Raw genomic sequence first — 115,343 nt, 5'->3', positions numbered from 1 at the left:
CGACATCACCGCAGCAAACGGTGCGGCCACTAACAGACCTGCCAGCCAGCCCATCTGGATATTATCGGTCAGCAAGACCGCCATTTTCGGCATGATACTGTCCGGATCGCCTTCCATCCCCGGCAATAGGACCCGGGCACAACAGAAGATCAAAACGAGCGGAAAATAGATCAACGTATAATAAATGGCGACCGTACAAATCGAACGCTGCAGCGTTTTGGTATCGCGAAATGCCATCAACCGCACCATGTTGGCCGGCTGACCGGTTCCCGAAATCGCCCACATAAAGAAGAAGGAAATCGCCAGGCTCAAAGGCAAAAAACCGCTGGAACTGCTCGGACTGGGTCCCGGACCTACAACATAGGTCCCCTGCTGGCTCCCCTCTTCTCCGTAGGCATATGCTTTTAAATCAATGTTCGAAACACGGACTCCCTCCAGGAATTCTTCACTCTCCCTGCGTGCTAGAATGCGCTCGATATCATCCAGTGTTGTCAATTGCAGAACCTTGACCTCATTCACTGTCGTCTCACCTGCAGGAATCTGAGTAGCACGCGTCACGCGAAATAACAGGGGCACTTTCGAGTCCGGAATCGGTTTGTCGGTGATCCAGGTGCCCGAATCAATGCGCAGTAACTCCTCGCGGGGTTTGTCCAAGGTCAGCGTGACCCCCCCCTTTTCCGAATCGGAGATTCGTGGCGGCGTCATCTTCGCCATTAACCTGGTCGTGTTTTCCAGACCTCCTGACTGAGAAATCGCCAGAGGCAGCATGATGATCACACCAATCACCATCACAATCCCCTGCATCACATCGGTCCAGACCACGGCATGAAAACCGCCATACGTTGTATAGAGAATCACTGCGATACCGAAGACTAACAGGCACAGCAGATATTCTGGACTCTCCGCACTGTTTAAATAAGGAATCCCCGAGACGGCATTCGCCAGGCTGCCTGCAGTGCTTTCAAATACAGTCACTCCATCCAGCAGCGTCTGCAAGATAAGACTGCCCGCTTTGAATTGTGCGACCAGATTGATCGACATAAAAAACACGATCAGAGAAACGGCCATCAATCCGAGCATTTGACTATGAAATCGATCGCGAATCACATCCGGCACCGTGATCGACCCCGAACGCCGTGCCACTTGGTTCAGCCGTTTACCGATCAGGCCCATCGTACAGATAGGCACGACCATATAACTGCCAATCCACAGCGCCAGAATCCAACCATGGGTATAAATCTTAGAGGGAAATCCGGTAAAGCTCCCGCCGGAACTGCTGGTCGCGGCAAACGTCAACGCAAATGCCCATACGCCCAATCCACGGCTTCCCAGAAAGTATTCGCTCAGGAAGCTTTTACTTTTCAGCAGGCGATTCGATAAAGCGGCCAGCACAAAGACAGCCGCCGTATAAATCAGGAATGAGACCAGTGCCGCATTGGAACCTTCTGCTCCCAGCACAAGCGGTAGACTGTTCGTGGTATCAGATAGAAAATTCAAGACTCATCCCCCCCGGCAGCTGCTTCATCTTGTTTTGCGTGCATCTCTGCAATCTCTTCTGCGAGATCTTCACCTTCGTGAGCTACTCCGAGGTCGTCCTCTTTCATATAGAACAGGCAGAACCAGATTGTGAAGACATCAGCCACCAGCCAGGGAAAGGCGATTCCCCAGAAGACCCAGCTGGGAATCCCCATGGTGGTTTCAACAGTTTCAGGATCCAGGCCTGTCTGATAACCATTCATGTAACAATAGGGGACTGCCCACAATAACGCGACTACCCATAAGCCCAGAATAATCCAGGCCTCGCGTTTCGAGTGTAAAAAGACAGGGTCAACTTCCATTGACTCTGTGTCGTTCGACGGTGTGGTGCTCATGGCACGGCCCTCACTTCTAATCGAATTACGCGCTTTATAAAACGTTGAGCGAACGATTGTACTCTTGATCCTGACGAGACACAAAGGACCTCCGCTGGAATGCAGACATTTTTTCATATCTGAATTCACCGTGACAGAAACGTGAACAGACTGTTATACTGTTTTACAAATAAAACGTTTGAGTTTCACCAGTAAAACCAGACGCGATTTTAATGCGCAAACCTGTTCCATGTTTGGGAGCGATCTTCTATGTATTTCAGGCACACTTTTTCTGTCATCGTTTCAACTTTGTCCCTGATGTTCTGCGCCGGCTGCAGTTCCGACTCTTCGGACGCACAAAATGCGCCCGAAGAAGTCACCGTTGATCTCGGGGGAGGCGGCGTCGATCTGGGCTCAGCCGATGCACTCGAAATGGAAGGCGATCTGGCCAGTGACTCGAATACAAAGAAAGCCAAGCCAGCCCGTCGCTTCCAACCCATCACACTTGGCGGCAATTCAACCACCAGTACGACAACAGGATCCAACGTACCCGACGAACAAAAATTCGACAACGTGCTTGAGGCACTCAAACCGCTACAGATTATGCTCGGCGAATGGGGGGGCACCACATTCAAGAAAATTGGCGGCTTCAGTTCCGTGGAAACACTCGGCTGGGTCTGGGATCTGCAAACCGATCCGGCTCAACCCGCGCTCGTGATGAACGCCGACAAAAGCCGCTATTATGAAAACGCACGCTTGACCTACCTCACAGACAAACAGAAGTATCAGTTAACGCTCACTGACAAAGCGGGGAAGAAACGAATCTACGAAGGTAATTTTTCCGTCCCCCTTAAAAAAGTACCCGGCGATGATGATCCCAACATCATGCACTCCACCTACAAGTTGAGTCTGTCGATGGTCCAACCGGCGGACGAAAATAAACATGCACAGATTATTCTCAACCAACAGAACAATGATCGCTACATGTTTGAAATTTACGATCTGCGCGGCGACAGTTATGCCCGCATCGACACTATCAACACGCGCCGCAAAGGAACCTCCTTTGCCAAAAGTGATTCCGATTACGGCGAAAAGACCTGCGTGATCTCTGGAGGGCTGGGAACTTCACAAGTCACCTATCAGGGAAAATCGTATTGGGTCTGTTGCAGCGGCTGTCGCAAAGCCTTTGATGCCAATCCGGAAAAATGGATCGCCAAATACGAAGCCAACAAAAAGAAGACCGCAAATCAATAAGCCAGGTCACTGGCCTGCAAACAACAGCTACGATTTCGTTTTCCAGCGAACCGTAATCTCATCCCAGCCAGGAACCGTTGTATCCGGCAAGCTTTGCAGATAAGGGACGCGCTCAACGACCTGTTCGAATAATCCGGCAATCGCTTCGCCCATATCCCAGAGTGCGTGTCGCAGATTTGCTTTGTCCGCAACTTCCACCATTTCCGCGTACGAGAGCCCCCCCGTCGTGCGGCTCAGTTCTTCGTCACAAATCCAACTCGTCCCTTTTTGCTTCAGCGCATATTTTTTTATCAGCCGCGGATTGCGTATTTTCTGATAGCGGCGGTTCTCGGCCAGCACGCGCAACAAAAGCGGCTCATGCTGTGGCGCCCACGCATCGGGAAAATCAGCGGCTAACATGCCGCGCGGCTGTCCCACACGCATGTAATGCAACTGCACCGGTTCGACCGGCGTCTCTGCCAGATCACTCAACAGACTGGCCCAGTCCAGACGCAATTCCTTCCGCCCGACTTCGTGAAAAGTCACCAGATCCTGAATCGGTCGATTCTTCGGCGTGTATTTCCCCCCTAACAGATCCAGTGAAATCCCCGGCTGGACTGATTTAATCAGGCTGTCACCCACAATATGCGCCAACCAGCCAAACAGATACGCCAGCTTGCGTTCGCCGGGGCCATACATATCTTTCGCATCTTGAAACACCATCGCCGCATAGTCCGGCAGGTGGTCCCAGGGCACCATGTATTTTCGCTCTGCCGGCTGCCATCCAAACACCACATGCGCCCGCCCATAAAACAGGTGGTGGATTTCCCGAGGGCGATACGCCCGGTCTCCAAATTGCAAAGACCACGGCTTCACTTCGCCGCCCGTCAACGGACTGCGTTCCAGTGGCGCGGTCCCAAAGCCGACTTCCTGACCGGTGTCGACGCAAACCGCTTCCGGCATGATCTGAATATCACAACCCATATACGCGCCCGCCAGATAACTGGCATAGTGCTGATTGATCACAGAGACAATCGGCAGCTTCTTCTGCACAGCCGCCTTGCCCGCCAGTATTGCATACATCGTATGACCGATGATTCCACTCATTACATTCCCCGAACTAGAAAGAAACGAATCAGCCCTCAATCATACCAGAAAACGCACATGTTCTGCACCCTCGACTCACATCCGAAAACATTCCTGTGCAATAATACTGAGAGCAGGTTCTGTTCGGGCAGCGCGTCTTATTTCTCGCTCACCGGCAGCGAGATAATCAGGCCGGCAAAACGCGTCGCGGTGCTGCGGCGGTTTGGCATATGACATTTGAGACATTGAGAAGGCAGCTTGATTGTTCCCACATGCCGGTAGATCCCTTTTTCGACCTGCTCAAACTCTTTCTTACCCGAAGAAAGCGCTTCGGCCGCCTGTTTCTCAAATTCGGTTTTCGGTTCATGATCAATATTCATCGCTTCCGCATTCACCGAAATCCAGCGGAATTTGATGTTCCGCGTCCGCTGCATTTCCTCAAACACATCATCCAGCACACTGGACGGAATCGGCAACTTTTCATCCTCACGATAATACTTCCGATGCACAATCAGCAACGTCGAATGCAGAGCGTCATGTAGCAATCGTGCCTGTTCGCGCGCTGCATCAACGGATATGGTTTTGGGAGCCTCTTTCGGCCCCTCCTCTTTCTCGGTACGTGTTTTTTCCTCTTTCACCCCCTCCGCGGCAAACCCGACCGCCGTAAGTACTCCAGCGACACAGACGGACAAGATCAACAAACGGGGTAAACGCAAATTCAAAAACATGGTTGCCAACTCTCCTGCGTACCTTGAATATTTCCGGACATACTTATCCAATATAGAGACCTTCAGACACTTCTGTCAAGAAAAAGAACCCTGAAACCAATCCCTGTTTGATCACAGATTCAGTGCACCACTTTTTGTCTGTTCTCACAGCCGCTACCAAAATGAACTGCACATGGATATAATGCAGCATGTTCTTAAAATCATTTCTCACAACAGTGTGTTATGTCTAAACCACGTGATGTTGAAGCGTTTCTTGATTTGCTACAGGAGAGTAAATTACTCTCCGGGGAAGAGGTCCGCGCACTTGTAGACAAGTTTAAGCTGGAAGAAGCGGAGTCTCCCAAGCAGGTAGCCCAAAAACTGGTCACAGAAAAAGTCCTCACTCGCTACCAGGGCGAACGTCTGCTCTCGGGCCGTACCCGGGGCTTCTTTATTGATCGCTATAAAGTTCTGGAAGTTCTCGGTTTCGGCGGCATGGGCAGCCTGTATCTGGCAGAGGACGTGGACACCACTGTCCCGGTGGCCTTGAAAGTTTTGAATGATAAATGCCGCAACGATGCAGGCATGTTGACGCGGCTCAAACTCGAAGCCACCGCCGGCGCCCGCTTGCAGCATCCCCACGTCGTACACACCATCAACTATGATGACACAGGCGCCATCTGTTATATCGCGATGGAATTTGTCAAAGGCATCAGCCTGCTGGAGCTGGTGCTGCTTAAGCAGAAGTCACTGCCTACCCCCCAGGTCTGCGATGTCATCTTGCAGGCAGCCCTTGGTCTGCACAAGGCACACGAAGCCGAGATCGTGCACCGCGATCTGAAACCGGAAAACTTAATCATCGATTCTCAAGGACTGGTCAAAGTTCTCGACTTCGGCCTCGCATTACTCAAAGATAATCCTGAGGCCGAATTTTCGCTGGCCATGATCTTTGGCCACGGCTGTGTTGGCACACCCGAATATATCGCCCCCGAACAATCCAGGGATGGGCAGTCCGTGGATGCGCGAACCGATGTGTACTCCCTCGGCTGCACAATGTATTTTCTGCTGACGGGCAAACTTCCTTTCCCCAAAGGGACCGCGGCTCAGAAGATCCAGGCCCATCGCGAACAGACGCCCCGACCAGTCAGCGAAATCGCCCCCAAAGTTCCTATGGAAGTGGTCGCGATTGTAGAAAAAATGATGGCCAAACAACCCGCAGACCGATTTCAGTCCATGCAAGACGTCGCCGCGGCTTTAAAACCCTTCGCGAAACGAACGCCAGTCGAGTTCCGTTTCAATAAAATTGTGTCACAGCGGGTACGTGAAGCCAAAGCCCGCAGTGCCATCGCCCAGTCGAGCATCGTTAAGCCACAACTCTCATCCCGGATTGCCACCGCCAGTCATGTTGCTGAAATGGCGCAGCAAAAAACAGAAGGCATCGAACGCTTGACGCGTGGCGAATCGGATATATCCAAAAGCGGTATCCTGCGTCATAGCGTGCCCGCAGAATCGACCGATTTGATGGCTCAACAGGCAACCGACGCGATCAGCGAAGAAATCCAGCCCATCGAAATCATTTCAATCGATGACAAACAACGCTTCCCTATTACCCAACAACGTGTGGTCTTGGGCCGCAATGCCGGCTGCGATATTCAATTTAACCAGCCTGGTATCTCGGGCGAACACTGTGCCTTCCATTTTGAAAATACCGGCTGGATCGTCTCAGATCTGAACAGCAAAAACGGCACCGAAGTCGATGGCAGACGCATTCAGGAACAGATCATTTTCCCCGGTAATACACTCACGCTCGCCGGAAATTACCATTTCCGCGTCGCCTCTCCCAACCAGTACGCAGCGAAAGGCAAACACAAAAACCTGGTCATCGCCGCCTCAGTCCTCATCGGCATCTGCCTGATCGCCGGCATCGGTTACTGGCTGTTGTCATAGCAATTTTGCTGAAACAATCCAACCTGTGAGCGGTATGGCGCCAGGTAGTGTTTATTTATTGGTTTTGAGTGTGATTCTCATGATTGTAACCTTACCGAGATCGGTATTAACCGCGGCTAACGCCGTGCGGCTGATCCGGTTTTTGGTGATTTCCCAGGCGGAATGACTAATTAGCCGCAGGGCGTTAGCCCCGGTTCCTTCCATTTGCAAAGAGGCACTCGAATTAAGAAACACGACCTAGCCGCCGTTTTTGATAAACGTTGCGGTTCACACAAACGGTGGCTAGCGCCATTCCGCTCATTTTGTCAAACGTTTACAGAACCGATATTGAAATCTTGCGCACTCCCTAATTCTGTTTCAGCGAACTCTCGATCTGCTTCGCCACTTCTTTTCCCAGCATGTCATAACCTTTGCCGTTGAAATGCACGTCTTTGGGGTTCTGTGTTTCTGCCAGATGTGGCGTAATGAACGTAAACAGATCATCAATTTCCACACCATTGCGTTTCATGACGCGGGCCGCGATTGCATTCTTTTCTTCGAGTAAGGTCTTGATCTGCGGTCCTTCTTTCCAGTCAGACGGTATCGGCGTGCTGCTGGCCCAGACCAGTTTGGCACCGGTTTTCTTCAGACGTTTCACAATTTCTTCCAGCCGTTTCTCATAGTCGGCAACGGGAGTTTTACGGTCATGAATGCCGAAGTTGAAGTGAATCAGATCCCAGTTGCCGTCCCCGAGCCAGACATCCAGTTTCTTCAATCCGGTCGCCGTCGGCCCACAATTGGCCGGGGCTCGATGCACGTTTGCTTTACCAGTCAGCGACTTCCGTGCGGCTTGTGTGTAACCCCGCGAGACGGAGTCCCCAATTAACAGCACGCGCGGCAGTTTCGGATCGTCGGCGACATAATCCCAGGCAGTCACGCGGCCAGTTACTTTCTGCTTTTTATAGATCGGCAAATAAAAACCACCCAGATTTTCTTCCAAAACCGTTTCCCAGGCCTGCTGTTCTGGTGAGAGTGTCGCTTTCCAGGCTGCAAACTTTTTATTGATCTCGGCTTCCTGCTGCGCTTTCTTCGCCGCGGCTTCGGCGGCGTTTGTCGGTTCGGTATTCTTGTCTTTCGCCCAAAGGGGAGCTACGATGAAGCATGTTAATAAAAACACAAACAGCCTGGATCGCAAAGTAAAAACGGGGTTGAACATCGGTTATTTTCCGGTATCTGAATGAAATGATCGAAGGTAACACGTTCATTTCAGAATACCGCACACTGACAGCAGAAACAATCTTATCCACCAGATTGTTCTCCAACCCGGATTAGATCACTCGTTCCCACACCAATATTTTTGAGGACTGCCCCGTGACACACAACTTCCGCTCGAAACTGAAACAAGGTGAACTGCTGATTTCCCCCATGGTCACTCTCTCCTGCCCGGAAGCGGCTGAGGTTCTGTCGGACGTCGGTTACGACTGGTTGTTCCTCGACGCCGAGCACAGCACATTTGCACCGGCGGATCTGCAGGCGATTGTCGGCCGCGTCAGCCACAAGTTGCCCAGCTTGGTGCGGCTGCCTGCTCCCGAAGAAGTCTCGATCAAGAAAGCGCTCGATCTGGGTGCCGCCGGGATTATTGCCCCGCAGGTCAACTCTGCAGAACAGGCAGCAAACATCGTTTCCTGGTCCCGTTACTCCCCGGAAGGAACCCGCGGCGTCGGTCTGGGCCGCGCCCACGGTTACGGCTTCACCTTTGATGACTATCTGGCGAAAGCAAACGAAGAAATCACAGTCGTCGTTCAGGCCGAACACATTGACGCCGTGAATTCAATCGAAGAGACCGTCAAAGTCCCGGGCGTCGATGCCGTCCTGATCGGCCCTTACGATCTTTCCGCCAGCCTGAAGCGGATCGGCGAAATCGATCACCCCGAAGTAACCGGCGCGATTCAGCACGTGACTGAAGCGTGTCAAAGCAATAACATCCCGCTGGGCATTTTCGGCGTCACCGTCGACGCCGTCAAACCCTACATCGAAAAAGGCTTCACCCTGATCACCGTCGGCGTCGATACCGTGATGCTGGGACAAGCCGCCCGCAGAATGCTGGGACAGGTGCGGTAAAATAAATAATTGATTTGATTCGATCTGTAGAGATCGTTTCTGAGGTGACTCACCTCCGAGTTGTTTCATTCACTATTCATTTTTTTCAACAAAGCATTCTCTTCGGCCTGCTGACTCAGATCCAGACTCAAGCTGATCGTGCAGTTGGAAGGAAGTCGTTTCGACAAATTTACGAAGGTTGCCAGCGTGTCCTGAGAACTAGATGACTTTATATGAGTGTTTCGTAGATCGAGCAGTTTCAGATGATCCAATTTTCCAAGTTCATGCAGATCATTACTGGAGATTTTACAATGCGGAAGACTCAATCGCTTTAATCGCCTTAACTTTGAAATAGAACGAAAGTCCTGAATATTTAACTGACATCCATCCAGAACCAAGGTCTGAAACGTTTCCAATTTGTCCAAGAGCATCAGCTTCTGCAGAGGGTAATGATCTCCGTGCAGTTTTAACGATTTCAGTTTTTTGAGACGCGCTATCTCTTCCAGTCCGGGTGGTTCCGACATACCGCCCAACTCCAGATGAGTGATTTGAGACTGAGGAGAAAAGGAAACTGCCTGATTATCAATCGAGTGCAGGCTGTCTAGTTCCAGTCTGCGCAACTCGGGGCGAGCAGAAATTTTTTCAATTTCCGGACCGTCCAGATCACACAGAAAAAACCTAAGTGATCCAATTCGATTTCTTTTGAACAGTGGAGCCAGCTTCTCATCAGTGACGACAAATCCCAGATGAGAAAGATCCAGAGTTTCCAAACGACTGCATTCGATCCTATTTAATTCTTCAGCAGACAGAGCACCATCAATCAAATACAGCGAATCTAATTTCTGAAGATTCTTAAAACGGTTCAGCGGTAAACCACTCCGGGCCACCACCTTCAGGGATTCCAGCTGTGAAAAACCCTGGAAAAAATCAGAGTCATCCTTGAGAAGAGACAGCTCGCCTCTCATTGAGCAATTTGAAATCGTAAGCTGTTTTAGATTTTGGATTCTCGCTAGATACTTCAGATTGCTGACATCCAATGCACAACCAAACAGACGCAACTCCTTCAGGTCAGGCATTGCGGAAAGTGACTTGAGAGCCAACTCATCCAGAGTGAATTTGTGGAGCTCCAGAACTTTCAGTCCTGCTTGAATTTCAAGAGCCTGCATTAGCCTGGGGCAGGATTGGGTCACCCTATGACGACCGAAGTAGCCTCCAATCATCAGTTTTTTTAAATGTGGGAGGGAAGACAGGAATTGGAATTTCCATTGGGAAAAATCATGCGTATCTAATCCCAGCGTTTCCAATTCGGGAAAAGTTTTTAGATTTCCTAGACCGTCCCAGGCTTCTGTATTCGGGCTGAATGCAAACTGGACATTTTTCAATCGGGGCAGTTCTCTAGAAATATTTTCCCAATCGACCTCGGGACCCAGCTGACAATTCTTCAGAATCAACGATTCTAGTTTGTGCGCTGGATTGATTTCTTGCCAGAATGAAGCATCGGCCCGAAACGCGCCCGCTTCCGTGAATCTGGTCTGCCACGAACCTCCAACAACTTCCAGGCTGGTCAGTGTAGAGAGTGAATATTGTTTAACACACATGCGATCAAAGGTTATTTTACCAACACTCAATATTCGCAATTCCGGATCGCTTTTGTTCTCAATCTCCACGACTGCTTTATTAATGACCATGAATCCCAACGGAGATTCAAACCCTTCCTGCGCACTGACATCGATACCTGAGAAAAAAACGAACAGAAGAATAGAAACCAGTAGCCGAACAGATTTATTTTGATGCATTTTTCTCTCCATACAATTGACTAAGCGGAACGCATCAAAGCAAACACGAAATTTCCAAAATTGAGAATAAGGCTAAGACAGTCATTCTTAGTGATAGGCAAAACTAAGCAAGATTTTACCAGGAAAACATCTCCGCCCCACCCACACGAACATGTCTGGCCTTCAGTTGAAAAGCAACTTCTGCAGGAACTTGACTATTAAACAGATCGATTCGTTTCAGATCAGAACAATCGTTGAGAATCCGCAGATCGACATCCTCCACAAAGTCCGATGAATTAGCGTGGAATAGTTCCAATTGATTCGCTCGCTTGATTAAGTGTACCAAACTGTCTGCATCCAGATCACAATACTCAAATGAAATCTGTTTTAATGACCGGGGAAGAAACTGCTCGGGTATACTGGAAGCATCACGCAGAAATTGAAAATCAGCCAAATCAAGTTTCTGAAGCTGTGACAGTGGAACGACTTCCAGACCTTCCCAGGGATTGACCGGGCGTCGCTCTGCATACTTATTGTTTCGGATCGACAGGCTGAGTAACTCAGAATGTAAAAGCTGATTGAGTACTCCAGGCGCTGGTCCGGGATAAGTTAGCAGTACAAGATGCTGCAAACGCGGATTACGCTGAATGCGCGGAAACTTACCTTGGGCACCCTCAATATTTGTTTCTTTTACCACCAGTGAATGTAACGATGGAATAGCAGCAAAGCGAAGAATTGCTGCGGGATCAATCCTGCCTGGTAGATTATGAACAAGCTTTAATTCAGACATCTTTTTCAGTTTGGAAAGCTGGTTATATTCCAATTCGGTCAATTGTGGAACAGACGGACCAATCGAACAGAAAAAACGTTCCAGGCATCGCTCTGAATTCATACTCCCCAATGTGACGTATAAATCACAGTTTACGTTCGCGAACATTTTCAGTTCGGACAGGGATACCATTTCCAGGTCAATCTGTTTCAGTTTCGAATCGACGGTTGATAACGGTTGTTTCAACCCCAAATCTTCATTCGTACAACCCTGAATAATCAATATTTCCAGAGTCGGATGCTGAAACAGAACCTCGAACGGAGACTCTCTTAGCTGACATTCTCGAATCTTGAGCCGTTTGAGTTGTGGCAGATGCGTCAACCCTGCGGGATCAAAATCAACATTACAGAGTGACAGTTCCTGCAGCCGGGACAATCCTTTGAGTCTGGAAAAATCGATTTTGGCCGGTTGTACGTCAGAGGGACCTGATAACGAAACCAGGCTCGGCCCGAAAAAAGTAAACGATTCCAGATCAACCTGCTGATTGATATTTTTCAGGTCTTCTGCATTGAGGGGACGGCTTTCCCGTAGCAGTTGCAAACGTAACGTTTTTAGATGGAGTCCATCTAATACCGGCAAAAGCGGAGATTGCAAATTCAACGCCAGATCCAGGTGTTCAACAGGACTGACCGATGATTCGGAAGGAGCGGTTCTCTCATCAGTCAATTGCAATAACTCAACCGTGAGTTTGTTTAATTGCGGCAAAGTCAACAGTTGCTGATATTCTGTGAATGTGATAGTTGAGTTTTCAATCTCCTGATTCATTTCATATCGAATATTAAGATCTTTGAGACTGGCAAAGTGTTTTGAAATCGACTGCGCACCGATCACACGAAAGGCTTGATTCGTCAGACGCAGGTATTCCAGATCGCTCAGCGCAAAGAGTTTTGATTGATCAGTGTCATCTCTGATTTCAGCTAAATTGACTCCGATCACGCGTCCATTTCGCAATTCAAAGCCTCCACTGATCCTGTCTCCATGGTCGGACAGGCACCAGCCCATATCAACCGGTGCTGGTCGTTGCTCTGAGCAGTTTGTACAGAGTAAGAGCATACTCACCGCAATGAGAAAACCGGGGCCAATGAACTGTCGTCGCATCTGCATCACAAAATGATCTCTTCCCTTCCACATTTAAATGAAGTTCTACTTTCTCTTCCGCAATGGTGAATTGGTCTCTGCATTGATTTCAGTTTAGCCATACTCTGATATCAGTTCGCTTTCGGAGGTAATATTTCTTCTACGACAAGCCCTTTCTCCATCAGTTCCTTCAGAATTTTTGATACATCCTTTTTGTCTTCGGAGCTCAAACTGATATTTGACTCAATCATTGTCTCCAGGTTTTGATGGTTGGGGGATACAATTTCACATTTATCTTGAAGATGCTTCGTTAGCACCTTGATATAACCAACCGAGGGTGCCTGGAGGAAGATACGGTGCAACAAGCCCAGGCGGCCTTTTTGATTCTTTGTAGAAAAATTAAGCTTAGTGTGAGCAGCAATGGCAACGAGCAGGCTGAAACGATATTTTTTGGCACACATCTGAGCAATACTCAAACCTGTTCCATTATGCGTTAATTTGTTGACATCAACGTCCCCCTTAAGAACTAAGTTCAAGATTAAAGAGTCTAGCCCTGCAGTAGCCACAAATTTTCTTAACTTCGGTTCTTCAGTGAACATGCTGACGGCATTATAATCATTTTGTACCAGCCGCCTGGAATAGATCCATTGCACAACTTCTTCATTCGAAACCCGGACCCCCGAAGTATCTAACCCGGGAAGTTTTTCCTGTGCATCTACCTGACTCAATGACCCCAGAATACGAACGAAAACAAAAGCAAAGATTAGGAATATTTTCATCGCATGATTACCTAAATAGATGAATTTGCTGATATGATATTTATCTGCCTATCCCATAATAGAACCGTTACTGAAATCAATCGTTGATTCCACCAGTTTGATATACTACCGAAGTTTCTAAATACCTTTTTATACTTTGTCATCAGGTCGCAATTGTAGCATAATCTGGATACAAACAACTTCTTTTCTTGTCTTCGAAACAATTACCCCTGATTACAAAGTCCTGTTTTTCGTTGGATAAGACAACCATGATCACTACCCGCGATGCCACCATTGATGATTTGCCAGCGATCGTCGACATCTATAATCAATCAATTCCCGCCGGCACTGCGACCGCTGATACGAAGCCGATCACAGTGGAAAGTCGGCACGCATGGTTTGCGCAGTTTTCGCCGGACAAACGCCCGATCTGGGTGGCTGAGGATGAATCGGGCCAGATTGTCGGCTGCATTTATGTGAGTTCGTTCTATGCGGGCCGCCCTGCGTATGACAAGACGGCGGAAGTCAGTCTGTATCTGGCCAGTTCACATCAGAAGCAGGGACTGGGATCGTTTCTGTTACAGAAAATGATCGACGCCTGCCCTGCTCTGGGAATTACGACCCTGGTCGGCATGCACTTTGACCACAATCAGGGCACAAAACACCTGAATAAAAAATTCGGGTTCGAGGTCTGCGGACACCTGCCGGAAATTGCAGAAGTCAAGGGAGAAAAACGCGGACTGCTGATTTCCCTGTTGCGGATTCCGGAAGCAAAATAAAACGTCGCGTTTATTCTTTCCCCTGCGTCTCTTTTACTTCTGGCTCGTTCTTCTCAGACTTTTCAGATTCAGCCTGTTTTGTCTCTGGTTCCTTGTTGTCCGGCTGTTCTGTTTTCACCAGCGGAAACTTCTTGAATTCTTCCGCCGTCAATTCCACAGCTCGCCCCGCGGCCGTCAGTCCCAAACCACCGTTTTCACCGGCATCCGCAGGATACGCCAGCAGGTATTGATCGTTTTCCTGACCGGAATCCGTTAACGCGGCCTGCCAGATAACAACCAGACGCCCCTCTCGAATCATCTCAATTAAGGAGTCCGGTAACACAATCACGGCGACGGAATCGGGGGCGACGATACCCGTCGCTTTCGGGGGTGGCGGCGGATTGTCCAGAAAGTCTTTTAGTTCATCCATACTGGATGGCGATTGTTCGCGAACCCGATGAAATTCGTGATACGCCAGCCCCAACTTCTGTAAGTCGTCCTTGAGAGTTGGCCCTTTGGGTTGGGGTTGAAAGAATTTCTCGGAAAAGACGCTGATCAGCACCACAATCAGCAGTACGAAAACCAACCCTCTCACAATGAAAGGTGTACGGCTCGAGTGAGCACCGGTGGCTGCCTCTGACTGTACCTCTGGTGGTGTTTCTTCGCCCTCTGTTGAGTCCATGCTGGTCCCCTGATTTCTCATCTCTCAGATATAGCCTGCACTGCAACGCACCATGCGACTATGGAACTACAAATCTGACCGCTGGAATCACTGTACTCGGAACGAAGGGGCAATTCAAGAACCGTCCCGTTTTACTTGCTGTCACTCGTGTCTGATGAGCCGCCGCGCTCATCGCGCCAGAGATTCCAGTAGCCCTGCATCCGCCGGGCAAACGCCTTGGGCTTCTCAGCAAACATGCGATCCGCCATCTGGAACGCCGCTGCCTGGAGCGTTTGCCTCTGTTGACCGATCAGTAACAGAAGTTGCTCCACATTCGCAGAGGAACCGAAGGAGTCTGCTTCGCCGGTGATCAGCTGCGTCATCACCGTCAGATCATGATCATCACCCAGATAATCATTCAGCAGGTCAAGCTCTGTAATGCGAGCTGTCAACATCGGCGGCCAGACCGCATTGATGAGCCGCATATGATACAGATGATACTTGCTCCGCTTGCGGCACTCATGAAACAGCTCATCATTCGGACTCTGATGCAGTGTGGCTAATGCTTCTGAACCCCGTTGGTAGGTCTGTTGCAAACCATCACGAATGATCTTCGCTGCTTTTCCTTTGATCTTCCAGCTTGCTACAGCTTCCAGTTCCGATTCCAGTTGCTGAGCGAGATTTTGTAATTCCAGATCCAGATCAATCCATTCTTCCACTAGTTTCTGTTTCCGGGCAAGAAATCGATTTTCAAATTCGGAAAACAGGTCAGTCTGTTCGAGATCGGAAAAACGTGCTTTCAGTTTCTGCAGCGATTCCAACATCGACTCGGCATCTCTAACGCGCGACAGACGCCGCCCGGCATCCCGATACCAGACATTGAGCCGTGCATAGTCGTCGCCTAATCCATAACGAACCAGGCGAATTAGTCCACGCAATTTCTTGAAATGTTTCCGCACTTCATGGATCATCTGATGCGGGTTCTGTTCCGCATTCTTTAACTCTCGGATCGCCTGACTCAATTGCTCTCCTGCAATCCGTCGGACACCGCTCGCCAGTGATTCCTGCTGCTTGAATTGATATCCCATCACCAAACCCGATTGTTCTTTTTGCAAAATCGAATCAGAGAACTGCGCCACTTCCGAACCATACCATAAACGTCTGCCAATTTTAACCGGTTGATCCGATCAAAGTCCCGGATGGCCTGTTCTAATTAGCATTTCCTTCTGCCTCAGGGGTTTCTGCTTTTGATTCTACCCAATGCATCACCAGCATGATCAGCACGCCCGAGACCGCAAACCCGCTAATCACAGGAAGCACGGTGCCATTAAAACTGTGACCAATCAAAATGCCGCAGGGTACGGCAATCAACGTGGACAGCGCCCCCATCACCGCGGATCCTACGCCGGCGATATGCCCGAGCGGCTCCATCGCCAGCGCGTTCAAATTTCCGTACATGATCCCAAAGCAGAACAGAATGGTCATCATATACCCCATCATGGCCCAGAGCGGCGGATGCCCGCCGACGGAGAGCACATACAGAAAAAACAAAATGGAAATGACGGTCGAAATCCGTTTGGACCAGCGCGTCAGATGGTGCATCCCGAATCGTCCTACCAGTCGGCCGTTTACAAATGAGGCCCCGCCGATACACAGCGCCAGAATCGCAAAATAAAGCGGAAACATCGTTCCCAGTTCGTACTGTTTCTGAAAGATGAGTTGCGCCGAACTCAGGTATCCCAGGAAGGCACTCGTGATCAAGCCCAGCGAAATCGTATACCCCAGCGAAACCCGGTGCGAACAGACTTCACGTATGGCGCGATAAATTCGCCCCAGGGAAAACGGGATGCGATGTTCCACTGCCAACGTTTCAGGCAGGCGCAATGTAAACCAGGTCAGCGTCAGCAGGCCGCATCCCAGCAGCGCGGCAAAGATCGTCCGCCAGTGCGCCAGCAGTAAGATGCCTTGCCCCAGCGTTGGCGCGATGGCTGGCACGAAGATAAAGATCGTCATCACAAATGACATGACCCGCGCCATCGCAGGACCTTCATATTGATCACGGACAATCGCCACAATCACACACCGCGGCCCCGCCAGACCCAGTCCCTGCAGGAAGCGGCCGCAGAGCATCACGGTCAGGTCCGTCGCAAACAGAGAGAGACAACATCCTACCAGAAACAGGCTGAAGCCGAGATACACAGCCGGCTTTCGCCCCGTTGTATCAGATAAAGGCCCATAAATGCCCTGCCCGAACGCCAGCCCCAGAAACAGAATGGTGACGATCAACTGGCTGTCGTTGACTGCTTTGGCCCCCAGTTCCTGACCAATTTCGGTCAGTGCAGGCAGCATGGCATCAATCGATAATGCTACCAGAGACTGCATCGAAGCCATCAAGGCCACAAATTCGCCAAATGCGATGGCAGCAGGTTCTCGTTTATGATTCAAGGAAGGCCGTTTTCTGAAAGGAATTCATCCGTGTGATCGATACAGGCACGACGCACGCCTGTGGAATCATATCGAGTGTCCCGCAATCTGAAAACCGAGGAAAATCCCGTTGGTGGAAAATGTTCCTCTTGCCCAATTGATTCTGAAATCCTATCTTTCGCGTTGTGAATGAGTTCTTTTCTCGACCACTTACTAAAGAGAGAGATTATGCAAAGCGCAGAAAGTTGGCGTTCCATCCTGGAAAACTGGCCGGAAGTCATCCCCAAATCGGGAATCGTGGTCACCACGTATCAGGAATCCATCCCGTTTCAGAACTTTTTACTTTCGACGGGCGTCGTGCTGTTTGAACGCGATAAACCGGATTCGCTGGGCGCACGGAAAGTCATGCTGTCTTATGAAGCGATCTGTGCAATCAAGCTGACAGATACAATGGAGCTGGCCCGTTATCAGGTCATGGGATTCCAGCCGTCCATGTAACCGCTGAATCAGGTCACCGACATCCAGCGTGAGAGCAGAATCGTCGGAAGCAGTAACGCTGCAGTGATTATGGCGTACTGTGGGTTCGCGGTCCAGACGAAGACCATGATCGCGTTGAGCATCACATATGAAGTGAGCATCGTTTTGACAGCGATCTGTACATTTTGAGGGATCGGATTTAAAACGGCCTGAACCAGACGACGATTAATGGTCAGTATCACCACGCCGGTCGCCGCCAGGACCATTGTTAGATTAAGCTGTTGCGGCCAGGGATAGGTCGCCAGCATCCAGACCAGTGCGCCGAGCCCTGCATTGATCACCAGCATACCACCAATCAAATGCCCCCGATGACTCTGTTTGGCTTCCATCCGCGCAAACCAGGTGAGCCCCAGAATAAACAGTCCGAGAGCGGCAGCGATGCGGAGTTGCGGTTTGACCCAGAGATTGATTTCGCGTGCGACAGCACTCGCGCCTAACATCACATTCAGAAAACGACAGATGCCCATCATCACCGGGCCCAGAAACGTTTTTTTCAGAATCGTGTCATAACCGAGTATGGCCACGACCAGCAGACCGGCGACAATCAGGCTCTGTGTGCCAACCGTTTGCGCGGCACCAACGCCTGCCAGCATCAACAAGCCGCCTAAGGCGGCTGCCTTTTGAGTCGAGATGCGTCCTGAAGGAATGGGGCGCGAAGGACGTTCTTCCGCATCGACTTTCCGGTCGAACACATCATTGAACACCATGCCTGAAAGATACAGACCGGCAGAGGCGACCAGCAGTAATGCAAATGAGACCGGCGGATTGAACGAACCGTGCGTCAACAAAAAGCCGAGAATGATATCTGACATCGCTGTAAAGACAGCAGGCAGACGCATCAATTGAAAGTAAGCCAGACACTTCTTCATGTTGACGGTGATTCTATTCCTCAGAGACGGTGTTGGCCCATTCCTCAAGCTGCTGATACTGACGCTCAAATTCGGGAGTGGTGGCCTGCATCGGGCTCTTGAAGAACGAACTCAAATGCGTCATCACGCCACTGCGATTGCCGCGACGCCATTCGCGTTCCGTAAAGCGCACCATATCGAGCACCAGTGGCGCCGCCAGAACCGAATCCGTTCCCTGCCAGGTAAACTGCAGCGACATTTTTGTATCCAGGAAGCCTTTAAAGTGAATGTGATCCCAGGCCGTTTTCCAGTCGCCCATGGATTCAATGTATTCAATGGAAACCAGAGTCTGTGGCTTATAACCGAGAATTTCCGTCAACAGATGATCTTTGGAATGCACCTTGTTGGATTTATTCACTGGATCATCGAGGACTTTCCCATCCAGGTTCCCGAAAATGTTATGCCCGACCCAGCTCATCACATTCAGATTGCGATGTGCAAACATCGGTGCAAGCACGCTTTTCATCAATGTTTCGCCGGTTTTGCCGTCACGGCCGCCGTGTAAGATCTGTTTCTCTTCCGCCAGCTCAATCAATGCCGGCAGGTCCGTCCCCGCGGACGGGGTGAAGTTGAGATGCGAGCAGCCGGCGTTCATAGCGGCGATCGCATACAGGGCACTGGCGGGAACCGGCGACGTCTCTGCCGATGCGAGTTTTTCTTTCAACTCAGCCAGCGTCAGTGCCTTGGCCGATTCTTCAACCGGAGGTTCGGTCGAGGCCAGATTGACGACCACCACGTGCGCCAGATCATGCTGCTTCTGGAATTCGGTCATGTCTGCGGAAAGCCGTGCCAGCGTATCCTGCAGCGATTCCTGATCATACTGCTTGACGGAATCACCGGCTAACGAACGAATCGTATCGCCGACATGAATCAGCGTTCCTGGTTTGACATTATTATCGAACTCGTTGAGTTCCGGCTCCACTGCCTGTAACAAAGCGGGGTGAAAGACACCCGATGTTTCACTGAAGTGCCTGGCTGCTTCCACAAACGAAGTCTCGCGGATTTCATGTCCGCCGATAACGACTTGATCCCAGCCCACCAGATCCAACTTTTCAAAGTAAGGATGTTCTGAAACGAGACCGCTGGTCCCCGTGAGCCCTTTCTGAAGCGATAACAGTCCGATAGCTGCTGTCGTTGAAACGCCACCCCATGCTCCGATGATCCAAATCCCGATACGCTGTTTCGTCATGATGCTGCCTGAAAACTGATAAAACTAGATTCAATTAAAAATCACTGATGATGATCTCAAAGTAGGTGGGAGCAGACAAAAAGAAGACTGCTTTACTCGCGGTCTGGCAGATTCGTTTGCTGCTTTCATGTGAAGTTCATTTCTGTGAGGAACTTGTGACGAATTCCCTTGTCACAGAATTTATGTTAATCATGTTTATAATTGTAGGTTCGTACCAACGCGACACAATCGAAAGATTCTTGATTCCGCCGAATTTTTAGACGAGTTGTGACTGAGAAGCGAAATTAACTGGTTTCCAGGGTTTGATCAATCCAATCCATCAAAGACTGTTTAAAGCCTTCAATCGTCGACTGCACCCCACTTTTGTTTTCCTCCAGTTGGGCCGGATCCGACACCTCAGCCTGTGCAAAGTAATAGAACTTAATCTTGGGCTCCGTGCCTGATGGTCGCACTCCCAGTTGTACAGTCAGAGGTGCCCCCTCTGCCTGTGCTTCAAACATCAGAACATTTCCCTGAGGTTTAGAAAAGGTCTCGGACGGGCTATTTTCGGGTAATGCGCGAATTTCAAGGTTTTGATAGTCCCTGACCAGCGTAAATGTGAGATTTCCCATATTTTGAGGGGGTGTCTGACGAAATGCTTTCATCAACTGCTTGATCTGTTCATTACCCGACGACCCTTTACAGGTCTTGGAAACCTGTCCTTCCAGATGGTAGCCATGCTCGACATACAGTTCATTCAAACGATTGAGCAGTGTTTTCCCTTCACTTTTCAGCTCCGCTGCCAGTTCACTGACCCACAGCGCTGCAACAGCAGCATCTTTGTCCCGGCAGTATTCACCTGCCAGATATCCCAGAGATTCTTCCGTACCAAATACAAATTTGTCAGGGCCCTCTTCATCCATCGTTTCCGCAATGTATTTGAACCCGACCAGCAGATTATTGATGATCCGCACATCCGCTGCGCGAGAAATGGCGGCGATGAGCGGCGTCGTCACAATCGTCTCAACCACAAAATGATCCGGCGTCAGCGTGCCCGCCTCTTTACGCTTGCCGAGTACATAATCGGCCAGTAAAGCACCAATCTGATTCCCCGTGAGATGCACGAATTCCCCTGATTCGTTGCGGGCACAAACTCCCAATCGGTCGGCATCCGGATCGCTGGCCAGGATGATGTCGGCTCCGGTCTCTTGACCCAGCGCAATCGCGGGCTGGTAAACTTCCGTACGTTCCGGGTTGGGAAGTTGATCGGGCACATTGGGGAAGTTCCCGTTCTGCTCACACTGGGGCTCAAACCGCTTGATCCCGGTAAATCCGACCTGCTGCAGCACTGCAAACACAGACGTTTCTCCCACTCCATGCAGGGGGGAAAACAGTCCACTCAGATCGCGGTTCGTCGAATGACTCTGTGCGATGACCGAACTGCGATATTCACCGGCGACCTCTTCGTCGATATACTTGATCAATCCCTGCTCGACCGCCTGATCAAAGTCCAGCATCGGAATCTCGGTTGCCTGATACACTTCATCAATAATGCCCTGATCGTGTGGCGGCAGCACTTGACCTCCGGTAGACCAGTAAGCTTTAAAGCCGTTATCCGAGGGGGGGTTATGAGAAGCCGTGATCATCGCCCCCACATCACAGCCAAGATGTCGGACCGCGAAAGAAAGCTCCGGCGTGGAGCGCGCGGTTTTGTAAAAGTAAACAGTCAAGCCGTGAGCAGCAATCACACTCGCGGCGATACGGGCAAAGCGATTCGAATTGATTCGGGAATCGTGGGCTATGGCCGCCTTACCGGTTTCGTTACCGGAGGCTTTTTTGTAATAGGCGGCCAGTCCATGAGCCGATTCGGCAATTGTTCTTTCGTTGATTGTGGCAGAACCCAAATCACTCATCAAACCGCGTCGGCCACCGGTTCCGAAGGGGATCACTTCCCAAAAATAAGTGTCCAACGTCCCGAAATCTCCGGCTTCGATCAGCTGTAACAGCGCGGGCTGATAAGGAGCGTACTGAGGTTCAGTAAGCCAGCGCTGCAAATTGGTGAAAGCAGGCTCAGAAAGTTGTTTTTCGGTGACGGCTGAGCGGGCGATTTCAATGGCCTGCTGGGAATCCAGAGAAGGGGACGGCTGGTTCATCCTGTGATCATTTCCGTATTGCGAATCGCGGGGGTTGTTTTTACGTTTTTCTACTTAAAAATCATGTTTTTTCACTCTCAGACAGACTCCATGCCTCTCGCCTGACTCGCGATCATAGCGAGAAATCTTCGAGAATGAAAATCTGACTGAGAACTAGATTGTAGAGTGAACCTCGCTGCGAGCCAACCCTCACGCGAATTCCGGTTTCACAGGTAGACGGGGTTTCCGATCGAAGGGCGATACATCGCGAACTTGAATTCTCGTTATAGAGTGTACTTTGACTCTGAATCCGATATAATTTCTTTAGTCAGATTAAGCGGAATCTGTCAATTATGCAGCGTAGGGCAGCACTGAAATTTTGCCCACAAAAGAGTATTTCATTTCATTAAGACTTTGCCAGTTTTTGGTTTCCCACCAATCAAGTCCTTGATTCCCCATCATAACAGTGGCAGAATAGGTGGATTGAGTCAGCACATAACGTAACTGGTAATACAAATCTCGATTCCTGAAAGCGAAGAAACAAGCAGCAAATTCCCTTGAACTGTTTCCCGCTTCTCACATTTCCACTCATACGTCCTGTTCCATGATGAACCTGATTGAATAACGAAATTAAGGTAGCACTATGAAGTTTGTTGAAGGTCATACTGTTGGCATTGATTTAGGAACAACCTACTCAGCAATCGCACAACTTGACACTGATGGTCAGCCCATCTCTTTGAAGAATACCGACGGGCGTTCGATTACCCCTTCTGTGGTTTTACTGGGAGAGGAAGGCCGTGTTGTTGTCGGTCCCTCTTTTGAGCGAACCGCCATTGAAGACGATCCCACCCGCATCGTCGAAGCCGTCAAACGACATATGGGCGACGATCATTTTTATGTGGTCTATCAGGAAAAGAAGCTGACCGCGGAATTTCTTTCTGCTCTGATTCTCAAAAAGATGAAGCAGGATGCCGAAAAAGAAATCGGCACGATCGCGAATGCAGTGATTACCGTTCCTTATTACTTCAATGATGTGCGTCGTAAAGCAACTCAAGACGCTGGTCGGATCGCCGGTTTGAATGTGATTGATATCATCAACGAACCGACGGCGGCTACACTGGCTTATGCCTGGAAGCGGGACGAACTCGGTAACCCCGACGCGATGCCGAACGGCGAACGCACGATTCTCGTTTATGACCTGGGTGGTGGTACGTTTGACGTGACGATCGTCCGTTATTCGCCGACCCAATTCCGCGTGCTCGCGACTGACGGTGACGTCATGCTGGGGGGGCTCGACTGGAGTCAACGTATCGTCGACCACGTCGCAGAACAGTTTAAAAAGAAATTTGGCAGTGACCCGCGCGAAGATCCCGTCGCCATGCGGACCTGTGTGCAGGAGTGTGAAGACGCCAAACGCGAGTTAAGCCAGAAAGCCCAGACTCCGGTTTCCATTTATCACAAAGGCAACACCTTAACGGTTGCCCTCACACGTGGCGATTTCGAACGTATGACAGCCGACTTGCTGCAACGAACACGTGACACGACCGAACTGGTGATGCAACAGGCGGGCGTGGAAAAAGGTCAGCTCGATGATGTCGTGCTGGTCGGTGGTTCAACATTGATGCCTGTGGTCGAAGAGATGTTGAAAAAAGTTTGCGGCAGCGAACCTTCTCGTACAATGAACCCCGAAGAAGCAGTGGCACAGGGTGCGGCGATTCATGCAGCGATTCTGGAAGCCCGGGCAACGGGTGGCGAAAGCCGCATGGCTCAAGCCGTGATCAAGCGTTTGCGCAGCGTCAATACAGCTGATGTGAACTCGCACTCTCTGGGTGTGAAAATTACCGACCCCAATGACCGCACACGCAAGATCAATCATATTATGATCAAGCGAAACACAGAGATCCCTGCCAGTGTCAGTCAGAAATTTGTGACAACTTCAGACAATCAGCAGCGGATTCATGTGGTCATTCTGGAAGGGGAAGCCAGTGATCCGGATGCCTGTTCGACGATCGGCGATTTCCGGATTTTCAACTTGCCTGCGAATTTGCCCAAGGGATCGCCTGTGGAAGTCACCTATCGTTACGATGCCAATGGTCGAATCCATGCTTCCGCACGGGAATTGACAGGCAATAACGAATCGGCAACTGAAATCGTCCGTGATTCCGGGCTGGATACCGAAGGCATCGACCGCTTCGAAGTTCTGGCGAAGGACTACGTGGTCGAGTAAGGTCCCGTTGGATCATGGACCAGACGCTATACCTGATCTTTCTAAATGCTTGTTATTTGTAATGTCTAACTGATATCGAACACGTCGTTTTTGATCTAAGAGCAAGGAGTCCTCTGAGGTGGCAATAGATGTCTACAAGGATTGGCTGGGAATTCCGGAAGGGGATCGCCCTCCACATCATTATGACTTACTGCGATTGGTCAAATTCGAAGACGATGAAGAAAAGATTCGAGCACATTATAAAAAATTAAACGCGCATGTTCGCAAGTATGCGTCCGGAAAATACTCGAATGAGTCTCAAGAGCTGTTAAACGAACTGGCGAAAGCCATGCTCTGTTTAACCGATCCGGAACGAAAACGAGAATACGATGAAAGCCTGGGGCGAGAGTTCGACGAGGATGAACAGACCGGCCCGCAATCAGTCGAACAGATCCTGGTAGAACAGGGACATATCACAAAAGATCAGGCTGCGGAATTGAAGCAATTTGCGGATCAGCGTGGATTGTCCATGAGAGATGCCGCCGTCCAAATGCGATTCGTCAATGCGGAAACGGCGACTCAGGCCATGGCCCGTTCTAAGGGGATGCCTTATATCGATCTGGAAGAAACGGTACCTGACCACAGTATTCTACTTCAGCTTCCGGAACACGTGGCCAAACGCAATACGATTCTGCCTCTCTTCATTGATGACGATGTCCTGCTAGTCGCCTGTGCAGATCAACCGACGCATGAATTGGAAGACGACCTGCGCATGCGATATCAGGTTCCTTCCCGTTGGGTGCTGGCCATGCCCCGCTCTATCAATACCGGAATCAAACAATTTTATGCGGCTGCAGAAGAGGTTGAAGAAGATCCTTCTGAAGAAGTTTCCACAAAAACCAAATCGAAAAAAGAGACCAAACCTGCTAAAAAAGTCGAGAAAAAGAAACCAGCCCGCGGTCCTGCCCAGCTTTCCCCTGAAGAGCTGAAAGAAAAGAAAATGCTCGCTTTCATTTTCAGCGGCTGGGCATTTTGTGGTGCGATCTTAATCGACCAGTTTGTTCTGAAAAACTTTGTCTTCCCACAGACGTGGCCCTGGCATTTCATGCTGACCACACTCGCCGTCCCCATCATCGCCTTTTATCTGATGTCCGGGATGTGGAAGAAGTAAATTCGTTTTGATCGCGACACTCCCCATAACCGGCACAATCGCCATGGTCTGAATGATTTTCGTGTCTGCCTGTTTGTGCGGCGCCCCGTTCTGATTCCTGCCGACCAGAGTTCCGATGATATGGTATATAGTTAAGAGGGAAAGCGATCATGCATTGAATGGTTTTCCCTGCAGCCTACCTGATTCTGTTCAACAGCTATGATACGATTCAGTCTCCGGAGCCTCTTATGGCAATTTCTTCTGTCACTTCTGCAATGAATACGGCGCTCTCCAGCATTGACCGCACCAGTCAACGCGTCGCTGAAATTGCAGAGAATGTCTCGTACGGAATTGAAAGCGAAACCGGAGAAAGCAGCCCGCTGATCGATAGCGGCATCGCAGAACTCCCGCTGCTCAAGCACCAGATTGCCGCAAATGTCAAAGTCTTCGAGACGGCAGAAAGCCTGTTTAACACCCTGCTCTCACAGCGGCGCAGATAGCTGATACAGTCTCAACATCGATCTGCTGAATTACTCTTCATCGGCCGGCACTTCGTCCGTCGGCTCCATCTTGCGAAGCTCTGCAATCAAGTGCCCCAGCTTGCGAACTTCGATGACTTTCAACTGAAAGCCCTGCCAGTCGCAGACGTCCCCCACTTCAGGAATGTGTTCCAGCTTTTCATGGAACATCCCGGAGACCGTTAATAAGCCGTCATCTGCAATTTCATAATCCTGCTGCAATTTGCGGCACAGATAGCGGAGCGTTGTGATCCCCTCGACATGATAGACGCCGGGTTCCACTTCGCGAACCGGCTCCCGTCGCAAGATGCGTTTGGCCCGGCTTGGTTCAGGCGAAAGGATGGTATCAATGATATCATCGTGCGAGACAATGCCGATCGTCTCACCATATTCATCCACCACAGAAGCAAACTGGCAGTCTTCCAGCTGGAATCGGGAAAAGACATCAGACAGATTCGCACACCAGGGAACATGAATCACCCGCTTCGATTTTTGATTCAACGTTTTTTCGGAAAACGAAGATAATTCCGTCAGCGAGATAATCCGGTCGATTTCATCTGAATCGTTCTCACGTTTACGCAAGATGATGTAATCAGTATTCGGGGTAATTTTCGTCAGATCTTCCAGCTTTAAAGGCATATTAAACGTGAGATAGGTCCCCCGGGGACGCATTGCCTCTTCCACCAGCATTTCGGAAAGATCCAGAATGTTATGCAGAATCTGTCGTTCGTGACGAATTACCTCTTCACTGGCACCCGACGCATCCACGGCCCGTTCGAGGTCTTCCGAATGCAAATACGATTCTTTCTGAATCTGCGGCCAGAATGTCCGCCGCATCATGCGACTGATATTTTGCAGCAACGGAATCACCGGATCCAGAACCCGCACCGAAACCGCCAGCGGCCAACTCACCATGATTGCAATTTTTCGACGGAAGACAATCGAGAGACTCTTCGGGAGCACTTCGCCGAACAGGATAATCGCCAGCAGGCTCCCAACGGTAAAAAAGCCGGCGCCCGCGGTCATCCCGGCATCGGCCAACTTTTTGGCGATCACCCCTGCGACTGCGAAATAAGACAGATTGATTAACAGGTTCCAGAACAGAACCGCCGTCAGTAACCGGTCTGCATCCGCGGCCAGTGCCGCCACAATTTGTTCGCTGGGTTTGCCTTTACTGAACTGCCGGAGCTCTCCCCGCGAAAGATAAAAGATGGCCGTCTCGCTCCCTGAAAAGAAACCGGAAGCACAAATCAAAGCGAATAACGCCAGTGATCCTGGAAACCAAATTGCGACGGAATCAATAAATGCGATCATCATGAATCGGGGCCGCCACTCTATCCTTTATCAAAAGTGGTTTTTCCCAGAGCAACATCAAACTCGGATACTGCCGGAATATACATAGCAAGCACAGGAAGCCCATACGCAAACAGAATCGTAATCAAAACTCCCAGAGTTCCTCCCAGTAAAAACGATGTAATCGCATAAAAGGTCAGAAACGGGAGTAACCAGGCCGAAATCGCCAGCGCCCGCGAGGGATTACGATGCGTCAAAGCCGAATGCAGGGCCGCACTCCCCACGACGATAAACACCAGAAAGCTTTGCAGTTGGAGTGCAAATGAAGATCGTGCCTGCACCAGCAGAATCATGAAAATGCCAATCCCGATAAACAGGAAAAACATCGTGCCCAAACTGCCTCCGATCGCCGAACGGCTATTGTCATAGGTCAGCCCCATATGCAGACCTAGCACGACGGCAAATATCATCAGGGCGATGAAACCAATCAGAGCACAGAGAAAGCCTTCTGTGGAAAAAACGCCCTGGCTGACCAGATACAACAGAATCAAAATCGGGATCAAAATCACTTCTTTACTGTTATAGAAAATGCCCCCTAATTTTCCGAGTACAAATTCCCTGGCAGAAATATCGGTTACTAATAACAGTTCCAGCGTTTTGCTGTCTTTTTCTGATGTGATGGACGTCACGGCCTGCGTGTTTGCCAGCACCAGGCTCAGCCAGGCAATCCCTGCAAAAGCCAGCCCCTGGGGAGGAATCACGCCTAAATACAATGTCCCTTCAGCGACCGCGTCCGACGTGACGGCGGCCCAAAGCGTGAAACCGGCCAGCAGAAAATAGGCCAGCTTGATCACAAAGATCTTTCGCCCGTAAGCCTTGGTCATGATCTCGCGCCAGATCACAGGATTGGGCCAGATGGTTCGCGCCTGCTCTTTCGTGATGACTTCTTCTTCGTTTTCTTCCTTGGGCGTCGCTTTATAGACAGAGCGTGAGGGATTCCAGACCCGCAGTCTGAGAACCGTATACGCTTTGAGAGCGATCCCCAGCACAAACAGACTGATCAAGGAAGGCCAGGCGCTGATTGAAACGGGTTGCAATCCCGTATTCAATGAGAGCGGGTTTAAGATTTCATACAAGGTACGAAACGGGTCCAGGCCTGCAATCCAGGGCCGCACCGCTGACTGTGCTCCCAGCAGACTCACGATCAGCTCGACCACTCCCAGAAAAACCACCATTCCCAATACACTGATCGCCAGCGTCTGAAATGTTTTTTCGCGCCAGAATGCCACCAGACCAGCCCAGCTCCCCGTCGCAAAAACAGTCATCAGACATAAAAGTTCCATCCAGAGAATCTGGGATAATTCAATTCCCCCCAGCAGGTAGAGAAATACAAACACCGGAATCGAAGCAGCCAGCAGCACGTAAACCACCAGCAGACTGGACTGGGTTTTGCCGCTGACCAACTCACGGTCTTTGAGCTCGGTCATTAAGAGCAGGATCAAAGTACCGCGGTCTTTTTCCTGAGCGATACTGCCCGCGGAAAACAAAAGCGTAAAAAACAGGACCAGCAGCAGTTGCAGGAAGGCAATCATCTGAAAGATCAGATTCCCCAGACGGGCAAATTCTCCGATCGTGGTGGTCTGGATCTGTTGAGTCCCCAGAATCGTTTGGCCGGCGGTGAAGATCAAAATAAAGATCGCAGCAACATAACCGGAACGAATCAGGTAGTGGCGAATCTGGCGGGGTGAAGTCAATGCTTCCCGAATGAATATTGGATTGCTAAACAATGTTCTCTGGCCTCTTTTACCCGATAAATAGCAGCATTATATTAAGAGACGCCCTTCTCACCACGACCGCAGCATGCCAACCTCTGTTCGCACGCTTCCTGTATCATATTAGATCGTTCTCTGGATCGCAAATTCTGTCAGTTCCTCAAGAATCTGTCTGGCCGGTGATGGGGGACAAAATTTGAGCGATTCCCGGGCCTGTTTTGCGAAGTCACGCGCCCGATTCGCGGCGTACTCGATGGCATCACTGTTTTTAATGAATTGAGCCAGACGTGATTTGGTCTCTTGATCTGGCTGTGACAGGATTTCCTGAATCGTAGCCTGGTCCTCCGGACTGCTTTGATCCAGCAACCGAATCAAAGGCAGAGTCAGTTTCTCTTTTTGCAGATCGGAACCCAGCGATTTTCCCATTTGTGCTTCATCGCCCAGCAAATCCAGCAAATCGTCGGTAATCTGGAAAGCCACGCCAAGCGCACGACCATAATCTTCCAGGGCTTCGACAATTTGCTCATCCGCGTCCGCATACAGGGCTCCGAGCTCAGTACTGATGGCACACAACTCGGCTGTTTTCCCATTGATGATCTGCAGGTACTGCTCTTCGGAAAGACTCAGATTTCCCCGCTCATAGATCTGGGCCAGTTCGCCTTCACAAACCAGATTCGTGGCACGACCAATCAGACGGCAGGCGCGGGCATCACCCAGACTGGCACTCAAATGAAAAGCGTGTGTGAATAAAAAGTCTCCGACCAGAACACTGGTTTCATTATTCCAGCGTGAGTTGACAGTCGCAACATGACGGCGGATGAGCGCGTCATCCAGAACATCATCATGCACCAGCGTGGCCAGATGAATCATCTCAACAACAGAGGCCAGTACATAGTGACTCTCTTTGATGCCCCCCGTGGCTGCAGCGGAAAGCAGCAACAGAATGGGACGCAGCCGTTTTCCCTGAAAACGGGTAATATGCTGCAAAACATCATGAACATAAGGGTGTTTCGAGCTGACTTCGCTCAAAAAAACACGTTCTGCCTGTTCCAGCTCACCGCCAATTAACTCTTCGACACGTGCCAACAGGTCATGTGTCGTAAGATGGTCCCCCATTACAGCCTCACCACAATATCGAATCGATTTTCCAGCTTTTTGTCTGGCGGTCGGTTATGATTAAACACGGAACATATGACCCCTCATTTCAGATCAGTATGCGGAGCCATTGTAAGCATTCTCCTCACAGATAGGAATGCAAACAGGGCTTCCGTGTATGATTTCATCGAGCGAAATTCATCTTTCCGGCATTACCCGAACAAATCAGCGGTTCTCGATTGGAAATCGAATCGGGTAATCGCCCCGATGCTCAAAAATCAGTCTGATTTTCTGAGATAATGCCCGCTTTTTCCGCCTGATTTTTCGACGAGCTGAGTGGGACCCAGACTCATTCCCCGATCGACGGCTTTACACATATCATAAATCGTCAAGGCAGCCACACTGACAGCGGTCAGCGCTTCCATCTCCACGCCGGTCTTGCCATCGACTTTGACTGTGGCTTCGATTCGAAATCTCGTTTCATCCAGCGGTTCAAAATCGAGACGCACACTATTAATACTGAGTGGATGACACAGGGGAATCAATTCGGATGTTTTTTTTGTTGCCATGATGCCGGCAATCCGGGCGATTTCCAGCACATCCCCTTTCGAGATCGCACGATCCAGAATCAGCTTGCGGGTTTCCGCTTTCATCGTGACAAAGGACTCCGCAACCGCCAGTCGCGCAGTGATTTCTTTGCCCCCCACATCCACCATGCGGCTGGCGCCTTCTTCATCAAAATGGGTCAAATCAGACATGGGGTACCTCAATCGGATCGCTGAAATAGGGTCGTCAACAGGAGCTTCACCACCGCAGAATCAAGCTGCGGCCAGGTTGCGTTTATTTATTGGTTTTGAGTGTGATTCTCATGAATGTAACCTCACCGAGTTCGGCCTAAACCGCGGCTAACGCCGTGCGGCTGATCTTGTTTTTAGCGACTTTGCCAGCCGGAATGACTTATTAGCCGAAGGGCGTTAGCCCCGGTTCCTTCCATATGCAAAGAGGCATTAGAATTAAGAAACACTATCTAAGCGGCTTCGGAAGAGCTGTCCGACTCATCGGCAGACGCCGACTGTTTGAAGTTTCCGTCTTCGCTGATGTCATCAAACCGCACCGACATCCGTTTCGAAACTCCTGACTGCTCCATTGTAACGCCATACAACACATTTCCGACAGTCATCGAACGCTTATTATGCGTGATCATAATGAACTGTGTCGTTTCTTTGAAATCATCAATCAGCCCGGCATAACGTTCGACATTCGCTTCGTCCAGCGCCGCATCAACTTCGTCCAGAATACAGAACGGGCTGGGCCGGCTGCGGAAGATCGACATCAAGAGCGCCACCGCGGTTAAGGTTTTTTCGCCACCACTCAACAGGGTTAAACCGCGCAACTCTTTTCCAGGAGGACGGGCCACGATTTCAATTCCACATTCCAGAACATCATCCGGATCCTCCAGAATAATATCCGCTTCACCGCCTCCAAACAGCTTTCGAAAGATTTCCTGAAAATGACCGCGGATCACTTCAAACGTATCGTAGAATAATCGCTTGCTCTCGGCATTGATGCGGCGAATGATTTCTTCCAGAGAAGATTTCGCTTCGTTCAGGTCATCCAGTTGCGATTTCATATATTCGAAGCGGCATTCCAACTCATCCAGGTCGTTCAGACTGTCAGAATTGACGCTGCCCATCATTTTGATTTTTCGTCGCAGTCGATTTACCTGCGCTTCAATCTCGGGGCGAATCTCAAGATAGAGCGTGGCATTAAAACCAGGTTCCGTCTGGTCCGCATCTTCATTTTCAACCAGTTCAATTTCAACCGGCTCCGAATTGTCTTCCGAAAGTAATCCAAGATCCTCTGAGACTGTTTCGCTTTCTTCTGCTGTCAATTCAGCCTGGACTTCCGCTTCACTCTGCTCCTGTTCCGCCTCGGCCTGTTCCTCGAGGTATTGTTTCAGAATCGATTCTCCTGTGGAGACAATTTCCTCCAGCGAGAGTTGATACTCTTCCTCAATACGTTCAGCCAGTGTGCTGATCTGATGCTCGATATCGCGCGTTTTGAATTCTTCTTCGTGTTTTTTTTCCCCCAGTTCGCGGCGTTCTTTCCGCAGCGCCGCTTCTTCGGCACTCAACTGTTTTTTGAGTTGCCGTTTTTCGTCACGCACGGCTGCCAGGCTTCTGGCTTGCTCCAGAAATGTCTCCTGAATCAAAAACTGTTCGTCCAGCACAGCGCGTGTATTTAAGATGTGCAGCTTGATCTGCGAATTTTTTTCCAGCGATAATTCATAACGCCGACTCGATTCTTCCTGCTGCTGCTCGCGCTGTTCGAATTCCAGCTTCAACCGGCCAAAACGCTGTGTCAGGCCGGTTAAACGCTCTTCGTGCGTCGCCAGTTCCAACTGGCGGGCGTTTTGCTGCTCTTTCATTTCCTGCACTTCGCACTGCTTGTTGAGCAAGATCGATTCGTCCTGCTCAATCTCTGACTGCAGCGCTTCCAGTCTGGTTTCTGTCTCCTGTTTCTCCACTAATACTGTCGCCGATTCGGTCTGCAATTTCTGAGCGTGCAGCTCCAGATCCTGCAGGTCGTTTCTGACGGTTGCTAATTCTTCGTTTAACTGCTCCCGTTTATGCTCTGCGGCAACCTTGGCAGCCTTCTCTGTAGAGAGTGCTTCGGAGGCAATTTGCATCTGCTCCTGGCAGACGCTCCGTTCTTCATCGACCGTTGATAACAAGGCATCCAGTTTTTCCAGCGCGGATTCATTCTCGTTTAAGGTCCGATCGATTCTGATCAGATCATTTTTCAGCTTTCGCAATTCGCTCTTCCGCGTGAAAATCGCAGACTCTCCGCCGATTGCCCCTACAAACACCGACTGATTTTCTTCAATCAGCTCTCCCTGTAGTGTGACAAAACGGCATTGCTGTCCTGTGGTTCGAGACAAATTCACGGCGGTTTCCAGGGAATCTACAATCCAGGTATCCGCCAGCAGCAGTTCTGCCAGTGCCTGATTTTCAGGCGTCGGCTTGACTAACTTGTCAGCCCGGTAAATCACCCCGCGCTCGGCCGATAAATCCAGTGAATCTTCGTTTTGTTCTGCCGAAAATGATTCTGTACGCGCCGTCTCGCCATCCACAGAGAAGCCGTTCACTGCAGACATTGTCTGATCATTTTCCGTCTGGTTGTGGGGCCGTGTAATAAAACCGACGCGTCCTGAAATCGAATACTTACCTTCTTTCAAGAACTGATACAGCGGATCAAATTCGCGTATCACTAATAATTGCGAACGATTTCCCAAAGCAACTTCCAGAAGTGCCGCCTGCTCCAGGTCCACATCCAGCAGGTCAGCCACGCTCCCGATAATGGTATTCCAGGGAGAATAGTTTGACGTCTGCGCGCGATTCAAGATTTCCTTGACGCCGATACTGATGCCTTCCTGGCGTCGTTCCAGATCTTCCAGCACACTTTTGCGAGCCTGATAGGCACTCCGCTTTTCTCGCAGGTCAGACAGTAGTTGTGTCTTCTGGTCCTGTTCGCTGAGAAGATTCTGCTGTTTTTCATCCACATCTGACAGACTTTGTGCAAACGCAGCGACTTTCTCGCCCGCTAATTCGAATTGGGCTTCGCATTTCGCCAGGGCAGACTCAGCTTCCTCGCCCCGGGCTTCCAGTTGCAGACGTTTTTCGTTCGCTTTGTCTGTTGAATTGTGATATGTCTCCAGCTGCGTTTGAATCGAAAACAGCCGATTATCCAGCGCCAGAGACTCCTTATTCAAGTCATGCACCTGCTGCTGTTTTTGTTGAATTTGTGCATTCGCCGCGTTCAGTTCTTCCGTGACGATCGCAATCCGCGAACGCGTTTCTTCCAGTTTTTCACGTTGCAGTTGAAACTCGGACTCGGAACTGACTTTTTCATTCTCAACCGCTTGCAAATCCTGCTGGATTTCCGATGTGCGCTTCGCCATCAGAATTCGCTGCTTGCGCAAACGAATGATCTCAGCTTCAAATTCGTGTTTTCGTTCAAGCTGATGTTCGATCGCGGTCTGATTGCCGGCGATGCCTTCCCGATGCGATGCCAGTTTTTTCTCAACCGACCGCAGCTGGTCATCAAACTCCGCGACCTCGGAATCAATGGCAGACAACTTTTCTTCGTACGTCTGATACTCGTTGTTCAACTCGTCAATCCGCTGTTGATACTGGCCGATGGTTGCCTGTAGAGAGGCGAGCTGAGAAGTCAGATGCCGCCAGTCATCCGCGGCCATTCCCATCCACAATTTGCGAAGTTCGGTCGAAGCTTCACGATATTTCGCTGCTTTCGAAGCCTGACTGCGCGTTGAGTTCAACTGTGCTTCGACTTCATCAACAATATCAGTCAGTCTGAGAATATTCTGTCCGACCCGCTCCAGTTTCCGTTCGGCGTCGACTTTTCTCGATTTATAACGGCTGATTCCCGACGCTTCTTCAAAGACGACGCGACGTGTCGCGGCATTGGCCTGCAGAATCTGATCAACGCGTCCCTGCTCGATAATACTGTAAGCCGAGGTCGCCGCCCCCGTCCCCATGAACAGATCGCGGATATCTTTGAGGCGAACTGGATTCCGATTCAACAGATATTCGGAATCGCCGTTCTTCCACAAGCGACGGCCGATGTGTACTTCATCGGCGTCAATATCCAGAAAGCCTTCTTTGTTATTAAACGTCAGCGTGGCTTCGGCGTAAGCGTTTGGCTTGCGTCCCTGCGAACCGTTGAAGATCACATCGGTCATGTCTTTGCCGCGCAGGCTCTTCGGGCTCTGGTCTCCCAACACCCATTTGATACCGTCCACGACATTACTCTTACCACTTCCGTTGGGCCCGACAACGCAAGTGATGCCATCCGAAAATTCAAAGATGGTCCGGTCGGCAAAACTCTTAAAGCCGAACAGTTCCAATGATTTCAGCATCACGTAACCTTACACGGGAAAACAGATAGTAGGAGCCTGACTTGAAACTGGCAAACACAACGCAAAAGTAACAGTTATAAAATTGGTGAAAGTTCGAAGTCGGTTTATTTTCTGAAGTAACGGAACAAGCTCTGGAACGTGGTCTGTTTGATGAATTTATCGTCGTCATCATCGTCTGATGATTTTGACTTGCGGTAATCTGCTAAACTTGCTTTTCCATTTTCATCTTCATCTAAGTCATACTTAGATTTTTTTGACGTTTTCTCCTGAGGTGCTCCCGAGTGGAAAATATTCGGAACCACATTCTGATTTCCGATACGAGCCCCCTTCTTCCGCTTAGGCTTGTTGGATTTCATAGATCCCGATTTCAGAGCCATCAAAGCATCTTCCTCGGTAGGCCGATAGTACATGCGGCCCCCTTCGGGTAATGCATCGATTTCAACCTGGCCGTCAATATTACCCTGTTGATTTGCCTGTAATATCATTTGGGCAATATCAGGATAACTGGCACCCATCTCGACCGCCGTTCGAATCACGACGGCAATATTTTTGGGAACTCGCTTCCGCTGATCCGGTTCGCCAACCTCGTATTTACTGACGGTAATTTCTTCGGTACCCGGTGCACCGGTGATTAAGACTTTTCCAGCCCGCACGGCAATCGGCACACGAAACTCCTGTTTCGAACCGAACAGAACTACTTCCGGATGCTTACGGTGGGTAATATGAATCATAGGTCCCCCATTTTTCGGGTTCCCCTCTTTGGCATCAGGATCATGATCGGCAACCGTTTCCAGTTCGGTCTCCAGAACGTGCAGCAGGAACTGCCCGTTCATATCTTCGCCGCGAATAAACGGATCGTTTTTATCCAGAGTCCAGAGAGCGCGAAATGCACCATAGCGGGTTTCGGCACTGGTCATACTCATCAAATCGCGTAGATACATGTGTGCTTCAGGCTCATCAATGGCCGACATCGCCGCCAGTGCATAGACACGGAACGCCGGTTCTTCGCGAGCCGCTTCTGCCAGCGCCTTGAGGCCCGATCCGTCATCCAGATAAGCCAGCGCGACAGCCGCATGAAAACGAACTTCCAACAGCGGGCTCTTCAGAGCCGCTTTCAGAATCGGAATCGATTTTTTACCGATCGCTTCCAGCTGAATCGCAGCACGCTCGGCTTTCTCAGGCATCATAATTTCCTCGGTCAGCTTCTGCATCCGCACACGTTGCGCCACATCGGTCTCCCGGAAGGCAATATTTCGGACCACCTGCAGGTAGCGTGAATCGTTATGCTTATACCGCGGCTTCAGCTTTAACACGACTTTCTTATCGGTCTTGGCTTCTGCCAATGGTTCTTCGATTCCGTATTTATCAAAGTGATGGAAGCGGCCGCCAATTCGATTGGCAATACGTTGTGCATTTCGAATACTCTTGAAATCATTACGCAGATACAACGCCAGATCACGGTCTTCCGCTTTGGAAATTCCACCAGACAGAATCCGTCCACGGCGCAGAATGCCTGCGGTCCCTTTTTTACGATCTTCTTCCGACATCGGCGGGATCAGAATCGACCCGCGTGCCTTGGCCAGGATATGACCTTTCAATAGGCCACGTCCCTGAATCATCGCCTGTTCAGCCAGGGGGGATTCCATTAACCAGCCCCCTTCCAGACTGGTCGCTTCACTGTTTCCGGGCAGATAGACTTCCACGTCGAATGTTTCGCCTTTGCGAATCAGCGGTGGCAGATAGGCTTTTACAATCACCAGTGCTGTGGAGGGACTGCGTAAAATATGGTTCGGATTTTTCACATTGCGGCGGCGCATCTCGCGAAGTAATGCTTCACGGTGCACCGAAGGCGGCGGATTTCCACCCGTCCCGTTTAAGCCGGTCACCAGTCCCACTCCTTGCAGTGCGATCAGATTTTTCCCCGTGATTTGCGTGTATTCTCCAATGAAGGGAGTCTCTACTTTCACGTCTGTTTCAAATTCATCAGCCAGCGACGTTTCGTCTTCGTCCGGACTTTGAGAACGCAGACTGGCCGGATTCAACCAGTTCTGTGGGTTCAAATTCAGTTTCTGACACCCCGTAAAACCGGCTGTCAGCATGATTACGACGATTAATAAATTGACTGAGCTCTTCACAGTACGACCCCGTTTGTGAGAAAAAAGTCTTTTCAGAATGTTTGTTTTCAACGAAGACCGGTCCCGAACGCAATTTGATCCTCAAGCAGCCAGGTGGTGTGAATACAACCTGTGCCCATTCAGTTTTTCAAACTGAATTACGCATTGAGTTATCAAACAGTGCCGGAATCGACAAAGTAGAAAACCTGAAGAGAATTGAGATTTGATTTGAGAGAGATTTGTGTGGATCGGAAGCTTATTGCAAAGTGAAAAACGGGTCAAGAGCGTTTTTCACCTTAGAAAACAGCAGAGATTGTTCTCTGAATTAGAGACATCTGAGTGGCTCAGCTTATTTAAGCAGTTGCAATTTCTCAGTTTCCGTACTTGGCTGACGCGTTTTCTTTTGGCTTTTTTTAAAACCAATCTGGCAGTCAGTAATCGAAATCCCGTCAAAAAAATCAAACTCACTCTGGGCGGAGGGCTCCACTTTCACCAGATCTGTCGATCTAGCCGGGCGTTCATTGACACTGACAATATCAATGGCAGTAATCCGCAGTGAATGCGGATCGGGGAAATAGAGTTCAATCCGGGAGGCTTCAATCTGAGTCGTTTTCTGCTTACTGGTTCGCAGCAGGGTGACATGTTCTCGATCCCGACAATGGAGAATCAACGACCGCCGATGAGCATAAGAAAATAGATTGGCATGCCGTGCAAACATCCGCAGTTGATCCCGCTCGTTTTCGATTTCGATATTCCCTTCCAGTCTCATTCTCAAATCCTGCTGATTTTGATACGAAACCTCAATCCAGTCTGCCGAAATCCGTGTTTGACCACACAAAAGCTGTGCATTTCCCTTCAGCGTGATGATTTTCTGGTCAGGACTCTTAACTCGAACACTCAGATCTTTTCCCCGCATGGAAAATGGGCCGAACTGAAGTGTCTGTGTTTCCGTCAACCGGACCGAATCGATTTTTGACTTTTTATCAGCGTCAAACTCAGGGTCCGTTGCCTGGCAAAGAATTTGATACCCAAACAGACAAAACAGTACAACGAAACTTCGTGCCAACATCACAAAACTCCCATTCCAGACTAATATAGTAGCCCTATCTGGTCCTCCAGACCTGACTCGTGATCATCACAGTTCTGTTTTTTACTCCTTCGGAGAACTGAAAAAATTAGCTTTAGGACTGGAAAACGGATCCGATTCGAAGGTCGGACGAGGAGTTTGAGGAACTCCAAAAAGATCACCAGGACTGGATTGGGGGCTGAAGAGACGATCTTCTTTGGTCGCATTCCGTTCCGAGATTTCGACAGGTCCCTGCGATTTGATCGACACGACGTTTTGATCTTTAAATTGAATTTCAATCTCGGCTGCTTCCATATGGGTGGTTTTTGAACCAGTATACCGGATCAAAAGTGCCTCTTGTTCTTCATCCCCTTTCAGCGTGAGGGCTTTCGCGCCAAAATCAAACTTGGCTTCCGCGGCATTGGCCCGCAGTTTGTCGCCTTTACTGAAAATGGTGACGTTTCCCTTCAGGTCGAGAACCGCATCCTCTATTTTTGAGTACGTGACATGGATAAAGTTGGCAGTGATCACGATTTCGTCGATTTTCAATGCAGATTGACCACGGAGACTGACGTCATGCTTGCCATCCCGTTTCACCTTATAATCAATTTCCTCTCCCTTAAGTTCCATTCCTGGAAGCTGGAGTGTATGCACCTTAGCCGCAGCAGTCGTTTTCTTTTCCTCTGCCGCAGAACCGGAAGTCACAAGCCCCAGGGAAATCACGGAAATCAGGCAGATCGAGAAAACGTTGTTGAACATGGTATGACTCCACTGACAATAAGGAAAGAAATGTTCTAGACTCAGGGGGCAAGGTGCGGCACTGTTCTAACAAACACGATTCAAAGGGTCCATGCCAATTTTCCCTAAAACAGTCTCTTTGCTCGATCGCAGAATATCTTTGCCGAAACAGTTTTCAAATCATCGTCCGTGCGGCATGATAGTAAGAACAATGTTAGTCACGATCGTTTAAGAAGTTACAACATTCCCGATCATCCGATATCCTGCGAGAGCCCCCCTATGATTTTTCCACGAAATTTTATTGTCAAAACTACAATCGCGTTAGCCCTGTGTGTGACACTTTCCCCTACCCTGGTGTATGCGGACGGCCCGGCTGACAACATTCCCGACAAGGTCCGTCGCATCCCTGCACTCGGCGTTGAAGTTCCCGCAGCGAAAAAACAGGAGCTACAACAGGGACTGGCGAAACTCCAGACCTCGCTGGATCAATTGAACAAGAGCAAAGACGCGCGAATCAAAGCGTTGATTCCGGATGTCGAAATCTATCATCGAGCCGTGCGGTGTGCCCTTGAATATCAGGAATTCTTTCACGAACGCGAAATTGGCAACGGGCTCAAGCTATTACAACAGGGGCAGGAACGGGCCGATCAACTACTCAAAGGGGAAGCCCCCTGGACACGTCAGACAGGACTGGTCGTCCGCGGTTATATCTCGAAGATCGATCAGACCGTGCAACCCTACGGCCTGGTGATTCCCGACAGCTATACGTTTGAAGGAAAAAGCCAGTATCGGTGTGACCTCTGGTTTCATGGCAGAGGCGAACGGCTGAGCGAAGTCAACTTCATCAGCCAGCAGCAACGCTCACGTGGACAATACACGCCTGCCAACACCATCGTGTTGCATCCCTACGGTCGCTATTCCAATGCCTTCAAGTTCGCCGGTGAAATCGATGTACTGGAAGCACTGGAATCAACAAAGCAGAATTACCGTATCGATGACGACCGCGTCTCCGTTCGTGGATTTTCAATGGGAGGCGCTGCCTGCTGGCAGTTCGCCGTACATTATGCGGATCGCTGGTTCGCTGCGAATCCGGGAGCCGGCTTTTCAGAAACACCTCTGTTCCTGGATGTGTTTCAGAAAGAGACACTGAAACCGACCTGGTACGAAAAGAAATTGTGGCAAATGTATGACTGCCCCGGTTACGCGCTCAATCTGTATCAGTGTCCGACCGTTGCCTACAGTGGGGAAATCGACCGTCAGAAGCAGGCAGCCGACGTGATGGAAGACGCCTTGAAAAAAGTCGGCATTGATCTCGTGCATATCATCGGCCCCAACACGGCACACAAGATTCACCCCGATTCCAAACTGGTCATCGAAGACAAAATGGATTCCCTCGCACGCGTGGGCCGTCAGCGAGTTCCCCGTACCGTGCATCTGGTTGCCTATACTTTGAAATACAATCAGATGGCGTGGGTCACCCTGGATGCGATGGGCGAAGAATGGACGCAGGCACAAATTGATGCCCGTCTGCGTTCGCGAAACCGGGTGGACGTCAAAACCAGGAATGTCACCGGATTCACACTGAAGATGGCAGCGGGAGAGTCACCAATGGATATGACGCAACCGGTCACCGTTCAGATTGATGATGTCGTACTCGAAGCGCCACGCCCCAAATCAGACCGTTCCTGGGAGGTTTCGTTTCATAATACTGCTGCGGGCTGGCAGTTGGGACCCGCCGTTTATGAACCGGGTCAACTCGTTAAAAAACATAATCTGCAAGGCCCGATTGACGATGCCTTCATGGATTCCTTTATTTTTGTCTCCCCGTCCGGAACCTGTGCTTCGCCGACTGTAGACAAGTGGGTTCAGTCCGAAATGAAACACGCCATCGTGCATTGGCGTCAGCAGTTTCGCGGTGATGCCCGCGTGATGCAGGATTCACTGATCACGGATAAAGAAATCGCTGCAAGCAATCTGGTGCTGTGGGGCGATCCCCAGAGTAACCAACTCATCAAAAAAATTGTGGACAAGCTGCCTATCCAATGGAACAAGGATTCGATTGTCGTCGGCAATAAGCAATACCCTGCCGATCATCATGCTCCCATCCTGATTTTCCCGAATCCGTTGAACCCCGAAAAATACGTGGTCCTCAACAGCGGCTTTACCTATCGCGAATATGCGTATCTGAATAATGCACGCCAGGTGCCGATGCTGCCTGACTGGGCGATTATCGACTTGCGTACTCCCGCGAGTAGCCAATATCCGGGCAAAGTCGTGGATGCCAATTTCTTTGATGAATTCTGGCGAGTAAAATAATGGAAACGAATTCTGATTCGTAGTGCTTCGTTTCGGAATGAACTGAAATCAATCCTCTTAGAATGATGAGTCCATCATGAAAACTCTGACAAATTCACTGCTTGCCGTTTTGTTTTTAACAATGACCGGTCTGGCTGCTGCTGAGGTTTCTTATTATAAGCCTTCCACAAAAACAGGGGCTTCACTCTGTGTAATTGTCAAAGACGATGTCCTGGCACATACCTCCCAGATCCTGCCTTTGAATATCAAAGGAGGACAAATTGCTGCAGGAGGCGCCGTTGACCAGACCGTGCTCGTACTCAAGAATCTGAAGTACTTACTCGGTAAAGTAGACAGTAATCTGAATCAACTGGTGAAGTTGAATATCTATGTTGCCCGTGAAGATCTGGTGCCGGAAGTACGACAACGACTGGCCCAGGAACTGGAAGTCACGGCTCAACCAGCGTGCACGTATGTGGTCACTAAACTGCCTGATCCCAAAGCGTTGGTGGCCATGGATGCTGTTGCCGTATCAGGTTCCAATAAGAAACTGGCACAAGCACAGATTTTTAATGACGATGTTTCCGGATTCCGTGCTGCTTTATTGCCGGCAGGACGCACTGCTTACATTTCAGGTCAGGCGGTAAAAGCTGACACCCTGGCGGAGTCCACTAAAAAGACGATGGAAGAACTTTTCCAGACCCTCAAGTACCTGGGAGGTTCACCAGAAAATATTATCCAGATCAAAGCCTTCCTGACTCCGATGTCCGAGGCAACAGCAGCCAGCCAGGTCATCGACGGTTTTTTCCCGTACGACAGCAAGCATCCCGTCACACTGGTCGAATGGTATTCCTCCCTGCCGATCGAAATTGAGATGATCGTCGCACTGCCAGACGATTCTTCTACAACGCGGCCTGCGGAGACCGTCACGTATAAAACGCCGACCGGTATGAAATCCTCGCCCGTATTCAGCCGGGTGGCTATTGCGAATGTCAGCGATCGAATTTATGTCTCGGGAATTACATCTAAAGAACCGGGCGACAACAGTACCCGGATTCACAGTGTGTTCAATCAGTTGAAGCAGGTCGTTGGCGAAGCCCATAGTGATATGGAGCATCTGGCGAAAGCCACTTATTATGTTTCTGAAAATGAAATCAGCGGCGACTTCGGCAAGATCCGCCAGGAATATTACAACCCTCAGCGTCCGCCGGCAGCTTCTAAAGCGACGGTGAAAAGCGTGGGGATTCCGAATCGGATTCTGGTGATCGATATGATCGCCGTCCCCGCAAAGTAGTGCTGAATTTACTTCGATGAGTCAAACAAAAAAAACGCCCTGTTGAACCAGGGCGTTTTTTTATCGATATGTATCGGTCATTTCAGTGACTGAACTCAGGCAATGATGTCATTCACAATCCGGCAGGGTTGACCGTCAATCAATGTCTGTTCTGCTCCGTTGCGAGTGAAGGTCAACCGCTCGGCATCGAGGCCGAATAGATGCATTAAGGTCGCGTGGTAATCACTGTGGCTGACTTTGTCTTTCACCGCATAGTGACCAAAATCATCAGTCTCGCCATACGTCATGCCTGATTTCAAACCACCGCCGGCCAGCCACATGGTGAAGCCGTAGGTATTATGATCGCGGCCCTGTTTCGCAACGCCGGCGTCATTCTGGATTACAGGTAAACGTCCCATTTCGCCGCCCCAATGCACGAGGGTTTCATCCAGCAAACCACGTTGTTTGAGGTCTTTGACCAGGCCGGCAGAAGGTACATCCACCCGCTTGCAGGTTCGTGGCAGTGAGGTTCGCATGCTGGTGTGGTGATCCCAATGCTGATTGCCTGTCATGATCTGCACAAAACGGACGCCGCGTTCAATGAGGCGACGGGAGATCAGACACCGTTTGCCGAACTCGGCTGATTCAGGAACATCGATGCCGTACATGGCTTGCGTAGCTTTTGTCTCCTGACTCAGGTCGAGTGCTTCCGTCGCCGCGGTCTGCATCTTGGCAGCCAATTCGTAGCTGGCAATGCGGGCGGAAAGATCGTCTTCGCCTGGATGCTGATTCAGGTGGCGTTGATTCAGTTGACCAAGGAAATCGAGGTATTTTTCCTGCGCTTTCCCGCTGAGATGGGGGGGCGCATTCAGATTCAGAATCCGTGGCTCTTTAGGACGAATCACGGTTCCCTGATAGAGGGAAGGCAGCCAGCCGTTGGTCCAATTATCCACGCCAAGCACAGGTGCGCCTCCCGGATCGACCATCGCGATGTACGCGGGCAGATTTTCCGATTCACAACCCAGTCCATAAGTCAGCCAGCTTCCCAGAGTCGGCCGGCCGGGAAGGATGCGGCCACTGTGCATCGCATAAATGGACTGGCCATGATTATTCACACCGGTATGCATGGACCGCATCAGTACGATGTCGTCTACGACTTCTCCCAGACCGGGTAATAGTTCAGACAATTCCGTACCGCACTCACCATGCTTGCTGAATTTCCAGGGGCTACCGAGTACTTTGGAACTCGCTTGAGCCGCGTTGTCATACTTGATGTCGCCCGGGAATTTCTTGCCGTCATATTTTTGCAGCATCGGCTTGGGGTCGAACATATCCAGATGGCTGGGGCCGCCCTGCATGAACATGGAGATCATGGCTTTCGCTTTGGGAGCGTGATGCGTGGGCTTCAGCTTCAGGTCAAAATGCTTCTTCTCCAACTCGGGCCGCACCACAGGAGTCTTAGCCTGTAACTGTTCCTGATTCAACAACCAGGATAATGCGACCGAACCAATGCCCATGGAACTGGTCGCCAGAAAATGACGGCGGGAATGGGCGGCTGAGATGTTTGGTTTATGATTCATAATTCGATACCGTTCTGATACCAGGCGTCAAAAATTTTTAAAGCTGATTCAATGTGAATCGATTTTAGTCAACATACAGAAACCCGTTGCTGCTCAACAACGCCTGGCAGAAAGTTGCCAGCGCCAATTGCTCCGGCGTTTTTCCGGCGGCCTTCGCTGTTGTTTTGAACTGGGGTATCTGCGATTTGATAAATTCAACTGACTGCTGCACTTCTTCAGTGGAAGGTTCTTTTCCAAACGCAAGCATCCAGGCCAGCTTGACCTGCTCAGCTTGATTTCCAGCCTGTTCTTTTTCCAGTCGCTCTGCAAAATATTCGGCATGTTCGACCATAAAGCCACTGTTCATCATTAACAGTGATTGTGGCGCGACGGTGGAAGATGAACGTTTTTCACAATTTGGCTCCATTTTCGGAGCGTCAAACATATCGAGAACCGCCAGAGGTTTACTGCGACTGACGGCCACATAGATACTGCGACGGAATTTGCGATCATCCATTTTGATGGCTTTCCCCTGACGGCCCGCCGAATCAACGTTCGCTACTCCGACGACGATCTGTCCGACTTCATCTTCTTTCACGGGCACGGGCTGACCATACAGGTCGGTTTTGAGCTTTCCGGTGACGGCAATAATCGAATCGCGAATCGTTTCCGCTTCCAGACGGCGGACGGGCATATGACCGTAAAGCAGATTGTCCGGGTCGGCCACATCATATTCGTCGGAACGTTGTGAACTTTGCCTATAAGCGGTGGACGTCATCAACATTTTATGCAGACGTTTGATTTTCCAGCCATGCGTTACGAAGTCGTTCGCCAGCCAGTCTAACAGTTCCAGATGCGTCGGCGGGATTCCCAGCTTTCCGAAATCGGTGGGTGAGGCGACGATGCCTTTACCGAAGTGATGCAGCCAGAGTCGATTCACGAAGACCCGCGCAGTCAAAGGATGCTGGCCGCTGGTGATATAATTTGCATATGCCAATCGGCGTCCGGTTGTCGGCAATTCTTTGTTGACAGCGGGGATCTCAACCGTTTTTTCCAGATTGGATTTAATCACCGTCAGGCCGGCGGGCAACAATTCATGCTTGGGTTGTTCGAAATCACCTCGATTGAAGAAGAAGGTTTTGGGAACCTTGCCGGGGACTTCGGTCAGCACCCGAATGAATTCTTCTTTCGGTTTCTTGTCGCGGATCGCGGTTGCTTTGTCGCTGTACTCCTTCAGGACAGCCGTCGTTTTCAGATCCAAAAACCGCTTGGCTTCGTCTTTATGGTGCTGGACCTCTGCAGCTCCTGCCTTATCAAACTCCGCAAGGTTGGAAGTGGAGACCAATAGCCCGGGAAACTCGGCGATGATTTTTTTCTGTTCGTCAGTCCGTTTTTTCGCATCCGCTTTCTGGGCCGCCAACGCATTGGCCCGTTGTGCTTCAGGAATTTTCTCCAGCGTTTCCTGCTTGATTTTTTCAACCAGCGTTTTGGCCAGTTCTTTGGCTTTCTGAGTCGCCTTACCCGATTGCTCGTGTAAGGTGCGGTCATACAGATACAGCGAACCGGCAGACAGACGATTAATCCGCGGATACTCTTTGAGCATTGCGACCTGCTCTTTAGTTCGCTCTTTTCCGGTTGTTTTATAGGCTTTGCGCATCGCGTCCCGCTTCTCCTCGGGAACATCGAGCAGCTCGCGTTCTAATGTCCGGTCGATAAACTTGTTGACCAGTTCGGTGCGTTCGGCGAGGACTTTTTTTGCCTCGGCTTCAAATTCATTGGCGATTTTCCGGTCTGCATCTGACATGATCGAAATACGACGGCCGGCCGGTGTTCGCCAGTTTTTCCAGTCGAACGCCGGTTCAAAAATGGCACGGAAGCGATAGTAATCGTTCTGGGGAATCGGATCGTATTTGTGATCGTGACACTGAGCACAGGCGACGGTCAAACCCAGAATCGATGACGAAACAATATCCACAGTGTCCGTAATCACCTGGTTCTTAGCGACCTCTTTTTCGGCGGGATTACTGCCCGTTCCATCCGGGGCCATCCGCAGGAATCCGGTCGCGACCAGCTTTTCCAGTTCTTCCGGCTTCAGCTTATGATAAGGGGGCTTGACCATTTCATCGCCCGCCAGTTGCTCCTGCAGAAACTGATCGTAAGGTTTATCTTCATTGAACGCGCGGATCACATAATCACGATAACGATATGCCCAGGGGCGTTCCATATCTTTGTTGTTGTAACCTTCGGAGTCAGCATATCCGGCGACATCCAGCCAGTGACGGCCCCAGCGTTCGCCATAATGTTTTGATGCCAGCAGACGGTCGATCAGCTTTTCGTACGCGTCCGGGCTTTTGTCATTGAGAAACTGTTTCAATTCTGCCGGCGTCGGAGGCAGACCGATCAGATCAAAAAATGCACGGCGTGCCAGTGCTGCTTTCGAAGCCTCGGAAGTAAAGGTCAGACCTTTCTCTTCGAGCTTGGCCAGTAGAAATGCATCAACAGGCTGGCGAACCAGTTTGGATTGCTTGACTTTGGGAACGGCATTATTTTTCACAGGCTGAAAAGACCAGAACGCCAATTCATCCGGGAATACATAATCAGCGTCAATTTTTTCCGGCTCTGGTCGCAAAGTGTGTGCACCCTGATCAACCCAGCGTTTGAGAATCGCCAGTTCTTCCTCGGGCATATGTTTGCCTTCGGGGGGCATTTCCTTGGCTTCAATGCGGGCAATCAGTTCACTTTCGCCACTTTTGCCGGGAACGATCGCGGGGCCGCTGTCGCCGCCTTTGACCATCAGACGTTTGAGACGCAGGTCGAGGCTCCCCTCCGTTTCGCCATTCTCACCATGACAGTGCAGACAGTGAACCTTGAGAATTTTGCGCACGTCATTTTCAAAAGAGAGGGCATCCGTTTTTTTCGCAGGGTCTTCGGCTTGAGCAGCACTCAGACTAAAGGAAACTGAAAACAGACACGCCAGGAAAAGTCGCCCGTTCATAGAAGAAGACTCTCTTGGTAATGGTTTAAGTGTGGGCTATCCCTGATGACAGGATAGTATTTTATGGAGGGCACATCGCACTCAAAGAACCAATAATATCTTAGAGTTGCTTATATATTATAGTATCGGTTTGCGGCGTAAGTGCAAGAGAGGAATTTCAAACGAGTTTGATTCAAGGAAAAGAGTGAAATTATCAGGTTTATGCAAAAAGCAAGGGTTTGAGTCTCCTGGAACACTCAAACCCTTGCGCATATCACGTAACTCTTTTTATGAAAGATACTTAGGAACGACTAGCCAGTCACCAGTTTTTTCATGAACTCACCTTCGTTCAAGGTGGGGCGTTCCGGGCTGCCTTTGTGGCGATATTCCAGTTTCATGTTACTGAGGCCCATCAAGTGATAAATGCTGGTATGAATGTCACGGACATGCATCCGATCTTCGACCGCATAGAGCCCCAGCTCATCAGTTCCGCCAATGGTCTGGCCCCCTTTGACACCGCCGCCCGCCATCCACATCGTGAACCCGGTGGGATTATGATCGCGGCCGTCTCCTTTTTCACTCATCGGAGTGCGACCAAATTCGCCGCCCCAGACCACCAAAGTGGAATCCAGCAAGCCGCGCTGTTTCAAGTCGGTCAGCAGACCAGAGACACACTTATCCATGCCTTTGCAAAGAGCGGCGTGACGTTTTTCAATACCGGAATGAGAATCCCATTTACTGCCGGCACCATTATACAGTTGAACGAAACGGACGCCCCGCTCGACCAGACGACGTGCTAACAGACAGTTCGTGCCGTAGACTTTGGTCTCTTTCTCATCCATGCCGTACATCTTATAAGTGGCTTCGGTTTCCTGCGTCAGATCGACGGCTTCCGGAGCTGCAGCCTGCATGCGAAATGCCAGCTCATAAGACTCCATTCGGGCAGCCAGCTCCGACTGCTGTTTTCGCGACTCTGCATGACGTTTATTTAACTGCGCCAATAAGTCCAACTTGCCGGATTCCTGGGATGGAAAAATTTCATCGGGACGGTACAAATTGGAAATCGGTGTTTTTCCGGTGTTGAGCCGCGTTCCCTGATAGACGGCAGGGATAAACGCCGTCCCCCAGTTACGCGGACCATTCACAACCGTGCTGGTATTATCCTGAATGACAACGAATGCAGGCAGACTCTCATTTTCAGTTCCCAGACCATAGGTCACCCAACTGCCTAAAGAAGGGCGTCCAGCCAGCGGAATGCACGTATTCATCTGACAGACGCCACCCGCATGATTGATGCCGTTCGTCCAGCAACCGCGTAAGACCGCGATGTCGTCAGCACACTTCGCTGTATGGGGCAGCCAATCGGAAATCCAAGTTCCCGCTTCGCCGTGCTGTTTCCATTTTCGTTGGGAGGGAAGCAGTGGCGCGTTGACTTCACCCATCGCGGTAATCGGTTTTTTGAAACTCTCCGGAAGCGGTTTTCCAGCCAGCTTCTGCAATTGCGGTTTGGGATCAAACAGGTCGATATGGCTTGGGCCCCCTTCCATGAACAGGAAGATGACACTTTTCGCCGTTGCCGGGAAGTGTGTCTGCTTGGCGGCTAAAGGGGACAATGGTTTGGTGCTGCCTTTGGCAGCGGCATTGGCCTGTTCCGCCATGAGCGCATTCAAGGCCAGCCCGCCGAAACCTGCACCCGCTGAATACAGAAGCTGGCGTCGACTCATCGTCGAATCAGGATATGCCTGTGATGATTGATTGCTCATAAGTCTATCTTTCCGCTATTGCTATCGTGAGTCACGAATGATTAATCGAGGTAGAGAAATTCGTTGGAGTTTAAGAAAACGTGACATAAATCTGCCAGTGCCTGATGGCGTGCATCGCTGGCGCCCATCGAAGTTTCAGAGGGAGGCAGGATATGCAGTGCATTTGCCAGGCTGTTTTTCAAAAGTCCGCTCTTGGTATTGAATTGCCAGAACGCAATCGTGGCTGAGGGGTTTTTCCCGCTATCTTGAATCAGGAGTTCTTCCTGACTCAAAGCAGCTCCAGACAGCCGCACGTTATCCAGCAGACCGTTCCATTTACTGCCAGTCGTTTTATCGCGACCCCCGAGTACCAGATTATTTTCAGGACGATAGTCACTGATGACTTTATGTTTGACTGAGACGCTCTGGAGCGGTTTCTTGGAAAACAGTTCTTTCACGAAAAACTGAATTCCCGATTCACCGGCTTCAGAAATCTTGACTGTCGCAGCGACATAATAGGGCTTATTTAATTCCAGATGCAGGTTGGAGGGCACCACTTCGTAGGTCAGTTTCCCGGCCTTGTTGTTACCCACCAGTTGCAGGATCAGATTGCGTGGTTTGTAAGCCGACTTCTTACTGGTGACTCCCAGTGACCAGCCTCGCTGTTTGTTGTTTCCCGTCCATTGTGAAGCAATGGTATTGACGGCGGCATTTTCATAGATCGACTCTAATTGCACATAAGCTTCGATCGTGAAATCCTGATCGGGAAGCGACTTTGATTGGGCCACATGCAGATTACTCAGAGTAGAACCTTTCCCGAGTTTGACGGCTTCGCCGGTCGTCTGTGTGATTTGACCGATGAAGGTTTGCTCCTGGCTGTCTGCTTCGGCTTTAATGCGTTTTTCCTGTGACTTCAGGAATCCGGACAGCAACTCCACTTCCGCAGGTTCGGGCGCTGTTCCATACGTCATCTTATGCAGGTACGTAATCAGCTCTTGATCATTGGCAAAGGATTTGGCTTTCAAAGTACGGGCCATCGCGTTCGCACGTTTGAGGAACCAGTCGCCGTTGATCATCAGCAGTGCCTGATTCGCGGTGGTGGTGACGTCCCGTTGCGCGACGCTTTTAATCCCGCCTGGCAAATCAAATGCACCCAGAACAGGGTCCTGTACGTTGCGTTTCATAATCGTGTAGATACTGCGGCGTGGCTGGCTCGCTCTGACACTGGGACCTCCCAGTTTCGTATCAAGTTCGCCTGAGAGGAACAGTGCCGAATCTCGAATATCCTCCGAATTAAGTCGACGAATATTGGCACGCCAACGTAGACGATTTTGCGGATCTTTGAGCTCGGCCTGTTTCGCCGCAGGATGAAATGCAGACAGACGATAGGTGTGCGAATTCATAATCAGACGGTGCATATTTTTGATGCTCCAGCCGTTGTCGACAAAATAACTGGTCAACCAGTCCAGCAATTCAGGATGGCTGGGTGCTTCGCCCATATGACCGAAGTCATTGGCAGTCGAAACCAGACCAGTACCGAAGTGATACTGCCAGACACGGTTGGTCATCACACGCGTAGTTAAACGGTTTTGAGGATTCACCATCCAGTTTGCCAACGCTGTGCGGCGGCCTGAAGAATGCGGGGCTGTTGAAATTGGAACAATTTCCGCTTCGCCGGGCTTCAACAGAGACAGGAAGCCGGGATCAATCGGTCGGTGGTCCGGGTCATCGGGAATGGTCGTGATGGGTGCTGCACCGCGTGCATCGGTCACACTCATGCCGGTCGGCAACGGTTTTGGTTTCAGCTTATCAAAAGCAGCCAGCTCTTTGAGCAGCTCATTGTATTTTTTCCCATTGGGCTTTTCACTCTTTTTGAGAGATGCCAGTGAGGATTTTTGCTTGAGGTCCACCTGCCGCTGAACGAGATCTGCCAACTGGTGTTCCAGTGCCGTCCGCTCCTGCTCCGGTTTGTCCATGATTTCCTGCAAGTCAGGCGGGAACATTTTAATCTGACTTTTTGCGGCTCTTTCCAGAGTGCTCTTCGTCAATTCGTCGATTTGTTTGCGAATCACTGCTGTCTTCTTTTCCCAGGCATCTAATTTCTGATTGTACTCTGCCAGTTCCTGTGGTGTGACAAAAGGCACATCATCGCGTGGCATTAGCGGAGCAAAGAAGGCACGCAGGCGGTAGTAGTCCTGATGCGGAATCGGATCAAACTTGTGATCATGACAGCGGGCACATCCCATGCTGACGCCCATGAACACGTCACCGGTGGCATCGGTGATATTGTCCAGAATATCATTCCACTGCGTGCGGGAATCGCGTTGATTATATTCATATAGATAGTGTCTGAGAAAACCGGTCGCCGCCAGTGCCTCGGGATCTTCCGGAGCAATTTCATCACCAGCCAGCTGCTCTTTGACGAACTGCGAATACGGTTTGTCGCTATTGAAGGAACGCACGACATAGTCTCGGTATCGCCAGATTTCCGGGCGGAATGCGTCCTGATTGAACCCGTCGGACTCGGCGTAACGCACGACATCCAACCAGTGCCGCGCCCATTTTTCGCCGTAGTGCGGGCTCTCTAACAGTTCATCGATCAATCGCGGCCAGGCGTCGGGAGAGGGATCATTCACAAAAGCATTGATTTGCTCTACCGTCGGCGGCAAGCCGATTAAATCATAATAGGCACGTCGAATCAGCGTTGTACGGTCCGCTTCACCCGCGGGGGTCAGGCCTTCTTTTTTCAAACGATCATAAATGAAGGCATCCACCGGGTTCTTAGACCAGGCCTGCGATTTGACTTCGGGAACTTTGGTTTGCTTCACAGGCTGAAACACCCAGAAGCTGCGATCTTCGTCGGTAAAGAACGTTTCGTTGTTACGTTGCTTGATTACAAAACCGGCGTTATCAGGCCAGTAAGCGCCGGTGTTGACCCAGCGGGTTAACGTGGCAATTTCTTTGTCTGAGAGTTTCTGTTCCGGTGGCATCTCAAAAGACTCAAAGTTAATTGCTTCCACGAGGAGACTTTCATGCGCCTTACCGGGAACGATGGCCGGGCCGCTTTCGCCCCCTTGCAACATGGCCTTGAGGGAATCGAGTCGCAATTCCCCTTTCTGTTTTTTCTCGCTGTGACATTCCAGGCAGTGCTTGATCAACAGGGGACGCACTTCTTTTTCAAAGAAGTGGAGTTGCTTCTGATCCACTGCCGCTTTGACCGGTTTCGTTTTTTCTGCGGCATTCACCAGATTCGCAGAAACGAAAAGAAACAGACTTAGTGTAAGGAGTCGCATGAACAAGGCCTCTTTCATTATTTTGATGCGGAAGACAAAACGATTTCTATCCTTCGGATCACATCACATTAAGTTCGCTATTATTTTTTGGAGTGTTTCAAGGGGGGGAGCCCGGCGATAAACACCGGATCAATCACGTCAACGTTATCCTGGGCATCCTGAATAAATAAACCTTCCACGGTTTCACCTTCAGCAAAACCCAGATCAGACAGATCAATGCCGACCGCCAATGCCTTGGCACCGACGATATGCAAATTGCCCCCGTTGCCGGAAGCGGTTTCCAGTTCACTGCGGGAACCAATGCCTGCCTGTTGATTTTTATTAAACAGATGTAACCAGAATTTCTCTAACGGCTTTGCTTCAGGTGAAGCGAGGTCGATATCAAACTGCTCTATTTTGTGCGTTTTGCGTTGGGAAGTAAACGGTAAGGGAGTGACATAAAACGCATCACCTGTTGTTGTATGCACGATGACTTGCAGATCAAACAGAACAATATCCGGCCCTGCATCATTCACCACGGGCTTGCGGAACCGAATCGCCATCCCGGGCGTATTAGGCTGGTTCGGATCTTCCACTTCATTCATCACAGGAGGCTCAGTTAACGGCGTTTCAGAGCCAAAGGGATTCACCACCCCGGTCAGCAGGCTGCGATCCTGATCCAGCAGATGCCGGCGTAATGTCAGTGGATTCCCATCCATAGCGGGGTCAACGCCATCATCGCGAGTCAGAAAAGATCTGCCTTTGTAATGCGTTAGCTCAATCCCGATCAAATCCTCAACCGCGTACTCATAAGCGGTTCCCCCACGCTGAATTTTGACGCTCGTCAGATCTTCTGCTTTTCGACGCGGGCCTAAAGTCGTGTTATAGGAGATCACACGATCTGGCAATTCGGAAACATATTGCGCACGATCAAAGGGAATTTCATTTACAACGAGACCATTATTGGTGGTTAAACGCTGAGCCATGCCTTTGGTTAGACGTTTTGCGGCAACCCCGGTATTCTCATCCAGCTTAATCGGTCGGACATCGGTTTCGCCTTCGATGACTTGCACGTCGGTATTTCCCGCTTCCGAAACATTCACAGAAAACCGGGTACCATAATCGACGACATTGGAGAGCGGCGTTTCCACCGTAAATCCTTCAGCGCCATCAGGAGCAAACACAGAACAGGAACCGTAGCGGACCGCCAGATGCTCGTCCCCTTCACTTTCAAATACAGCCGGTCCAGTGAGGATGACTTCCGCACCGTTGGCAAACACGAGCTGAACCTGTCCTTCTGAAATCGCGTATTCCTGATAGGCTTCAATGGTCGAACCCACTTTCAGAAACGGCGCCCCTTCGGCAAATCGGACGGCTGCCGTTTGAGTGACTTTCGCAACCGAAGTCTTCTCAGGGGTCATCTCTTGGCTGATTTGTGGTGCTGGAGAGGGAGATTGATTGAGAAACAGAAAGCCGCCCACGATCGCAGCGCAGACAGCAGTCAGCAACAGCCACAATGCCTGCGGCGCTTTCAATGACCGACTTGCGGGAGTCTTTGCTTCGGTTGCCGGCAGTGTCTGTGTATGAAAATGAAAATCGATCTCGGGCTCAGGCTGTTCATCGTGCAGCCGCTCCAGATTCAGATGCAGCTCCATGTAGTTAAAATACTTCAATCGGGCATCGGAGTCTGTCGCCAGAATATCCTGCAGTTGTTGATGTTGCTCTGGTGTAATCGTTTCATTACACAACGCACCGAAAAGTTCATACAGGAGTTCGTTTTGCTGATTGCTTTGATTCATTTTCCCTCTCCTGTAAAGGACATTGTGCGTTCAATACAGTGAGTCAATTGATGACGAATCTGGTTGAGCCTGTTATATAGTGTCTGAACGGCGGCCCCGACTGCTTCGGCGGCCTCCTTGACAGGCGTCTGATCCCGGTAGACCTGATCCACCAGGTGACGATCTTTCTCTTTCAGCTTTTTAATACAGTCCTGTAACGCAGTGGCCCGCTGATTCCATTTCAGCTGAGGAATCCCCGCTCTTTCATCAGCCAGTTGCTGAATTACATCTTCTCGAAATTGTAACCGTTTTCTCTGTGCAACTCGAATAAAGTTTTTCACTTCGTAGAACGCCACGCCACACGCCCAGGAGAAAAAGCTGCAGGTCGCATCATATTCCGGAAACTTTTTCCAGAGAATCAGGCTGGTTCGCTGAAAAACGTCTTCGGCATCATCCCGATTCGGCAGCAGAGAATAGATGTAGGAATAAATCTGGTTCCGATGCTGCGTAAACTCATGCAGAAACTGCATCTGCAAATCGTCGGGCAAGGCGGCATTTTCCAGGTCGTTGCTCATGAAACCTTCTTTATAACGATACAAACTCTCAGCTTCTGACACAGAAAATGAAGCCGCCTATCAAGCTATCGTACAAACTCCCGGCAACTTACTTCCGAATTCTATTCATAAATGATCTTTAATGCGAAAATTCGCCACCCGCTCGTCAATTCTAAACTAGATTTAGGTAACTGTGATGCAAAAAGTAACATGTGAGCACTAAACAGGACTCTTTTATGTGGAAAACAATTATTTTTGAAAAATTTTCAGGTAAATCACTGCTTTTGCATACGAATGCTTAATGAGGGCACCTTGAATATTGTTCACTAGAACAGGGTGTTTGGTGAAGCATTTCCTCAGCCTCTTATCTGTCAGGCCACCTGAATAGAGGTCTGATCCTACAATTTTTGCGTTTCTCTGGACTATTTTTATTCATTATTCCAGTTGAAGATATTGTTATCCGGATTCGGTTTAGAAAGACAGGAACGACTCTATGAACAAGTTTAGTCGCTCGCGTTCTCAACGGGGCTTTACCCTGATTGAGTTACTGGTCGTGATCGCCATTATTGCGATTCTCATTGCATTACTTTTACCTGCCGTACAGCAAGCACGTGAAGCCGCCCGCAGAAGCACCTGCAAAAATAATTTGAAGCAAATGGGGCTGGCAATGCACAACTATCACGAAACGTTTCGCACATTCCCTCCCGGTTATGTGGAAGAAATCCTGCCTACCAATGGCGGCGTGGTGGTTGACAATGAAGGTCACTGGGCCTGGAATGCCTTATTGCTGCCTTATCTCGATCAGGCGCCGCTGTTTAATCAGCTCAATGTGGGCACCGTTCCCGTATCAACGGTACTCAATAATGCCACCATTCGTACTACCATGCGGCAGACCCTGCCTGTCTTCCGTTGCCCTTCTGACACAGGTCCCCAAATTCATGACGAAGCAGGCCGCAGAATTAAAGCAACCGGAGGGTCAGAATACGGTCTGGCGGTTACAAACTATATTGCGTCAAACAGCTCCTATGGTTTAAAGAAAGACCAGGGATCTGATCCCGCCAGCACGGCCAATGGCGCGTTTTTCCGCAATAGCTCAATTAAAATGCGTGATTTATCAGATGGCAGCAGTAATGTAATTCTGGCCGGCGAACGCGCTTACAAACTCGGCAACAACAAAGCATTTGCCGGTGCCCTGTATGCAGCCCGCGATTATAACGCTACTGGTCCTGCCATCAGTTCTGCTGGCTCCAGTTCCAACCAGGGATTGATCTCCATTTTTGGAGGTGGTGCGGCCCCAATCAACGCCAACGCCTCTTCAGGACAGGGAAGAATTGCCTTCAGCAGCCGTCATGTAGGCGGTGCCCATTTCCTGTTTGGCGATGGCCGCATTAAATTTCTCAGCGAAAACATCGACCACAAAGCCGCTACTATCGCAAACGACAGTACTTTTGAGTACCTGATCGGAATCGATGATGGCAATGTTGTTGGTGAGTATTAAGGCCCTGTCTTAAAATTCACTAAAACCAGATTATAAGGGACAAGCAGTGATTGAAACTGCTTGTCCCTTTATTATTGTTCTCATAAAACCATAATCAGACCTGGATCGTGCACCAACTTGTTCTGTGATCTTGGCCATACTATGATTCCCTTTCAAAATCATTCAGCATTTGATTTCTCTTAAAAAATTTCATCGCGCTCAGGAGACTTTCATGACATTCGCAGCTCACTGGAAATTTAGTTTACTTTTCACTTTCCTGTGTCTCATCTCCAGTGGATGTTCAAATACTCCCGGTGATCAACCCGACCTGGGAACAGTCACAGGAACCGTCACCATGGATGAAAAACCGCTGGCAGGAGTCATGGTTGTGTTCAGCCCGGAGAGTGGTCGCTCTTCTATGGGGACAACTGACGATGCTGGCAAATATGAATTGATCTATGTGGGTGACACCAAAGGTGCCAAAATCGGTACGCATACAATCAGCATCACAACAGTCCAGAATGACAATTCCGAAGAAGAAGGCGGCGCAGGCGCGGCACCATTCAAAGAAACAGTCCCTGCGAAATATAACACGAAGTCCACACTGACCGAAGAAGTCAAAGCGGGCGAAAACGTATTCGACTTCCAGCTCACTTCGAAATAGAGATTGTTTCAAAACCTGGATTCAACGAAGACTGTGCATCATCGCCTGCACCTTACCAGATCCAGAATCCTGATCCCGAGATCAAGTTCTGGACCTGGTGAAGTGGGGACAGATCGGCGTGGTCAGCAAAAAGTCATCCGCCAGCTACTGGAGCGCATCACATTTGACCATAGCGTGTTTCAATCTCAGATACTCGGTCCAAATGGCCTTGGAAACGCTACAGTAAAACGGGACACAGTCTAGCGACGGCGTTTGCCAGGCGGCATCCCTAACACAGGATCAAGGTCACTGGAAGCAAAGACCTGATCCAGCATTTCGTGCCTATCGTCACGTTGATCCCCAGGCCTTTGCTGGTTCGATCCTTGTGGGGGGCGGTGATCGTCCGGACGATGCGCCATGCGCTCTCCACCACGAGGGCCTTTGTGCATGTGGTCCCCGCCGATGATGTCGAGTATGTCGACGTCGATATCCACGCCGTCAGCCACTTCAATCGTGTCATCTGCATCCGTGCCCCGAATCACAATCCGCTCCATGCCGGTGAATTCCAGTTGCATACCGGAGACATCAACAACACCATCGTTCACAATTATCGTATCGCTTTGGTCCGTCCCGTTCACAATCAATGTGTCAGCGCGGCCTTTGCCCGCTTCCACGACCAGACCGCCGGGGAGATCTGCGACAGTGATGCCTTCAAGGGTGACGCGTTGCGACCCGTTGTTGGTACTTGTCAGCATCAAACGTTCGACGCTGTCCAGTGACTGACTGCCGATGACCTGATGCGTTCTGTTGTCGACCACTTCCAGATTCCCGTTTTTCTCGCGAATGGTGACGTCGTTGGCATGGGTTTCCGCCAGATCGAGCCGCATGACAGTGGGAGCAAAGAACACATTTTCCTGCAGCCCGGAAACATCCGAGTTGCGTTCGATCACATCAGCCAGTGTCGTGCCGTCGATTTCTTTCAATGCAGCACCGGAGAATACATTTTCGTACCAGAAACGATCTCCGTCGCGCAGTCGCTCAAACTGATCGACGATAATCGCAGTGAACGTCTCGCCCATGCTCGATCCCGGCAAATGATCTTCGGCCAGACCGCCGACCCATAGGTCAATGTTATCGACAGTGCCGTACAGTGCTTCCAGTTTGGCAGCGACTTCCGGATTAGATGAAATGTCGGAGAAACTTTCCACGGCCGGCAGACCCAGGGCAACTCGTGTTGAGTTATAGTCCGCCAGTCCATGGTCGCGGCCACGCTGGATATTCAGCGACGCCAGATCGAAACCGCCGGCGCCCGGAGGTCCAAACAGGAAGTTGCGAACATCATCGACGAGTTCGTTATCGATTTCCTGTGCCACGTTCACAGTGGCCCCGCGCAACAGGGAATCAACCCCATTTTCTTCCAGTTCGCCCGGGTTGAAAAACGCGTTCAACAACGCGATATTGCCTTCGTCGGCGACATTCCCAGTCTCGTCAAGCCGCAACAGTTCGGACGACAGCATTGTGTGCCCGAAGCGATAGGCGGCATTGGAAAATTCATTGGCGATACTGGGATCGACCGAGGGCTCGTATCCCATGTATTCGCTGACGACCCCCGTGCCGAACAATGCCGGGAGGAATTCATTGAACGTAATCGCTTGCAACTCGCCAATCACGATCTGCCGAGCCTGTTGGTACAGTTCTTCATCAGTCAGATCCGGGTTTTCATCTGCCAACTCAGAAGCAATCCGATTGTGCTCGCGGACCCAGATGGTGTGCATTGAAGTCAAAGCCACGTTCTCATTGGCGCGAATATCGCCTGCCTGAAAGAATCCGTCGTCTCCGTATGGCAGCAGGTCACCATCACTGGTTTTCAGCTGCCCCCCAACAAAGGTTCTCAACTCCGCCGCCAGTTCTTCGTCCGAACCGTAGATCCCAGAACCATCGATGAACGCGGTAATCTGATTGATCTGCTGTCGCACTCCGTTCTCGTCTAACTCGAAGGCGGAGCGGTTCAGACCAATGACATCATCCCCGGAACCATCGGGATCGAAGAATGGGTCACCTGTCGGAACATCGATCGGAAACGATTCCAGCGGATTGCCGTCTTCATCGTGAGCGGCTTCGGTCAGGGTGATGTCATGATCGATGAATTGTCCCCAGACCCAGAGGATGTCTGTCAGATAGCGGTCGTTGGTTTCGTATGAATCTACGGCTGCAATCACATTACTGATTTCGCGGGCACTCGGTCGGTCTTCGCCTCCTGGAGTCGACAGGCCATCGCCATAATCGGCCTCGGCCAGCCTGATGAGTTGTGTACCGACACTACCGAGTTCCGGGTTGTCGATGTTGTTGCCGGTCCCGTCAATCGACGCGTATTCGGTAATGGTGTTCCACTCCGTACTCGAATCGATAATGTCTGTTGAGAGAGAATTCACCGCCGACAGAAGTTGACGATCTTCAAGGTGTTCAACGGCTGAAAAATGAGATGAGTGATGGGCGGCCCTGCGATGACGATTGGGTTTTCGAAATAGCATGATGAGTTCTCCTGAAGCGTAAAGTCGCTTGCGCGCAGTTCTTTCGAACTGATCGACGGAAGCCACCAGACGCGTGGTTGATTTTTGTATTGACGAAGGCCCGCCCTACAAAAAAGTTGATCAACCGGACGACTCAAGACAGCGAGTCGTCCCTTTAGATAGAGTCTCTACTATGAAAACGAAAATGGATTGAGATGATCCACAGAATTCGTCAAAAATTTCTACATTTTAATCAAAATGAGGAGTGTACGTGTGGAGTGTCTCGCAGGCCCTTTCGGGTGCCAAGTAGCGTTTCTGAATTCGAATGCCTCTTTGCATATGGAAGGAACCGGGGCTAACGCCCTGCGGCTAATAAGTCATCCCGGTTGGGAAATCATCAACAACCGGATGTGCCCTCGATCATCTGATTGATGATCGTCAGTTTTCCAGTGCCATGAGATAGGCGATCAAATCCGCCATTTCCCTGGGTTTGATTTTCTTTTCAAAGCCCTCGGGCATCAATGATTTTCCCGAACTTCGAATCTCTTCGATGTTCTCTCGCAGAATCGTAATCTGTTTATTCTCTGCTTTTTTCAAAGTTATACTGGAAGGCGTCTCATTCACAATGATGCCGGTTTCGATCAGCCCGTCTTCTGTGACGACCACATACTCCAGATAGTTCGGCGAGACTTCCTTATTCGGATCGAGTACATGCACCAGAATTTCCGGTGCGGTTCTGTTTTTGATCGTCGCTAAATTCGGGCCGACTTCAGAACCCTCTGATCCCAGCTTATGGCAGGTGAGACATTCGCGCTTAAAGACTTTTTTTCCAGCTGCCAGATTCGACTTGAAAGAAAGTGCCGGCTGATATTGCGCAATAATTTCACGCCGCGGACCGAGGGTCTCGCCAGCAAATAGCCGGGCAGCCTGCTTTTTGATTTCCGGATTTGTACTTTTTAACAAAATCGTCCGTCTGACTTGCGGGATCTGCGTGATCGAAACTGTCCGGTCGGAGATCGCTGCAAACAGTCGTAAGATCCAGTTCTGTCTCCTTAACAGACGATTGACAATTTCCGTTCTCACACTCGGCGTCAGAGCGGGATATTGTTTGAGTAACAGTTCCGCGATTTGCGTATCGGTAAAACTGGTGAAGGCTTCGACAACAGAAACCTGAATCACCTGCGGCTCGCGTGCCGCCAGTAAAGGCAGCAAATCCGCTTCGGCTGTTGCCAGGTCGGTGCAGCTCAAAAGTTCAATGGCCTGTTGACGGGCTGGCACGGTTTGTGTTCGGTCGGCAGCGACCTGCTTCGCCCGTGCGATGCGGTCTCGAACCAACTGCGCGGCCCCTGACTCGTCCTCCTTCGCGAATGCCAGAATCGTTTGGCCGCCTCGCTTTAAACCCTGGCCTATCGCCAGCACGATTTCATCTTGAACCGCTTCCGTCTTCTGTTGCTGGTCGGGATACCGATAACGGAACGCCAGTTCCAGAATTTCAGTCACTTCCGGAACCTGCTTTCGTGTGCCAATCACATTTGCCAGCTGGCTCAATAGGGGCTTGGCATCGGGGCTGGCAGCAAATTCGACGTCTTCCAGTAAGCTTTTCAAAAATTCGGCCGTTGACTCTGATAACGAACTCAAAACGGCGGTGCGAATCCAGGCGTCGCCATAATCGCGGCGGACAATCTGGTACAAGGCTTTCGCAGCCCGTGGATCTTTTATCTCGCCCAGAGTGAATGCGGCCTGGAAGCGAACGCGGGGATCTTCATCCGTCGCCAGAGTCAGGACTTGGTTTCGCAGCGATTCACTTTGATTCAGCTTTGGTTCGGCAAGCTTGACAGCGGCGCGTCTGATTTCCGGTTCGCTATCGTTGAGCGCCTGCAGTATATTCGCCTCGCTGAGTGCATTTAATCCCTCTAAGGACCAGAGTGCATGCAAGCGCGCCAGAGAGGACTCACTGCTTTCCAGCAACGCGTTGAGCAAAGGGATCGCGGCCTGATCCTGCCGTTCAAAGATCAAACGATGCGCAGTATCCCGCCACCAGACGTTGGGATTTTCCAGTTCCGCGACCAGTGTGTTAATGTCTGCAGAACCCAATCGCGGCGGCTGTGGTTTTTGATAACCGGCCGGGTACTCAGGAGGTACCATTCGATAAATCCGCCCGCGGTCCCGGCCGCTGGTCAGGTCAAGGTGTGCTTTAATATCATCGGGAATTGACCAGGGATGTTCGATATTTTCTCGATACATGTCGAGTACGTGCAGTGTGCCATCGGGGGCATTCAGAAAATTCACCGGACGAAACCAGTTGTCGGTGGAGGCCAGAAACTCGACCTTTTCATGTGCCCGATGCGCTTGATACGTCACGCCATCTGGGGTCATCAGATACCGCATCACTAAATTACCCGCGACCTCTCCAATGAATGCGTTGCCATAATATTCTTTGGGATAAGCGGTTCCCCGATATATAGTCACGCCCGCTGAAGACGTCACAAAGCCAGTCGCACTTTTTTCACTGCGAGGCGAGCGGGACGTGGGATCGGCGGACAGTCGCTTCGCATTGATGACCCGCCAGGGTTCCGGAGGACTGGCACGAAATACAGATATGGTATCACCGGCATCCACGGCATTATTGATGGCGGACGCAACCGGCAAATAGCGATTGCGAACCAGATATTTTGACGGCAGAACAATCTGCATCAGCGGATTGCGAATATTACAGATGAAGCGGTTGCCCCAGTCATCAAACGTATTCCCAAATCGCGCACCGCCCGAAATGACTTCGAAGGTCTCCGTGCCCGCATCAAAGCGAAAATCACGACGCCCCATATTAATCGGGTCGGTTTTGGAAGCAGCCGGACTTTGAATGCTTCCCCCATTACTGCCCCCTGCTCCATAGATTTGATGGTCCAGTCCCCACTTGAGATTATTCATCACCGCCTGCACATTGTATTTGCGAAACCCGGTGAAAACTTTGCGTTTGATATCTGCCTTGTGATCGCCGTCCGTATCTTTGAAATACCAGATATCGGGAGTCGCAGAAACGTAAACGCCCCCTTTCCAGAATGCCAGACCGGTGGGCCAGGAAAGCTGGTCGGCAAAGATCGTCGAGCGATCAAAGGTTCCGTCACCGTCCACATCTTCCAGCACACGTACTTTGCCAATCGGAGCCGACTTCTGTTCGGCCCAGGCTTCATCCTTGGATTTATCAGTATAAGGATAGTCATTCATCTCGATGACATACGCCAGGCCGTTCTCGTCATACTGCATCGCCACGGGATCGGTCACCAGAGGTTCTGCCGCCAGTAATTCCATTTGAAATCCGTTTTGCAGACGAAAAGTTTTCAATGCTTTTTCTGGAGACGTCGGTTCCAGGTGAGGCAGTGCGTCTGCCAGTGATGGGGAAGACTGCTCCTTGTTCTCAGCAGATTTCAGATGCGCGGTAACGACAAAGAACGCAGAGAATGCAGCCACCAGGAACAGCAATCCCACCTGCTTGAACATCCGATTTTTCATCGAGAATCCCCTCTATCATGATCTTTACCAGAAGCCACCGCACGCTTGCGATTTCCTATTCTCAGAGCCCATCCCATTTAGTAAGAATGTTAATAAATTGTAAATTGGTGACGAACCATCTACAAGCGACAATCAGAAATAGAAACGGAAACGGTATCGTGGCACAAAAAAAGCTCTCTCCACATTTAAGTGGAGAGAGCCAGTAATCGTTGCATCAGAAAGTGCTAGACGGCGGGTTGCCCCGTGAAATATTCAGGTTCTTTGCCTTCCTGCCATTTGATGTTACAGCCGATGCTGGGTTTCTGATCTTCCGTCACAGGTGCGCCAGCGACAACAGCATCGCAGGCTGCTTTGAGATCGGCGCCGGTCACCGGTTTATCATTGCCGGGACGACTGTCGTCAAACTGCCCGCGGTAGACCAGTTTCTGTTCCTGATCAAACAGGAAGAAATCAGGAGTGCAAGCTGCTTTGTAGGCTTTGGCAACTTCCTGAGTTCCATCATAAAGATAGGGGAAGTTGTAGCCGGCGGTTTTGGCTTCCTCAATCATTTTTTCCGGGCTGTCATCAGGGTGTGATGAGACGTCATTCGAACTGATGCCGACCACGCCTAATCCTTTTGCCATGTATTCATCAGCAAACGCCGCCAGAGCTTCGCGCAGATGAATGACAAACGGACAATGGTTGCACATGAAGATGACCAGCAAACCTTTGGAATCCTGAAAATCGCTCAGGGAGACTGTTTTGCCATCGACGTTCGGCAATGAAAAGTCGGGAGCCTGTGTTCCTAAAGGCAGCATTGTTGAAGCGGTTTTTACCATCGTATGTTCTCCTTTTTTTCAATCTACCAATGAAGCAGATACCAGTTTCGTTTTAAGTTCGGGAAGCAAATTTTTCGACTAAGGGACTGACAACCTGTTTCGGCACAAAGTCTTTGAGTTTTTCTTCTGCGACATCACCGCCCAGCTGGGCGATCTGTTTGATCAGAGAGCTGGAAATATGCGTGTATTTTTCACTGGCCATTAGAAAAACGGTTTCAATCTCAGAGGCCAGGGTTCTGTTTGCCAGAGACATGGTAAACTCGGCTTCCACATCGGTGAGGGTACGCAGGCCTCGCAGCATGACGCCGCCGCCACATTCCTGCACGAAGTTCACAGCCAGACCCTGAAAGCATTTGACTTCGACATTCGGAAAGGCGGCCAGCAATCCCTGCAGCATCTGTTGACGTTCTTCTGGAGAAAACAGGGGTCGTTTATCGGGATTGATCCCAATGCCCACCGTGATCTTGGAATAAATCACAGCTCCACGCTCCACAATATCCAAGTGCCCCAATGTCGGTGGGTCAAAACTGCCAACATACACAGCATGATGTGGGTTGAGCGTCATCGTCACAAAACTACCTTTCTCGCATAATTCCTGCCAATTTCTGCTTTCATTGTAACTGGAACCGTGGTCGATCCAAACGGACAGAATCCAATTTCTCAGACGAATCAGAAGATTTGAGGTTCGACAGGTAAGTGAATTGCAAAACGGCCTGTCTCGTAGTGTAATAGATTCGTTAAAGCGTGTATCTTTACAGTCCGGCCTGGTTGCCGTCCTTCATAGAGCACTTAATCTCACTTACTTCAATTATTTTCAGGAGCATCGTGGAATGCGATTTTCTGTTTGCCGCTCAACAATTCAAACGGCTTCTCTGGCAGTTATGCTGCTGTGCTTCATCAGTTCCGTCTCAGCAGCACCCCAAAATCTGGAAGATGTCTCTAAGCTGTTAAAAGCGCCCGCCAATCAGGCGAATCAGAAACAGGTTCTCGATTATTTCCTGAAACGCTATCAGAAAGAAAAAGACTTAACCCAAGGCACCCATCGTCATTTAATTCAAAAGACCGACGATGGCGGCGGCTTCGCAGGCTGGTTTTTGAAAGGCAAGCCTGGCGATGAAATGATCATCTTTGCCGAAAAGGATCGCCAGTGGCCCATGATCGAACTGGGAGATTCCGGCTACTTTGCTCGCGTGGAACGCTTTCCCAATTTTTCTTCCGTTCATTATCGCTATAGCGTGAATGGCCGCCGTTTACCCGCGGGCCGATTCAGTCGCTTTGGCTTTGAAAGCTACGAATGGAAACCCGAAAGCATTCGTCAGGAAGGAGTTCCACAAGGCAAACTGACTCAGATGCCCGCCTTCAAAAGCACAAAACAATATCCGGGCACGGTCCGGGACTGGTGGGTCTATGTGCCCGCACAGTATTCGGAAACCGGTGATCCCGCCAAACTGATCGTATTCACCGACGGCGGCGGATACTGCCATGGCGATGGAAACGCCACCATTGTGCTCGACAACCTGATCCACGCAAAAAAAATCCCGGTCTCCATCGCCGTCTTTATCAATCCCGGCGTGATTCCCGCCAAATCCAAAGGCAAACAGCCCGTCAGAAACCGCAGTAATGAATACGATACCTGCACCGCGCAATATGCGACGTTTCTGGATGAAGAAATGCTGCCTTTGGTGCGCAAGCAGTATCGGATTTCCGAGAAGCCGGAAGACCATTTGATCTGCGGTGCCTCATCCGGCGGCAGTTGTGCCTTCACCGCAGCCTGGCATCGGACCGACCAGTTTCAGAAGGTCATTTCCTTTGTCGGCAGTTTCTGTGATTTCCGGGGCATCAATGATTATCCCTCCCGGAAAGACAACACCATTCCCCTCAATCAGTTTGGCCCCTGGAAAACGGCTCACGATTATCCCGGGCTGATTCGCAAACAGGATCCTCCCAAGCCCATCAAAGTCTTCCTGCAGGATGGCGATAATGACTTGGATAACAAACTGGGGAACTGGTTCCTGAACAACGAACGCATGGCAGCCGCCCTGGCTTACAGCGGTTATGACTTCTGGTTCGTGACCGGCCACGGCATGCACAGCAGTCGCCACGGCAAAGCGGTTCTGCCAGACGCACTGGTCTGGATCTGGAACTCAAAAGCAGACGGGAAATAAAAACCTGCTTCCAGAACGAGGTATTTCCTGCGAATCAAAACATTCGTTGAGATTTTTATTTGACGAATGCTGCGCAGGTCGATAAATTTACATCATTAAGAATCAGTCGGAGTTATAAAACGTACGTGCTTAAGCGACAGGAACCTTAAGTCAGTTTTGATTGAGTTCAGAAATCGATTTTATCGAGTTCTCCCACTGAGGATTTACAATAACAGAAAATGGATTTGTGTTCCGCTCCCGGTGGAACCGTGTTAGCCGCTTGCCGATCAAGAGTTACTGCTTCAGAGTTACCCGCCTTGAGTCCTGCGACAGCATCGATCTCGCCGCTGGCTGGAACACAAGTGATTGTCTGTCGGAACATTGACTTATTTCAAGGAGGATTGCTTATGACTGTTGAAACGTATTCACAGAAAGCCAGGAAACTTTCAGAGAAGATTGAGCAGACGATTACATTTCGTACTGGTAGTCAGGTTCAGTCGTTGAAAGTAGACATTCTGGGAGAGATTGTTGTGCTCTCGGGACGCACTGATTCTTTTTACCACAAACAACTGGCAACACATGCTGCCTTAAGTGAAATCGATCAGTATGCCCTGACTAACAATATTCGAGTGGAATCTTAGTTGACGTTATTTTTCCTGTAAGAAACAGGAATCGCGTAAGAAAAAATCAGAGCCAGTGATTTGATCAGGACGATCTTATCCTGCTGGCTGGATTATTCCAGAAATCAATTACGCTTCTTCGTCCTGTTTGATTTCTGAAGGGCTCTCTGCCGCCTTATCGCGGCCGCCAAACTGAAATTTCTTTTCTTCTCCTCGCAGAATCCGGCCCACGTTGCTCCAGTGCCGCACGATAATTAAGAGCGGAACAGCGATACTGAAAACAGCGAGACTCCATTTCTGCTGCGAAAAGGCAGACGTTCCCAGTTGCACAAACTGAGCCACACCAAATGCAAATGCTGCGAGAATCGAACTGAGGGCAACAATTCGCGTGACCAGAAACGTCAAAGCGAAAGCGCCAACGGCAATTAACGTGGACCAGGGGCCCAGCACCAGAATGACGCCCAGACTGGTAGCAACCCCTTTGCCTCCCCGGAAACCGAGCCAGATCGGGAACATATGACCGAGAATCGTGGCAACGCCGCTCAATACCCGAGCATGGTCAAAATCAGGAGAATCAGGGCTCACGAACAATGCCGGAATAAATAAGACGGGCAATAACCCCTTTAACGCATCCAGCAACAGAACCAGAATCCCCCATTTCGCCCCAAGTGTCCGCGCCACATTCGTGGCACCGATATTGCCGCTGCCCACTTTGCGGATATCGGTTCCCGCCACTATTTTTGCCGTCAGCAGCCCAAATGGGACCGAACCGGCGAAATAAGAGGTCACTGCCACAAAAAACCAAAAATAATCTGCAAACATTAGCGGGACAGTTTCGTATAATAGATAGGGTCATCAAAGAGTCGATTTACGGGCTCTGATGATACCCGACAACAGCCAAAAAGCACAACAACAGGTGCAGCAGGCTGTTCAAGAAATTTATGCAAGGTTCCTGCCGACTGGGGGATGACGGAGATTCTATTCGCGTTCCCGGTCAGAAATTTCAACATACTGTTGGCCCTGCCCTTCGGAATGAATTATTCTAAAAGGACAGGGCTCCCTTCCTTTCCCAACGCCGTTTCTTAATCCACAACTGCTATGACAAAAAAAACGCTCCCTATTCTCACGCCAGACCAGTCAGCCGACATTGAACAAGGGCTCTACCCGGGTCGGTGGTGGCACCGAGATGGTGAAAAAATCGTCTGCGACTTATGTCCGCGCGCCTGTGCTCTTTCAGAAAATGACCGGGGTTTTTGCTTCGTGCGGCAGAACATTGGTGGCAAGATGGCTTTGACCACCTACGGCCGCAGCACCGGATTCTGTGTCGATCCCATCGAAAAAAAACCGTTGAACCATTTTTATCCGGGTTCCAGCGTGCTCTCTTTTGGAACAGCCGGTTGCAATCTGGGCTGCAAGTTCTGTCAGAACTGGGACATTTCCAAATCACGGGAGATCGAGCGGCTCAGTGCGCGGGCTCTGCCTGAAGAAATTGCCGAGGTTGCTGCGGAGTTAGGCTGCCAGAGCGTCGCCTTTACTTATAACGATCCGATTATCTGGTCGGAATACGCTATCGAAACATCGAAAGCCTGCCACGCGCGGGGCGTGAAAACCGTCGCTGTTACCGCCGGTTACATTACCGAATCCGCACGGGCTGATTTTTTTGAACATATCGACGCTGCCAATATCGATTTGAAAGCGTTCACGGAAGAGTTTTATTACCGCGTGACTTTGTCGCATCTGCAACCGGTCCTGGATACCTTGCGCTGGTTAAAACAGGAAACCGACGTCTGGTTTGAAATCACAAATCTCGTGATTCCGCAAGCCAATGACGACAGCAGTGAATTTCAGCAGATGTGCGACTGGATTCTGGACAACGTCGGCGACGAAGTGCCGCTGCACTTCTCCGCTTTCCATCCGGACTTTCGAATGCTGGATCATGGCGCCACTCCCCCCGAAACATTGATCCGTGCACGCGAGATTGCGCTGAACACGGGGCTCAAATATGTTTATACAGGGAACGTCAACGATGCCGCGCGACAGAGCACTTATTGCCCCGGATGCCAGCAGACACTGATTGAACGAAACTGGTATCAATTGGGCAAATATGCGTTGAACCAGAATCAATGTCGTTATTGTGGCACCAAGATCGCAGGTCACTTTAATGACGAGCCTGGCACCTGGGGCCAAAAAAGACTGCCCGTTGATATCCAGGCGATGCTGAAACAACTTCCCGACACTCACTCTCAACAAGCCGAACCACAGAAAGGTTCTTCACCGATGCAGGCTGATAAGACACCGCGAGATATCGAACTCACCAGTGAGCATGAACAGAAACTGTTACAGAAAGCGGCTGCTGTTGTCGTGGGTACGGCAACACAGACCCAGCCCGAAGACTTGAGGCTCGATGAGCTGGAAGAGATGGTCGTCAACGGGGCATTTGTCAGCTTGAAACGCCAGGGACAACTCCGTTCCTGCTGTGGGAACTTCGGACAACCTTTGCCTCTGGGACAGGCCCTGCATCAGGCAGCGGTTCGAGCGGCCAAAGACGATCCCCGGTTTCCTCCGATTTCCTCCAGTGAATTAACACAGCTCGATCTGGAAGTCTGGCTGCTCTCTGAGCTGGAAGTGGTCGAAGAACAGGGCACCGATCGTGTCAATGCCGTTACGGTCGGCCTGCACGGTTTGCAGATTCGAGCCGACGGTCGAAGCGGCTTACTGCTGCCCGGCGTTCCCCTTGATCATGGCTGGAACGCGGAAGAGTTTCTGAATCAGACTTGCATCAAAGCAGGGCTGCCCCCGACTGCCTGGAAAGATCCGGGAACCACTCTGTTACGTTATCAGGGTATTTCCTGTTCCGCCAAATTAGCAGATATGACGACGAAACCAGTTAAGCCTTCCAGCCAGCAAATATTAGGACAACGTGAATTTGCACAATATCTGCAGTACGTGCAATCAACCATTGAAGCATTAATGAGCGGCCAGGTTCCCCAGTATTACTGCCCTCACGTTTCTGATGCCAACATTCAGGGCGTGGCGTTACTGCTGATGAAAACAGATACCGACGAAGAACTGGCGATCTCAAAATGGACGTTGAAACAATCGTTTCCAATGCAGTCAACAGTGTTCTCACTCTGTCAGCAACTGGTACAGAACATCTCACGACTGAATCTGCGTCCGGGAGAATTTCAGGTCAAACTGGTGCTGGCCTCTGATCCTGCAATGCACGGCACTGTGGAAGGTGTGGATCTGACAGACTTCGATTCACAAAATCGCAGCCTGTTACTGATTGAAGGCCAGAAGACAGGCTGGTTCTTTGAGAGCGAACAGGAAGCTGCCCACTTAATCGACCAGGCACAACAGGCCGTGGGGATCATACAACCCGAGTCGGCACAGGTCTTCAGTCTGGCAGTTCAGACGGCGGCAGCTCAATTCCAGATCGTGAATCGTCCCCGCGCAGAACTGGGGCCGGCAATCAGGCCAGCCGGAGTCGCCGGCACATTTTATCCCGCCGATTCGGGCACACTCGAAGGACTATTAGATGACCTGTTCCATGAACCGGGCACACCCGAACGCTGGGCTGCCGCGATGGTCCCGCATGCCGGTTGGATGTATTCCGGTAAAATCGCCGCTGAGGTGCTGAAACGAATTGAGTTCCCGTCCACGATAATTGTAATCGGCCCAAAGCATACGCGCGATGGAGTCGAGTGGGCCGTCGCCCCGCATCGAGTCTGGCAGTTACCGAATGGCGAACTGGAATCGAATGGTGAACTGGCCAAAACACTGTCGGAGCAGATACCGGGGCTGGAACGGGATGCCGCCGCCCATCGGCGTGAACATGCCATTGAAGTCGAGCTCCCTTTGATCAAACGGCTGGCCCCCCATGCACAAGTCGTGGGAATCGCCATCGGTGGTGGTAATCTGAAACGCTGTGAAGAATTTGCCGAGGGACTGGCCCGTGTCATTCAGGGATTAGAAGAACCCCCATTGTTGCTGATTTCCAGTGACATGAATCATTTTGCCACCGATGAGGAAAATCGTCGTCTAGATGAACTGGCGCTGGAGAAAATGCGTAACATGGATCCGGATGGATTGCTGGAAACAGTCCAGGAGCACCATATTTCGATGTGTGGCGTCCTGCCAGCCGTCATTGTGATGAAAACACTCCAAAAAATGGGTAAACTGAGTCGTGTAGAGCAAGTTGGCTATGCCACATCTGGGGATATCACGGGCGATCGCTCCCGCGTCGTCGGTTATGCGGGGCTGCTGTTAAATTAGATCGTCCCTTTGGTGCATTACAGGCGGGTTTACCAGGAAACCGAAAAATTGAGGGTGACCAAGTTACGGGTTTTCTACTAAAATCCCGATACTGTTGTTTGTCTATTCTGTAAAGTTTGCGTGCCAGCGGAATCGGAGTCCCGTGATATGTCTATTGGTCGAATCTCGTTTTTAACTGTATTCGCTTCCCTCATTTTGTTGTCCCGTTCGCTACCGGCGGCTGATGCCCCGTCTGTCGAATTGGCGTTGACGTTCAAGCCAATCCAGAAAGACGTCGAAATTGAAATTCCGGAAAAGTCGGATTACAGTCGCTGCAAGGTCGAAGTCGAGCAGAACAAAAACAGTTCTGGCTGGATTGTGTATGGCCCGAATGGTCAAGTCTTGAGACGCTTCGTCGACACCAATGGCGATAATGTCGTAGATCAATGGCGTTACTTCAATCGTGGACTGGAAGTCTATCGGGATATCGATGCCAACTTTAATAATAAAGTCGATGGCTCACGCTGGATGAATCTGGCGGGAACGCGCTGGGGCATTGATAAAGACGAAGACGGCGTGATTGATGAATGGAAAATGATCTCCGCAGAAGAGGTTACACGAGTCGCGATCGCCGCGTTAGCCAACAACAATACCAAGCTGTTCCAGTCGCTCTTGATCACAGAAGATGAAGTGGCAGATGCCGGCATCAAGAATCCCTTTGCAGATAAAATTCGTGAATCGGCCAAGGGAGCACCGCAGGAAATTCCTGCCATGCTTTCGAAAACAAAAATGATCACCCCGGACACAGTCTGGGTTCGCTTTGACGGAGCTATGCCCGGCTTGATTCCCGCAGATAGCATCAAAACCGACAAAGATTTGCACGTTTTTGAGAATGTGATGGCCATTGTTGATACCAAAGGCAAAAGCGGCCTGATTCAATTTGGTGAGCTGATTCGCGTCGGCGATGTCTGGCGACTGACCCAGGTTCCCTTGCCGATTGAAGGCGAATCGATGCAGGTGACCGAAGGGGGAACCCTGATGCAGCCGGTTGCGGGGAACGCCACTTTGCCAACCAATTCAACAGTGGGACTTTCCAAAGAAATGCAGGGCTTACTGGATGATCTTCAGAAACTCGATCAAAACAGCCCGACTCCGGACAAAGGTCCTCAGGCCATTGCCAAATACAATGCCGACCGGGTGGTGATTATTGAAAAGCTGATTGCCTCTTCGAAAAATGAAGATGAACGGTCACAGTGGACGCGACAGATGGTCGATGGACTGGCAGCCGCCGTCCAGACGGTCGGATACAAGGACGGACTGAAACAGCTGCAGAAAATTCGGGATCAGGTCCAGAAGACCTCACAGGATCAGGATCTGGTCGCGTATGTCACCTATCGCACCCTGCTGGCGGATTACAGTTCGCAGTTGCAGACAACGCAAAGCGACAAACTCCGCGATGTGCAGACCTGGTGGCTGACGCAGCTGGAAGACTTCATTAAGAAGTACCCCAACTCAGATGATTCCGCCGAAGCGATGCTGCAGTTGGCGGTCACTCAGGAGTTCAGCGGGAAAGTAGCCGAATCCAAAAAATGGTATACGAAACTGGTCGAAAGCCATGCCAGCTCAGAAGCAGGAACCCGCGGTGCGGGTGCTTTGCGACGGATGAATCTGGCGGGCAAAGAACTCGAATTGACAGGAACATCACTGACCGGCGGCAGCATTGACGCCAAGCAATATCGTGGCAAAGCGCTGCTGGTCATCTTCTGGTCCAGCTGGTGCAAACCCTGCACGGAAGATCTGCCGCAAATTCTGGAGCTTTACAGTAAATATCACAGCCAGGGTTTTGACGTACTGGGAATCAACCTCGATGCGACTCCCGATCTGGCGGAAGCGTACATCAAACAGCATAAAGTTCCCTGGGCTCAGATTCACGAAGAGGGCGGACTGGAAAGTGCCCCGGCACGTGACTTCGGCGTGATCTCACTGCCGACGATGTTCCTCGTCGACAAATCGGGCAAGGTCGTCAATCGGAGTGCGACCGTCTCCGATCTGAAAAAAGCACTCCCCGATCTGCTGAAATAACCTGCTCTAGAGCGCATCACATTTTATCATAGCGTGTCTCATTCTAATTTACTCGGTCCAGATGACCTTGGAGACGCTACAGTAAAACTGGACACAGTCTAGAAAAGGGAGAGCACTGCGTCTCTCCCGATACGTCCATCGTGCAAAGCAGACGCGACCAGGACACCGTCCGCACCGAGTTCTGCCTGCGCGATGAGATCAGCGGGCTGACTGATGCCACCACCTGTAATCAGCCGCAGTGCGGGATGACGGCTGCGTAATGTTTGACAGAGTGTTTCTGTGCCAGTCCCTGCTCCCGTTCCGACTTGCGCCAGGTCAAGCAGAATCATCTGCTGGACCCCCTGCTCTAAACTGAGCTCAGCAATGTCCAGTGGGTCACTCAAACTGGCAAACAGATTCTCTGACGACGGACTGACGAGCGGCTCGCCCTGTTTCAGATCGAGACTGAAGACCGTCTGTGTTGCGCTCCACTGTTGCACCAGTGCCTTGAGCTCGGGAGGACTCTTAATGGTTTCCAGACCGGCGACGATGGAGATGCCTTCCAGCGAACTCAGCGGCCCAGCATCATCGGCAGACCGCAGGCCGCAATCGAGCAGGAACGTGAACCCTTCCTGTAGCAGACGGTCATAAAGATCCCGATTCTGCCTTTGATGCAGAATGGCATCCAGATCGGCGACATAGAATTCAGTCAATTCAAATTCATCGCGCAACGCGCGGGCAATGTCGAGGGGCTGACTGGAACGCGTCAGACGGCTCTGAATCGGCTGATACAGGTCGCGCTGACCGGCGATGCCACGCACGACACTTTGATTGAGAATGTCCAGAACCGGAATAATTTTCATCGTTACGTTTGAGATCCCCTGTCAATTTAAAATCTGACAAATTTCCTGCTTGCCCCTCTCTTTCGAAAGAGAGGCTCCCCTATTTCCAGTGCACTGATTAAAATGACCAATTGAAAAAGTAAAGTACGGCTTCGACAGACCACATTACCCGATTCCTCGAGGAAAAGAAAACCTGATGAAAATCTTCGAAGCAGATCTGACCAATCCCGAACATGCCAACGCAGTCGTGTTCCTCTTAAACAGTTATGCGAACAGCCCTGAAGGGGGCGGACTCCCACTTCCGGAGGACGTGCAACGTAATCTAGCGGTCAACTTGCATCAGCGGCCGGATGCCTTTGCGGTGCTGGCGTTTGAAAATGAAACGCCTGTGGGGCTTGTGATTTGTATTGAAGGATTTTCGACATTCTCCTGCAAACCGTTGTTCAATATTCATGATGTGTTTGTCGCATCCGGTTATCGAGGACAGGGGCTCGCCCGGCAGTTATTTGATCACGTCGAGACCATTGCCAAAGCGCGCGGATGTTGTAAACTCACACTGGAAGTTCTGGAAGGTAATGAGCGTGCCCGCGCCGCGTATGCCAAATTCGGATTTTCCGGTTATGAACTCGACCCGGAAATGGGACAGGCTCTCTTCTGGGAAAAGAAACTTTAGCCGTTCCATGAGAATTCAAAAATAAAGCAGTCCGTTTATGAAGTATGATGTTGTCGGCGTCGGTTTAGTGGTCGTAGATCATCTGGTGGTGTTAGCAGAACATCCGGATCAGGATACAAAAACTAATATCATCAGCGACGCCTATCAAGTCGGGGGGCCGGTCCCCACCGCACAGGTTCTACTCAAGCGATTCGGAAAACAGTGCGCGTTCCTCGGCAGTTGGGGCGATGATCAATATGGCCCGCTGATTGCCGAAGACCTCGCGGCGGAAAACCTGGATCTCTCTGCCAGCCGCATGTTGCCGGGAACGCGCTCCGGGTATGCGCAGGTCTGGATTGACGAACAGGCGGGAACCCGCACAATCGCCTGCCATCGACCTCAACATTGGCTGCCGCCTTCTGAGTTGGACTCTACACTGTTTTCACAAACCAGAGCCGTGCACCTGGATGGCTGGCCGCCGGAAACGAGTCTACAGGCATCCCGATTGGCGCGGCAGGCCGGCGCGCTCGTTTCTCTGGATACGGGCTCATTAAAGCCGGGCATGCCGGAACTGATTCCTTATCTGAATGTGATGAATTGCCCCCGTCGCTTCATCACCGAATATCTAGATACTGACGACGTCCACGCTGCCGGTAGGGAATTGCTGGCACAAGGGCCTGAGATCGTCACCATTACCGATGGCACGCGCGGGGCGTGGCTGTTTACGGAAGCAGGCTGCCTGCATTGTGCGGCGCTGCCTGTGCTGTCGCTCGATACAACGGGCGCAGGCGACGTCTTCAGCGGCGCCTTGCTCTATGCCATTCTGGAAGAGTGGCCTCCGCAGCGTGTGTTGCAATTCGCGTGTGTGACGGCGGCTCTGAAATGCGAACGACTGGGAAATCGGGACGCACTGCCTTCACTGGCGGAAATCGAAGCAGTCCTGCAAACCAGAGCACCCGCGATCAAAACAATGGACGACTAGTGCTTTGTCAGGCTAGGAATTGAGGGTTGGGGGTGTTGTTTACGTGCTCCGTTGTCGCACTCTCGTGATATCTATCAACCCAAAATTTAAAAATGACACTCCACTAGGTAGTATTTCTTTAATCACTCCGATCCTGATTTTGAGGTCGACAGCGTTAGCGATGAAAGAATATGTCTTGGCCGACAGTGTGATGTCGCCCTTATTTACTGGACTATGACCGCAGAAAAGGCCCATTAGCCGCAGGGCATTAGCCCCGGTTAAGCTTCATTAGTAAGGAGCGTTCGAATTAAAAGACGCTACCTACGGGGCGGCGTCTTTCACAACCGGATTGATCAGGGTGCCGATCCCGCTGATTTCGATCGAGACGATATCGCGATCTTCGAGTGTGAATTCATCAGGGGGCACAATGCCGGTTCCCGTTAATAAAACCGCACCGCTGGGGAAGTCGTTTTCTTTCCCTAACCAGCTAATCAGATCTTCCAGCCCACGGGCCATCTCGGCAACAGAGGTTTCTCCCTGGAAGACTTCTTCGCCGCCGCGTTCGATCGTCAGAATGATTTTCGTTGCTTCCCGTTCCAGCGGGTTTTCATGTAACAGAACAGAGGGGCCCAGACCACAGCAGTCCTTGTAGAATTTTGCCTGAGGCAGATACAACGGGTTTTCGCCTTCGATGTCACGGGCCGACATATCGTTGCCAACCGTGTAGCCAACAAGTCGTAAATCGGGAGAGACGATCAGCGCCAACTCAGGTTCCGGCACCGACCATTGGCTGTCATAACGCACTCGCACCGGTTGATTTGGACCACAGACTCGATTTGGTGTCGCTTTGAAAAACAGCTCCGGGCGATCGGCCGTATAAACCTGATCGTAGTGAGAGGCGGCCGTCTCGGACTCTTCCATCCGGGCGACCTGACTCCGTTTGTAAGTCACGCCGGCAGCCCAGACTTCTTGATGATCAATGGGGGCCAGAAATTCCAACTGGTTCAAGGGAACCGGAGGCAGTTCGGTATCGATCAGAAACTTTGCCAGTCCGATCGGATCGGGAGCATACAAAATATCTGATAAGCGATGACAGTTGTCGACCTGACTGAGATCCAGAAGCTGAACGCCATTTTCTTCCACGATGGCGACATGACGTTCTCCGTTGGACAATAAAACTTTAGCGAGTTTCATCTTCATTCTTCCTTCTGGTATTGATCTAACGCGGCCAGTGTCATTTCCATGTCTTCCGGTAATGGTGCCTCAAATTTCATCGGTTTTCCACTCTGCGGATGACTAAATTCCAAACAATACGCATGAAGTGCCTGGCGCTCGATTAAAATATCACTCTCCTGCTCCGCTGCTGCCGCTTCGGCCTCGACACTCAGGTCTTTCATTTTTAATGCGATCCGGCCGCCGTAGACGCGGTCAGCCACAATCGAATGGCCAATATGCTGCATGTGAACCCGTAGCTGATGCGTGCGCCCGGTACGAGGTTTGAGCTTCACATAAGTGAATGCCTTATAGCGCTCGATCACTTCGTAATACGTAAATGCATTGCGGGCGTTGCCCCCCTCGTCACAGACAATCATCTTTTCCCGTGCCCGGGGATGCACACACATGAAAGTATCAATGTAGTCGGAATCGAATTCCATGCGGCCCCAGACAATCGCCCGGTATTCTTTCTGAACTTCCCGTTTTTCAAACTGGGCGCTCAGTTTCGCATGCACCTGATTATCCTTGGCAACGACCATGATGCCACTTGTATTGCGATCGAGCCGATGCACAATGCCGGGCCGATACTGACCGGCGACATCACTCAGTTGATCGAAATGATGCTGCAGCGCACCCGCCAATGTGCCTGCGTAATTTCCTTTTCCCGGATGGACGATCATATCGGACGGTTTATTGATGACGGCAACCCAGTCGTCTTCGTAAACAATGTCGATCGGAATATCTTCGGGCGGCAGCTGATTGTCGGGCATCTCGGGCAAACGCACGGAAACGCGATCGTTTACACGCATCCGCCGCGCCGCTTTGACTGGCAAACCGTTGACGAGTACTGCTTCCTGCTTGATCGCTTTCTGAAACAGCACACGTGTGTAATTAGGATACAGGCGACACAAGTAGTGGTCGATCCGCCAGCCATGAGCGCGTGCCTCGACCGTAATTTCAATCGGTTCGCTGGAGAGCTCCGGAGGTGACGAAAGTTCGTCAGACATTATGGTTTCTTTTCGGTCGCTGGTTCCGACTTCGGTTTTTCAGCGGGTGTTTCCGCTTTTTTGGCAGACTCCTCTGGAGTTGCTGGCTTTTCAACTGGTTTGGAATCTGCTTTCGCGGGGACCTCTGGCTTGGCATCGCCTGGTTTCGTTTCGTCCGTCTTGTTGTCATCGGTCAAAGGAGAAGACGTTATGGGCTCGGGAAGCCCGGGCAGACTTGGGAGACCGGGAAGTGCCGGAAGTCCGGGTGTTTCACTTGAACCCGTGGGTGTGCCGCCGGGTGCTGCACCAGGCATCGGCATATTAAAGCCGGGTCGCTGACGATCGCCGGGTTTGGGATTCTGAGCATGGAACCATTTGTAAAAATTCTTGGTTTCTTCCTGGTCCAGAGCGGCGACTTTTTCCCCTTCCTCTGGTTTCACACGTTGCTCGGCCAACTTCCGGAAGATGGAATCGGGATACTCCTGGATCAGTTTTTGATAGAGTTCAATCGCATTTTTCAGATCGCCGTCCGATACGGATTCTTCTGTGCGTGCCATTCCAAACAAAGCCCGTTCGCGAATTTCCGGCAAGGTGCTGGCGGAATCGAGCAGTTGCTGGAATTGTTCTTTCGCATCTCCCAGAGCACGATCCCCGGCACTGCGATCGGTAAACGAATTGCGAATGCCGGATTGTAGATGGCTTTCTGCTGCGTGGATCAACGCCCATTGCCCGACACTGGTGCCGGAAAATTCTTCGGAAACGGTTTCAAAATCCTCAGTGGATGTACTGGCGGCTAAACGGGTCCAGCCTTCTGCTTCCTGGTCCGTTCGCGAGGAAGACCAGGCGAAATAGCCCAGCACGACAACAAAAATAACGCCGGCTGCCACGATCGCTTTCACGCCATATTTTTCCAAATAGGGCTCAGCCTGAACTATCAGTTTCCCGAGGTCGTTGGTTTGCAGATCGTGTCTATGTTCGCTCTTCATGAGAGTCTCTCGCAGTAAATATGAAATAGTCCGAAACTCATTCTCTCACAACGAGATAAATAAGTCCATCGCGCGAGTATATTGCCCCTGAATTTACGCGTCAAGCTGAGCCCCCGGCCCGAACGCGATTCAGTGTAAAGAAATTCAGATTTTTGATTCCAGAAGCCGGAATTTACGGAAAAATAGCCGCCATTTCCCAATTGATATACAAGTGTCGGAGCAATTCCTACGCCCCGGGAACCAGCGCCTTTCTCAAATAACCAATCAGATCGGCTTCTTCTGGAACACCTCCTTCGACACTGAATTCCTCTGACATGTCTTCGTTCCTTTGTTCCTTTTCATAATAGAACCATGTTGGTGCATCTGCACTCACAGTTCTTTCCCCAGCGTGCCTCTCATCGACAGTGACTTGCAATGAACGAGTCAATGAAACTGATTAAGACGGTGAAATTAACTCTTCCTTGATGCTCCCCACAATATAGGTATAGATCACCAACGCGAATATGATCCCTGTAGTAATGATGAGTGGGCTGACATTGAAAAAGATGCGGAGATGCTCAAGAAAATAAACCAACCAGACTCCCATCAGAAGCAGAACCGTTGTGACCAACAGATACTGTGCTTTTGCGGTCAGATCCGGTCGATTAATATACATCGTCAGTTTTTTTATAAACAGAACGAACAGAATCAACCCGACCACAGATGCGAGCTTCAAGAAAAGTCGCATGGGCATCGTTAAAAAACCAGGGTCAAAGAAATCTGTGCCATAATAGATAAGATTGGCACTCAAACCGACGGCCGATCCAACGAGTAAACCACGAGTCCCCGATTCCTCAGGAGCGGAAAGACATAAGATCGGCCCCACAAAGATCATCAGATACCCTAACAATCCCACGAAAGGGAGCACCGTCATGGATACCATTGGCAGTCGCGATGTCAGCAGAAGATACAAGGCCGCTAATATTGAAACAACTACGAGCCCGATACCAAAGTAGACCAGATCCAGGCCTCGTTTCATTTGTTTCAATGAAGCAGAGCCTTCCCGAATCCATTGTTCGCCTGATGAGAATTCCGCTTCCCTCAGATTCATTTCTGCAGCGTCGGTTTCATCAGACATCATCAGATTCCTGATCTCATATCCCTCAAAAAAATATAATTCTGCACCTACTATACAAAACACCTGACCGCTGTATAGTATGGAAACCATAACTGAAGCGATATTTGTCGTAATTCCAATCTGGAACGGCTGCTTTTCAAAGGATTCTCTGATGTTTTCGTCTCGCTATGAATTGAGCTACTACCTCATACTATCGGGTTTTATTTTGATGTCTGGCTGCAGTTCAGAGCCCGCTGCATCAACCTCAAACAAAATGTCCCAGTCAGAATCTTCGACTGAGAAATCTTTGGCTGAGAAATCTTCGGCTGAGAAATCTTCGGCTGAGAAATCTTCGGCTGAGAAATCTTCGGCTGATAATACAAAAGCAGAATCGAACACCGCCCCAGAGCCTGTCCAGATCGATGCGATTACTGCTAAAGAATACTTCGAAGCATGTGAAAAGGACCCGGAAGATGCCCTGAAAAAATATGAGGGCAAATCGATTCGCCTGACTGGCAAACTGAAATCGCTCCACAGTGGCTTTACTGGTGAACTCAGTTTCCGATTGGATGCAAGTGAAGATCCCGAGCAATGGATGAGTCTGGAATCACCAGACGTGTCCGTTTCATTGGGGGATCATGAAAAAAATCCCGAGTCGCGGCTGGCTTTAGGACAGGAAATCACAGTCGAGGGAGTCGGGAAAAAATCGATGACTTCAACGGCAGCGCTGGAATATTGCCGCATTGTGGAAATCAAAGGTGATTTTAAGCCTGAGTTTCTTTCCGCAGATGAGTTAGAAAAAGAATTTTCTACAAATCGTGAAGCAACTGATAATAAATGGGGAATGAAATATTTCTATCTGACCGGGAATATCAAGCACCTCAACCGGGAGAATGGTCAGATCGAACTGGGTAATGATCAGAAAAAAACCGCGCTGCTGAAAACCGATGATCACTTTGAACTGGAGCATCTGAAACCGGGCCAGAAGCTTCAAGTCCTGGGAGTGTACTGGAAATTTCGAGATCAGGAACAGGTCCCGGAAATCATCGACTTTTTTCTAATCTCTCCTCAACGTCCCAAGGCGAATATTGAACCCACAAAAATGGCCGATAGCGTCCCCCATTTTACTGCAGACAGGCTGGCAGAAGCCTTCGAATCAGATCCCCGTCGGTTCGTGCGAAGGTATCAAACAGAACCCAGACTCATTCAGATTGAAGGCACCATTGATACCATAGAAAAAGATCTCCTCGGCTGGGACATGCAAATTAAAAATGCACTCAAACATGATATTAACTGCAGCTTCCCAACACTGACAAAAACAGAGGCCGCAGCATTAAAACCGGGGGATCATGTCACCATTCGCGGCAAGTTATTCATTAAGACGAGATGGTTCGGGAAAGCAGAACCAATTTCGTTGATGAACTGCAAAATCGTTCCCTGACAAGTAACTTCGTAACAGGAAAAGCTTCTTCAGAGCGGAACCGACAGATCCTGCGTGAGAAGAAGGCATCACTTCAGTTGCCTTTGCAGCGATTCCAGCAATTTCACATTGGCTTGAAACTGTTCCGGCGTTGCTGCCTGGGACAGTGAAGATACCTCTAATGCCTGAGCAATGTCTGTCGCCGAGTCAATGCGTAAAAAGAAATGTGGCGTGGGAAACGCTCTTTGATGCTCTATCAACTCTTCTTTTTCGCTCTCGGTCAAATTCTCACTCGAAAACAGGTTGATCAGCATCAGCGAATTTGAATCAGTTTGTAAAGTCTTCGCGTAATAGACGTTTTCATCGTCCGGCTGACTCTGTAACGAAATATAGTCCCAATGAAAATTGCCTGTTTCAAACCGTTTCTTCGGAAAAGCTGCCTGTTCTTGATTGGATACAGGAGGAGCGTCTCCAAGACCTTTCAGTATTTCGGGAGAGGTTCCATCCGAAAAAAAAGAAACGCTGCCATCCGCAAACAGTAAATGCCCGCCCTGCCAGGGAGAATGACCATAGCTGTTTGGTCCGTTACACATTTTTGTTCCCAGCGGCCTCCAGTTGAAGGGATAGCCCCAGGGTTGATAATTGCCCGCCACCTCGCCCACCATCCAGGTATGCGCAGTGCCGTTCGTCATCTGCTTAAATTTCACACTGCTGTTGCGGTACAAGAGATGGGGATTACCGAGGTAATGAGTTAACCCATAACCGAAATTCGTATAATGAGCTTTAACTCCCGGAATGAGGTACGTAGGACGTACCGATTGCATCACATAAAGATTGTCCGGCCCCTCCCAGGGTTGGTTGAAATCAAGCATATAATAATCGGGACTGTTGTCCATATATGGTAGAAGCATCGTCAACCAGCCCTGCATCGCGGTACCATCTTCGCGGATGATGCCCCCGGGAGGCAGAGAACCGTGAGTCTCATGATAATTACTAAGCGCTAAACCAATCTGCTTCAGGTTATTTTTTGAAGTCGATCTGCGGGCCGCTTCCCTGGCTTGTTGAATTGCCGGCAGAACTAAAGCAATGAGCAGCAGTATGACCAGTAGAATAACACTGATCGTAATCCAGCGCTGACCGTTCATGATTTGTGCCTCTCATGGACTGTGACAGAATCCCTTACAGCCCTTCCTCATGGGAATCTGTATTCGTTCGTTATTCAGCGAAGCTGTTGCACCGTTGTGGCCAGCGCGTTCGCTTTCATTCACGGGGCTAATACTTTTTTGAGACTATAGAACAGACAGGGATACAGAAATAATCCCACCAGCATCACGGAGTAAATGTGGATCAAAGTAAATTTGATCAATCCGAGATCCATCACCAGTTCCATGCACCAGGATCCCAGCAGAAACAGCACCGACGTTACCAACAGACCGTACACTTTCAGCAGCTGATCGGAACGATTGAGATACAACAACAAGTTTCTCAGAAATAGCGCAAACAGAATCAAACCAATATATGCTGCCAGCTTCAGGCAGAGTGCCAAGGGCAGCCCCAGAAATCCGGGACCCCAAAAGACGGTTCCCGCAAAAATCACTTTGGCGAAAAAGCCGACTGACGCCCCGATGAGTAAACCGCGAGAATTGACTTCTGTCGGCACTGAGAAAAGTAACAGAGCCCCTGCGAAGATGATCAGATTTCCCATCAGCGCCGTAACAGGCAGGACCTGCATGACCACAGACAGCAGTTCTGTGCTGAACTCAAAATAGAGTACTCCCAGCGCCGCCAGGCAGACCAGAATGCAGCCGTAAAGGAACAGAGTAAATCCCTGCCTGGTCCGTTTCAGTGATGTCGAGGTTCCCCGAAGCCACTGCTCACCCGAGATCCGATCTGAGTTCGACGCTGCCTCTGTCATCGTCTCGTGTCCTGTTTCATTTGCCTCACCATTTCCCAAATGCTAGATCCTCGTACCTCGATCCACGCCAACAGAAAGCAAGCTAACAGAGTCATCAACAGAATGAAACCATCATTTGTGTATCAATTGTTTTTGCAGCGATTCCAGCGTTTTCAGATTGGATTGGAACTGTTCGGGGGTCGTTTCCTGTGACATTGAGGTTTCTTTCATTCTGGCATTGATGTCTGTGTTCACCTCGACACGAAACAGTAACTGAGGTAGAGGATACCTTTTCACCATTGCCTCATCTGCTTCTGCTTCAATTTTTTCGAAATTGACTAATGAAAAGACCTCCATCCGAAGCGGAATCCTTTCAGAATTTTGCAGAACTCGTGCGTAATAGATATTCTTCGCTTCCTGGTCTGACTGAAGTGAAACTTCAGCCCATTGAAAACCATCCGTTTTAAACCGTTTCTCCGGAACGGTCATCTGTTCCGCCGATGGAATGGGAGGCGCGGCTGCTAAAAGACTTAAGATTTCAGGAGTGATGTCATCTGAAAAAAAAGCAACATGACCATCTGCAAACAGAAAATGACCACCGTCCCAGGGAGGATGACCAAAACTCTCCGGTCCGTCGCACAGTTTGGTTCCCAGTGGCCGCCAGTTGAACGGATAACCCCACGGTTGATAATTGCCTGCCACCTCACCCACCATCCAGGTATGCGCGATACCGTTTCCTATTTGATCTAATGTAACAGAACTGTTGCGATATAGGAGATGCGGATTCCCCAGATAATGAGTCAGCCCGTAGCCTGTGCTGGTATAATTCGCCTCAACTCCCGGAATCATCAAGAACGGACGTGTCTCCTCAAATATTTCTCTGTTCTCCGAATGATTCCATGATACCTGAAAATTGATCATGGAATAAAAAGGAGAGGCTTCACAAAATGGTATGAGCTGTGTGATCCAACCATTCATCGGTGCACCATCTTCACGAACGATCCCCCCCGGGGGGAAGCACCGATGTGTATCATGATAATTGTGAAACGCCAGCCCAAGCTGCTTCAGATTATTTTTGGAAGTCGACTTGCGCGCCGTTTCTCTCGCATCTTGAATGGCAGGTAAGAGTAGTCCAAACACCAGCAACAACAGACCGAGCACGACACCGACAGTAATCCAACGCTGACCGTTCATAATTGATGCCTCTCTTGGACTGCGGCAGAATCCCTTATGGCCGTACCTCATGGGAATTGGTTTTTGGTAATCGTCGTTGAATCGTCTGCAGCATTTTCACATTCGTCTCGAACTGCGCAGGGCTCGTCGCTTCCGCGAGGGTTGTGGCTTTGAGAGTCGAGGCGACGTCGGTAGACGGAGTGATCTGCGATAATAAATGCAGAACTTCAATACTGGTTTTATAATATGTCAATTCTTCGGGAGTGAATCTTTTTGTAACATAGACATTGATTTGCAAAGGCGTCCCTGCTGGATTACGCAAGACTTGCACCAGATATTTATTCTTCCCGTGCGGATCAGACTGCAGGTCAAAACGTTTCCAGTAAAAATTACCGAGTTGAAAGATGTGATCCGGCACAGCGGTCTCTTCTCTGGATGCAACAGGGGGGGCATTTGCCAGGCGTCTTAAAATTTCGGGGGAGGTGTCATCCGAAAAAAAAGAGACACGACCATCTACAAGCAGCAGATGACCGCCGTCCCAGGCAGGATGACCGAAACTCTCTGGCCCATCACACAGTTTGGTTCCCAGCGGTCGCCAGTTAAATGGATAACCCCACGGCTGATAATTGCCAGCGATTTCTCCCGCCAACCAGTTATGGGCAGCCTCCCCGTTCAGTTCTTTGAGTCCGACCTGACTGTTGCGATGCATCAGATTCGGGTTCCCAAGCACCTGAGTCAAACTATGACCTTCACTGGTCAATCCTAAATCCACATCGAGCATCATATAATAATGAATCGAACGTTTAAAAACGGGAACATTTACCGGGTGATCCCAGGGTTGATCATAGTCAATCATGACAGATAGCGGATTGGCATCCAGGTAAGGCATGATCATCATCATCCAGCCGTGCATGGCAGTATCATCTTCACGAATGATCCCGCCGGGGGGGAAGCACCGATGATCATCATGATAATTGTGAAGTGCCAGACCAATCGACTTCAGATTATTTTTCCAACTCGACTTACGGGCCTGTTCTCGAGCACTCTGCACGGCGGGCAGGAGCAAGGCAATTGTCAGGGAAATAATGCCTAGAATAACACACAGTTCCACCCAGGTCAGACCTGCTCGACGTTGCTGAGTCATGCTTTCAACTCCTCCCGCGGTGACACTCGGAGATTGTCAATGTTGTCACACTTCAGGCAATGTCCATTATAGGGCCTTCAAAACCGGTGAACCACACTTTTATCGGGCGGAGTCTTGTTTCACCAACCGTTTCTGCAGCGCTTGCAGTGTTTTCACATTCGCTGCCAACTGCGCGGGGGTTGTATCCTGGGCCATTGAGGTTTCCTCTAATGCCGCGGTGATGTCTGTCGCGGATTCAACGCGGAGGATTAACAGGGGAGGGCTACCTCCTTTTTTTGGTGGCGGGTCGGGCTCTTTCTCAACCGCAAATACCTGAATGACCAGCAACATGTCATTCTCTGCCTGCAGCGCGAAGGCAAAATAGTTCCGCTGGCTCTGGGGATCTGACTGCAACTCGATGCGATCCCATGAGGTTCCCCTTGGTGGAAAGACTCGATCCGGGGCGGCGATCTGTTCCGCTGTCGCGACGGGTGGCGCCGCGGCAAAGCGTTCCAGGATTCCGGGATCGATTCCCTGAGAAAAGAAAGAAACGCTGCCATCGGCGAACAGCAGATGCCCCCCTTTCCACTCAGGCCGTCCATAGCCATCGTCGCCGTCACACAGTTTCGTTCCCAGCGGTCGCCAGTTAAAAGGATAGGCCCATGGCTGAAAATCACCGGTCACTTCACCCGCCAGCCAGGTATGTGCGGTTCCGTTTTCCATTTGTCCAAAGGTGACACTACTGTTGCGATACAACAGATTCGGATTCCCCAGATAATGGGTCAAGCCAAAACCTGCTGTGGTATAGTGTTGCTCCACACCCGGGATCAGGAACACGGGGCGCGATTGATCAAACACATATGCATTGCGGGGACTCTGCCAGGATTCATTCAAGTCGAGCCAGCTATAATCTGGGCTCCCGTCCATATAAGGAAGAATCATCGTCAGCCAGCCCTGCATCGCGGTCTCATCGTCGCGAATGATGCCGCCGGGGGGGAGACTGCCGAGCGTCTCATGATAATTGAGAATCGCTGACCCGATCTGCTGCAGGTTATATTTTGAAGAGCTCTTCCGCGCCTGCTGTAGAGACTGCTCAACGTTTGGCATCAGCAGGCCAAACAGCAGCAGCATTAGTCCCAGCACGATAATGACACTGACCCAGCGTTGCATTGGCAATCATCCTCTCATTCAATTCTGAATCACGCGTACTTCCAATGGCCTTCCCACTTGTCGGTCCAGAGGAACTGGGCCGCGAGATGACCGTTGCGGCGGAGCTGCAGCCAGTCCAGATGATCGATGCGGCAGACAATCACCGCAAAGTTTTCAAAACCCAACTGGGCTTCTTCATCGTTAGGCAAACGGTCGAATAGGAAATCCGGCAGATTGGGGACGGCGCTCTCCGCCTTGGTGCCTGGTGCGGAAACCGTGATATAGCTCCGACGATGCTCGAGACTGCTGTTCCCCCAGTGTTGTGCGGCTCGATCATCATCAATGTGCAATGTCGCGATGCCGCGCAGACGAATCTGAACTCGTGTGACAGGATCGTAGGTTACCCATTCGATCCAGGGGGACTCTTGCAATTCGGCGACCTTATCCGACCGTCGATCCGTATAACAGATGAGTTCCCGTTCTCCCCGCTGCACGTCCCTGAGCACGACAGTCCGCACGCGCGGCCTGTCTGCGGCGACTGTCGCCAGATTTCCCAATCGCCAGGGATGGGTTTCCGTCTCAACGGCTGAGGTCAGGTGCTGCCAGGTCTCATCGAGGATTGTGTTGACGTTGGCGGGATTAAATTCAAATTGTCTGGTCATCGGTGCCCTGTTCGACTTGTGGATTCAACGGAAGAAACGCTTCTCTCTTCATTCTGCTCGATCTCGGACGCTGGTCAAGCCTTAGTTTGAAAGTTCAGGGGCACTATGGGCCAGGACTTCATCTTTGGGGTGATACAAGACCGCGATCGGCAGCATCACCAGAGCCAGAAACAGAAATACGTGGCTCATCGGCCAATGCAGTGCGTTGCAAACGGTCGTGAAGGTCCCGAAAAACAGGGCGGAGAGCACAATGCCGACCCAGTTGATCAGATTCATGGTGCCAATCATGCGGCCTTTTTGCGATTTGGGAGGCCGGGTCTGAAGTTCCACCTGCAGCGGCACGACAAACAGGCCGGCAAAGAAGCCAAGCAGCGTGAGTACCGAGCGGGCCATCCATTCGGCCCCATTTTGGGGGATGAAGGAATTCCATAACGAGGTGTCGGCTTCTTTGAGCGTTTCTACACCGTCAGCAGGTCCCCACCAGCCAATGCCCGACATCAGAATCAGACAAGCTACGATACCCCAGGCGCCAATAGTGACTAATTTAAAATTGACCCGTTTATGAGAAGCACGTCCCGCCAGTACACACCCCAGTGAGATGCCCACGCCCATGCAGGCGGCCATCAGACTGGTTCGGCTGACGCTGAGGTGCAGTTGACCGATGCCGAAAATATTGACCAGAGGCTGAATGATGCCTCCCACGAACCAGAAAACTGACGAAATCAAAAGCACCGACAGCAGGCGGCGATCCTGCATTAACAAGGTGCGGGTTTCCGCATTGACTCCTAGTGTTGACCAGCGAAATGGAAGTCCGGGATGTGCGACCGGCGTTCTGCGAACCCAGAACGAAGAGATCGTACCAATCACCGCAATAGCGATACAGAAATAGCTGGTTTTCCAGAGTGCGTCCGGAAAAGCCTGTTTCACAAAACCGGCAGACGCCATTCCAAAAATAATCGCCAGGAAGGTGGTCATCTGAATGACGCCGTTGGCCTGCGGTAAATCGTCATCGCGGAGCATTTCCGGCAGAATCCCGTATTTGGCCGGCCCGAACATGGCGCTTTGCGTACTGAGTAAGCCAAGAACCACCAAAAGCGGCAGTAAATGTCCGGTAAAGAACGCTGCCATCGCCAGCAGGGCAATCACGATTTCTGCGACTTTGCAGGCGATAACAATCGTGCGTTTCGAATGGCGATCAGCGTACCAACCTCCCAGACCGGAAAAGAAGACGAATGGCAGTGCGAAGACTGCCAGAGCGGTTCCCTGCTGGTCACTGGTTTGAGCCTGTAACGCCTGTTGTGCGCAGAACAATAAGACGAGTTGCTTATAGAGATTATCATTGAACGCGCCCCAGAACTGGGTGACCGTCATGCCCCAGAAGGAGGAGTCATGATACAGAGGGGGCAGCTCTTTACTGGGCGTCAATTCCATTTCCGTCACCGCATACAGTCCTTGTTGAGGGGCAATATTGAGCCGTAATTCACCACTGACATCGAGCTGGTATTCTCGCCGAAAAAGCACCCCATTGCAGAATCAGACGACTCCGGCAAGCAGGAGAGCACACACCAACAATACAGCGGAATCACGGGCTGCTAAACCATAGTGACTGACCTGATTTCTGACAATGTTGATTGAGGCAAACCCCTGGATATGAACTGAATTTCACACAGAAATCCGCGGGGCAGAGATATAAGGTTGACCAGTTCAGGTCTCCTTATTCGACTGACGCGTCAGGGGTGCCTTCTTTGATCGGGGATGGAGCGTTTTGTGCATTTTTAATCCGGATGACTTTGAGCTCATCGTCTCGCTGCTTGCGGGCCAGTTGAATGACCAGGCTCTGATTACTGGCTTCGCCGTAAATCCATAACTCATTGATCGCGCCGCCGGAAATACTGCGGCCAATTTGCGTGGGCGCCCCCAATGCTTTTTTGACCTGACTCCGGTTCATGCCTGCGATGACGGTACCGTTGCGAATGGCCTTACGAATCGGATCATCGCGAAACTCTTTGACTTCTTCTGGATTGAGCCATTTGTCTTTCTGCAGCATAAACCCGAGTCGTCCCAGCAAGGCCGCTGTTTCAGACGACTTGGGATTCAATTTCCAAGCCTCTAAAAGCAGTTTCGTCGCCGCTGGCTTGTCACTGGTCAGTTCGATCAGATCGCGGGCCAGCCGCACGCGGCCGTCGGCATCACCGGCGTCCAGTTTTTTGCGGCGTTGTTCCAGCCAGTTAATCAATGTTTGTTTTGCTTTTTTCGTATTGCCCCGTTTCCGATATTCCTGTGAAAGATCCAGGACATATTGACGGGCCAGCTCGCCCACCCGATCGAAATCGAAATCCAGTTGCATGGTCTGATACTGTTTGACCAGATCCGTACGTTCCGGCAATTGCTTTTCAATCCGTGCTGCAATTTCAAAACCGTTGCTGCCCCCTTCGGACAGATTCTTTAAGATGCCTTCCAGCAGGATCTGTGAATAGAACCAGCGCACCAGCCGCTCCCGTTTCTTCTGGTCTGCCTGGTTAAATACCTCGATCTGATTTTCCAGATACTGTTTGCGTTCCGCAGGCACATCCTGCTTTTGTGGCGTTTTGGCTGTCGGAAAAAACTGAAGTAATTGTGTGATGAAAGGTCCCTGATCCGGATTCTTCTGTTTCTGTAATTCCTGCCATTTGAGGATCAAAGCCTCATGCTTAAATGCATTCACAAGCAGCGGATCGAGTTGAAATTCTAGCGCACGATCAGCCAGCTTCAACAGCGAATTCGGTTGTTTGACCAGCAGTTGACGGTACTCGAGATCAATTCCGTTTTGATAGGCGGTGAGTGCTTTTTGAGCCAGCTCTTTATCATCATAGAATTCAGCCCGCTTTCTGGCCCAGTCCGCCAGGGCATACCATTCCCGTGGTTTGCTCCGGTCAATTTTGGTTTCTTCGGTTACAAAATATTCGATATCAGTCGGCATTTTTTTCAAAGACTGAACTCGGAAGATAATCCGCGCGTTTTCACGTGCTAACTCACCTGTCACTTCCACATTTTTGAAAGTCGAGTCCAGTTTCGGAATCGGACCGGCAAAATAAAAGGGAATCGGACAATTGCGAAATCGCAGTGATTTGGAGCTGAATGTCGAAATGCGGCCCTCTAAGGTCTGCGTGACACCCAGCAGTTTCTTCCATTGTTCGCGCTGGCTGACGAAATTTTCGATACTGCGATCCGCGGCGGCAGCCATCCCCTGACACAAGACCAGAGTCAGCAACAAGCAGAAACAACCTCGGATTCGATTCTGAATATTCATTTTGACAGCCCCAGGAATTGGGTTTGTTGATTGAGAATCCCCTCAATTTGATCGCGATTGTGGAACTCATCGAACTGAATTCCCAGTTGCTCATACAGATCCAGATGCGACCATAAAAACGCGGTCTTCCCATCGAGTTCTATGATGCCCGTATCACTCTGGTCGCCCCCCTGTTGAAAAGCTTTCATCTGCGCGGCGAAGATCAGAGGCTGACCGGGATGCTGTTTGAGATACTCAATAAAGGTCGGCGACGTCAATTCCAGATGCAAGGTATATTCATCCAGCAGCACCGGAAAGTTCAGACGATAGCGGGGCGCCTCTGTTTCCGGGTCCTCAGCAAGCGGAATCAATGCTGCTTCAAAGATCATCCAGGTTCCCGCATACCGCACATCGAACAGCGATTCCCAGCTTTCTGCATCGCTTTGTTTGATCTTGGTTACCGCCTCATCTGCGATTTCAAACAGTGGCGAGACGGCTTGCGAATTGATTGCCTGTAATTCGAGCGAAGTCTGACGAATCTCGTTGGCCCTCTGATCAGTCCGTCCCAGCACATTCAGCGCGTGAAACGCATCCAGATAGGCAGTATTCGCGGCAGGTAAGTCTCCCTGCTTTAACAGATCTTCGCCTGCTGCAGTGGCGGTTTTCAATGTTTCCGACGCCTGCTCCAATTTGCGACTGTGGAGTATCCCGTAAGCGGTGAGGCCCACAATCAGCACGATGCCGACCAGGATTCCTCTGAAGGGAGTGATCAGCTTGGTCCGCGGTGGTGGTAGCTCAAAGGGTGATACCTTCGGTTTTGCGGGCGCTGAAGCGGCAGCTTCACCGGCCTGGCGCGCCGCTTGTTTCTGCTTGCGCTTTTCCCGGAATTTCACTATCAAAGGCGAATTCAAAATCAATTCGGCAAGCTGCTGCTGCGTAGGAACCTGCTTCTTCTTTTTGCGCGCTTTGGGTGCAGGATAACTATTGCGGGGAAGAATGAAATAAATCTCATCACATTGCTGACACGCATGCCGATAGGGGGTCTTGCGACGATAGCCCGAGAGACTCACCCCGCAAACACACACGATTTCATAAGGCTCTGGAATATCCTCTTCACGGCGTTTTTTTTTCGACGGAATTTTCAGCCAGTCAGCCATAAAATCAGTACCGTGTTCGAGGGTCGTCAGCCTGAGGTTGAAGGTAAATGGACCTGCATCTTTGAACAAAAGAGATCTTTTCTATTATAGGCATCCCGGCTGCTGATGTCATAGGACTCTACTAAAGAGACGGCATTGATCAGCAATTTTGTCTGTTTTTCACCAGAATCAGCGAAAAAATGGCGGACGTTTTATCACTACAATCGCTATGTTCCCGCCCAGATACCAAAACTTTCTTTTTAAGAGAAATCCCTCCCCCTGACCCAGCCCAAAAGTTTGACCGACTCTGTTTTCCAAGGTATATGCCAGTAGAAATAGTATGTTTCTTTTTAGAATCATCCACCTTGAAATCGCATACACGGTGGTTGGCAGGGATGCGATTCCACTGTAAACAAATTCGTTAAAAGCGCTTTTTGGGAGTAAACAGGATGTTAACAACATCACCCCCACATTCACCGGCAACACAGACATCAAGCGAGCTACAGGTTTCGCTGGTGCCTTTGACACATAAAATGGCGACCGTGAAATTAACGCGCGGTGATTATCAGATCGGGTCCTCGGCGGAATGTCCGATCCGGATTGAAGTTCCGGGCATCGCAGAACAACATGCCAGCATTCATGTTGGAACCGATGAAGTGACCCTGCAAGCTATCGATCCGCGCGTCTGGGTGAACGATCGGCCGATCCGCCAGATCACGTTAACCGCCGGCATGAAGTTTTTTGCAGGCCCCGTCGGCTTTCAGGTCGAGAGTATCAACGAAGTGACCTCTGAAGTGGAACCAAAACTAGAGAGTTCCGAAAACAGACCTGCATCAAGAGCCGGAATTGAAATCCCGGAAGAACTGCAAGCCGTTGCCAAAGTTCAACAGATGCTGGCTGAACGTCAGGTGTTGTTGCAAAAGATCGAATCAGAACAAGTCGCGCTGCAACGGGAAATGGAGCAACAGGAAACAGAACTGCACCAGTTGCATGAACGTTTTTTAATTGATCCCAAGGTAGATGACCATGAGCCGCCCCATATGCAAGCAGCTCAGCATTTACAACCAACCTTTGAGGAGTCCATTCTGGAGTTGGATCAAAAACTCCAACAGTTAGATCTTCTGAAGCAGGAAATTTCACAGGAACAGGCACAACTGCTGACACGGCAGAATCAGGTGCATGCGCAGAGACAGCAACTTGTGCAATTGGAGCAGTCACTAAAAGGAGAACAGGCAGCGCTAACAGAACAGCAACGAGAACTGTTCCATGCCTGGCTCGATCTGGAAGCAAAACAGGCCAGCACACAAGTAGAACAGGAAACCGAACGGGCCTTTCTGGAAGCATCAAAAACAGAACAACAGCAACAACAAAATGCGATTTCTGAATGGGAACAATCGTTCGAGTCTTTCGAGCAGAACCTGATCGAGGAACGAAATCGGCTGGAGTCCTGGGCGGAGGACCTGGAAACACAACAGGCATCACTTCAGGAACAGACAGCCGCACTGTCTGAACAAAAGCAGGCATTAGAAGCACAACAACAGGCGACTGCAAATCAGACCGATTTACAGCAGGAACTGGAACAACAAAAAGTACAATTGCAGGAAGAACTGGCACAGCTGGAAGCGACCCGCAATGAACTGGCCGAACAACAGACGCGACTGCAAAGTCAGACTGAAGAGTTAAATCTTCAGCAACAGGAAGCGCAAGCAGTCCGCGAGGAGTTCGAACAAAAGAATTCCACATTGCAGGAACTGGAATCACAAATCGCAGCACGGCAAGACACGCTGAACGAACAGCAGACCACGCTGGATCAGCTGCAGTCGGAGCTGAATGCCAAATCAGCCGAACTGGAAGCAGAGCGTGAAGCCTATACACTTCAGATGAGCCAACTGGAAGAACAGCGCACGCATTTTGAAACAGAAAAACTGGAGTGGGAAAACGCACGAACCAGCCTGGAAGAAGATCAGACGGCGTTAGAATCTCGTGCCAATGCAATCGAAGCGCAAGAGCAACAACATCAACAGCGACAAACAGAACTGGAAGCGGAACAGGAACAACTCACCGAACAGCAGACGGGGCTCGAACAATATCAGTCTGAGTTGGATCTGCAGAAACAGGAGCTAACGGAACGGGAACAGTCTCTGGCCGAACAGGCGGAGCAACTTGAGAGGCTTCATGAGGAACTCAACGAGCAGAAAGCCACGCTCGAAACAGAACAAGCTTCCAAAGCCACTGAGAGCGAGCAGTCGGAGAAAGCGCTCGCCGAACTGGAAACCGAACGCGAACAGCTCACCGAGCAACAGGCGGGACTCGAACAGTATCAGTCTGAGCTGGATCTGCAGAAACAGGAACTGGCAGAACGAGAGCAGTCTCTGGCCGAACAGGCGGAGCAACTTGAGACGCTTCGTGAGGAACTCAACGAGCAGAAAGCCACGCTCGAAACAGAACAGGCTTCCAAAGCCACTGAGAACGAACAGTCGGAGAAAGCACTCGCCGAACTGGAAGCCGAACGCGAACAGCTCGCCGAACAACAGGCGGGACTTGAACAATATCAGTCTGAGCTGGATCTGCAGAAACAGGAACTGGCAGAACGAGAGCAGTCTCTGGCCGAACAGGCGGAGCAACTTGAGACGCTTCGTGAGGAACTCAACGAGCAGAAATCCACGCTCGAAACAGAACAAGCTTCCAAAGCCACTGAGAGCGAGCAGTCAGAGAAAGCACTCGCCGAACTGGAAGCCGAACGCGAACAGCTCACCGAGCAGCAGACGGGGCTCGAACAGTATCAGTCTGAGCTGGACCTGCAGAAACAGGAACTGGCGGAACGGGAACAGTCACTCGTTGAACGCGAGGAACAACTGGCAGCCCGCGAGCAGGAATTGAAGAATGATCAAACAGCCGACGCATCGCTCGATCAAAATACCGACTCTGTCGAGCAGGATAGTCTTGCAGAGCAACGGGAAGAGTTGGAGCAACTTCGTGCCGAACTGGAACAGCAACAGGAAACGTTGCAGGCGCGGGAAGAACAGCTGAATGCACGGGAACAGCAAGAACCGGAGCAAGAACAAAACAGCCCGGATGAGCAAATAGCGCTCGATGAAATCGCCTCAGAAAAAGAGAAGCTGGCATTGGACCATGATCAGCTGATGATTGATCGGGAAGAGATCGGTCGCCAGAGAGACAATCTGGAATCGCAGCGGTTACAGATTCAGAAAGACCAGGGGGAACTTCAGGATCGTGAACGTATCATTCAGATTCGTGAGCAACAGTTAGACGAGCGTGAGAGTCTGATGGCCGAAGTCGGACTGAATCCAGAAGAGATGGCATCCAGCCCAGCTGCAGAGACAGACATCCAGGAACAGACTTCAGCAGAATCGATTGAAGAAATACCAGAGGCCACAGGTTCTTTGTTACAGTCGTTTATGAAAAATTCTTCCAAAGACGAACCGGAAACTCCCGCTGAACCGGCTGAAAAGTCGGGCAGCTTACTGGATTTATTCACAAAAAAAACGGATCCCGAGACAACCGAACCAGAACAGGCGACTGATCAGAATCCCGCCCAGTCAAAGCAAATTTCTGAGACGGAAGCAACCACTGAGCAGAAAGAGGCGTTGGAACTGGAAGATGCAGATGATTCAGATTCTATCGCCGCTTATATGGAAAAATTACTGGAACGTTCCCGCGGAGGAAAATCAGGAGAAAGCGCTCCATCAGAATCGCGTTCAGTGAAAGCCAACCCGGAACCAGGCTTTGAAATAGGAGCGAGCTGCCCCCTGGAGACCAGCAGCCTTCTGGAAACTCAACCGGCCACAGCCAGCATGACGATGGAAGAAAAACTGGAAACACTGAAGAAAGCCCCTACTCATTCACAAGACAAAGACGCAGTCCGCGACGCCATGAATTCCTTTCGGGATGCTGCCAACTATTCTGCCCGGATGGCGATTGCCCGGCACTCCCTGAAACATCAGCGAACCGACCTGATATTCAAGAGCGTATTAATGGGAGTTTGCGTTTTAATCACCATCATCATCTTCGCGGAATGGTTCTGGGGCGCAAATAGCCTGGGAATTTTCAAATGGGCTGCTTTGGCGGTCAGTATTGCTGCGATTGCCCAATTCCAGAGAGGCTATCAAGAGGCTAAGCGTTTATTCCCAGAAAAGAAGAAACCGCTGTCAAAATTGTCAGAACAAACAGAAACAGCGGCTGCCGATGAAATCGAAGCAGAGCCTCTGGAAGAGCCAGTGGAATCGGAAATCATAGCAGAACAGACAGAGGAGCCTCCGTTAGACACCTTAAATAGTATCAAAGGCATCCAGGAGCAGTTGCAACAGTTGTCTGCTGAAGAGGAAGAGCTACAATCACTGGAAGAACAGTTGTTAAAAAGTGCCCGTGCCAGGAGCAACCAGGACCGCTCGACCGACGAAGAAGAACACCTGCGCGGGTTATCCGATTTTGAAGAGGAAGAAGACTGATCATCTCTCCGCATCAATCAACATCCAACAGGAGGCGTATTAGAAAAATGATTCTTTTCTGGTGCGTCTCTTTTTTATTAGCTGCGTATCTCGGCATTGTCCTGTGGAACACGTTGAGCAGTCCCCCCGCGAATCTGGGAGTCGTCGATCAACACTTGAGCCCTTGCCCGGACTCGCCCAATTGTGTCTGCTCGCAGGATCAGTCTCCCGCTCATCAGATCGCGCCTTTGCAATATTCCGGTCCTAAAAATGAAGCAGTGCAGCAGCTAACAGAAATTCTCAACAGGCAACGTGGATGCCGTATTGTCGTGCAGAACGAAGATTATCTCCGGGCCGAATTCCGTTCTCTCTGTTTTCGATTCGTCGATGACGTTGAGTTCCTGGTTGATTCCCGTCAGAATGTGATCCATGTTCGATCTGCTTCTCGTGTAGGATATTCTGACCTGGGAGCAAACCGTAAACGAATCGAAGCCATTCGTAAAATGTTCGCCAACAGCAACGACTGAACTTCAGCTCTCTCTTTTTGAAACAGCGTTTCTGATCATGAATCAGCCAGTCCCAAACTACCTTCCCACCGCATCGATGGAAACATTAAAGCAACGCAGTCGTCTGCTGCAGTCGATTCGTGCATTTTTTGAAGCACAAGGCTACTGGGAAGTGGAAACGCCAATTCTGTCCCGCGACACGGTCGTTGATGCTTATATTGACCCCTTCACCACAGGCTGGCATTCGCAGGAAGGAGCCGGGAGTTCTGCAGCGAACAAACAACCGGAGACACGGTATTTGCAAACCTCACCTGAGTTTGCCATGAAGCGATTGTTGACGGCGGGCGCGGATCAGATCTATCAGATCACGCACGCCTTTCGACAGGCTGAACGGGGAGAACGACACAACCCCGAATTTACCATGCTGGAATGGTATCGACGAGGCGAAACGCACCACGATCAAATGACGTTTGTCGAAGTGCTTGTACGCCAGGTGTATGAGACAGCCGGTTCCCTTTCCGATCAGAGTACTCGACCGGAACTCCCCCGGGATCCCTTTCAACGTTTCAGCTATGAAGAAGCGTTTCAGAACTATGCCGGCCTGTCTGCATTGACGTCAACAGCAGAGCAGTTTCAGCAGACAGCGGTGCGGCATCAGATTCCCATTCCCTCCGATTTTGATACAACTGATTGTTTGAGCTGGCAGAATTTACTGCTGGTGGAACTGGTGGAACCGGCGCTGCGTCAATTGGGTGCGGTGTTCCTCTATGACTTTCCTCCCCAGCAAGCAGCGCTGGCGCAAATACGCTTTGAGGACCAGCCGGGGCCAGAGGGCGTCGCCGAGCGATTCGAACTATATCTGCAGGGTATCGAAATCTGCAACGGCTATCACGAATTGACGGATGCCGCTGAATTACGCAGACGCATCGCACAGCAATCGGCACTACGTCAAAAAGAACACCGCCCTGCCCTGCCTGCAGAGAGCTACCTGCTGCAGGCCATGGATGCCGGCTTGCCCGCCTGCGCGGGTACGGCACTGGGCATTGATCGGCTGGTCATGCTGGCGCTGGGAAAACAGACACTACAAGAAGTGATCGCCTTCCCGTTTGAACGAGCCTGACTCACCACTGGCTACGAAATCTGGCTCAGCATTGCTTTACCACTCGCCGGTCACCCGTTCGCCATCGTTTCGTACACAAAGTTGACGAAAGAGATTGGCATCAATATTTTTGGCCATGGATTTCGTAGAGCCATCCGCAAGTGCAAAATGAGCGACATCATCATGGAAGGAACCAAAGGTCAGGAAAAATGCAGTATTCTGTTCTGGCATACCATCAAAGTTATGCTGCTCATGAAATGTGGAACTCCCATCAGAGTTCGCAACATATCCTGCGACAGCACTATGGCTGTCTGCCCAGAATCCAAAAGAGGATTCACCAAACATCAGAGTGTTGGTGGTGCCATCACCGATATCTCGAATACGGGTTGCACTGTTAGGTCCGAAAATCCCCCCCTTAAATCGACGGGTATAAGGGACCACTGGCAGGGTCCCTTCAGTATATCCACCCACGCCACGATAATTGCAATAGCCAAGTCCACGCGGCCGATTCGTTGGAAGAGATGCACTCGGGCAAATAAAGCTCTCAATCGCTACTGTACTGGCTTCTTTACTGTCGTTTGAAAATTTAAACTGATCGTAATCAATGTTAATGGTAGCCTGATCCAACTCAGCAAGCATCAATGCTTGCCAGCCCCACCACGGAGAAACTTCCCATTCAGTCAGACGATACTGGGTGATCCGGTTCCCATTGGAATCAAGTTGATCTGTATCGAGGGGAATGACGACATCTTCATTAAATGCGACATTGGCATTGTTGATTGGTGCCGGAGGAGCGATTGGCTGGCCGTTCATGTCAAGCTCTAATATCTCAACCCAGCCCGAAGGCAGACAGCGGAATGAGCTCTCATAGTTGAACGCGGCCAGACCAAGCTGTTTCAAATTATTGATGCACTGTGTACGACGGGCACTCTCCCGGGCTCTTTGAATCGCAGGCAGCAACATTGCAGCCAGCAAGGCAATAATCGCCATCACTACTAATAACTCAATCAGAGTAAAACCACGGCGAGATGAGTGCTTGGAATTCGGTACTTTAGTGTGCATCGATAACTCCCTTAATGTGATTATCGTTTCTCAGACTGATGCAGTTGTGACGGGTCTGTCATTTCAAAAAGCGGTTTCGCGAATCGGTTTCGCTCAATTCCCATTTTCTACCCTGACCGCAATGAAGTCAATTAGGAATCCACTGTCAAATAGGTAGATTGGCCCAGAACCTATGAACAGGTTATTATATACAATCAACCAGATGAAAGCAAATAGTGACTTTAAAATTGTTTCTGCTTTTTTCAGATCGATCTGCATTTCGCCCTACCATTTTCCACACCGGGGCGAATCCGTGACGTGCTTCGGCTGACTGATTCTATAACGAAAAGCCGCGTTCTCCGACTACCGCTATTTCTTCCCCATAATCCAGGGCATCAATCGGGCCATATTCCGCGCATCATCAATGCCCCGATGATGCGTCCCTTCCAAGGAGATTCCCGCCAGTTTCAAAGCTCGGGCCATGCCATAGTTTTTAGGATACCCCTGAGCGCGGGAAAACTGTTTTTTGAGATTCAGATGGGCAGAAGGAAAGGGATAGGGAATCTGATGGTATCGGCAATCCTGTTGAAACTGCGATTTATCATAGTCACCCCAGGAACAGAATAAGGCGGGTGCATAAGAGGCCATCCACTCTGTCAGCAGACTTAGCGCTGCAGGAAACTGCGGTGCATCAGCCACTTCGGACTGCTGAATCGAGGTCAACTCAGTACAAAACGGCGTTAACTGGGGGTGCCGGACCGGCTGAATGAACGTCTGAAATTCATCGACTGCCGACAGCGAATCGCGGTCGACTATCACGGCCCCGATTTCAATGATCTCCATTTCATTGCGGGTCACCGACTGCCGATTACAGCAGGTCGCTTCCAGATCAATGATCAAAAAATAGGGATACTGACAATACTCTTCCATGAACTGATTCATCATTGACTCTTTCTGTTGAGAAGACCTGCTTCGCTTCTGATATTTTTCATGCTTGTTTTATTAAATCTTCGTAACGACAAAGTAAAATGCAAGCAGGTTCACTTCGTCTACGCCCCCACATGAACGAGAGCCCACATTTCCCGGAAAATCTGCTTGACCCATACCATTCTCCCAGTAAGATAAATACGAACACCAATACATAATGACACATTTCTACAAACAGCATTCTACTGAAGAGGGGACGTTTTCATGGCCCGTAAAAAAACAAAACCCGTCACACTCACAGAGCGAACACTGGATGCCCGGCCTGACACACTCGACTTCCGCGACCGGATGTTTGTCCCGACCCTGACGGAAGTACCCACATATCGCCCGCTGGAAGATTATCAGCAAAAGAATGTTCCCGTACTTGATCAGGGCGTCGAAGGAGCCTGCACCGGCTTTGGACTGGCCACGGTAGTCAACTGTCTGCTTATGACACGCAGAGTGGTTCCCGATGCCACACCCGTGAGTGCCCGTATGTTGTATGAGATGGCCAAGCGCTACGATGAATGGCCCGGCGAAGGGTATTCCGGCTCCAGTGCACGCGGCGCAATGAAAGGCTGGCACAAGCACGGTGTCTGCACCGACGTACTCTGGCCTTACAAAGCTGGACGAGTGGATGACAACCTGACACCCGCACGCGCCGACGATTCCAAACACCGGCCCCTCGGTGCGTACTTTCGCGTGAATCATCGCGACCTCGTCGCCATGCACTGCGCAATTCAGGAAGCGGAGATCCTGTATGCGACGGCCATCGTGCATGAAGGCTGGAACAAAATCGGTTCAGACGGAACCATCCCTCACAAAACCAAAATACTGGGAGGCCACGCGTTTGCCATCGTCGCCTATGACAGCGAGGGTTTCTGGATTCAGAACTCCTGGTCCACAAGCTGGGGACGGGGCGGCTTTGCGAAAATCACCTACGCCGACTGGCTGGAAAACGGGACCGACGTCTGGGTCGCCCGGCTGGGTGTCCCCATTGAACTGCAAACCGCCGGCGCCATCGCCCGCGCCAATGCGGAAGTCGCCACTTCGAGCGTGGGTTATACATTCCACGACATCAGGCCGCACATTATCAGCATCGGCAATGATGGTCGCCTCCGTGAAACCGGCACGTATGGAACCTCCGAAGATGCGGTCAAGAATATCTTCGAACAGGATATTCCCCGCGTGACCGCCGGCTGGAAAAAGAAACGCATCCTGCTTTACGCTCACGGCGGTTTAACCGATGAAAAATCCGCCATCCAGCGCGTCGCCGACTACCGACAGGTTCTACTGGATGCGGAAATTTATCCACTGGCCTTCATCTGGAAAACCGATTACTGGACGACGCTGGTCAACATTCTGAAAGACGCCTTGAAACAACGCCGCACGGAAGGCCTGCTGGATACAGCGAAAGACTTCATGCTGGACCGACTGGATGATGCCCTGGAACCTTTGGCGCGCTTCCTCACCGGCAAAGCACAGTGGGATGAAATGAAAGAGAATGCGCTGGCTGCATCTACCAGTGCGCAAGGGGGCGTGCGAAAAATGGCGCGTCACCTGCAAAAACTGATCAAGGATGACAACTCGATTGAACTGCACATCGCCGGTCATAGTGCCGGCTCCATCTTCATGGCTCCCCTGATTCAACTGCTGTGCACCAAAGGAAAAATCAAGAGTGGTCCCATGAAAAACAAAACCGGCCTGGGACAATCCGTTTCCACCTGCACGATGTGGGCGCCTGCCTGCACGGTCGAACTCTTTAAAGAGACCTATCAACCCGCGGTCGAAGGCGGCAACCTGTCGAAATTCGCGCTGTTCACACTGACCGATAAAGCCGAGCGGGACGATCACTGTGCGAAGATCTATCACAAATCACTCCTGTACCTCGTCTCAAACGCGTTTGAAGACGAAGCCCGCGTCCCCTTGTTCCGAGACGGAGAACCGATTCTCGGCATGCAGAAATTTATTGAGCAAGATCCGGACCTGCAAAAATTCTTCAAGCGAAAATCGGCAGACTGGGTTCGCTCGCCGAATACGAACGACGCCGACCCGAAATCGTTTTCCACTTCCCTCAGTCACGGCGGCTTCGACGACGACGAGGCCACCCTCGCCGCGACCTTCGCCCGCATCCTGCAAACTAACTTCCAACAGATGGCGAAAACCGAAATGCCGATGCACGCCTCACAAAATGCCCTCCGCGCGACCCGCATGGGCATTGAGGCCACCGAGTGGGAAGTCTGAGGCAGACAAGGACTTCCCTCTAGTGGTGAATCTGATCTCACGCGTTTGTTAAATCCTGTATTGCTTTGTCGGCTTGAGGCAGACAAAATGAGTCTCTGGTAAGGGATTTCCGACTCAATTCAATCGAGATTTTCTGATGGATCGAAATACGTCGCCTCACTTTAAGAGACAGTCACTTCTCTGTTTTATCTGTCTGTGCCTCTTGACAGGCTGCGAAACGAAAGAGGAAGTCAGCACGCCGTCTATCTCCACCAAAGTGAATTCCAGTAAAACCACACACACGAATGGTGCACCAGATCAGGCCCCTCAACCCTGGCAGACTCCGGAAGACCTGCTGCTCTTTGTTACCCGGCATCAACCCTCAGGATATGAAAAAGACTTCGACCTGGTTCAAACAGCGGTGGCATGTGTTGATGCCGAGGATCTCTCTTACGCCAGCAGGACAGTTCGCCTGATACGAATGCCGGAACTGCAAGAAAAGGCACAGAAGCGACAAATCCTCAAACTGATTTATACAGACCGCAACGCGCAGGCACTGAAACTGGTGGAAAAAATGGATTCCCCGACTGAACGTGGCAGGGCGCAGCACCGAATCGCCTCGAAAATGATCAAAGACGGTGCTGTCACACAGGCCCGCAGCATCGTGAAACAGATGACCGACTTGAATTCCAAATACAAGGTGGTTCAATTACTGTCCCGTACATTGAAAACCGAAGCCGACATCGAACAGGCATTAAAAGAGAGCCGTTCTCAACTCGCCGAAGAACGGGAACTGACGGTATGTTGTGTCGCTGTCCGTAGGGCGAATCAAAATCAGATTCCTCAGGCAACAGCACTCCTGCGGGAACTTCGCTCTGCAGAGTATCAACAGATTGCCGCGGGTACCCTTGCGCGGTCTCAGCTGAAAGCGGGACAGATAGGCTCGGCGATGAGCCTGGTTCTCCAGGGGGTTGTCGATCCCTATGATTCACTCCGTGACGATATCTCCCGTCAACTGATGAACTCCAACAACATCGAACAGGCCATCCAGGTGGCACAGGAAATGGAGTACCTCAAGTATCAAACCAGTGCCATTTATTATATCGCCGATAAGCTATTAGAGCTCGACCAGCCGCAGCGGGCACAGGAAGTCATGCTGCTCGTCAATAAGACTTCACAAACTCAGCAGGAAGAGAAAGAACGCTTCTATTCCCTGGCCAGTTTTGCTGGTCGACTGCTGGAACAGGGGCACCTGGATCAAATCAAAGACTACGCCACTCACGTCGACATCGAAGTTTTTAGACACTACAAGTTCTTTGAGAAGCTGATCGAAGCACAGCTCCTTCAGGGAGATCTGGAACAGGCGTTACAACTCACAGAAACATTTCCGCAAGCCGACATCTACGCGGCTGCTTCGTTTCAACTGGCGAATCAGGGGAAGTTCGATCAGGCACGGGAGATCGCTTTGAAAATCAAAGACGGTTACCACCGCTCCGCGGCTCTGGCGCCTTTGGTGGTTCAACTGCTGAAAGCAAACCAACTGGACCAGGCGTTTGAAGTACTTCAGAAAATGGACGACACCGGCTTTCAATGCACGGGCCCCGAATCCAGACAATACCATAATTCTCCCCACCACTGGCACTCAGACAAACGTGTTTACGAAAAGATGATCGAAAAGCTACTGGAAGCGAACCAACCCGAACGCGCACTCGCAGTGACACAGTTGCTAAACGAACAGAAAGAACAAAGCGTCTATACGGGCTATCTCTGCGAACAGTTAATCAAACGAGAGAAGTATCAGGAAGCCTACGATGTGGCACTGAATTTTTCTGCAGAGACAAAATACCAGGCCCGAGTTTTACGAACTACCTACATCGCGCTGCAGAAAGCCATAGAACGTCAGTGGGCTCGTGAGCTGACTCAACAGACTCCGATTCCAGAGCTGAAGGCAGAGTTGCATTTGAAACTAGCCAGTAAATTTCAGGAACTCCAGGATCAGCCAGAATCCCGAAAAGAACTGCTTGCCGCCAAAAATATGATCAAGAAGCTGGAACAGACCCGTTTGAATCCGGAATGCGCACGAGAGCTGGTCTCGGCACTGATTGAAGCGGGTGAGCTGACACAGGCTGCACAGATCGCCTGTCGGATTGAGGACAAGCTCGAAAAATTACCCGCACTATATGCAGTCACTCAGGAGTTGACCAAAGGCACTCCCCTGGAATATAAGCCTTATTCTAAAGGCACAATCCGAGATCACAAACTGAAGCCCACCTTCACACCAGAAGAAAAACAACTGGCCCGCCAGATCGTGGATGCTATAAACGCGAATTGAAGCCCTTATTCTTCCCATTAAATTTGAACCTTCGCGCCTGCGGTTCGTTCAATTGAATTGTCTCCCGAAAGCCATCAATTTTTTGTAGCAGGATAACAAAATGTCATTTCTTGAAGCATTCCTACTGTTTGCAATCTTCTGCGTACTGTACCAGCAACGAGAAATTCGCCGACGTCTCAAGAAACAGCAACGGGAGATCGATCAGTTGAAAGGCAGCCCGAATTTCGATTCCCAACCAGAATCGTAGAGCGGAAAATGACGGATCGAATCCCATCGATATCGAATAATGTCTTTTCTGTTGCTGAAGCTGGTTCATGAGAATTTTCTCCGGAATCGTTCTGGAATCAAGAAAAGGCGTAACCGGGACCTAATTTTTGAGTCGGGAAAGGAATATCTGCTGACCGCCCCACCTCAGACAATCCGCTCCACAAGGTCGGGCATCAAGGCAACTGAGTGGAATGAAATCTCTTCCGAGAATTGAATCTGTTCTTGCCTCGTCGATCTGGAACAGACAAAATAGAAAACATCGGATTCCTGGCTCAATTCAAACGAAAATTCCTCATGGATCGAAACACTTCGTCTCACTTAACGATGAAGAGGCTGCTTTGTTTTGTCTGCCTGTGCCTGTTGACAGGCTGCGATACAAAAGAGGAAGTCAGTACGCCGTCAACTCCCTCCCAGATGACGGCCATTCAACCCGTAAACACTATATCAGCCAGGAAACCACAACCCTGGGAGACACCGGAAGACCTGCTGCTCTATGTTGCCCGGCATCAGCACACCGAGAATGAAAAATCCAACGCACTGAGTCAGGCGATCAAGTTTCTTATGGAAACAGACAATCTCGAACACGCTTGCGACATGGTGCAACTTCTGGATACACCCAAGTGGCAAGACGAAGCATACACACAACTGGTAACGAAGTTAATTCAAGACAACCAAATCGATTCAGCTTTAAATCTCGCCCGGAAAATTGAATCCCCGTCTCAACGTGACACAGCATTCGAGCGAATTACCTGCAATTTGATCGAAAATGAAGAAATACAACAGGCTCGAAAAATCACCGGCCAAATGTCAGGTTCGAAAGTGAAATCAAAGACACTCAAAGAAATCTGGCGTGCCCTGATAGTACAATCAGGCGTCGAACAAACATTGATCGAAATCCGGGCACTGACTGATCCGGATGAAAGGGACCTCGCCTTGGCGCTGAGTGCTACGTTTCTAGTGAAAAAGAATCCCAATCGGGCGTTGGAATTGATACCGGAAATTCAATCCGAGCAGTACCAGCAAATTGCCGCTTTCAACCTGGCCTGGTCCTTTCAGGAAACACACCAATGGAACGCAGCAATGAAGCTGACAAACAAAGTAAGTGCCGACAAAAAATCATTGATTCTCCTGCAAATCGCATTGCAAATGGCCCGAGCGAATCAAATTGAACAGGCGCTCGATGTCGCCTGGGAGATAAAAAACCCGAACCGGCAACGGGCCGCGATCTACAGCATTGCCGACGAACTGATTCAACTCCGCCAGTTCCAACGAGCACAAGATCTGGTCCTGCAGATCAATAACACAGAAGTCAAACAGGTCGATCATGAAGAACAGATTGAGCACTTGGCCTATGTTGTTTCACAGCTGGTGAAAGCAGGAGAAATTGACCGCGCCATACAACTGGCCCCACACATCGACCCTAAAGTTTACGGAGAATACATGGTCCTGGATAAGATTGTGGAATTGTTGATCAATGCAGAAAAGTGGGAACAGGCGTTGCAGCTCACTGAAACGTTTCAATCGGCTGAAGTTTATGCATCAATCTCGTCCTGTCTGGCGAAACAGAAAAAATTTCCACAGGCACTGGAGTTCGCGCTGAAAATTAAGGACGGATATCAGCAATCGACAGCATTCGGAAAACTGGTGAAACAACTCCTGGACTCCAATGAAATCGAACAAGCCTGTCAAATCATTCAGAAAATCGATAATACCGAATATCAACGGGACGACAGCATTACCTATGACTATCACGATGCGCAACATCAATGGCACACCACGGTCCCTGTCTTTCACCAGATGATTACAAAACTGATCGCGGCAGATCAAACTGACCGGGCTTTGGAAGTGACTCAGACACTGAACGAGTCAGAACAAAAATGTGAAGCGATAGAGTTTCTTGTCAGTGAACTGGTCAAAACCAAAAAATACTTTGAAGCGGTTGAAATCGCGCTGAACACATCTGCCGATCTGAAAGACAAATCCAAAATCCAACAGACCGTAGCCAATCGCCTGGTAGAGGCGGGAGAATTCCAGTTGGCTCAAAGACTGGCTGCACAGACTCACGACCCGGAACTACAGGCTGAGGTGCAGTGCGAAATCGCAATCCAGCTGGCGCGCAAAGGGGAAGTCATCAAAGCACAGGAGCTGACACAGAACCTCAATCATTTTGGCTGGAAACCAGAGGCACAGGTGGAAATTGTGTTTGCATTGATTCGATCGAAACAACTTAAACAGGCCGTCACAGTCACACAAAACATCGTACACGCCAAGTTAAAACCAAAAGCCGAGCGAGAACTGGTCACGGCGCTGCTCAATGGGGGACAACTGGAACAAGCCACCACCATCGCCTGCGAGACCTGGGAAGAACGTGACCGATTACCGGCCCTGCATGAAGTAACCCGGCAGCTAACCCGTGAATCTCTCCTGAAAAGCAACCCCTATCCTGGCCTCAAGAATCGATATCACAAACTGAAACCCACCTTCACGCCGGAAGAAAAACAACTGGCCCGCCAGATCGTGGCTGCAATCCAGGATGACTGAGACGAATGTCATTGTTTTATACTGTAATCTCCAACTTCCATTCTGCCCGCTTTTGTTCGTAGTCATTCCGGGCAGACCGATACCAGTCTGGAGGCTGGTCTTGCCAGAGATCTCCCAGTGGACCGTTCTCCCGATAGTCATCTAGTTGATCAACATCGAATTCCTGCAGTCTCTGAAAATCATTCCGTGCTGCTTGCGCCAACTCGCTAGCGGCTCTCTTGCTGACAGTCTGGGTCGGCATCGCCCGTTGATAAAGGTACGTCGCGTAGACTGCTGCCTCAGCAGCCAACACTGCGAGATCGGTGGCTTCATCGAATTCGTTTTTTCTCACTTCCTTGATCATCTGCACTGTGTACCGAAACGCGGCTGTCACGACGCTGGCCACCAAATTCCCACTCAGGAAGTTATTCGGGAATGATTCTTCTGCAATTTCTTTTTTATATTCCTCATTCGCCTCATTTCCCACACAGGCAAGAAAGAATCTCACACGCCAGACACACCGCAGCGCATATGCTGTAACTGATTTTGATTCCAGTGTTTCCAGTTCTGCTTTCTCGGGGAGAATGGCGGTAGCAGCCTTCATTTCTTCACAATCGTCGACTTCATTCAGACAGCGATAAATACGAAATTCATGTTTTTCATATCCGGGACACATCCGAACCCGTTGAAATAATTCCTGTGACACCCCCTGAGTTCTACCAGGAAGGATCTCGGCTATATATGTCGCATACGCCAGCTCAAACCAGCCGTCCGCATCATCGGGCCAAGCATCAACATACGTGGTTAAGACCGCGATCGCATCTTCAAAATAATGATGACTGGTCTCGCGCAAACTCACTCCCAGCGCCAACTGAGCCGCCTGATGCTGGGGCTCGAGTGCGAGCACCTTGCGAAAGCAATCGACGGCCTGACGCCGAAACTCGCTGAATGCCAGTACCTGGCCCAGGATAAATTGAGCCTCGACACTATCGGGCCCCCGATCCACGGCTGACATCGCCCACCAGAGGGCTTTCTCTTTCTGCTCGTACTCCAAGTAGATTTGTGAAATCAGGGTGTGAATCTGCGACAGCGCCAGCCGATCCCCCCATGTGAAATGCGAGGCAGAGAAACAGTCTGCTAACGCAGCAGAATCGTCACCCAGAGAAACTTGGAGTTGTGCCCGTTCAAATAATAAGGGGCTTAAAACCGCAGGTTCCGATTCCGTTGCGATCTGCTGATTTATTACTTCCAGCCGTTTTTGCACATCTGCTGCATTGAATATCGGATTGACGGAATCTGGCATAAGCGCTCTCAATCAAGGGGGAGAAGCTGTCGTTACGGATGACACCAGAACCTCAGACAGGTTCAGGGCGACTCCTGGGTTTCGTCTTGCATCTCTTTGGAAATGCTCCGCCTCTTCAACAACCAGCGTAACCCCGGTTCCAAGATCAGCAGCAGCACACTCTGTACCCCATAGATACTCATGAAAATGACTTGGTTCATTGTTTCTTCATTTATTGTTGATTGAGGCGGTTTTGCAGGAGGATTTGAATAATGGTTCATCAAATAGAACCCCTCCATCACCAGCGCCAGAATCAATAGCCGCAGCATGAGTGATGGTCGAAACGGCCGTTGTTTCTCACTCCAGTACAGGAGTGCCAGATCCCCCGCCAGCCCAGGAAGCCAAAAGGGAATATACAGAACTAAAGTCTCGCTGAAAAACACGGATGGTTCAGTCAACATCACGACAAGTGGAAAGACAGCCGTCCCAATGACACACGCCACTCCAAAAGCAACGTAAGGCAGCCGAGGCATCTTAACCAGCGACAGATACCACCGGGAAAACGTAGGCATCGCTTCAATAAGTTTCATCGGTTTGTGCCTCTCTCGAAATAGCGCGGAACGGTTCATATTTTCCGTCAATGCAGGCTGGCAACCAAAATCAACCACATCAGCGCGAACAGACCGAGATTGATGATGAAGGCGCGGAAGAAAAACGTGGGAGTAATCCGATCCCAGACGCCGCGAAAAATGAGCACGCAGGTATCGATGATGCCCACCACGGAAATGTAGATCGCGACGTGTACACAAAACAGAGTGAACCCGAATCCGCCGCTGCCATGCTCCACATGAGAATAGGGAATCAATACCACCGAGAAAACCAGCACGATGCACAAGAATACCCTGCGTGCTGTGGAAAATTTTGATTGCACTGATGAGCCCCTGACAGTAACGGTTTCCGGGTAAAACTGTTAACTGGAGACTCAGGCGGAAAGCAGAAAGAAACATCACGGGAAAAGAAGCCAAATCGCCGGTTTTTAGAAACACTGCAAACCAGGTTACTTAGGTCCCTTTCGAGTGTAATTGCGCCAGTTGCTCTGCGAATGCATCCATTATCTCGCGACTTTGTAAGACAAGGTTGAGTAATTTGACACAGTGAGAACTCATCCTTTTCGTGTCTTTCGTGATTTTCGTGATTTTCGTGGTAGAAAAATTCGACCTCGGCATCATCGCCCACTAAGAGAGAACCAGACAGTTCCGTCTCATTACTCCGCTCAATAAAATTTGGTCTTGCCGGGCAAGGCGACGGGGGCGACTGGTAAGGGTCCGAACGCGTATTCCGGCGGCGTCAGGTCTTCTTTAGAATTCCAGGCTTCGTCCCAGCTCACGCTTTTTCCTGTATACGAAGCCATGCGGCCCATGATGGCCATCAGCGAACTTTTGGCCGCGTACTCACCATTGCAGAGCGGCGAACTGGTCCGAATGCTGTTGAACAAAGCAGCATGTTCCTGCACGTACGGCAGATCTCTCACGCCATTTCTCTCGCGGCCGCGGGCCCGGCTGTAACGCCAGGTTTTCGCGCCGCTGAGCGTATTCCGATTCAAATCGGCGGTTCCCTTTTCGCCGAACACCAGTTGCGACGTATTGATGTCGGTGCCATCCTGCTGGCGACAAAAGGCAAAACAACGCTCGCCGCCCTTGTATTCGTAACAGATGGCATGATGATCAAAGATGTGGCCGTAGAGCGGATCGGTCCGCGACTGTCGACCGCCCAACCCGAAACATTTGACCGGATATTCTTCCTGCATAACCCAGGACATCAGATCGAGCCCATGCACGTGCTGCTCCACCAGTTGGCCTCCTGAGATCCACGTGAAGTAATACCAGTTGCGCAACTGCCATTCCATGTCACTCCATTCGGGCTTGCGGGGATGTGACCAGAGACCATTGATATTGTAGTTCGTCTGCAGAGTCACGATCTTTCCAAGCTGTCCGTCGTGAATGCGATTGACCGTTTCCTGCATGGCCTTGCTGTAACGCAGCATCAGGCCCGACATGATCGAAAGCTGTTTCTGCCTTGCCAGGCGGCACGTTTCCATTACCGACCGCACGCCGGGGGCATCCACGGCGACCGGCTTTTCGGCAAAGACATGTTTGCCGGCTTCGATGGCACGTTTCAGATGAGCGGGGCGAAAGTGCGGGGGCGTGGTCAGCAGTACGACATCGACGTCGGTATTTAATAATTTTTCATAAGCATCAAAGCCCACGAATTCCTGACTCGGATCGACGGCATACTGATCGCCGATCGATTTTTGAATGCGTGCCGCACTCGCTTTCAGTTTGTCTTCAAAGATATCCGCCATCGCGACAAGCCGCGCATTCGAATCCGCCTGCATCGCATTGACGGCGGCCCCGGAACCTCGGGAGCCACAACCAATCAGACCCACGCGCAACGTGTCCGCATTCTTTCCAGCACCAGCCCAGACCGCCGGCGCCACAGCCAACCCCGCCGCGGTCACTGTACCCGCTTCACGCAGAAACGTTCTCCGTGACACAGACTGATTTTCGTTGGGGGAATGATCTTTGGTGTGATCGTTCATGTATATCGTCTCCCGAATTCATAATTGCAACAGATTTTTGCTACTATCCAGCATGACAGAGTGCAGGTGGGATGTCCAGTAGAGGCAACAGACTCGAATGAGCTCGGCACGCAAGTTTTCCTGTGAGTTACCGATTTTTTGAGTAATGAGTAGATGTAGCACTCGAAGATTTCACGGCAATTGCGTTCAATCCAAGTCGATCATGTTTTGCCAGACACCTATCGGGGGCGCTCCCGCGGTTTCATTCCGGAAACGTTTAGCAGCAAAACCATTCTGTGAAGGAATCAAATCGTCTTTCAAATTCAGTTTTCCCTTCCAGAAAATAATACACGGCTCCATTCCAGAGAAAATAAAACTGATATCCCTGGTGCATCATGATGACAAACGAGTTCTCAGGTAGCTCTTGCATTTGACATCCCGCCAGAAGCTCTTTTCCCCATTGTTGAAGATCATTTAGTTGAGGAAACAAATAATGGCTGCCAATCAAATGGCGAATGTCAGCCTCTCGTCCCATCAGGACCAGAAACCGTCTGTAGTCCTCCGGCAGTCGAACGCCATGCATTCGCTCTAATACCGACACTTCGTTTTCTGAGCATCCCAGGACCTTGTGAGTTTCAACATGGGCTTGATAAAAGGCTTCATAAGTTTGTTCGTTCATCGCTTTCTGAATTTTTCTGGACTAACGTTGATTGGGTGACTCGAATGCTTTGATTGCAGTTCACGCCCGCCCCTTGTTATCATTTGTCCATACAGCATATAAATTTCACCACCCTTTTTCATCTGTAAATGCTTGATTCTCATGCCCGATTATTTCTATACGGCGACGAACCGGTCCGGCAAACGCAGGACAGAATGTATTCAAGCTGCCTCTGCGCAAGATGCGCTGCGTGCGTTGGAGGCAGATGAATACCAGGAAATTGTGTTGCACACCGACGATCTTGCGGCTGCAATTACTGAGATGATGCCCCGGAAAGTCTCCACAGAGAAAGGACCGATTTCCGCGGCTGACATGGTGGCCCTGCGAAACATGAGCAGTGGCGGCTTATTCCTGATGATGCTGAAGAAACTCTATCGGCGCATGTTCTGGATTTTTCTGTTGGGAAGCATTTTCATCTGGATGCTGAAGCAGGGAACGGACCGCATGGCGAGTGCGTTCGTGGCCATGCTGGTTCCTTTAATTGTGCTCCCACCGATAATAGCATTACTGACCACATTCTTAACGCCGGCCCTCAAATACAATCGTATGCTGGACGACTTGTGCTGGGGCCGCTGGAATGAAGTCCTCAAACGGCTGCCCCGACTTCGCAAAAAATTACCTCCTCTGGAAATCGCCTCTCGCAAAGCGTCTGCTCTGTCGGGGCTGGGCAGATGGGAAGAAGCGCTGGATGTCATGGCCCCTTTCTCGGATGCTGCAAAAATTCCGCATTGGGTCTACCTGACGCGGCTCGCAGAGATCGCAGAGTATGACAATCAAATGGAACGTGCGCTCGAATACCGCGTGCAGGCTTACGAAGCCGATCCGGGAAACGCTCCGCTGATCCTGGGTTATGCGAATACCCTGCTGAGGCTGGATCAGGATCTGGGGCGTGCCGAGGAACTGATTGAAGAACTCGAACAACAGCAACTCAGCGATCAACTGGAAAACGTCTTTCCCCTGGCAAAAGGGCTGCTCGAACTGAATCGGGGAAATTTTCAACAAGCGATCGAACCGTTGAACGAAACCGAACACCGCTTAAAACCTTTCGTCAAGAACCAACCCTTCTCCCGCCTCTACACCGACGTCGCCCGCGCCTACAAAGCCATCGCATTAGCCAAGCTGGGAGAAACAGAACAAGCGGAAGCCCTGTATCAATCTGCCCTGCCACGCTTGAAAGCACTCAATTCCAGACGCACGATGGAACGGTATGAGGAGGTGTTGCAGCTGTGAGCTGTTCTCTATGCTATATTGTTTCGATGGTCAATTGGCATTGAATCAACTTAAGAAAGAGATTGAATTTCAGATCGCATTTTTCAATCATTTAATTGAGCGTCATCTAAGCGCACTTACTTTTTTTTGTTTGTACGTAAAAAAACCACACTCAAACATTTCTGTCTGAGTGAGGTTTTGATATCGCAAAAGTTTGATCGTTTTCTTTAAAGTGTTTCATCCTTCAGATTATTTCTGAGGCGATTTCATGCATCCCCTTTTAACCACCTTCTGTGCAATTTGTAGTGGATGTTTTTGCTGATTCTTTCACTTTCCAGTTCATGGTTTTTTTCACACATGCATGGGGCTTACCAAAGGGTTTTTTGCAAACACAAATTGTCGTTGCGTCACACTCCTGATCGGGGCCTGAAGTGCCATAGCACAAAATGCCAGCTGCACCTGTTTTGATACAACCAAAGGCACTTCCTGTTCCTTCATACTGACCACCTCCTCCAGCTGAAACACAACTCTGCCCCACAGTCGATGCATCACAGAAATTTGCATCATTAGGTGCATCACAGGTTGTCTCGGTATTACCACAACGGTTTTTCAACTCCTGCCCATTGCAGGTAACTCCTCCAAAAACACTCGACGCCTCTGCAGAAGAGACCTCAAAACTTTCGACGCTGAAGTTAAATGCATAAGCATTAAATAAAACAGCCAAAACCAATACTTGAATGACTCCCAGTATCCCCCGTTTCATCTCATCATCTCCTGTTCAATAAACGATTTTGGACAAGTATACTGATCTGGATTGAATCAAGATCCCGTTTTTTGCATAAGAAACCGAAAGTTAACAACTGCAAGCAACGCCAAACTTACCAAGAGGCTCAGCGTCAAATAATCGTATTGCTTCGGTAACTGAACATCACCGGAATGATTGGAGATTAAAAGTGCATATACAAATTCTCCCTCATTGGTAGTGTGTTTCCAAAGTTCCCACCCTGGATACCTAAACACTCTAACATTGTAATTTTTGTCTCCTGATATACAAGCCCAATGATTTTGATTTTCATGAATTATTGCAGCAGAATCTTCATTTTCAGCCAGAAACCGCTGGATATACTCGTGCGTTGCCTTCACCTGCATAACGCGCGAACAATGTGTTTCCAGATATTTTTTACAGTCCTCTAAACTGCTTCCCTGATCCGTGACAGGGATTGATGCGCGCACGTCCGCATACGGTTGTGGAGCTCCCACTACAGTTAACGCAGCGCAAACAGCAACCGGCCCGCAAACCTGATCTTCATTCCGGTAAAGCCTTAGGTCTACATCAACCAGATCAAGCTGACTGAGACTATCGTCGGATGCAATTCCAGATGCTAAATTCTCTGCACATAACAGAGAGACGAACAGAAAAACGACAACGATGAACTTTTCAATCAATAGATGAGTCTTATCGCAATTTCTCATCGAATCTTTTTAGCCTATTGAGTTTTTCGGCGTCGCCGAAGAAACAGAAATACAAAAATCGCCAGAAAGCACACATTAAAAAACAACAGGATCGCTAAGCGATAACTGCCAATCGAAGGCGATTGAGTTACACGTTTTTTCTTACCGTAATCACGTTCGAGAACATTTTTTAATATCGCGGGATCGATGGGAGTATCACCAAATTTCCTCACGACATGCGGGTCGACACGATGATCTTCGACAACAGAACCGGGTTTAATTGATAAGCTGTCGATATCCATAGGAACTGTCTTTTTTTGTCCAATCGTGGTCGCAGTATATTTAATGCTTCCTGTAACATGTGGAGGACGCTCCTTGGCAGCTGTGCCGGTATCCTGAATCTCATAGGTACCGGACACCAGCATTCTGACTCCGGGGATGACTTCAGCGTACTCGTTATTGATTTCAGAAACATAACTCCACTGTTCGGCGTTTTCAGCTCCATCTTTTTCAACCCACTTAATTAGATGCAGGCCTGCTTCTGTATCAAAAGTAACGCTTAATCTCGGATTATGTTTCCAGTTTTTTTCAAAGAGCTTTAAGACATACTTGTCCCCCTCCTGTCTGAGAGTAATCCAAGCATTACCTTTGCGAATCATCTCGTAATACTCTCCTTTGGGGCTGAGAAATTCATTACGAATCCAGTTCAAACGATCTTCAAAATTCATCCTTTTATCAAAATACAAAGGAGCAACAAACCTCATGACAGGCTGACAGATATTTAACCATTTTTCACCATCCCCCCGCGAATCAACTGTCACTGCAGGACCATCCATTTTGATCAAAAAAGCCCCATCATCCAGTCGATTACAAGGTACAATTTCTCCCCGGTTGTTGTACTCAAACCATAAAGAGCGAGCTGTCCCCTCTACAGCATAAGTAAATTTTCGGCCATCTGGTTCAAGAATGCCCTTCCGCTCATATGAGTCTGGAACCACACTGTTTTCTTTTGAAGCAGCGGCTTCACTAAGAATGCCATCCAACTTTGATTGCACGACGTCTACACCATCTTTTTGCGTGGATACTGATACATTTTCCAGTTCATTTTGCATCAAAACAAGAAAGAACATAAAAGATATCATCGTTACCCTTTCAGCAGTCTGTTACCACATTGTCATAAATATCACACTGTGTAATCTCAACGAATTTCAATTCAATTCGTCCAATATTCTGTCACCGCAATGTCTTCGTCGTTTCCAGACTTTTTTGGTCAATTTCAAAATACGCCACTTTCTTTTCAAGCTAGCCTGGCTTCTGCAAGATAAGTTTCGAACTCACTTCTGCCTGAACGCCCCCCTGAATCACATTGATTGTTAAATTCAGTAATTTCTGATTGAGATTCGTACCATCATAATTCAGATATACGTCTGACTGCGTTTTACCTTTCGAATTCATCTTCCAATTTGAAAGCGATACCTCATCAATTTTTATGCTTTGAATTTCAATCAATTCATCCGGTGCATGTTTTACAGGTATTACAAAATCCCAAGTACCCTGTGAAAATTTTCCTGCGATGACTGATGACGTAATAAAAGGCCCCTCATGCGCATAGCCTTCTATCAGACAGGTGAGTTTTTCATCGTCTGCTCCGATGACAACCTGCTCCCGGAATTTTCCAGGAGTATGTGATCTGTCAATTATAAAGTCGACATACTTCTGGAACTCACTCAGATCCCTGACTTGTGCCGAAAGCCAGTCGGGAAGGACATTCAACAATCCACATTTCCTGATAGGTCGCCCAACTCGCTGGATCTTTATTTTACATTCAATCGGTT

At 50.2% G+C, this 115,343-nt stretch carries 86 protein-coding genes (2 of these 86 running past the window's edge); 27 read left to right on the top strand and 59 right to left on the bottom strand.

What is annotated here, in order from left to right:
- Together Pan241w_RS04285 and Pan241w_RS04280 are read right to left on the bottom strand one after the other, a co-directional pair.
- Window positions 1–1,497, bottom strand: partial view of a sodium:solute symporter family transporter gene (locus Pan241w_RS04285; protein ID WP_145211461.1) — the 5' portion only. The gene continues 495 nt to the left of window position 1, outside the view; 1,497 of the gene's 1,992 nt are visible here — the first part of the coding sequence; it begins with the start codon at window positions 1,495–1,497; the stop codon falls past the left edge of the window.
- On the bottom strand, window positions 1,494–1,871 hold the full coding sequence (locus Pan241w_RS04280) for a hypothetical protein (protein WP_145211458.1): 378 nt from the start codon (window positions 1,869–1,871) through the stop codon (window positions 1,494–1,496). Before Pan241w_RS04280 ends, Pan241w_RS04285 begins: the two co-directional genes overlap by 4 nt.
- A gap of 249 nt (window positions 1,872–2,120) precedes the next feature.
- Between Pan241w_RS04280 and Pan241w_RS04275 the strand changes: the two genes are divergently transcribed.
- Window positions 2,121–3,104 (top strand): hypothetical protein, encoded by a 984-nt coding sequence (locus tag Pan241w_RS04275; protein WP_145211455.1) that lies wholly within the window; start codon window positions 2,121–2,123, stop codon window positions 3,102–3,104.
- A gap of 27 nt (window positions 3,105–3,131) precedes the next feature.
- Here Pan241w_RS04275 and Pan241w_RS04270 read toward each other — a convergent pair whose 3' ends face one another.
- Window positions 3,132–4,190 carry a hypothetical protein gene (locus Pan241w_RS04270; protein WP_145211452.1) on the bottom strand — a complete coding sequence of 353 codons (1,059 nt, stop codon included), beginning with the start codon at window positions 4,188–4,190 and terminating at the stop codon, window positions 3,132–3,134.
- Window positions 4,191–4,327: 137 nt separating this feature from the next.
- Window positions 4,328–4,897 (bottom strand): c-type heme family protein, encoded by a 570-nt coding sequence (locus tag Pan241w_RS04265; RefSeq protein ID WP_145211450.1) that lies wholly within the window; start codon window positions 4,895–4,897, stop codon window positions 4,328–4,330.
- Between the two features lie 222 nt (window positions 4,898–5,119).
- On the opposite strand from Pan241w_RS04265, the gene Pan241w_RS04260 reads away from it, so the two are divergent.
- Complete coding sequence (locus Pan241w_RS04260; RefSeq protein WP_145211447.1) at window positions 5,120–6,823, top strand: FHA domain-containing serine/threonine-protein kinase; 1,704 nt, start codon at window positions 5,120–5,122, stop codon at window positions 6,821–6,823.
- A gap of 346 nt (window positions 6,824–7,169) precedes the next feature.
- Here the strand turns inward: Pan241w_RS04260 and Pan241w_RS04255 are convergent, their stop codons facing one another.
- A complete protein-coding gene (locus Pan241w_RS04255; RefSeq protein WP_145211444.1) occupies window positions 7,170–8,018 on the bottom strand; it encodes an SGNH/GDSL hydrolase family protein in 849 nt (282 codons plus the stop codon).
- 155 nt (window positions 8,019–8,173) lie between these two features.
- Here Pan241w_RS04255 and Pan241w_RS04250 point away from each other — a divergent pair, with 155 nt between their 5' ends.
- A complete protein-coding gene (locus Pan241w_RS04250; RefSeq protein ID WP_145211441.1) occupies window positions 8,174–8,923 on the top strand; it encodes an HpcH/HpaI aldolase family protein in 750 nt (249 codons plus the stop codon).
- 65 nt (window positions 8,924–8,988) lie between these two features.
- On the opposite strand, the gene Pan241w_RS04245 is transcribed toward Pan241w_RS04250, so the two are convergent.
- The 3 genes from Pan241w_RS04245 to Pan241w_RS04235 form a co-directional block, all read right to left on the bottom strand.
- Window positions 8,989–10,698 (bottom strand): leucine-rich repeat domain-containing protein, encoded by a 1,710-nt coding sequence (locus tag Pan241w_RS04245; protein WP_145211438.1) that lies wholly within the window; start codon window positions 10,696–10,698, stop codon window positions 8,989–8,991.
- Window positions 10,699–10,813: 115 nt separating this feature from the next.
- Window positions 10,814–12,610 (bottom strand): hypothetical protein, encoded by a 1,797-nt coding sequence (locus Pan241w_RS04240; RefSeq protein ID WP_145211435.1) that lies wholly within the window; start codon window positions 12,608–12,610, stop codon window positions 10,814–10,816.
- Window positions 12,611–12,714: 104 nt separating this feature from the next.
- Window positions 12,715–13,362: a hypothetical protein gene (locus tag Pan241w_RS04235; protein ID WP_145211432.1), complete on the bottom strand. Its 648-nt coding sequence runs from the start codon at window positions 13,360–13,362 to the stop codon at window positions 12,715–12,717.
- Window positions 13,363–13,610: 248 nt separating this feature from the next.
- On the opposite strand from Pan241w_RS04235, the gene Pan241w_RS04230 reads away from it, so the two are divergent.
- The gene (locus Pan241w_RS04230; protein ID WP_145211430.1) at window positions 13,611–14,120 is read left to right on the top strand and encodes a GNAT family N-acetyltransferase; all 510 of its coding nucleotides are present in this window, start codon (window positions 13,611–13,613) and stop codon (window positions 14,118–14,120) included.
- A 10-nt stretch (window positions 14,121–14,130) separates the two neighbouring features.
- Here the strand turns inward: Pan241w_RS04230 and Pan241w_RS04225 are convergent, their stop codons facing one another.
- The 3 genes from Pan241w_RS04225 to Pan241w_RS04215 form a co-directional block, all read right to left on the bottom strand.
- A complete protein-coding gene (locus tag Pan241w_RS04225; RefSeq protein ID WP_145211427.1) occupies window positions 14,131–14,781 on the bottom strand; it encodes a hypothetical protein in 651 nt (216 codons plus the stop codon).
- Window positions 14,782–14,912: 131 nt separating this feature from the next.
- Window positions 14,913–15,848, bottom strand: a complete 936-nt coding sequence (locus tag Pan241w_RS04220; RefSeq protein ID WP_145211424.1) for a CHAD domain-containing protein — start codon at window positions 15,846–15,848, stop codon at window positions 14,913–14,915.
- A 121-nt stretch (window positions 15,849–15,969) separates the two neighbouring features.
- The gene (locus Pan241w_RS04215; RefSeq protein ID WP_232107349.1) at window positions 15,970–17,205 is read right to left on the bottom strand and encodes a multidrug effflux MFS transporter; all 1,236 of its coding nucleotides are present in this window, start codon (window positions 17,203–17,205) and stop codon (window positions 15,970–15,972) included.
- A gap of 207 nt (window positions 17,206–17,412) precedes the next feature.
- Here Pan241w_RS04215 and Pan241w_RS04210 point away from each other — a divergent pair, with 207 nt between their 5' ends.
- Window positions 17,413–17,682, top strand: coding sequence for a hypothetical protein (locus Pan241w_RS04210; RefSeq protein WP_145211421.1), 270 nt, complete (start codon window positions 17,413–17,415; stop codon window positions 17,680–17,682).
- A gap of 8 nt (window positions 17,683–17,690) precedes the next feature.
- Here the strand turns inward: Pan241w_RS04210 and Pan241w_RS04205 are convergent, their stop codons facing one another.
- The 4 genes from Pan241w_RS04205 to Pan241w_RS29260 all read right to left on the bottom strand — a co-directional run bounded on the left by Pan241w_RS04205 (window position 17,691) and on the right by Pan241w_RS29260 (window position 22,445).
- Window positions 17,691–18,590 carry a UbiA family prenyltransferase gene (locus Pan241w_RS04205; protein WP_145211418.1) on the bottom strand — a complete coding sequence of 300 codons (900 nt, stop codon included), beginning with the start codon at window positions 18,588–18,590 and terminating at the stop codon, window positions 17,691–17,693.
- 13 nt (window positions 18,591–18,603) lie between these two features.
- Window positions 18,604–19,818: an inositol-3-phosphate synthase gene (locus tag Pan241w_RS04200; protein ID WP_145211415.1), complete on the bottom strand. Its 1,215-nt coding sequence runs from the start codon at window positions 19,816–19,818 to the stop codon at window positions 18,604–18,606.
- A 284-nt stretch (window positions 19,819–20,102) separates the two neighbouring features.
- Window positions 20,103–21,950 (bottom strand): phospho-sugar mutase, encoded by a 1,848-nt coding sequence (locus Pan241w_RS04195; protein ID WP_145211412.1) that lies wholly within the window; start codon window positions 21,948–21,950, stop codon window positions 20,103–20,105.
- Window positions 21,951–22,280: 330 nt separating this feature from the next.
- Window positions 22,281–22,445, bottom strand: coding sequence for a hypothetical protein (locus Pan241w_RS29260; RefSeq protein WP_198000318.1), 165 nt, complete (start codon window positions 22,443–22,445; stop codon window positions 22,281–22,283).
- A 127-nt stretch (window positions 22,446–22,572) separates the two neighbouring features.
- On the opposite strand from Pan241w_RS29260, the gene Pan241w_RS04190 reads away from it, so the two are divergent.
- The 3 genes from Pan241w_RS04190 to Pan241w_RS04180 all read left to right on the top strand — a co-directional run bounded on the left by Pan241w_RS04190 (window position 22,573) and on the right by Pan241w_RS04180 (window position 25,785).
- The gene (locus Pan241w_RS04190) at window positions 22,573–24,156 is read left to right on the top strand and encodes an Hsp70 family protein (protein WP_145211409.1); all 1,584 of its coding nucleotides are present in this window, start codon (window positions 22,573–22,575) and stop codon (window positions 24,154–24,156) included.
- Between the two features lie 118 nt (window positions 24,157–24,274).
- Window positions 24,275–25,306 carry a GspE/PulE/PilB domain-containing protein gene (locus Pan241w_RS04185; RefSeq protein ID WP_145211406.1) on the top strand — a complete coding sequence of 344 codons (1,032 nt, stop codon included), beginning with the start codon at window positions 24,275–24,277 and terminating at the stop codon, window positions 25,304–25,306.
- 227 nt (window positions 25,307–25,533) lie between these two features.
- Window positions 25,534–25,785 carry a hypothetical protein gene (locus Pan241w_RS04180; RefSeq protein WP_145211403.1) on the top strand — a complete coding sequence of 84 codons (252 nt, stop codon included), beginning with the start codon at window positions 25,534–25,536 and terminating at the stop codon, window positions 25,783–25,785.
- A gap of 30 nt (window positions 25,786–25,815) precedes the next feature.
- Here the strand turns inward: Pan241w_RS04180 and Pan241w_RS04175 are convergent, their stop codons facing one another.
- From Pan241w_RS04175 to Pan241w_RS04140, 8 genes are all read right to left on the bottom strand, one after another.
- Window positions 25,816–27,120 (bottom strand): CNNM domain-containing protein, encoded by a 1,305-nt coding sequence (locus tag Pan241w_RS04175; RefSeq protein WP_145211400.1) that lies wholly within the window; start codon window positions 27,118–27,120, stop codon window positions 25,816–25,818.
- Between the two features lie 17 nt (window positions 27,121–27,137).
- Window positions 27,138–28,883, bottom strand: coding sequence for an ABC transporter permease subunit (locus Pan241w_RS04170; protein ID WP_145211397.1), 1,746 nt, complete (start codon window positions 28,881–28,883; stop codon window positions 27,138–27,140).
- Between the two features lie 108 nt (window positions 28,884–28,991).
- Complete coding sequence (locus Pan241w_RS04165; RefSeq protein WP_145211394.1) at window positions 28,992–29,984, bottom strand: polyprenyl synthetase family protein; 993 nt, start codon at window positions 29,982–29,984, stop codon at window positions 28,992–28,994.
- Window positions 29,985–30,241: 257 nt separating this feature from the next.
- Window positions 30,242–30,721, bottom strand: a complete 480-nt coding sequence (moaC, locus tag Pan241w_RS04160) for a cyclic pyranopterin monophosphate synthase MoaC (RefSeq protein ID WP_145211391.1) — start codon at window positions 30,719–30,721, stop codon at window positions 30,242–30,244.
- Between the two features lie 269 nt (window positions 30,722–30,990).
- The gene (locus Pan241w_RS04155; RefSeq protein WP_145211388.1) at window positions 30,991–34,902 is read right to left on the bottom strand and encodes an AAA family ATPase; all 3,912 of its coding nucleotides are present in this window, start codon (window positions 34,900–34,902) and stop codon (window positions 30,991–30,993) included.
- A 104-nt stretch (window positions 34,903–35,006) separates the two neighbouring features.
- Complete coding sequence (locus tag Pan241w_RS04150; protein ID WP_145211385.1) at window positions 35,007–37,037, bottom strand: flagellar basal body P-ring protein FlgI; 2,031 nt, start codon at window positions 37,035–37,037, stop codon at window positions 35,007–35,009.
- Between the two features lie 328 nt (window positions 37,038–37,365).
- Entirely contained in the window at window positions 37,366–38,085 is a 720-nt protein-coding gene (locus Pan241w_RS04145; protein WP_145211383.1) for a hypothetical protein, read from the bottom strand.
- Window positions 38,086–38,166: 81 nt separating this feature from the next.
- Window positions 38,167–38,841: a hypothetical protein gene (locus tag Pan241w_RS04140; protein WP_145211380.1), complete on the bottom strand. Its 675-nt coding sequence runs from the start codon at window positions 38,839–38,841 to the stop codon at window positions 38,167–38,169.
- A gap of 258 nt (window positions 38,842–39,099) precedes the next feature.
- Between Pan241w_RS04140 and Pan241w_RS04135 the strand changes: the two genes are divergently transcribed.
- Together Pan241w_RS04135 and Pan241w_RS04130 are read left to right on the top strand one after the other, a co-directional pair.
- Entirely contained in the window at window positions 39,100–41,136 is a 2,037-nt protein-coding gene (locus Pan241w_RS04135) for a prolyl oligopeptidase family serine peptidase (RefSeq protein ID WP_145211377.1), read from the top strand.
- A 76-nt stretch (window positions 41,137–41,212) separates the two neighbouring features.
- Entirely contained in the window at window positions 41,213–42,409 is a 1,197-nt protein-coding gene (locus Pan241w_RS04130) for a RidA family protein (RefSeq protein ID WP_145211374.1), read from the top strand.
- Between the two features lie 95 nt (window positions 42,410–42,504).
- Here the strand turns inward: Pan241w_RS04130 and Pan241w_RS04125 are convergent, their stop codons facing one another.
- The 6 genes from Pan241w_RS04125 to Pan241w_RS04100 all read right to left on the bottom strand — a co-directional run bounded on the left by Pan241w_RS04125 (window position 42,505) and on the right by Pan241w_RS04100 (window position 54,288).
- Window positions 42,505–43,968 carry a DUF1501 domain-containing protein gene (locus tag Pan241w_RS04125; RefSeq protein WP_145211371.1) on the bottom strand — a complete coding sequence of 488 codons (1,464 nt, stop codon included), beginning with the start codon at window positions 43,966–43,968 and terminating at the stop codon, window positions 42,505–42,507.
- Window positions 43,969–44,032: 64 nt separating this feature from the next.
- Entirely contained in the window at window positions 44,033–46,942 is a 2,910-nt protein-coding gene (locus Pan241w_RS04120; protein WP_145211369.1) for a PSD1 and planctomycete cytochrome C domain-containing protein, read from the bottom strand.
- A 290-nt stretch (window positions 46,943–47,232) separates the two neighbouring features.
- Entirely contained in the window at window positions 47,233–48,684 is a 1,452-nt protein-coding gene (locus tag Pan241w_RS04115; protein ID WP_145211366.1) for a DUF1501 domain-containing protein, read from the bottom strand.
- 41 nt (window positions 48,685–48,725) lie between these two features.
- Window positions 48,726–51,956 (bottom strand): DUF1549 domain-containing protein, encoded by a 3,231-nt coding sequence (locus tag Pan241w_RS04110; RefSeq protein WP_198000317.1) that lies wholly within the window; start codon window positions 51,954–51,956, stop codon window positions 48,726–48,728.
- 80 nt (window positions 51,957–52,036) lie between these two features.
- Entirely contained in the window at window positions 52,037–53,734 is a 1,698-nt protein-coding gene (locus Pan241w_RS04105; RefSeq protein ID WP_145211360.1) for a FecR family protein, read from the bottom strand.
- Window positions 53,731–54,288: a sigma-70 family RNA polymerase sigma factor gene (locus Pan241w_RS04100; RefSeq protein WP_145211357.1), complete on the bottom strand. Its 558-nt coding sequence runs from the start codon at window positions 54,286–54,288 to the stop codon at window positions 53,731–53,733. Before Pan241w_RS04100 ends, Pan241w_RS04105 begins: the two co-directional genes overlap by 4 nt.
- 472 nt (window positions 54,289–54,760) lie before the next feature.
- Here Pan241w_RS04100 and Pan241w_RS04095 point away from each other — a divergent pair, with 472 nt between their 5' ends.
- Together Pan241w_RS04095 and Pan241w_RS04090 are read left to right on the top strand one after the other, a co-directional pair.
- Window positions 54,761–55,765 (top strand): DUF1559 domain-containing protein, encoded by a 1,005-nt coding sequence (locus Pan241w_RS04095; protein WP_145211354.1) that lies wholly within the window; start codon window positions 54,761–54,763, stop codon window positions 55,763–55,765.
- Between the two features lie 211 nt (window positions 55,766–55,976).
- Entirely contained in the window at window positions 55,977–56,408 is a 432-nt protein-coding gene (locus Pan241w_RS04090; protein ID WP_145211351.1) for a transthyretin-like family protein, read from the top strand.
- A 239-nt stretch (window positions 56,409–56,647) separates the two neighbouring features.
- Here Pan241w_RS04090 and Pan241w_RS04085 read toward each other — a convergent pair whose 3' ends face one another.
- The 4 genes from Pan241w_RS04085 to coaD form a co-directional block, all read right to left on the bottom strand.
- Window positions 56,648–58,918 carry a peroxidase family protein gene (locus Pan241w_RS04085; protein ID WP_145211348.1) on the bottom strand — a complete coding sequence of 757 codons (2,271 nt, stop codon included), beginning with the start codon at window positions 58,916–58,918 and terminating at the stop codon, window positions 56,648–56,650.
- Between the two features lie 417 nt (window positions 58,919–59,335).
- Window positions 59,336–62,407, bottom strand: coding sequence for a PVC-type heme-binding CxxCH protein (locus Pan241w_RS04080; protein ID WP_145211345.1), 3,072 nt, complete (start codon window positions 62,405–62,407; stop codon window positions 59,336–59,338).
- Window positions 62,408–62,631: 224 nt separating this feature from the next.
- Complete coding sequence (locus tag Pan241w_RS04075) at window positions 62,632–63,225, bottom strand: thioredoxin family protein (RefSeq protein WP_145211342.1); 594 nt, start codon at window positions 63,223–63,225, stop codon at window positions 62,632–62,634.
- Window positions 63,226–63,277: 52 nt separating this feature from the next.
- Window positions 63,278–63,790, bottom strand: coding sequence for a pantetheine-phosphate adenylyltransferase (coaD, locus tag Pan241w_RS04070; protein WP_232107458.1), 513 nt, complete (start codon window positions 63,788–63,790; stop codon window positions 63,278–63,280).
- Between the two features lie 265 nt (window positions 63,791–64,055).
- On the opposite strand from coaD, the gene Pan241w_RS04065 reads away from it, so the two are divergent.
- A complete protein-coding gene (locus Pan241w_RS04065) occupies window positions 64,056–65,390 on the top strand; it encodes an alpha/beta hydrolase (RefSeq protein WP_145211336.1) in 1,335 nt (444 codons plus the stop codon).
- 386 nt (window positions 65,391–65,776) lie between these two features.
- Complete coding sequence (locus Pan241w_RS04060) at window positions 65,777–66,010, top strand: hypothetical protein (protein WP_145211333.1); 234 nt, start codon at window positions 65,777–65,779, stop codon at window positions 66,008–66,010.
- Window positions 66,011–66,118: 108 nt separating this feature from the next.
- Here Pan241w_RS04060 and plsY read toward each other — a convergent pair whose 3' ends face one another.
- Window positions 66,119–66,811, bottom strand: coding sequence for a glycerol-3-phosphate 1-O-acyltransferase PlsY (plsY, locus tag Pan241w_RS04055; RefSeq protein ID WP_145211330.1), 693 nt, complete (start codon window positions 66,809–66,811; stop codon window positions 66,119–66,121).
- 276 nt (window positions 66,812–67,087) lie between these two features.
- On the opposite strand from plsY, the gene amrS reads away from it, so the two are divergent.
- On the top strand, window positions 67,088–70,264 hold the full coding sequence (gene amrS / locus Pan241w_RS04050) for an AmmeMemoRadiSam system radical SAM enzyme (RefSeq protein WP_145211327.1): 3,177 nt from the start codon (window positions 67,088–67,090) through the stop codon (window positions 70,262–70,264).
- A 147-nt stretch (window positions 70,265–70,411) separates the two neighbouring features.
- On the top strand, window positions 70,412–72,325 hold the full coding sequence (locus tag Pan241w_RS04045; protein ID WP_145211324.1) for a redoxin domain-containing protein: 1,914 nt from the start codon (window positions 70,412–70,414) through the stop codon (window positions 72,323–72,325).
- Between the two features lie 98 nt (window positions 72,326–72,423).
- On the opposite strand, the gene Pan241w_RS04040 is transcribed toward Pan241w_RS04045, so the two are convergent.
- Window positions 72,424–73,167: a HisA/HisF-related TIM barrel protein gene (locus tag Pan241w_RS04040; RefSeq protein ID WP_145211321.1), complete on the bottom strand. Its 744-nt coding sequence runs from the start codon at window positions 73,165–73,167 to the stop codon at window positions 72,424–72,426.
- A gap of 175 nt (window positions 73,168–73,342) precedes the next feature.
- On the opposite strand from Pan241w_RS04040, the gene Pan241w_RS04035 reads away from it, so the two are divergent.
- Window positions 73,343–73,819, top strand: coding sequence for a GNAT family N-acetyltransferase (locus Pan241w_RS04035; RefSeq protein ID WP_145211319.1), 477 nt, complete (start codon window positions 73,343–73,345; stop codon window positions 73,817–73,819).
- A gap of 37 nt (window positions 73,820–73,856) precedes the next feature.
- A complete protein-coding gene (locus tag Pan241w_RS04030; RefSeq protein ID WP_145211316.1) occupies window positions 73,857–74,780 on the top strand; it encodes a carbohydrate kinase family protein in 924 nt (307 codons plus the stop codon).
- A gap of 300 nt (window positions 74,781–75,080) precedes the next feature.
- Here the strand turns inward: Pan241w_RS04030 and Pan241w_RS04025 are convergent, their stop codons facing one another.
- From Pan241w_RS04025 to Pan241w_RS04010, 4 genes are all read right to left on the bottom strand, one after another.
- Entirely contained in the window at window positions 75,081–75,953 is an 873-nt protein-coding gene (locus Pan241w_RS04025; protein WP_198000316.1) for a fumarylacetoacetate hydrolase family protein, read from the bottom strand.
- A gap of 2 nt (window positions 75,954–75,955) precedes the next feature.
- Entirely contained in the window at window positions 75,956–76,981 is a 1,026-nt protein-coding gene (locus Pan241w_RS04020; RefSeq protein WP_145211310.1) for an RluA family pseudouridine synthase, read from the bottom strand.
- Complete coding sequence (locus tag Pan241w_RS04015) at window positions 76,981–77,946, bottom strand: tetratricopeptide repeat protein (RefSeq protein ID WP_145211307.1); 966 nt, start codon at window positions 77,944–77,946, stop codon at window positions 76,981–76,983. Before Pan241w_RS04015 ends, Pan241w_RS04020 begins: the two co-directional genes overlap by 1 nt.
- Window positions 77,947–78,382: 436 nt before the next feature.
- Window positions 78,383–79,066 carry a hypothetical protein gene (locus tag Pan241w_RS04010; protein WP_145211304.1) on the bottom strand — a complete coding sequence of 228 codons (684 nt, stop codon included), beginning with the start codon at window positions 79,064–79,066 and terminating at the stop codon, window positions 78,383–78,385.
- A 148-nt stretch (window positions 79,067–79,214) separates the two neighbouring features.
- Between Pan241w_RS04010 and Pan241w_RS04005 the strand changes: the two genes are divergently transcribed.
- Window positions 79,215–80,483 carry an OB-fold protein gene (locus Pan241w_RS04005; protein WP_198000315.1) on the top strand — a complete coding sequence of 423 codons (1,269 nt, stop codon included), beginning with the start codon at window positions 79,215–79,217 and terminating at the stop codon, window positions 80,481–80,483.
- A gap of 68 nt (window positions 80,484–80,551) precedes the next feature.
- Here the strand turns inward: Pan241w_RS04005 and Pan241w_RS04000 are convergent, their stop codons facing one another.
- The 9 genes from Pan241w_RS04000 to Pan241w_RS03960 form a co-directional block, all read right to left on the bottom strand.
- A complete protein-coding gene (locus Pan241w_RS04000; RefSeq protein ID WP_145211298.1) occupies window positions 80,552–81,607 on the bottom strand; it encodes a DUF1559 family PulG-like putative transporter in 1,056 nt (351 codons plus the stop codon).
- A gap of 119 nt (window positions 81,608–81,726) precedes the next feature.
- Complete coding sequence (locus tag Pan241w_RS03995; RefSeq protein ID WP_145211295.1) at window positions 81,727–82,377, bottom strand: hypothetical protein; 651 nt, start codon at window positions 82,375–82,377, stop codon at window positions 81,727–81,729.
- A 111-nt stretch (window positions 82,378–82,488) separates the two neighbouring features.
- Window positions 82,489–83,550, bottom strand: coding sequence for a DUF1559 family PulG-like putative transporter (locus Pan241w_RS03990; protein WP_198000314.1), 1,062 nt, complete (start codon window positions 83,548–83,550; stop codon window positions 82,489–82,491).
- 34 nt (window positions 83,551–83,584) lie between these two features.
- Entirely contained in the window at window positions 83,585–84,673 is a 1,089-nt protein-coding gene (locus Pan241w_RS03985) for a DUF1559 family PulG-like putative transporter (protein ID WP_145211289.1), read from the bottom strand.
- 99 nt (window positions 84,674–84,772) lie between these two features.
- Window positions 84,773–85,822 (bottom strand): DUF1559 family PulG-like putative transporter, encoded by a 1,050-nt coding sequence (locus tag Pan241w_RS03980; protein WP_145211286.1) that lies wholly within the window; start codon window positions 85,820–85,822, stop codon window positions 84,773–84,775.
- A gap of 29 nt (window positions 85,823–85,851) precedes the next feature.
- Window positions 85,852–86,463 (bottom strand): pyridoxamine 5'-phosphate oxidase family protein, encoded by a 612-nt coding sequence (locus Pan241w_RS03975; RefSeq protein WP_145211283.1) that lies wholly within the window; start codon window positions 86,461–86,463, stop codon window positions 85,852–85,854.
- Between the two features lie 81 nt (window positions 86,464–86,544).
- Window positions 86,545–87,984 (bottom strand): MFS transporter, encoded by a 1,440-nt coding sequence (locus Pan241w_RS03970; RefSeq protein WP_145211280.1) that lies wholly within the window; start codon window positions 87,982–87,984, stop codon window positions 86,545–86,547.
- A 193-nt stretch (window positions 87,985–88,177) separates the two neighbouring features.
- The gene (locus Pan241w_RS03965) at window positions 88,178–89,752 is read right to left on the bottom strand and encodes a tetratricopeptide repeat protein (protein ID WP_145211277.1); all 1,575 of its coding nucleotides are present in this window, start codon (window positions 89,750–89,752) and stop codon (window positions 88,178–88,180) included.
- On the bottom strand, window positions 89,749–90,888 hold the full coding sequence (locus Pan241w_RS03960; RefSeq protein WP_145211274.1) for a hypothetical protein: 1,140 nt from the start codon (window positions 90,886–90,888) through the stop codon (window positions 89,749–89,751). Before Pan241w_RS03960 ends, Pan241w_RS03965 begins: the two co-directional genes overlap by 4 nt.
- Window positions 90,889–91,316: 428 nt before the next feature.
- Here Pan241w_RS03960 and Pan241w_RS03955 point away from each other — a divergent pair, with 428 nt between their 5' ends.
- From Pan241w_RS03955 to epmA, 3 genes are read left to right on the top strand one after another with little or no spacing between them, the layout of a single operon-like run.
- A complete protein-coding gene (locus Pan241w_RS03955) occupies window positions 91,317–95,336 on the top strand; it encodes an FHA domain-containing protein (RefSeq protein WP_145211271.1) in 4,020 nt (1,339 codons plus the stop codon).
- A 47-nt stretch (window positions 95,337–95,383) separates the two neighbouring features.
- Window positions 95,384–95,842 carry a DUF1499 domain-containing protein gene (locus Pan241w_RS03950; protein WP_145211268.1) on the top strand — a complete coding sequence of 153 codons (459 nt, stop codon included), beginning with the start codon at window positions 95,384–95,386 and terminating at the stop codon, window positions 95,840–95,842.
- Window positions 95,843–95,879: 37 nt separating this feature from the next.
- On the top strand, window positions 95,880–96,941 hold the full coding sequence (epmA, locus tag Pan241w_RS03945) for an EF-P lysine aminoacylase EpmA (protein WP_145211266.1): 1,062 nt from the start codon (window positions 95,880–95,882) through the stop codon (window positions 96,939–96,941).
- A 36-nt stretch (window positions 96,942–96,977) separates the two neighbouring features.
- On the opposite strand, the gene Pan241w_RS03940 is transcribed toward epmA, so the two are convergent.
- Both Pan241w_RS03940 and Pan241w_RS03935 read right to left on the bottom strand, forming a co-directional pair.
- Window positions 96,978–97,982, bottom strand: a complete 1,005-nt coding sequence (locus Pan241w_RS03940) for a DUF1559 domain-containing protein (RefSeq protein ID WP_145211263.1) — start codon at window positions 97,980–97,982, stop codon at window positions 96,978–96,980.
- Window positions 97,983–98,330: 348 nt separating this feature from the next.
- Entirely contained in the window at window positions 98,331–98,906 is a 576-nt protein-coding gene (locus Pan241w_RS03935; RefSeq protein ID WP_198000313.1) for a 3'-5' exonuclease, read from the bottom strand.
- Window positions 98,907–99,152: 246 nt separating this feature from the next.
- On the opposite strand from Pan241w_RS03935, the gene Pan241w_RS03930 reads away from it, so the two are divergent.
- The 4 genes from Pan241w_RS03930 to Pan241w_RS03920 all read left to right on the top strand — a co-directional run bounded on the left by Pan241w_RS03930 (window position 99,153) and on the right by Pan241w_RS03920 (window position 106,290).
- Entirely contained in the window at window positions 99,153–101,171 is a 2,019-nt protein-coding gene (locus Pan241w_RS03930) for a C1 family peptidase (protein WP_145211261.1), read from the top strand.
- 136 nt (window positions 101,172–101,307) lie between these two features.
- The gene (locus tag Pan241w_RS03925; protein WP_145211258.1) at window positions 101,308–103,482 is read left to right on the top strand and encodes a tetratricopeptide repeat protein; all 2,175 of its coding nucleotides are present in this window, start codon (window positions 101,308–101,310) and stop codon (window positions 103,480–103,482) included.
- Between the two features lie 100 nt (window positions 103,483–103,582).
- Window positions 103,583–103,729, top strand: coding sequence for a hypothetical protein (locus Pan241w_RS29255; RefSeq protein WP_198000312.1), 147 nt, complete (start codon window positions 103,583–103,585; stop codon window positions 103,727–103,729).
- A 314-nt stretch (window positions 103,730–104,043) separates the two neighbouring features.
- A complete protein-coding gene (locus Pan241w_RS03920) occupies window positions 104,044–106,290 on the top strand; it encodes a tetratricopeptide repeat protein (protein WP_145211255.1) in 2,247 nt (748 codons plus the stop codon).
- Between the two features lie 16 nt (window positions 106,291–106,306).
- Here the strand turns inward: Pan241w_RS03920 and Pan241w_RS03915 are convergent, their stop codons facing one another.
- The 5 genes from Pan241w_RS03915 to Pan241w_RS03895 form a co-directional block, all read right to left on the bottom strand.
- Window positions 106,307–107,572, bottom strand: coding sequence for a tetratricopeptide repeat protein (locus Pan241w_RS03915; protein ID WP_145211251.1), 1,266 nt, complete (start codon window positions 107,570–107,572; stop codon window positions 106,307–106,309).
- A gap of 62 nt (window positions 107,573–107,634) precedes the next feature.
- Window positions 107,635–108,141: a hypothetical protein gene (locus Pan241w_RS03910; protein WP_145211249.1), complete on the bottom strand. Its 507-nt coding sequence runs from the start codon at window positions 108,139–108,141 to the stop codon at window positions 107,635–107,637.
- Between the two features lie 47 nt (window positions 108,142–108,188).
- On the bottom strand, window positions 108,189–108,482 hold the full coding sequence (locus Pan241w_RS03905; protein ID WP_145211246.1) for a hypothetical protein: 294 nt from the start codon (window positions 108,480–108,482) through the stop codon (window positions 108,189–108,191).
- A gap of 342 nt (window positions 108,483–108,824) precedes the next feature.
- Window positions 108,825–110,150: a Gfo/Idh/MocA family protein gene (locus tag Pan241w_RS03900; RefSeq protein WP_145211242.1), complete on the bottom strand. Its 1,326-nt coding sequence runs from the start codon at window positions 110,148–110,150 to the stop codon at window positions 108,825–108,827.
- A gap of 256 nt (window positions 110,151–110,406) precedes the next feature.
- Window positions 110,407–110,808: an SMI1/KNR4 family protein gene (locus tag Pan241w_RS03895; protein ID WP_145211239.1), complete on the bottom strand. Its 402-nt coding sequence runs from the start codon at window positions 110,806–110,808 to the stop codon at window positions 110,407–110,409.
- 141 nt (window positions 110,809–110,949) lie between these two features.
- Here Pan241w_RS03895 and Pan241w_RS03890 point away from each other — a divergent pair, with 141 nt between their 5' ends.
- Window positions 110,950–112,077 carry a tetratricopeptide repeat protein gene (locus tag Pan241w_RS03890; RefSeq protein WP_145211236.1) on the top strand — a complete coding sequence of 376 codons (1,128 nt, stop codon included), beginning with the start codon at window positions 110,950–110,952 and terminating at the stop codon, window positions 112,075–112,077.
- 259 nt (window positions 112,078–112,336) lie between these two features.
- Here the strand turns inward: Pan241w_RS03890 and Pan241w_RS03885 are convergent, their stop codons facing one another.
- From Pan241w_RS03885 to Pan241w_RS03870, 4 genes are all read right to left on the bottom strand, one after another.
- A complete protein-coding gene (locus tag Pan241w_RS03885; protein WP_145211233.1) occupies window positions 112,337–112,819 on the bottom strand; it encodes a hypothetical protein in 483 nt (160 codons plus the stop codon).
- A gap of 56 nt (window positions 112,820–112,875) precedes the next feature.
- Window positions 112,876–113,529 carry a hypothetical protein gene (locus Pan241w_RS03880; protein ID WP_145211231.1) on the bottom strand — a complete coding sequence of 218 codons (654 nt, stop codon included), beginning with the start codon at window positions 113,527–113,529 and terminating at the stop codon, window positions 112,876–112,878.
- Window positions 113,530–113,543: 14 nt separating this feature from the next.
- Window positions 113,544–114,650, bottom strand: coding sequence for a hypothetical protein (locus Pan241w_RS03875; RefSeq protein ID WP_145211228.1), 1,107 nt, complete (start codon window positions 114,648–114,650; stop codon window positions 113,544–113,546).
- 160 nt (window positions 114,651–114,810) lie between these two features.
- Window positions 114,811–115,343 carry the 3' portion of a DUF1573 domain-containing protein gene (locus Pan241w_RS03870; protein WP_145211225.1) on the bottom strand. Its footprint extends 466 nt past the window's final position, so 533 of the gene's 999 nt are visible here — the last part of the coding sequence; its start codon lies beyond the right edge, outside the window — the gene reads right to left on this strand; its stop codon occupies window positions 114,811–114,813.

Source organism: Gimesia alba, assembly GCF_007744675.1.
Taxonomy (GTDB): domain Bacteria; phylum Planctomycetota; class Planctomycetia; order Planctomycetales; family Planctomycetaceae; genus Gimesia; species Gimesia alba.
Note: the sequence above shows the minus strand (reverse complement) of the source record. Positions and strands in the feature narration are given on the sequence as shown.

Bases quoted from the DNA above. Each gene is read 5' to 3' on its own strand.
- Pan241w_RS04280 (WP_145211458.1), bottom strand. From the start codon at position 1,871: ATGAGCACCACACCGTCGAACGACACAGAGTCAATGGAAGTTGACCCT.
- Pan241w_RS04275 (WP_145211455.1), top strand. From the start codon at position 2,121: ATGTATTTCAGGCACACTTTTTCTGTCATCGTTTCAACTTTGTCCCTG.
- Pan241w_RS04270 (WP_145211452.1), bottom strand. From the start codon at position 4,190: ATGAGTGGAATCATCGGTCATACGATGTATGCAATACTGGCGGGCAAG.
- Pan241w_RS04265 (WP_145211450.1), bottom strand. From the start codon at position 4,897: ATGTTTTTGAATTTGCGTTTACCCCGTTTGTTGATCTTGTCCGTCTGT.
- Pan241w_RS04260 (WP_145211447.1), top strand. From the start codon at position 5,120: ATGTCTAAACCACGTGATGTTGAAGCGTTTCTTGATTTGCTACAGGAG.
- Pan241w_RS04255 (WP_145211444.1), bottom strand. From the start codon at position 8,018: ATGTTCAACCCCGTTTTTACTTTGCGATCCAGGCTGTTTGTGTTTTTA.
- Pan241w_RS04245 (WP_145211438.1), bottom strand. From the start codon at position 10,698: ATGCATCAAAATAAATCTGTTCGGCTACTGGTTTCTATTCTTCTGTTC.
- Pan241w_RS04240 (WP_145211435.1), bottom strand. From the start codon at position 12,610: ATGCAGATGCGACGACAGTTCATTGGCCCCGGTTTTCTCATTGCGGTG.
- Pan241w_RS04235 (WP_145211432.1), bottom strand. From the start codon at position 13,362: ATGAAAATATTCCTAATCTTTGCTTTTGTTTTCGTTCGTATTCTGGGG.
- Pan241w_RS04230 (WP_145211430.1), top strand. From the start codon at position 13,611: ATGATCACTACCCGCGATGCCACCATTGATGATTTGCCAGCGATCGTC.
- Pan241w_RS04225 (WP_145211427.1), bottom strand. From the start codon at position 14,781: ATGGACTCAACAGAGGGCGAAGAAACACCACCAGAGGTACAGTCAGAG.
- Pan241w_RS04220 (WP_145211424.1), bottom strand. From the start codon at position 15,848: ATGGGATATCAATTCAAGCAGCAGGAATCACTGGCGAGCGGTGTCCGA.
- Pan241w_RS04210 (WP_145211421.1), top strand. From the start codon at position 17,413: ATGCAAAGCGCAGAAAGTTGGCGTTCCATCCTGGAAAACTGGCCGGAA.
- Pan241w_RS04205 (WP_145211418.1), bottom strand. From the start codon at position 18,590: ATGAAGAAGTGTCTGGCTTACTTTCAATTGATGCGTCTGCCTGCTGTC.
- Pan241w_RS04200 (WP_145211415.1), bottom strand. From the start codon at position 19,818: ATGACGAAACAGCGTATCGGGATTTGGATCATCGGAGCATGGGGTGGC.
- Pan241w_RS04195 (WP_145211412.1), bottom strand. From the start codon at position 21,950: ATGAACCAGCCGTCCCCTTCTCTGGATTCCCAGCAGGCCATTGAAATC.
- Pan241w_RS04190 (WP_145211409.1), top strand. From the start codon at position 22,573: ATGAAGTTTGTTGAAGGTCATACTGTTGGCATTGATTTAGGAACAACC.
- Pan241w_RS04180 (WP_145211403.1), top strand. From the start codon at position 25,534: ATGGCAATTTCTTCTGTCACTTCTGCAATGAATACGGCGCTCTCCAGC.
- Pan241w_RS04175 (WP_145211400.1), bottom strand. From the start codon at position 27,120: ATGATGATCGCATTTATTGATTCCGTCGCAATTTGGTTTCCAGGATCA.
- Pan241w_RS04165 (WP_145211394.1), bottom strand. From the start codon at position 29,984: ATGGGGGACCATCTTACGACACATGACCTGTTGGCACGTGTCGAAGAG.
- moaC (WP_145211391.1), bottom strand. From the start codon at position 30,721: ATGTCTGATTTGACCCATTTTGATGAAGAAGGCGCCAGCCGCATGGTG.
- Pan241w_RS04155 (WP_145211388.1), bottom strand. From the start codon at position 34,902: ATGCTGAAATCATTGGAACTGTTCGGCTTTAAGAGTTTTGCCGACCGG.
- Pan241w_RS04145 (WP_145211383.1), bottom strand. From the start codon at position 38,085: ATGTTGGCACGAAGTTTCGTTGTACTGTTTTGTCTGTTTGGGTATCAA.
- Pan241w_RS04140 (WP_145211380.1), bottom strand. From the start codon at position 38,841: ATGTTCAACAACGTTTTCTCGATCTGCCTGATTTCCGTGATTTCCCTG.
- Pan241w_RS04135 (WP_145211377.1), top strand. From the start codon at position 39,100: ATGATTTTTCCACGAAATTTTATTGTCAAAACTACAATCGCGTTAGCC.
- Pan241w_RS04130 (WP_145211374.1), top strand. From the start codon at position 41,213: ATGAAAACTCTGACAAATTCACTGCTTGCCGTTTTGTTTTTAACAATG.
- Pan241w_RS04125 (WP_145211371.1), bottom strand. From the start codon at position 43,968: ATGAATCATAAACCAAACATCTCAGCCGCCCATTCCCGCCGTCATTTT.
- Pan241w_RS04120 (WP_145211369.1), bottom strand. From the start codon at position 46,942: ATGAACGGGCGACTTTTCCTGGCGTGTCTGTTTTCAGTTTCCTTTAGT.
- Pan241w_RS04115 (WP_145211366.1), bottom strand. From the start codon at position 48,684: ATGAGCAATCAATCATCACAGGCATATCCTGATTCGACGATGAGTCGA.
- Pan241w_RS04110 (WP_198000317.1), bottom strand. From the start codon at position 51,956: ATGCGACTCCTTACACTAAGTCTGTTTCTTTTCGTTTCTGCGAATCTG.
- Pan241w_RS04105 (WP_145211360.1), bottom strand. From the start codon at position 53,734: ATGAATCAAAGCAATCAGCAAAACGAACTCCTGTATGAACTTTTCGGT.
- Pan241w_RS04100 (WP_145211357.1), bottom strand. From the start codon at position 54,288: ATGAGCAACGACCTGGAAAATGCCGCCTTGCCCGACGATTTGCAGATG.
- Pan241w_RS04095 (WP_145211354.1), top strand. From the start codon at position 54,761: ATGAACAAGTTTAGTCGCTCGCGTTCTCAACGGGGCTTTACCCTGATT.
- Pan241w_RS04090 (WP_145211351.1), top strand. From the start codon at position 55,977: ATGACATTCGCAGCTCACTGGAAATTTAGTTTACTTTTCACTTTCCTG.
- Pan241w_RS04085 (WP_145211348.1), bottom strand. From the start codon at position 58,918: ATGCTATTTCGAAAACCCAATCGTCATCGCAGGGCCGCCCATCACTCA.
- Pan241w_RS04080 (WP_145211345.1), bottom strand. From the start codon at position 62,407: ATGAAAAATCGGATGTTCAAGCAGGTGGGATTGCTGTTCCTGGTGGCT.
- Pan241w_RS04075 (WP_145211342.1), bottom strand. From the start codon at position 63,225: ATGGTAAAAACCGCTTCAACAATGCTGCCTTTAGGAACACAGGCTCCC.
- coaD (WP_232107458.1), bottom strand. From the start codon at position 63,790: ATGACGCTCAACCCACATCATGCTGTGTATGTTGGCAGTTTTGACCCA.
- Pan241w_RS04065 (WP_145211336.1), top strand. From the start codon at position 64,056: ATGCGATTTTCTGTTTGCCGCTCAACAATTCAAACGGCTTCTCTGGCA.
- Pan241w_RS04060 (WP_145211333.1), top strand. From the start codon at position 65,777: ATGACTGTTGAAACGTATTCACAGAAAGCCAGGAAACTTTCAGAGAAG.
- plsY (WP_145211330.1), bottom strand. From the start codon at position 66,811: ATGTTTGCAGATTATTTTTGGTTTTTTGTGGCAGTGACCTCTTATTTC.
- amrS (WP_145211327.1), top strand. From the start codon at position 67,088: ATGACAAAAAAAACGCTCCCTATTCTCACGCCAGACCAGTCAGCCGAC.
- Pan241w_RS04045 (WP_145211324.1), top strand. From the start codon at position 70,412: ATGTCTATTGGTCGAATCTCGTTTTTAACTGTATTCGCTTCCCTCATT.
- Pan241w_RS04040 (WP_145211321.1), bottom strand. From the start codon at position 73,167: ATGAAAATTATTCCGGTTCTGGACATTCTCAATCAAAGTGTCGTGCGT.
- Pan241w_RS04035 (WP_145211319.1), top strand. From the start codon at position 73,343: ATGAAAATCTTCGAAGCAGATCTGACCAATCCCGAACATGCCAACGCA.
- Pan241w_RS04030 (WP_145211316.1), top strand. From the start codon at position 73,857: ATGAAGTATGATGTTGTCGGCGTCGGTTTAGTGGTCGTAGATCATCTG.
- Pan241w_RS04025 (WP_198000316.1), bottom strand. From the start codon at position 75,953: ATGAAACTCGCTAAAGTTTTATTGTCCAACGGAGAACGTCATGTCGCC.
- Pan241w_RS04020 (WP_145211310.1), bottom strand. From the start codon at position 76,981: ATGTCTGACGAACTTTCGTCACCTCCGGAGCTCTCCAGCGAACCGATT.
- Pan241w_RS04015 (WP_145211307.1), bottom strand. From the start codon at position 77,946: ATGAAGAGCGAACATAGACACGATCTGCAAACCAACGACCTCGGGAAA.
- Pan241w_RS04010 (WP_145211304.1), bottom strand. From the start codon at position 79,066: ATGATGTCTGATGAAACCGACGCTGCAGAAATGAATCTGAGGGAAGCG.
- Pan241w_RS04005 (WP_198000315.1), top strand. From the start codon at position 79,215: ATGTTTTCGTCTCGCTATGAATTGAGCTACTACCTCATACTATCGGGT.
- Pan241w_RS04000 (WP_145211298.1), bottom strand. From the start codon at position 81,607: ATGAACGGTCAGCGCTGGATTACGATCAGTGTTATTCTACTGGTCATA.
- Pan241w_RS03995 (WP_145211295.1), bottom strand. From the start codon at position 82,377: ATGACAGAGGCAGCGTCGAACTCAGATCGGATCTCGGGTGAGCAGTGG.
- Pan241w_RS03990 (WP_198000314.1), bottom strand. From the start codon at position 83,550: ATGAACGGTCAGCGTTGGATTACTGTCGGTGTCGTGCTCGGTCTGTTG.
- Pan241w_RS03985 (WP_145211289.1), bottom strand. From the start codon at position 84,673: ATGACTCAGCAACGTCGAGCAGGTCTGACCTGGGTGGAACTGTGTGTT.
- Pan241w_RS03980 (WP_145211286.1), bottom strand. From the start codon at position 85,822: ATGCAACGCTGGGTCAGTGTCATTATCGTGCTGGGACTAATGCTGCTG.
- Pan241w_RS03975 (WP_145211283.1), bottom strand. From the start codon at position 86,463: ATGACCAGACAATTTGAATTTAATCCCGCCAACGTCAACACAATCCTC.
- Pan241w_RS03965 (WP_145211277.1), bottom strand. From the start codon at position 89,752: ATGAATATTCAGAATCGAATCCGAGGTTGTTTCTGCTTGTTGCTGACT.
- Pan241w_RS03960 (WP_145211274.1), bottom strand. From the start codon at position 90,888: ATGGCTGACTGGCTGAAAATTCCGTCGAAAAAAAAACGCCGTGAAGAG.
- Pan241w_RS03955 (WP_145211271.1), top strand. From the start codon at position 91,317: ATGTTAACAACATCACCCCCACATTCACCGGCAACACAGACATCAAGC.
- Pan241w_RS03950 (WP_145211268.1), top strand. From the start codon at position 95,384: ATGATTCTTTTCTGGTGCGTCTCTTTTTTATTAGCTGCGTATCTCGGC.
- epmA (WP_145211266.1), top strand. From the start codon at position 95,880: ATGAATCAGCCAGTCCCAAACTACCTTCCCACCGCATCGATGGAAACA.
- Pan241w_RS03940 (WP_145211263.1), bottom strand. From the start codon at position 97,982: ATGCACACTAAAGTACCGAATTCCAAGCACTCATCTCGCCGTGGTTTT.
- Pan241w_RS03935 (WP_198000313.1), bottom strand. From the start codon at position 98,906: ATGATGAATCAGTTCATGGAAGAGTATTGTCAGTATCCCTATTTTTTG.
- Pan241w_RS03930 (WP_145211261.1), top strand. From the start codon at position 99,153: ATGGCCCGTAAAAAAACAAAACCCGTCACACTCACAGAGCGAACACTG.
- Pan241w_RS03925 (WP_145211258.1), top strand. From the start codon at position 101,308: ATGGATCGAAATACGTCGCCTCACTTTAAGAGACAGTCACTTCTCTGT.
- Pan241w_RS29255 (WP_198000312.1), top strand. From the start codon at position 103,583: ATGTCATTTCTTGAAGCATTCCTACTGTTTGCAATCTTCTGCGTACTG.
- Pan241w_RS03920 (WP_145211255.1), top strand. From the start codon at position 104,044: ATGGATCGAAACACTTCGTCTCACTTAACGATGAAGAGGCTGCTTTGT.
- Pan241w_RS03915 (WP_145211251.1), bottom strand. From the start codon at position 107,572: ATGCCAGATTCCGTCAATCCGATATTCAATGCAGCAGATGTGCAAAAA.
- Pan241w_RS03910 (WP_145211249.1), bottom strand. From the start codon at position 108,141: ATGAAACTTATTGAAGCGATGCCTACGTTTTCCCGGTGGTATCTGTCG.
- Pan241w_RS03900 (WP_145211242.1), bottom strand. From the start codon at position 110,150: ATGAACGATCACACCAAAGATCATTCCCCCAACGAAAATCAGTCTGTG.
- Pan241w_RS03895 (WP_145211239.1), bottom strand. From the start codon at position 110,808: ATGAACGAACAAACTTATGAAGCCTTTTATCAAGCCCATGTTGAAACT.
- Pan241w_RS03890 (WP_145211236.1), top strand. From the start codon at position 110,950: ATGCCCGATTATTTCTATACGGCGACGAACCGGTCCGGCAAACGCAGG.
- Pan241w_RS03885 (WP_145211233.1), bottom strand. From the start codon at position 112,819: ATGAAACGGGGGATACTGGGAGTCATTCAAGTATTGGTTTTGGCTGTT.
- Pan241w_RS03880 (WP_145211231.1), bottom strand. From the start codon at position 113,529: ATGAGAAATTGCGATAAGACTCATCTATTGATTGAAAAGTTCATCGTT.
- Pan241w_RS03875 (WP_145211228.1), bottom strand. From the start codon at position 114,650: ATGATATCTTTTATGTTCTTTCTTGTTTTGATGCAAAATGAACTGGAA.